This window comes from Cupriavidus cauae (assembly GCF_026210475.1).
In the GTDB taxonomy this organism is placed as follows: domain Bacteria; phylum Pseudomonadota; class Gammaproteobacteria; order Burkholderiales; family Burkholderiaceae; genus Cupriavidus; species Cupriavidus cauae.
This window is the reverse complement of the sequence record NZ_CP080293.1, coordinates 3,412,125-3,525,968: the sequence shown is the minus strand read 5'-3', so window position 1 is coordinate 3,525,968 and position 113,844 is coordinate 3,412,125. Positions and strand designations below refer to the sequence as shown.

Sequence of the window (113,844 nt, the reverse complement as noted above, 5' to 3'; positions counted from 1 at the left end):
AGCTCGCCGTAGCGGCCGGCCACCGCGCGCGCGTACTTCAGCACCAGCGGCATGTTGGCCAGGTAGCCGTCCTTGCCGTCGCGATGGTAGAGGCGCGCGAAGATGCCGAGCACCTTCAGATGGCGCTGCAGACCCATCCATTCGAAGTCGCGATAGAACTCGCCGAAGTCGCCGGCCACCGGCAGGCCGGCCTTGCGGGCGCGCTCCCAGTAGCGGATCAGCCAGTCCAGCTGCAGCTCCTCGTCCCATTCGATATAGGCGTCGCGCCACAGCGAGACCGCATCGTAGGTGATCGGGCCGATCACCGCGTCCTGGAAGTCGAGGATGCCGGGGTTGCCGCCCTTGTCGTCCCCGTCGAGCACCATCAGGTTGCGCGAATGGTAGTCGCGGTGCACGTAGACCTGCGGCTGGGCCAGGTTGTTGGCGAGCAGGGTTTGCATGACCTCGCTCAGGTCCGCCTGCTGGCCGGCATCGAGTTCCACGCCCAGATGGCGCGCCACGTACCACTGCGGGAACAGGTCCAGCTCGCGCTGCAGCAGTTCGCGGTCGTAGGCGGGCAGCGCGCCCGGCCGGGTCGCGGCCTGGATCCTGACCAGCGCCGCGGCGGCGTCGCCGTACAGCGTGCGCGCGGTGGTGATGTCCAGCTTCGACAGATAGGTGGTGTTGCCAAGGTCCGCCAGCAGCAGGAAGCCCTGCGACAGGTCCTGCGCCAGCACGGTCGGCACCGTGACGCCGGCCTCGCCGAACAGCGCGGCGACATGGATGAAGGGGCGGCAGTCCTCGCGGGCGGGCGGGGCGTCCATCGCGATCACGGTCGGATGCGCGGGATTGTCGGTGCGCAGCCGGAAGTAGCGGCGGAAGCTGGCGTCGGCCGAAGCCGGTACGCAGGATTCGGGATCGATGGACCAATCCGGAGCGAGTCCGGACACCCACGCTTTGAGCTGGTCCTGGCGCGGGTCGAGGGGAAGTGCTGCCATGCCGGAAAGGGTCGATAAGTTGCCCCGTATAATACCCGACCAGACCCGGGCGCCGGGCGGCTCCCAGGTGGGCCGTCCTGTGCCTGGCAGCCTGTTTGGACGGTGGCTGCGGCGGTTCTGCGCAACCGTCCCGCCGTCCGACCGACGACCCGCTCGCATGACCGAACAACAACGATCACCGAATCACACCGCAATCCAGGCGCCGGGCCGCCAGCCCGGGCGCCGGCCAGTCCGGGCCCTGCGTCCGCTGGTGCTGGCCATGGCCGGCTGGTCGCTGGGCGCGCAGGCGCAAGGCCAGGCGGTCGGCTCGGCGATTCCCGCGCTGCCGGCGGCGGAGCCGACGGCCGAGGCAGCGGACCCGCGCCAGCCCCCGCGCCCCGGCGAACTGATCCCCTACCTGTCGGAGCCGGCCACCTGGCGCAGCGCCGAGGGCGATCCCAGCGCGCCCACCTATGTCTCCGGCGACAGCATGACCGGATACAACGAGCGCGGCCTGGAACTGCAGGGCAATGCCGAGCTGCGCAGCGACGGCGCCGTGATCAAGGCGGACAAGCTGACCTACGACCAGGACAGCGACGAGGCGCTGGCGACCGGCAACGTCCGGCTCTCGCGCGAAGGCACGCTGGCGGTCGGCCCCGAGGCCAGGCTGCGCGTCGAGGCCAACGAAGGCTACATGCTGTCGCCGGACTACTACTTCCAGCAGACCGGCGGCTCGGGCACGGCCGAGCGCATCGACTTCCTGACCAAGGACCAGAGCACCATCCAGCGCGCCACCTACACCACCTGTTCGCCCGACAACGCGGACTGGTACTTCAGCGCACGCCAGCTCGACCTGGACAGCGACCGCCAGGTCGGCACCGCGCACGGCGCCGTGCTGCGCTTCTTCGATGTGCCGATCCTGGCCGCGCCGGCGGTGACCTTCCCGCTGACCGACGAGCGCCGCAGCGGCTTCCTCGCACCGCTGATGGCCTACAGCTCCCGTTCGGGCTTCGACCTGACGGTGCCGTACTACTTCAATATCGCGCCGAACCGCGACCTGACGCTGTATCCGCGCGTGATGAGCGAACGCGGCGTGCAGCTCGGCGGCGACTTCCGCTATATCGGCAACGGCTATGCGGGGCGCATCCGCGGCGAGTTCCTGCCCAACGACCAGAAGACCAACTCGGACCGCTGGCTGTACTCGATCCAGCATAGCCAGAACCTGGCCAAGGGCCTGAACGCCTATGTGAACCTGAACCGGGTATCGGACGACCGCTATCCGGACGACCTGACGCGTACGGTCGCGCAGTCGACGCTGCGGCAGTACACGCAGGAGGGCGGGGTCACCTACAACTGGCAGGACTTCTCGCTGCTGGCGCGGGTGCAGACCTTCCAGACGCTGGCGCCGAGCCAGCCGACCTACGAGCGCGTGCCGCAGTTGAACGGCAAGTTCACGCGCTACAACTGGGGCGGCTTCGACGTGCAGGTCGAGGCCGACTACACGCGCTTCCGCATCCCGCTGACGAGCACCGGCTTCCAGCAGCCGCAGGGCGAGCGCGTCTTCATCCAGCCGTCGATCAGCTATCCGATCGTGCGCCCGGGCTGGTTCGTGACGCCCAAGGTCATGTTCAACGCGGCCCAGTACCAGATGGAGCCGTCGACCAACACGCCGGGCGCCAACAACACGCTGACGCGCTCGGTGCCGACCTTCAGCCTCGACGGCGGCATGACGTTCGAGCGCGACGCGCCGACCATCAGCCGGCTGTTCGGCACCAAGTACCTGCAGACGCTGGAACCGCGCCTGTTCTACGTCTACACGCCGTTCCGCGACCAGAGCGCGTTCCCGCTGTTCGATACGGTGCAGTCGGACTTCGGCTACGGGCAGATCTTCAGCGAGAACCCGTTCACCGGCTACGACCGCATCGCCGACAACAACAAGCTGACCGCGGGCGTGACCACCCGCCTGATCGAGTCCGAGACGGGTATCGAACGCTTCCGTGGTACGCTGGCGCAGCGCTTCGACTTCAGCGGCCAGCGCGTGCAGCTGACCGGCACGCTGGACGACGCCGAGCGGGGCTATTCCGATCTGCTGGCGGCCACCACGATCCAGCTGTTCCGCGGCTACTACATCAATGCCGGGATGCAGTACAACCCGGAAAACGACCGGGTGATCCAGTCGAACATCGCGTTCGCCTGGCGGCCCGAGGCGCGCAAGCTGCTGAACATCGGCTATCGCTACCGGCGCCCGACCGCGGTCACCGACAATACCGCGATCGACCAGTTCGAGATCTCGAGCCAGTGGCCGATCACGCGGCGGACCTACGGCATCGGGCGTGTCGCCTACGACATGAGCGCCAACCAGCTGGTCGATACGCTGCTGGGGCTCGAATACGCCGCCGACTGCTGGGTCGGCCGGATCGCCTACCAGCGTTTTCGCAATACCACGCAGGGCTACACCGGCCGGGTGTTTCTGCAGGTGGAGTTCCGCGGCCTGTCGAAGATCGGCTCCAATCCGCTGGATATCATGAGGTTGAACGTGCCGGGCTACGAGCCTGTCTCGGCCGCGCCGATCCCTCAGACCCAGTTCGACCATTACGAATGACAGACCATGATGAAGCGTCAAGCAGTTTCCGTATTTTCCGTTGCCGCGGCTTCGTCGCGGCGTTCGCGCGGCATCGTGCTGTCGGCATTGCTAGCCTGCGTGGCCGTTCCGGCGGCGGCGCAGCTCAAGGCACCCGGCGGGTCCGGCTCCACACCGCGCGCCACCGGCATCTTCGTGCCGCAAGGCTCGCAGGCCACGCCGCCGACCTCGCCCACCCAGCCGCGGCTGGGTTCGGGGCAGCGCACCGGCCGCTCGCAACTGGTCGACGAGGTGGTGGCGGTGGTCAACAACACCGTGATCACGCGGCGCGAGCTGCTCGATAGCGCCGACGAGATCGAGAACCAGCTGCGTACGGCCGGCCGTCCGATTCCGCCGCGGGAGGAACTGCTCGGCGACGTGCTGGAACGGCTGGTGATGGAGCGCGTGCAGACCCAGGCCGCGCAGGACGCCGGCATCCGCGTGACCGACCAGGAGGTCGACCGCGCGATCGAATCGGTCGCGCAGCAGAACCGCATCAGCGTGGCCGATCTGCGTGCGCAGGTCGACCGCAGCGGCATGACGTGGGACAAGTACCGCAGCGAGCTGCGCAAGCAGGTGCAGGTGATCCGGCTGCGCGAGCGCGAGGTCGATTCCAAGGTGCAGGTGTTCGACGGCGAGATCGACAACTATCTGGCCGCGCGCGCGGCACGCAGCGGTGCCGCCCCGACCGGCGAGCCGCAGTACGACGTCGCCCAGATCTTCGTGCGCGTGCCCGAGGGCGCCAGCGAGGCGCAGAAGGCGCAGCTGCGCGCCAAGGCGGAAGGGCTGCTGAAGCAGGCCCAGGGCGGCGCCGACTTCGCGCAGCTGGCACAGAACAATTCCGACGGCGCCGAAGGTCCCAAGGGCGGCTCGCTGGGCTACCGCGAAATCGGCCGCCTGCCGGCGCAGTTCGCCAACGCCGTGCTCGATCTGCAGCCGGGCAAGGTGGTGCCGGAGGTCGTCGAAAGCCCCGCCGGTTTCCATGTGCTCAAGCTCGCCGGCAAGCGCACCGCGCCTGCCGGCGGCGATGTCGCGCCGAGCCGCATCACGCAGACCCAGGTGCGCCATATCCTGATCCGCACCGGCCCCAACATGCCCGAGGCCGAGGCGCGCCGCCAGCTGTCCACGCTGCGTGAACGCATCCAGCACGGCACGCAGTTCGCCGATGTCGCCAAGCGCTATTCGCAGGACGGCTCGGCACAGAACGGCGGCGAGCTCGGCTGGGTGTCGCCCGGCGAGCTGGTCCCCGAGTTCGAGCAGGCGATGAACCGGCTGCGCCCGGGCGAGGTTTCCGAGCCGGTCACCAGCCAGTTCGGCGTGCACCTGATCCAGGTCGAAAACCGCCGCGAGGTCGAGGTGTCGCCGGAGAAGCAGCGCGACTTCGCCCGCGCCGAGGTGCGCGAGCAGAAGCTGCGCGCCGCCTACGAGGACTGGCTGCGCCAGCTGCGCGAGGCCGCCTATGTCGAATACCGGACCAATCGCGAGGCGTCCCGTTAAGGGACTCGCGAACGGACCGGCCATGGGACCCGCCACAGGACCCGCCACAGGACCCGCCATAGGACCTGCGATGGGACCCGCCAAGGGCTCCGTTTCGCGACCACGATGACCGCGCCGCCTGCCACACCCTCCGCCTCGCCCGCCCCGTCCGTCCCATCGCATCCGGCCGCGCCGCTGCCGATCGCGATCACGACCGGCGAGCCGGCCGGCATCGGGCCGGACATCACGATCCGCGCGGTGCTGGAGCTGGCCGGCGGGCAGGGCGGTCCGCGCTTCCATGTGCTGGGCGACGCGCGGCTGCTGGCCGAGCGGGCCGCGGCGCTCGGACTGGCGCAGGCGTGGCAGGCCAAGCTCGATGCGGGCGAGGCGGTGGTCGAAGATATTCCGCTGGCGGCCCCCTGCACGCCGGGCGTGCTCGACGCGCGCAACGGCCGCCATGTGCTGGCGCTGCTCGATGCGGCGCTGGCCGGCCTGCTGCCCCAACCAGGGCAGGCCGCCCGCTATGCGGCGGTGGTCACCGCACCGGTGCAGAAGAGCACCATCAATGACGCCGGCGTGCCGTTTACGGGCCATACCGAATATCTGGCCGAGCGGGCCGGCGTGTCGCGCGTGGTGATGATGCTGGCCGGCCCGCAGCCGGCGCATGCCAACGCGATGCTGCGGGTGGCGCTGGCCACCACCCATCTGCCGCTGCGCGCGGTGCCCGATGCGCTGGACGTGCCGATGCTGCTCGAGACGTTGACGATCGTCGACAACGATCTGCGGGGCCGCTTCGGCCTGACCCATCCCCGCATCTTGGTGACCGGCCTGAACCCGCACGCGGGCGAGAGCGGCCACCTCGGGCGCGAGGAGATCGACATCATCGCGCCGGCACTGGCGAAGGCGCGGGAGGCGGGCATCGACGCGCGCGGCCCCTATCCGGCCGACACGCTGTTCCAGCCCCGGCTGCTGCGCGATGCCGACTGCGTGCTGGCGATGTACCATGACCAGGGCCTGGCGCCGCTGAAATACGGCACCTTCGGCCATGGCGTCAATATCACGCTGGGCCTGCCGTTCATCCGCACCTCGGTCGACCACGGCACGGCGCTGGACCTGGCCGCCACGGGCCGCGCCGAGCACGGCAGCATGATCGAGGCGATCCGCTGCGCGATCGGGATGGTCGGCCATACCGGGCGGCGCCTGCACGGCGAGCCGCCGGCCGGACACTGAAGAGACATCGATGCGTTCCCCTGTTCACCAGGGCCATACGGCCCGCAAGCGATTCGGCCAGAACTTCCTGGTCGACGACAGCATCATCCATGGCATCGTCAATGCTATCGACCCGCAGGCCGGCGACCTCGTCGTCGAGATCGGTCCCGGCCTGGGCGCGCTGACCGAGCCGCTGCTGGAGCGCCTCGATCATCTGCACGTGATCGAGCTGGACCGCGATCTGGTCGAACGGCTGCGCCGCCGCCACGGCGACCGCATGACGATCCACGCCGGCGATGCGCTCGCCTTCGACTTCGACGAACTGAAGCAGCCCGGCCGCCCGCTGCGCATCGTCGGCAACCTGCCGTACAACATCTCCAGCCCGCTGCTGTTCCACCTGATGGAGTTCGCCGACCACGTGCGCGACCAGCATTTCATGCTGCAGAAGGAAGTGGTCGAGCGGATGGTCGCCGAGCCGGGCAGCAAGGCATTCGGGCGGCTGTCGATCATGCTGCAGGTGCGCTACCACATGGAGTACGTGCTCGACGTGCCGCCGGAGTCGTTCAACCCGCCGCCTAAGGTCGATTCGGCGGTGGTGCGGATGATTCCGTGGCCGCGCCATGAGGACGGCCGGCTGCGCTCGCCGTACGCCGCCTGCGACATGACCGTGCTGGGCGATCTCGTCACCGCCGCGTTCTCGCAGCGCCGCAAGGTGCTGCGCAACACGCTGTCGATGCTGCGCGATCATGTCGACTTCGACGCGATCGGCTTCGACCTGGGCCGCCGCGCCGAAGAGGTGCCGGTCGCCGAATACGTCGAGCTGGCCAATCGCATCGGCGGGTAAGGCGGCCCCGCCGTTGCCCTTGCGGGCTTCCTTTGCCGCTTCTTTCGCCGTCCCCTCCGCCGTCCCCTTCGCCGTTCGCTTTCCTCTGCCTTCCTTCCCGGTTCGCCGGCGGCCGCGGTCCAGCCGACCACCGCTGCAGCGCGCGAAAGAACCCCGCCCGAATGCTAAAGCCCGCCCTCCGGCGCGGATGAGAATCGCGCCGCGACAGGCCGAATGCCCCGTCGCCCGATCCCTCAACCGCAAAGGAGCGCGAGCATGCATGCACGCCTTACCACGACCCAGCCACCGCTGTTCCAGCCCGGCCCCGTGCCTGACGCCGTCCACCGTGCTGACCGCGGCGCCGGCGGCTCCGAAGCCGGCCGCGAACTGACGCTGGCGCTGCGGCGCCACGATGGGCCGGCGGTCCGCGAGTGGCTTGCCCGCGAGCCGACGGCGGTCGGCTGGCGCGACGAGCAGGGCAACACGCCCTTGCACACGGCGATCCGGTCGCGTTGCGAACCGGAGCTGATCAATACGCTGCTTGCCCATCGGGCCGATCCCGCCATCACCAACGGCGACGGCGATACCTGCATGCATCTGGCGCTGGGCATGCGCCCGACCATGCCGGCGGTGGTCCAGTCCTTGTTGGACCACGGGCGCTGGTTCGGCGGCGGCATCGGGCTCGGCGCGCTCGGCAAGCCGAACCGGCACGGCAGGACCGCGCTGGAGCTCGGCAGGGATGTGGGCGGCGCGCCGGCATCCGGCCATGCGGCGGTTCTGCCGGCGCTGGAGTCGGCGCTGGTGGAGTGGATGGAAGGGTTTCGCACCAGTGTGCTGGCCGCGATCGATGCCGACAATGCGGCCGCGGTGCGGCACCTGGTGACCACCGGCGGCTGGTGCCTCGATATGCCGCTGGCGGAAGAGCTGGATCTGTTGCAGCTGGCCTTGCGGTACGAGGCGCCGCGCGTGGCCTGCGACATCATCGACCTGGCCGCGGCGGTGGACAATCGCGTCGTGCTGGAACAGGCCAAAAGCCAGCTCGGCATGACGCCGTTGATGACAGCGGTAGCGCTCAAGGCCGGCGCGCCGTTCGCGCGCTTGCTGCTCCATGGCGTCCCCGTCGATGTCCAGGGGCCGTTCGGCCTCACGGCGCTGCATCTCGCCGCTGCGTCAGGTCAGCTGCATGCCGTGCGGCAGTTGGTGTCCTACGGCGCCCACCCGGACGCCCGCGACGAGACCGGCGCCACGCCGATCATGGCGGCAGCGTCGGCCGGACACCTGGACATCGTCAAGAGCCTGCGCGATGCCGGCGGCAACATCAACGGCCGCGATCGGCTGGGACGCACGCCGCTGATGTACGCGCACCTGGGCGACCAGCCGCTGGGCTTCATCTTGAAGATCATCATGGCGGGGGCGCGGACCGACATGGTGGATGGCGAGGGCCGGACCGTCAGGGACTATCAGCGCGAAAGCAATCTCCGTCGGGCGGCGGAGGGCAAGAGCACTTGCACCATCCTTTGAGGCCGCGGTGCGCCGCGCCGCGCCGACCGCGGCGCACCGCGGTACCGCGGCCCGGCGTGTCACCGCGTGCCCAGGGGCGCCGAGGCCCCGGGGCCGTCAAGGCCGGCTGGCGTCGCGCGTGGAGTTGCGCTCGATCAGCTCGATCTTGTAGCCGTCCGGGTCTTCGACGAAGGCGATCACCGTGGTGCCGCCCTTGACCGGGCCGGCCTCGCGCGTGACCTTGCCGCCCGCCGCGCGGATACGCTCGCAGGCGCCCGCGGCATCGTCCGTTTCCAGCGCGATATGGCCGTAGGCGGTACCCATCTCGTACTTGTCCACGCCATAGTTGTAGGTCAGCTCGAGCACCGCGGTCTCGCTCTCGGGGCCGTAGCCGACGAAGGCGAGCCGGTACTTGTATTCGGGATTGTCGCTCTCGCGCAGCAGCTGCATGCCGAGCACGCGGGTGTAGAAATCGATCGAGCGCTGCATGTCGCCGACACGGAGCATGGTGTGGAGGAGTCGCATGAATTGAAACCTTTGTGGGTCGTTTTATAGGCGAGGACGTAGTTTAGTCGCATTTGACCGGTGAAGCAGGGCGACGGTCCCTCCCCGCGGCCCCTTGCCGCCTCCCTTCGCCGGCGCAGCGGGATCCGGATGCGGAACCCGCGGCCGAGGCCCGGCCGCCGTCGAAACCCGACATGCGGGCGCCATGTGTTAAGCAAAGCTGACGCAGCCACCTAAGATGGGCGCCTTTCAAACGGCGGATCGGAGAGCGGCGATGGTGATGATGGTCCTTGCGCAAGGCAATCCCGGCGGCATGGGGCCTGCCGCGGCAAATGGGGAGCCGCGGCGTGCGGGCGCTGGCCCCGACGAACCCGTGTACTACGACCCCGCCGCGCATGGCGACGTGAAGGCCTTTGGCCGATCCCCGGCATTCCCGCGATTCCGCAAGCAGTGCGAGAAGGCGGCCGCCAGCATAGCGGCCTGCGCCATGGCCGAGGACCTCAATCATCCGCTGCGCGGCGCCATCCATGCACTGGTGGAAGATCTCTTCGGCGACGATGTCGATGGCCCCGGGGCGCGCTTCCAGCCGCATCTGGAGCTTGCCTATACCGTCGTCAAGCCGGCGCTGGAGCGGATCGCTGCGCGATTGCACGATCCCCGGGTCTGCATGCCGTTGCGTACGCGGGTGATGCTTGCCCTGGCCGACAGCGTGCCCAAGTGCGGGCCCGGCGCGATCAATGGCATCGCCATGGCCGCCCACAAGCTCGATCTCGCCTGCGACAGCTCGCTGGCCGGCAGGGCGAGGGCGATCTTCCACGATGTCATGACGGAGCAGCTGCTTCGGCTGGTACTGCGCCAGGGCCACCGCGGTTGGGACACGCACCGTTTGCAGGCTTGCCTGAACGCGCTGTCCGAATGGCTTGGCCAGCCCGTCGTCAAGGATCCATTCGTCGCCGACCGTCCGCTGGAGGACTCCGACCGGCAGGCGCTGGCGGCCATCACCGAACCGGCAGAGGTGGCGCGCTTGACCGGAGCGATGCTGGCCCAATTGGCCGACGAGTATATGGAGGCCCTCAAGACGCGTATCGGCGCGGAGCATCCATTGTGGTCCGGGCAGGCGATTTCCGAGTCCGCCGTCGCGGCGGAGATCATGCCCCTGCTCGAAGACGATGCGCTGCTGCGCGACTTCGGATCCATCGAACTGGGGTCGCTGTTGCGCGAGCTCGGGCCCGACGAGCCCGGCGGCGGGTATCAGCTGTGTCCTGACCGGTCCCTGCTGCAATGGAACCTGGCGCGGACGCTGCGCGACATCGGTGTCCTGACCGGCGTGAAGTCCGACGTGTTGCGCCAGTGGAGCGAAGCGCCGCTGCAACGCGGCGGGCGGCCGCGCGACATGCAGTTGCATCGCTTCGCCGACGTCTTCTGGATCGAGAGCGTCCATGACGACCATGCCGTGCGTCTGCTGGAGCCGAGCGATCTGTGCCACCTCTACGAAGGCATGCGCATGCTTCCGGGACCGTTCGATGCGGAAGATTTCCTGCGGCACGCCGGCAACCTGCTGCGCCGAGCGGACGCCGCGCCGGACGGCGCCATCGTCGACGCATTGGGCGATTGCGTCGCCGCGGTTGCCGAGGGCGCCGAAGGCGATCCGGCCGGCGCCGAGGGGCTTGACCCCATCATCGAGGCGCTCAGGCGTTCGCCGCAAGCGTTCACGCAGTTCCAGCAACGGCTTGTCTCGGCGATGGCGTCGATGGCAGCGATGGCGCCGATGGCGGCCAGCGAGCCGGCGCCGGCTTCCACCGCATCACGCTGGCTCGCCTTGGCGCTGCGCTACCGCCTGCCGTTGCTGGCTTGCGCGGCGCAGCGGCGAAGCGCGCCAGAGGGCGATTGGCAACACGTGCGCCGCAATCCAGCCCGCTCGCCATTGCTCGGGGCCGCGAAGACCGGCGACGTCGCGATGCTGGCCGGGTTGATGGCCGGAGGAGCGCAGCTCGCGCCGGTGGCCTACGAAGCGATCGAGTTGGCCCGGCGCAGCGGCCATCCCGAGGCGGCAGACTTCGTGCAGGCGACGCTGGACGCGCAGGCGCAGACGATCGCCGCGATTCGCGCCGGCAGGCTCGATGCCGTGCAGGCCGCGCTGCCGGACACGCCGGGGCCGCACTTCCGGGACCTGAGCGGCGATCCGCCATTGAAGCATGCGATCGAGAAGGGGCAGTACGCCATCGCGGCATGGCTGATCGAACAAGGGGCCGATCCCAACGCAATGACAGCACACCGTGTGCCGCTGCTGTCCCTGGCGATCGCGCGCGGGGACATCGCCATGGTCGGCTTGCTGCTGCAGCACGCCGCCCGCGATGCCGGTCCGCGCCTGCACGCCATGCTGGACGAGGCCATCCGCGCGGCCTGCCAGGCACCGGACGACGTCGCCGTCGAGTTGTGCCGCCTGCTGCTGGCCGTCTCGCCCGCATGGTTGGCATCCCGCCAGCGGGACAGCTTGCCGTGGCAAGCGATCGAAACGGCGATCCGTACTGGCCGCCACAAGCTGCTCGCGTACCTGATCCAGTCGCCTCTGGCCGTGGCGGCGAGATGGCAATGCTCGGGCGAGTCCTTGTTGCATCAGGCAAGTACGCTGGCCGATTCGGAATCGGCCTACCACCTGACGCGCATCCTGCTCGATGCCGGTTGCCGCTGGGCACCGGATGGCCGGCTGGCCAAGGCCTCCATGGACGCCGCCATCCGCGGCCGCAATGTGCCGCTGTGGACGTTGATGCTGCCCCATTGCAGCCAGGCACAGCGGATCGATGCCCTGACGGCGGTATGGCGGCTCGACCCTTGCACACCGCTGCTCGTACCCATTCTCGACACGCTCTCCCCCGAGCGCGCCGGATCCTGGCCCGAAGCGTCGATCGATGCGATTCTCGACAGCGCAATCGTCGCCGGCGGGGGCGACCGCCTGGCGGCGTGGCTCGCGCAACCGCCATTCGCCAAGGCCTATCCGGCCTGGTTGCGCGGCGCGTGGGAGCGCGCGATCAGCGCGGACAGCGGCCGGATGATGAGGCGCTTGCTGGCGCTGCCGGCGCGCGATGGCATCTCCCCGGCCGCCGCGATCCCCTGGGACTGGCTGCGGAACCCGGCCAATGCGGTGTTCGCGTCCAGGTTGGTCGCCTGCCTGTGGCAGTGGCGCGGGGCCCTTGGCAATGACGGCGCCGCGGCGCTGGAGGAGCTCGCCTTCCGTGTCCGGCCGATCGACTGGGTCCAACAGCACGCCGCGACGCAGGAGACCGCCGATCGTGCGTTGATGGCGGTGCTGGGCGCAGTGCACACCGATGTGCAGGTCCTGCGCATGCTGCACTGGCCGCAGGTCAAGCCGCGAGCGCGCCATTTGGTGATGGCGCTGCGATCGCATCGCAACGAAATCGCCAAGGCTATATGGCATCGCCTGGACGAACAGGACCGTGCCGAGGTGCTAAGGGAACTGCCCGGCATGATTCGCGACGACTATCGGGCCGACAACGAGGACTGGCGCCGGCTCGCGCGGTGGTGGATCGAGCAAGGCGGCCATGCCGACATACCGGTCGATCACCGCGGAGGCGCGACGTTGCTCGTTGCCGCCGTCGAGTGCGGCGATGTCGAACTGGTGCGCGCCTGCCTCGAGCATGGGGACTCGCTGCTGGCCCCGCTTGCCGACGGCCGGACCGCGCTCGATGTCGTGGCCGCCGAGGGCTCTCCGGAAGTGGCCGCCGCGGTGGTTGCCGGGATGAGGGCCGACCGGATCGGCGCCATCGTGAACCGTGGCGCCGGAACGATCCGAGCCTTGATCGCGTGTCTGCAGCGGGTGGAGGCGATACACGGCTTCGATCCGAAACGATGGGATGCCCTGGCCCGGCGCGACGCCGTCGTTGTCGACCTGGTGGACTGCCTCGCCAGCGGTCCTCGGACCGCTGCAAAGCGCTTGATCGAACCGTTGGCGCCCCAGCTGCTGGCGCTGGCCCTGTGCTGTCCGGCAGCGGTCGTCGATCGGCTGGAAAAAGCCACCGGGATATCGGTTGGCGGCAAGGCGGGACAGCGCCTGCTGCGCGACGCGGCGAGCGTCGGCGACTGGAACCGGATCGTCAAGGCGCTCAGGGCAGGCGCGCAATGGCATGACCCGCGGGAAGCGCGCGAGCTGCTCGGCAAGGCCATCGCCGACAACGCCATCGAGGTGGGACGCGACATGGATCTGCTGCTCGGCAAGCTGCGGGAAAAGGCCAGGGCGCGCAATCCGTTCAGCCGCCTGATTGCATTCCTGCGCCATGGACGCGATGCCTGGATCAACACGCCGTTGGCCAGCGGGGAAACGCTGCGTTCGCTGGCGGAGCGCTGGAGGCGGGACGGTTGGCTGTCGCAGTTGCGCCAATGCGGCGCAGCCAGTCGCGACAAGACGGTGGGGCTCGCCTCCGCCTAGCGCGGGGGCGGCGCCAGCGCGGCGAGCGGCAGCGGTAGGGCCAGCGGTAGGGCCAGCGGTAGGGCCAGCGGTGGGGCCAGCGGTGGGGCCAGCGGTGGGGCCAGCGGTAGGGCCAGCGGTGGGGGCAGCGGTAGGGCCAGCGGTGGGGGCAGCGACAGCGACAGCCGGGGCGCCGCTTCAGAACGCCGGCAGGGCTTCCGGCGGATGGCTGCGCAACTGCGCGCGGGCGTCGCGGAACTCTGGGAAGATCGACGCCACCGTGTCCCAGAAACGCGGGCTGTGGTTCATTTCCTTCAGATGCGCCAGCTCGTGCGCGGCCACATAGTCGATCACCGACAGCGGGAAATGCATCAGCCGCCAGCTCAGGCGGATCTTGCCGTCCGAGGTGCAGCTGCCCCAGCGCGTATTGGCCGAACTCAGCGCGAAGGCGCGGTGGCGCACGCCGAGCTTTTCCGCATAGATATCGAGCCGTTCGGCCAGCAGGCGCTTGGCCTGGTGCTGCAGCCAGGCTTGCACGCGGTCCTTGATCTGTTGCTCGTCGGCCTGCTCCGGCAGCGCCAGATGCAGCACGCGTGCCTCGCCATCGAACAGCAGCGTACCGGTCGGCGAATCAAGGCGCAGCGTGATGGGTTTCCCGAGGAAGGGCAGGGTCGCGCCGTCGCGCCACTGCACCGCGGGCAGCACGCGCTGCGCGTCGCGCTGCTGCCATTCGGCAAGCTTGCCGAAGATCCAGCGCTGCTTCTCGGCGATAGCTGCCTCGATGTCGGCGATCGTGACCCAGCGCGGCGCCGTGATCGACAGCCCGCGGTCATCGATGACGAAACCGATGGTGCGCCGGGACGAACGCTTCAGCGTGTAGTGGAGCGGACGTTCGCCGAGCCGCAGCAGCCGGGCGTTGGGCTGGGGCGCCGGCCAGGGTGCCGTGGCAGGGCCGGCCGACGTGGTGCCATCGAGCGCGCTGGCCGCCGGCCGCGCGACGGACGTGCCGGCGCCGGAATCCATCAACGGCAGTTCCATCTGGCCGTCCGCGGGTTCCGGGGCGCGGCGTGCCGGCTTCATGCAGGCTGCCCTCGCAGGTAGCTCTCCGGATCGATGCGGCGCATGTCGCGCTCGATCCATTGCTCGACTTCCTGGTTCAGCATGTCGGCGGTCTTGTGCGCCGACGACAGCGGCGGGCCGATCGAGATCGTGATGGTGCCGGGGTACTTCAGGAACGAGTTGCGCGGCCACAGGCGGCCCGAGTTGACCGCGATCGGAATTACCGAGGCGCCGGTCTCGACCGCCAGGCGTGCCCCGCCGCTCTTGTAGCGCGGGTTTTCCATGCCGGCGGGGGTGCGGGTGCCTTCGGGGAACATGATGATCCACGCGCCTTCGGCGAGCCGCTCGCGGCCCTGGCGCACGGCCGAGGCGAAGGCGCGCGAACCGTCCTTGCGGTTGATATGGACCATCTTCAGCATGCCGAGCGCCCAGCCGAAGAACGGCACGAACAGCAGCTCGCGCTTGAAGACGAAGCACAGCGGCTTGGGCATCGTCGCCACCAGCGCCACGGTCTCCCACGCCGACTGGTGCTTGGACAGCAGCACCACCGGCTTGTCGATCATGGCCTGCAGATGCTCGCCGCCTTCGATGCGGTAGCGGATGCCGCAGATCAGCCAGGCGGCGCCGATCACCAGCTTGGGCCACCCGCGCACGAAGCGATAGCGCCGGTTGGCGCTCATGAAGGGGAAGGCCAGGAAGCAGGCACAGGCATAGGGAGGCGTCAGTACCAGCAGGTACAACGCGAACAGCAGGGAGCGTAGAAAGATCATCGAGGGTTCGTCGAGTCAACCGGTGACGTGGCGGATGGCGAAGCGGCCGTGCCCGCGTGCGATGCCGCGGCGCCGTGGCGCGCGCCTTCGCCTTCGAGCAGCCAGCGCGAGAACGCGCGCAGATCGTCGTGGACCAGCGTGCCGGGCGGCAGGCCGCCCTTGGCCAGCGTGGCTTCGCCCTTGCCGGTGCGCACCAGATGCGGCGTGCAGCCGAAGGCGACGCCCGCCTGCAGGTCGCGCAGCGAATCACCGACGATCGGCACGCCGCGCAGCTCGATGCCGAAGCGTTGCGCCGCCTGCTGGATCAGGCCGGGTTTGGGCTTGCGGCAGTCGCAATCGTCCGCCGCGGTGTGCGGGCAGAAGAAGATCGCCTCGACGCGGCCGCCGAGGCGGGCCAGCGCCTTGTACATCTTCTCGTGCATCGCGTTGAGCGCGCTCATCTCGAACAGGCCGCGGCCGATGCCCGACTGGTTGCTGGCGACCACGACGCGGTAGCCGGCCTCGTTCAGCGCGGCGATCGCTTCCAGGCTGCCGGGGATCGGAATCCATTCGTCCGGCGTCTTGATGAACTGGTCGCTGTCGACGTTGATGACCCCATCGCGGTCCAGAATCACGAATTTGGGCGGTGTCTGCGGCATGGCGGCGCTTCGGTAACGGGTACGGTCGATGCTGCTGGTTCTGCTGGTCGTGCTGCGGGCGCGGGTCAAGCGGCCAGCTTCGAGATGTCGGCGACGCGGTTGGCCAGCGCGTGCAGCGAGGCCAGCAGGGCCAGGCGGTTGGCGCGCAGCCCTGCGTCCTCGGCCATCACCATCACGCCGTCGAAGAAGCGGTCCACCGCCTCGCGCAGCCGGGCCAGGTCGCGCAGCGCGGCGGTGAAGTCGCCGCGTGCGAACGCCGCCTCGACCCCGGGCCGCACGCTGTCGATGGCGGCATGCAGGGCGCCTTCGGCATCCTCCTGGAACAGCGCGGGGGCGACCTCGCCGACGGCCTCGGTATTCTTGCGCAGGATGTTGGTGATGCGCTTGTTGGCGGCCGCCAGCGCGGCCGCCTCGGGCAGCGCGGCGAAGGTGCGCACCGCCTCCATGCGGCCGAGGATGTCGTCGAGCCGCTGCGGGCGCAGGCTGACCACCGCCTCGACCTCGTTGGTGGTGTAGCCCTTGTCCTTCAGGTAGCCGCGCAGGCGGTCGTACAGGAAGTCGGTGATGTCCTCGCGCGCGGGCTTGACCGCCGGCACGCCGGCGAAGGCCTGCTCGGTCAGCGCCAGCAGCGCGTCGATGCCCAGCGGCAGCGGCGTCTCGACCAGCATGCGCAGGATGCCCAGCGCATGGCGGCGCAGCGCGAACGGGTCCTTCTCGCCGGTCGGCTGCAGGCCGATGCCCCAGATGCCGACGAGCGTCTCCAGCTTGTCCGCCAGCGCCACCGCGATGCTGACGGCGTTCGAAGGCAGCGCATCGCCGGCAAAGCGCGGACGGTAGTGTTCGGAGCAGGCCAGCGCGACTTCCTCGGCCTCGTCGTCGTGGCGGGCGTAGTAGGTCCCCATCGTGCCCTGCAGTTCGGGGAATTCGCCCACCATATCGGTCAGCAGGTCGGCCTTGGCCAGTTCCGCGCCGCGCATCGCGGCCGCCTTGTCGACCGGCACGCCGGCCCTGGCCAGCGCATCGGCGATATGGCCGGCGATCTGCTGCAGCCGCTGCACGCGGTCCAGCTGCGTGCCGATCTTGTTGTGATAGACCACGTTGGCCAGCTGCGGCACGCGCGAGGCCAGCGTCTTCTTGCGGTCCTGGTCGAAGAAGAACTTGGCGTCGGCCAGGCGCGGGCGCACCACGCGCTCGTTGCCGCCGATGATCGACTGCGGCGTGTCGGTGGCCAGGTTCGACACGATCAGGAAGCGGTTGCGCAGTTGGCCGTTGGCGTCGGTCAGCGCGAAGTACTTCTGGTTGGTCTGCATCGTCAGGATCAGGCATTCCTGCGGCACGGCGAGGAAGGCCTCCTCGAAATGGCAGGCGTAGACCACCGGCCATTCGACCAGCGCGTTGACCTCGTCGAGCAGCGCGTCCGGCATGATCACGCGGTCCGCGCCGGCGGCGGCCAGCAGCTGCTCGCGGATGCGCTCGCGCCGCTGCGCGTAGCTGGCCAGCACCTTGCCCTGGTTCTCGAGCACGGCGGCGTAGCGCTCGGCGTGCGCGATCTCGATCTCGCCCTCGGACAGGAAGCGGTGGCCCAGCGTGCGGTTGCCCGCGGCCAGCCCGAGCACCGAGACGGGCACGACCTTGTCGCCGTGCAGCGCGATCAGCCGGTGGGCCGGGCGCACGAAGTTGACCGTGCTGCCGTCCGGGCGCTGGTAGCTCATCACTTTCGGAATCGGCAGCTTGCCGATGGTGTCGTCCAGCGCGGCCTGCAGGCCGTCGGCCAGCACCGCGCCGCGCGCGGTGTAGCGGTAGAACAGCGCCTCGGCCTTGCCGTCGGAGGCACGCTCCAGCGTCTGCCAGTCGATCGCCTCGACGCCGACCGACTTCGCCAGCGCGGCCAGCTTCTTGGCCAGCGGCGCGGTCGGCTCGCCGGCGGCGTCCAGCGCCACCGACACCGGCAGCACCTTCTCGCGCTGCTCGCGGTCCGGCGCGCTGGCGCGCACGCCGCTGATCAGCGCGGCCAGGCGGCGCGGCGTGGCGTACGGCGTTACCGTGCTGCCGTCATCGAGCAGGCCGCGTTCGGCGAGGCCGGCGAACAGGCCCTGGGCAAAGGCCTCGCCCAGGCGCGCCAGCGCCTTCGGCGGCAGCTCTTCGGTGAACAGTTCGATCAGCAGCGAATCGGTCAGGGGTTGCGACATGAATCGGTTCCAACGGTTTGTGGCGCACGCCGGCATCGGCGGCGCCGGAAGGGTTCAGCGGTGCTCAACAGCGCGGTTCGACGCCGGACAGCAGCCATAGCCCGTGCTGCTGGCGAAACTGCAGCGTGGTCGAGCGGCACGCGGACTGCGCATTGCCGGCCAGCTTCTCGCTGTTGGCGGAGAAGCGCGCGTACAGGCGGTGATGGCGGCGATCGTAGCGGATCTCGTCGATGCGGCCGCCGATCCAGAAATCGATCCGCGGCGGCAGTTGCGAGGCCGAATGATAGGTCCGCACCAGGCGCCGTTGCCGGCCGTTGCGGTGCACGGTCTCGACCCAGGTCAGCGGATAGCGGATCGCGCTCTCGTAGGCGCGCAGCGGCACGCGCCGCCAGCCCAGGTCCCTGGAGCCGGACAGGTCGCAGGACATCGAGCGCACCAGCTGCGTCCACTGGTCGATCGCATTGGCGGGCGGCTGCAGATGCTTGTTGATGGCCTGCTGCAGCGCCTGCGAATCGCCTTCGCAGACATTGGCCTGCTCGGCCGAGGGGTAGAGCACCTGCGAGGCCTGGGCATAGGCCGACGGCACGATGGCGTGCGCGCCGCCCGCGGCGGCCACCGCCAGCGCGCAGCACAGCGCACGGCGTGCCATCGAATTCATGCGGCGGCCTCGACGGAGGGCCTGGCGGCCGTCGACGCGTCGCTCGCGGCGTTGGCACCGGCCGGTCCGCACATCGGGAAGCCCAGCGCCTCGCGCGATTCGTAGTAGGCCTGCGCGACCAGCCGCGACAGGTTGCGGATGCGGCCGATATAGGCGGCGCGCTCGGTCACCGAGATCGCGCCGCGCGCGTCCAGCAGGTTGAAGGTGTGGGCGGCCTTGAGCACCTGTTCATAGGCCGGCAGCGCCAGCCTGACGCCCGCCGCCTCGGCCGCGTCACCGTCCGCGCCGACGCCCATCAGCCGCTTGGCCTCGCCCTCGTGCTCGGCGAAATGGCGGAACAGGATCTCGGTATTGCTCTGCTCGAAGTTGTAGGTCGACTGCTCGACCTCGTTCTGGTGATAGACGTCGCCGTAGGTCAGGCGGCGGGTCTTACCGTTCTCCTCCCACTCGGTCCAGACCAGGTCGTAGACGTTTTCGACGCCCTGCAGATACATCGCCAGGCGCTCGATGCCGTAGGTGATCTCGCCTGTGATCGGCTTGCAGTCGATGCCGCCGACCTGCTGGAAGTAGGTGAACTGGGTCACCTCCATGCCGTTGAGCCAGACCTCCCAGCCCAGGCCCCAGGCGCCGAGCGTCGGGTTTTCCCAGTCGTCCTCGACGAAGCGGATGTCGTTCTGCTTCAGGTCCAGGCCCAGCGCCTCGAGCGAGCCCAGGTAGAGCTCGAGGATGTTCTCCGGCGCGGGCTTGAGCACCACCTGGTACTGGTAGTAGTGCTGCAGCCGGTTCGGGTTCTCGCCGTAGCGGCCGTCCTTGGGGCGGCGCGACGGTTGCACATAGGCGGCGCGCCACGGCTCGGGGCCGATCGCGCGCAGGAAGGTATGCACGTGCGAGGTACCGGCGCCAACCTCCAGATCGATGGGTTGCAACAGCGCGCATCCTTGCCGGTCCCAGTAGGACTGCAAGGTCAGGATCATTTGTTGGAAGGTCAGCATAACGAAGACGACGGATCGCGGAGAGTTGGCCCGGCGGCGGGCCACCGAAGCGGAAGCGGGCAGGGGACGGCGGCCGGGCTGGCCGGTCCCGCCGTTGCCAAACCCAGAATTCTAGCGGGTTTTTGCCCGGCAGCCGCCGAAGGGAAGGGGGAGGCAGGTGGGCGAGGACTTCGGGTAAATCCCGAGGGCGCTCAAGTTCCGGAAGGGCCTGCCGTTATCGATTTTTGTATACATTATTGAAAAGCTGTTCGACAGAGGCAGCGGACGGCGCCCCGCGGTGACCGTCGGCGCCAACAACGGGGACAAACATCATGTCGTTTCTCTCGCGCAAACCCTATCGGGTCGCCCTGGCAGTGATGGCGGCCGCCGCCGCGGTATCGATCGTGGCGGGCGTGATCCACTGAGGTTGGACCGCCAGGGCTGAGCACCGGCTCGGCCTCGGCACAGGCTCAGGCGCCGCCGCTCCGGCCACGGTCCTGGGCCGACGGCGCGCGCCAGGCCACCACCAGCAGCACCAGCAGGCAGCCGAGCACCGCCGGCACATTGCCGACCCGCACATAGGGCGTCAGCCCGCTTGTGCCCTGTACCTGCGCGCTCAGCGTGCCGGTGGTGAAGGTCGCCAGCCGCGCCGGCACGCTGCCGTCCGGGGCCACCACCGCCGTCATGCCGGTATTGGTCGAGCGCAGCATCGGCCGGCGCGTTTCCAGCGCGCGCATGCGGGAGATCTGCAGGTGCTGGTCCAGCGCGATGGTGTCGCCGAACCAGGCCAGGTTGGTGACGTTGACCAGCACATTGGCCGGCTGCGGCTGGCCGCGCAGCGTGCGCGCGATTTCCTCGCCGAACAGATCCTCGTAGCAGATATTGGGCGCCACCATGACGCCGCGCACCGGCAGCGGCGCCTGCGCCAGGTCGCCGCGGCGGAAGTCGCCCAGCGGCATCTTCATCATGTCGACGAACCAGCGGAAGCCCCAGGGGATGAACTCGCCGAAGGGCACCAGGTGGTGCTTGTCGTAGCGGTACAGGCCCTGCATCTCGGGGCCGATGCCGAACACGCTGTTGGTGAAGTCGATCGGCGAGTCGGCGCCCGCCGCGCCGAACAGCAGCGCGGTGCCGGTGCCGGTGCTGAACTGCCGCAGCGCCAGCGCGATCTCCGGCGGCATGTCCTGCAGGATCAGCGGAAACGCGGTCTCGGGCGTGACCACCAGGTCGGCCGGGGCGGCGGTGATCATGTCCCGGTACAGCGCGTTCGAGCGGGCGATGCCGGCCGCTTCGAACTTGATGTCCTGCGGCACGTTGCCCTGCAGCAGCCGCACCGACAGCGGCTTGCCGACCGGTTCGGTCCAGGCGCGGCCCGCCAGCAGCCAGCCGGCGCCGAGCACGGCCGCCAGTCCGAGCGGGACCGCGAGCCTTGCCCACAGCGTCGCCGACAGGGTCGCTGACAGGGTCGCCGACGGCGCGGCGGCACGCTCGCCCTGCGGCAATCCGGGCGATTCCGCCGATCCCGGGCGGGCGACGCGCGCCAGCGCCGCCAGCCAGGCCGCGCAGACGGCGGCCAGCGCGCCGATGCCGTAGACGCCCAGCAGCGGCGCGTAGCCGGCCAGCGGACCGTCGGTGTGCGCGTAACCGCTGCCCAGCCACGGAAAACCGGTGAAGATCACGCCGCGCAGCCATTCGGTCAGGCCCCAGGCCGCGCCGAATGCCAGCGGCGCGGCCAGCAGGCCGAACCAGCCGGCGCGCCGGGCCGGATCGAAGCGCCGCGGCGCGGTGGCGCGATGCCAGGCGGCGGCCGCCAGCGCGGGGTAGAGCGCGAGGTAGGCCGAGAACAGCAGCACCGCGAGCGCGGCCATCCAGGCCGGCATCTCGCCGTAGACGTGCATGCTGATATAGAGCCACCAGATGCCGGACAGGAACCAGCCCAGCCCGAAGGCGTAGCCAAGCGCGGCGGCATCGCGCGCGCGGCGGGTGTCGAACAGCAGCGCGGCCAGTCCCGCCAGCGCCAGCAGCTGCAGCCACCACCAGTCCCGCGGCGCGAAGGCCTGGGTATGGGCGACGCCGAGCACGCCGGCCAGCAATAGATGGCCCCAGCGCGCGCGGCGGTGGGTGTCGCTCAGCGGTGTTTCGAGTTCGGCAGCGGCGGCGCCGTTCCAGCCCTGCGCCAGCCGCTTCATGCGTTGGCCACGGCGTCGGTGAGCGCGGGCGCTTCACGCCGGACCAGCAGCAGGTGCAGCTGGCGCGCATCGGCGCGCAGCACCTCGAAGCGCAGCGGCGGCAGCGTGATGATTTCCCCGCGGTGCGGCACGTGGCCGACATGGTTGGTCAGCAGGCCGCCGACCGTATCGACGTCGTCGTCGGGGAACTGGGTGCCGAAGGCCTCGTTGAACTGCTCGATCTCGGTCAGCCCGTGCACGCGCCAGCTGCCGTCGGGCAGCGGCACGATATTGTCGTCATCTTCGTCGAGATCGAATTCGTCCTCGATGTCGCCGACGATCTGTTCCAGCACGTCCTCGATGGTGACCAGCCCGGCGACACCGCCGTACTCGTCGACCACGATCGCGATGTGATTGCGGTTGTTGCGGAATTCGCGCAGCAGGATGTTCAGGCGCTTGGACTCGGGGATGAAGACCGCCGGCCGCAGCATCTCGCGCAGGTCGAAGTCGCTGTCGGTGTAGTAGCGCAGCAGGTCCTTGGCGAGCAGGATGCCGATGATGTTGTCGCGGCTGCCTTCGTAGACCGGAAAGCGCGAGTGCGCGGTCTCCTGCATGAAGGGGATGAAGGCTTCCGGCGCATCGGCGATATTGACCGCGTCCATCTGGGCGCGCGGCACCATGATGTCGCGCGCGGTCAATTCCGAGACCTGGAACACGCCTTCGATCATCGAGAGCGACTCGGCGTCGATCAGATTGCGGGCGTGGGCGTCCTGGAGGACTTCGAGCAATTCTGCCCGCGATTCGGGCTCGGGAGAAATCAGATCGCTCAGTCGTTCGAGCAGGGACCGGGGCCGGTCGACTGGTTTCGAACTAGGGTAAGGGTCGTTCATGGCGCAAGTTGCGCGTGGTGGATACCGGAGCAAGCATACACCAATTGTTTTTCGGTTCAGACCGGGGGCGGCCGGGGGTTGGCGCCCCCGCCGGTCCGATGCGGCGCCGGGGTCGCACGGGCGGCGCCGCGCCGGAGGGATCGCGCCGGTCCCGTACGGGGCGCGGGGGCAAGGTTTCGGTAGGCGGGCTGGGTCCGAATTTCGGCTCGGATCTCGGGCCGGATCTCGGGCCGAATCTCGGTCCGGGCCCGGTTCGGTCCCGGTTCGGTCCCGGGCCGGGACTCAGTGCCCCAGGCGCGGGCCGCGGTCGTCGCGGTACGGGTCGGCAAAGCCCAGCGCCAGCAGCGTCTCGGTCTCGATGGCCTCCATCTCCTCGGCCTCGGCGTCGTCCTCGTGCTCGTAGCCCTGGGCGTGCAGCGCGCCGTGCACCAGCAGATGCGCGTAGTGGGCCTCGAGCGGCTTGCCCTGTTCGCGCGCCTCGCGCTCGACCACGGGGCAGCACAGCACGATGTCGGCGCTGACCGGGTCGTCGTCGTGCTCGGCATAGGCGAAGGTCAGCACATTGGTCGCGTAGTCCTTGCCGCGGAAGCCCCGGTTCAGCGCGCGGCCCTCGTCCTCGTCGACGAAGCGCACCGTCAGCTGGGCATCGGCGAACAGCGCCGAGCGCAGCCAGGTCTGCACCCGCGCGCGCGGCGGCAGGCCGCGGCGGCCGCGGATGCCGTCGCCGTACTGCACGTCCAGCGTCAGTTCGGGCGGCGTGGCCGGCGTGCCGGTGGTGGTCAGCTGCGGCGTGGCGGTGACCGCCACCGCCAGCGCATCGTGGCTGTCGGGGCGGGCGAGCAGGCCCGCGCGCTGGCGCGGGTCGCTGTGCTCGGCCAGCAGCGACACCACGCCGTCGGCGGCTTGCGACAGGTCGACGGTCAGGCTGCGGCCGTCGGGCAGCTGCACGCGCAGCGCGCGCGCGGCGCTCTTGCGGGCCCGGCCTTCGCCGTCGAACAGGATCAGGCTGGGCGCTGGGTTCTTGCTGGTCAAATCAGGTGTCCTTGTGCTGGGCATGGTATTCGTCGTAGGCCTCGACGATGCGTGCCACCAGCGGATGGCGCACCACGTCGATGCTGGTAAAGCGCGTCGCGGCGACACCGCGCACGTCGCGCAGCACGTGCTGCGCTTCGATCAGGCCGCTCTTCTGGCCGCGCGGCAGGTCGATCTGCGTGGTGTCGCCGGTGATCACCGCCTTGGAGCCGAAGCCGATCCGCGTCAGAAACATCTTCATCTGCTCCGGCGTGGTGTTCTGCGCCTCGTCCAGGATGATGAAGGCGTGGTTCAGCGTGCGGCCGCGCATATAGGCGAGCGGCGCGATCTCGATCATCTGGCGCTCGAACATCTTCTGCGTGCGGTCGAAGCCGAGCAGGTCGTACAGCGCGTCGTACAGCGGGCGCAGGTACGGGTCGACCTTCTGCGCCAGGTCGCCGGGCAGGAAGCCCAGCCGCTCGCCGGCCTCGACCGCGGGCCGGGTCAGCACGATGCGCTTGACCGCGTCGCGCTCGAGCGCATCGACCGCGCAGGCTACCGCCAGATAGGTCTTGCCGGTGCCGGCCGGGCCGATGCCCATGGTCAGGTCGTGCGAGACGATATTGCGCAGGTAGTCGCGCTGCGCGGCGGTGCGGCCGACCAGGCCGGTACGGCGGGTATGCAGCACCGGCGATTCGTCGTCGGCGTCGCCGCCGACGTCGTTCTCCGCCCCCGGCGGGCCCGCGACATGCGCCGCGTACTGACGCGTCTCGATCAGGCCCAGCTGCACGTCGTCGATCGACAGCGGGGTGCGGGCCTGGTTGTAGAAGCGCTCCAGCGCGGCGGCGGCCTCGTTGGCATTGGCGCCGCGCACCGTCATCTTGTGGCCGCGCCGCTGGATCGTGACGTCCAGCGCCTGTTCGACCTGGCGCAGGTTTTCGTCCAGCGGCCCGCACAGGTTCTGCAGGCGGGCGTTGTCGTCCTTGGGCGCCACGAATTCAGCGGAAGGAATTTTCATCGGGAGAGCGCTCCGTTCTTGTTCGTCGTTGGGCGTGCGATGGCCACGTGCCGGCCGCGGTCCTCGGCGGACTCGCGGCCCGGCGATCGTGCCTTCGATCGTCCCACTACCGGCACTCCTTGCACTACTGGCGCACCACGATCTCGCCGCGCAGCGAATGCGGGAAGGCCTCGGTGATGGTCACCTCGACCATCTGCCCGATCAGCCGGTCGCGGCTGGCCTGCGGCACGCCGGGCAGCGCAAAGTTGACCACGCGGTTGTTCTCGGTGCGGCCGTGCAGCTCGGTCGGGTCCTTGCGCGCCGGGCCCTCGACCAGGATGCGCTGCACCGTGCCGACCATGCCGCGGCTGATGCGCTGCACGTTTTCCTCGATGGTCGCCTGCAGCCGTTGCAGGCGGCGCAGCTTGACCTCGTGCGGCGTGTCGTCGTGCAGGTTGGCAGCGGGCGTGCCGGGCCGCGGGCTGAAGATGAACGAGAACGAGGTGTCGTAGCCGATCTCCTCGACCATCGCCATCAGCTTGTCGAAATCGGCATCGGTCTCGCCGGGGAAACCGACGATGAAGTCCGACGACATCGACATGGTCGGCCGGATCGCGCGCAGCTTGCGGATGATGCTCTTGTATTCGAGCACGCTGTAGCCGCGCTTCATCGCCATCAGGATGCGGTCCGAGGCGTGCTGCACCGGCAGGTGCAGGTGGTCGACCAGCTTGGGCACGCGCGCATAGACGTCGATCAGCCGCGCGGTGAATTCCTTCGGGTGGCTGGTGGTGTAGCGGATCCGCTCGATGCCCGGGATCTCGGCCACATATTCGATCAGCAGCGCGAAGTCGGCGATCTCGCTGGTGTCGCCCATGCGGCCGCGGTAGGCGTTGACGTTCTGCCCCAGCAGCGTGACCTCGCGCACGCCCTGGTCGGCCAGGCCCGCGATCTCGGCCAGCACGTCGTCGAAGGGGCGCGACACTTCCTCGCCGCGGGTATAGGGCACCACGCAGTAGCTGCAGTACTTCGAGCAGCCTTCCATGATCGACACGAAGGCGCTCGGGCCTTCGACGCGCGCGGGCGGCAGATGGTCGAACTTCTCGATCTCCGGGAAGGAGATATCGACCTGCGAATGGCCGCTCTGGCGGCGGCGCGCGATCATCTCGGGCAGCCGGTGCAGCGTCTGCGGGCCGAACACGACGTCGACATACGGCGCGCGCGAGACGATGGCCGCGCCTTCCTGGCTGGCCACGCAGCCGCCGACGCCGATCACCAGGTCGGGTTTGGCGGCCTTCAGCGCCTTCATCCGTCCCAGTTCGGAGAACACCTTTTCCTGCGCCTTCTCGCGTACCGAGCAGGTGTTGAACAGGATCACGTCGGCGTCTTCGGGGTTGTCGGTCTTTTCCAGGCCCTGGCTGGCGTGCAGTACGTCGACCATCTTGTCGGAGTCGTACTCGTTCATCTGGCAGCCGTAGGTCTTGACGAAGACCTTTTTCGTGGGCGCGGCAGGGGCGGCGGCGGGCTGGGCCGGGGCGGCCTGGGTGTCTTGGGGACGTGGATTCATGGTGCCGATCTCAGTGGTTGACCTGGGGGCATCGGATGCTTCAGGGGGCGTTACATGGCCTGCCGCGCGGCCCGCCGCGGGGGCCGGCGCCAGGCGGGTGGACAGGCGGACAGGCAGGCGGGGACGGGGCAGGCGGGACAGCCCGCTATTCTACCCGCTCGGCACATGGGGCGTCCGGTGCGAATGCGCCGGGGCTGATACACTACGGGCCTTCCGAACCTGGAAGCGGAGGCAGTCGTTCCGCTTCCCCGGCGCCCTTCGCCCCGCCCAAGCAGGCGGTGACGGCGGCAGCCGGCCAGTCGCCACTATCCATGCCGGCCCCGACGATTGGCGCATCCGTGCGCAAGGGGCGGCCGAAACGAATTCCATGTCTTTTTCCGAACTAGGCTTGTCTGACAAGCTTGTACGCGCCGTGGCGGAGCAGGGCTATACCACGCCCACGCCGATCCAGGCGCAAGCCATTCCCGCGATCCTGAAGGGCGGCGACCTGCTCGCCGGCGCCCAGACCGGTACCGGCAAGACCGCCGGTTTCACCTTGCCGATGCTGCAGCTGCTGTCGCGGGCCGAGCCGCCGGCGCGCGGCGAGCGGCCCCGCATCCGCGCGCTGGTGCTGACGCCGACGCGCGAACTGGCCGCGCAGGTCGAAGAGAGCGTGCGCAACTACGGCAAGTACCTGCGCCTGCGTTCGATGGTGATGTTCGGCGGCGTCGGCATCCATCCGCAGATCGACCAGCTCAAGCGCGGCGTCGATATCGTGGTGGCCACGCCGGGTCGTCTGCTGGACCACGTGGGCCAGCGCACCATCGATCTGTCGCATGTCGAGATGCTGGTGCTGGACGAGGCCGACCGCATGCTGGACATGGGCTTCATCCATGACATCCGCAAGATCCTGAACGTGCTGCCGCCCAAGCGGCAGAACCTGCTGTTCTCCGCGACGTTCTCCGACGAGATCCGCGCGCTGGCCGACCGCCTGCTCGACAATCCGGCCTCGATCGAGGTCGCGCGCCGCAACACCACGGCCGAGACCGTGGCGCAGCGCGTCTACGCGGTCGATCGCGAGCGCAAGCGCGAACTGCTGGCGCACCTGGTACGCGAGCACGACTGGCATCAGGTGCTGGTCTTCACCCGCACCAAGCACGGCGCCAACCGGCTGGCCGAGCAACTGAGCAAGGAAGGCCTGTCGGCGCTGGCGATCCACGGCAACAAGAGCCAGTCGGCGCGCACGCGCGCGCTGTCCGAGTTCAAGGCCGGCACGCTGCGGCTGCTGGTGGCGACCGACATCGCCGCGCGCGGCATCGATATCGACCAGCTGCCCCATGTGGTCAACTTCGACCTGCCCAACGTGCCGGAAGACTATGTGCACCGGATCGGCCGTACCGGCCGTGCCGGCGCCGAGGGCGAGGCGGTGTCGCTGGTCTGCGTCGACGAGCATGGCCTGCTGCGCGACATCGAGCGCCTGATCAAGCGCCAGCTCGAGCAGATCGTGCTGCCGGGCTTCGAACCGGATCCGACCATCGCCCCCGAGCCGATCCAGAAGGGCCGCCAGGCGCGCGGCCAGAATGGCGGTGGAGGACGGGGACGTCCGCAGGGGAATGGCGGGGGCAATGGTGGTGGCAATGGTGGCGGCAGGCCCGCTGCCGGCGCGCCCTCGGGCGAGCGCCGGGCGGAAGCCCGGCCGCCGCGCCAGCCGCGTCCAGCCCGCCAGCCGCAGGAGGCCGGCGCCGCGCCCCAACGCAATGGCAAGCCCGGCGGTCAGCGCATCGGTCAACCCAGCGGACAGCCCAAGGGCGGTGCCCGCCCGGCCGGCAACGGCGAGCGTTCGCAGTCGGCACCGCGCGCGGCGTCCGAGTCGAATGGTCCCTCGCGCAACCGCCGGCCCGGCCCGCAGGCCGCGCTGCTCGGCGGACAGCGCTCGCGGCAGGGGTCCTGACGCGCGCGGTGTCCTAAGCTAGCGCTTAGCCATGGTGACGTCGCCCGATCCCGCCGCCTCGCCGGACATTCCGTTCGCGGGGCTGACACCCGACCTGATCCTCGATGCGCTCGAGGCGGCCGGCTTCATGCCGGACGGCCGGCTGCTGGCGCTGAACAGCTACGAGAATCGGGTGTGGCAGGTCGGGGTCGAGGACGGCGCGCCGATGGTGATGAAGTTCTACCGGCCGGGGCGCTGGAGCGATGCCGCCATCCTCGAGGAACATGCCTTCGTGCGGCAGCTTGCCGAGGCCGAGATCCCGGCCGTGCCGCCGCTCGATTGCGGCGGCAGCACGCTGCTGTCGCATGGCGGCTTCCGCTTCGCCGTGTTCCCGCGCTGCGGCGGCCGCGAGCCCGAGCTCAACCGGGCCGATACGCTGACCTGGCTTGGCCGTTTCATCGGCCGCATCCACGCCGTCGGCGCGACTCAGCCCTATGTCCACCGGCCCGCGCTCGATGTCGAGACCTTCGGCGTGGCGCCGCGCGACTGGCTGCTGGCACAGGATTGCATTCCCGCCGATCTGCGGCCGGCCTGGCAGGCCGCCGCCGATCTCGCCATCGAGGGCGTGCGGCGCTGCTACGAGCGCGCCGGCGACGTGGCGCTGCTGCGGCTGCATGGCGACTGCCATCGCGGCAATCTGCTGTGGATCGAAGCGGATCAGGCCCGCGGTGGCAGCACGGGTCCGCATTTCGTCGATTTCGACGACAGCCGGACCGGCCCGGCGGTACAGGATCTGTGGATGCTGCTGGAGGGCGACCGCGCCTCGATGCAGAGCCAGCTGGCCGATATCGTGGCCGGCTACGAGGATTTCGCCGAATTCTCGACGCGCGAGCTGCATCTGGTCGAGGCGTTGCGTACGCTGCGGCTGCTGCACTACAGCGCCTGGCTGGCGAGCCGCTGGAACGATCCCGCGTTTCCGGCGGCGTTTCCGTGGTTCGGCACGGCGCGCTACTGGCAGGACCGCATCCTCGAATTGCGCGAGCAGATCGCGCTGATGGACGAGCCGCCGCTGTGGTCCAGCTGAACGGCTGACCGGGCAACTGTCCCGGGCGCCGCGGCAGCGCCCGGTCTTACTCCCACTTCTACCTTTGAATGGCCCTGCGTCGGGCCGTCAGGCCTTGTCCGGTGCCTTCACCAGGATGACCGGGCACGACGCGTGCGCCACCACGCGGCCCGCGACCGAGCCGAGCACCGCATCGAAGAACGATCCGCGGCCATGGGTGCCGATCACGATCGCATCGGCGTTCACCGATTTGGCCAGCGCCACGATCCGGTCCGGCGGAAAGCCGCTCAGCGCATGCTTTTCCACGCGCAGCTGCGCGGCGCCCAGGATGTCGCACACCGAGCGCATCGCCTTCTCGCTCTCTTCACGATGCCAGTCGTCGATCGCGTCCTTGCTGACGAAGGCGCGCACCTGTCCGGTGACCTCCGGGGCGACGTGCACCACATGCACGGTCACTTCGCCCTGCAGCAGCTTCCCTTCGACGATAAAGCGGGCGGCGGCGTCGCTGAAGGCGGAGCCGTCAGTGGCGAGCACGATATGGGTCATGGCGAGGGTTCTCCTATCACGGGCCTTGCAGGCGTTGTCGACGGCCAGGCGGTTCGGCGGCGCCTTGCCTGGCTGAATTCATGATGGCAGCTAGGCGGCGATCTCGCCATGATTCCGGTCAAAAACTCGGCACTTGGCCTACCTTCATGCCCGTCTCGGCACTTATTGCGACAGCAGCAGCCCCGTAAAGGTGACCAGCCAGCCACTGGCCAGGCAGGCGCCGATCCACGCCGCGACGATCAGTGCATTGTCTCGAAGGCTCATCGCTTGCTCCTTCATTCCTTCCTTCATCCCGTCCTTCATTCGCCGATCGGCGCCGGATAGTCGGCACGGGAGCGCGCGCCCTCGCTGAAGACGTCGTGCGTGCGGGCGCCCTCCGCGTAGCCGTCGAAGGCGCGCGCGCCCTCGGCGAAGCGGTCCACCGCGCGGAAGGTGTAGCCATAGTCGTCGCCGGCATGCGACCCGCGCACCGGCGCGGCGAACACGCTGTTCAGCGACAGCAGGGCGGTACCGGCGATGGCAGCGCTGAGAACCAGGCGGGCGGTCGTGATCTTCATGATTTTCTCCAGTTGTTGAATTTTTGAGAATCGTTTTGCTTGGGGATGTCGTCAGCCGATGGGAGAAGAATAGGCTCACATCCCGGAGGCAACGCACGACCGCCTCGTATCAGCTATTCAAAGTTTTTAACAATGCGCATGCTTGTGCGGGCCCGGCGTGGGCGCTGCTCACTCCGCGTGCCGGCGCGCATCGCATAGGCTGTTGCTCGCACTTTCGATTCGGAGGGCCGAAGTGCGTGCCGGGAACCGTCGTTCCTTGTCCATTTCCTTCATTTCCGGACGCCCCGCTTGATAGGCTTCGCTCTCCCCACGCAGACCAACCTTTCATTGCGCTTTATGGCCCACCAGTTCGATTCGCAACTCGACGTTTCCATTCTTTCCGTCCTGCTTGACGACGGCGGTCCCCGGCGCTGGATGAGCACCCAGGACGTGGCACGCGGCCTGACCGCCCTGGAGGTGGCCGAGCCGCCCGCCGAGGTGCTGCAGCAGCGCCTGGTGCTGCTGGTCGCCGACGGCTCGGCCGAGTGCCGCGCGGAAGGGCGCGGCCTGATGTGGCGCCGCGCCGAATGTGCCGGCAAGGTGCTGGCCAACGCCGATACCTGGCTCAGCGACGAAGAGGCGCTCGCCCTGCAGGTGCTGAAGCGGTTCGCCGGCCGCCAGATCACTTCGGTGATGGCGACCCTGCTGCGGCCGTTGTTCGATGCCGCCGAGTCGCAGCTGCGGCGGCGTGGCCGCGAAGGCTGCGCCGGCCGGATCGCCTGGCATCGCAAGCTGTCGGTGGTCGAACGCAGCTCGCCGCTGGTGCCGCCGCGGCTGCGCGAGACCGTGCTGCTGCCGGTACTGACCGCGGTATTCGAGGAGCGCAACCTGGAGGTCGTGTATCGGCCGCGCTTCGAGCCCGAGCGCAAGCGCGTGCTGATGCCGCTGGGCGTGGTCGAGAAGGCCGGCATGGTCTACCTGGTGGGCCTGGAAGACGAGGACCCCGCGCCCCAATGCCTGCGGCTGGACCGGGTCCATGCGGCGCACGCGCTGAAAGAGCGCTTCATTTACCCGGACCATTTCTCGCTGGCCGACTATGTGGAAGAGGCGGCCGAATTCGGCCTGCACGCGGACGGCAATATCAAGCTGGCGGTCCGCTTCGCCAAGGGCTGCGGCGATATCGTGCGCGATGCGCCGATCTCGCCCGACCAGACCGAGGAGATCGGTCCGGACGGTTCGCTGGTGGTCCGCTGCACGGTGGAGATGGCCGACTGGCTGGTGCGCTGGCTGCGCTCCTTCGGGCCCCAGGCCGAGGTGCTGGAGCCGGTCTCGCTGCGGCGCGCGCTGGCGCACGAGGTCAAGACGATGGCGCGGGCTTACTGCAGGAGCTGAGCGGGCTGGGGAAGGGGGGGCGGGAAGGAGGGGCTGGGAAGGAGGGCTGGGAAGGGGGCTCGGAAGGGGGCTCGGAAGGGGGCGATGGATCGGCTTCCGATCCCCCTGGGTCGCGGCGCCGGCACGGCGGCAAGCCGCCGCGCCACCAAAACCCGTGGCGCAACCCCGCGGCACCAAAACAAAAAGGGGTCAGCTTGCGCTGACCCCTTCGAAATACTGGTGGCGAATCAGGGACTCGAACCCCGGACCTGCGGATTATGATTCCGTCGCTCTAACCGACTGAGCTAATTCGCCGACGAAGACCGCCATTATACGGGCCGTTGGATCGCTGTCAACACTTTTGTACGGGCCCTTGCATCCGGTTCTGCCGGCCGCGGTGGCGGCGGATGCAGCTATCCCACAAAAAAACCGGCGGCCCTGCCGGACCGCCGGTTTCGTCTCCGTTTCGCCGCCGGCACGGGAGCCGGCGTGGCGCGATGCGGATATCAGTCGTTCGCGTAGATATCCACGTCCTTGGTCTCGCGGATGAACAGCGAGCCGATCACCAGCGTGATGCCGGCGATCACGATCGGGTACCACAGGCCGTAGTAGATGTTGCCGTTCTGCGCGACCAGGGCGAACGAGATGGTGGGCAGCATGCCACCGAACCAGCCGTTGCCGATGTGGTAGGGCAGGGACATCGAGGTGTAGCGGATGCGGGTCGGGAACAGCTCGACCAGCATCGCGGCGATCGGACCGTAGACCATGGTCACGTAGATCACCAGGATCACCAGGATCACCAGCACCATCACCGTGTTCATCTCGGCGGGGTCGGCCTTGGTCGGGTAGCCGGCCGCGGACATCGCCCCGGCGACCTCCTTCTTGAAGGCGTCGATCCTGGCCTTGCTCTCCGGCTCGAAGCTATGGCCCTGCGGCACCAGCGACGCGTTGAAGGACTGGATCTCGCGATCGCCGATCTTGACGGTCGCGGTGGTGCCGGCCGGCGCCTCGACGACTTCGTAGCTGGCCGACGACTGCGCCAGCGTGCGCTTGGCGATGTCGCAGGAGCTGCGGAAGTCGATCTCGCGGGCGATCGGGCTGCCCTGGAACGAGCACTGCTTCGGATCGGCGGTGACGACGATCTGGGCCGACTGCTGAGCGCGCTCCAGCGCCGGGTTGGCGTAGTGCGTCAGCGCCTTGAACAGCGGGAAGTAGGTCAGCATCGCCAGCGCGCAGCCGGCCATGATGATCCACTTGCGGCCGATCTTGTCCGACAGCGCGCCGAAGAACACGAAGAACGGCGTGCCGATCACCAGCGCGCCGGCAATCAGCAGGTTGGCGGTCTTGGCGTCGACCTTCAGCACCTGCGTCAGGAAGAACAGCGCATAGAACTGGCCCGTGTACCAGACGACGGCCTGGCCGGCGGTCAGGCCCACCAGCGCCAGGATCACGATCTTCAGGTTGCGCCATTGCGCGAACGATTCGGTCAGCGGCGCCTTCGAGGTCTTGCCCTCCGACTTCATGCGCTGGAACGCCGGCGATTCGGCCATCGACAGCCGGATGTAGACCGAGACCCCGAGCAGCACGATCGACAGCAGGAACGGAATGCGCCAGCCCCAGACCTCGAAGTCGGGACCGGTCAGCTGACGGCACACCAGGATCACGATCAGCGACATGAACAGGCCCATCGTCGCGGTGGTCTGGATCCACGAGGTGTACGAACCGCGCTTGCCGTGCGGCGCGTGTTCGGCGACGTAGGTCGCCGCACCGCCGTACTCGCCGCCGAGCGCGAGGCCCTGCAGCATTCGCAACGCGATCAGGATGATCGGCGCGGCCCAGCCGATGGTGGCATAGCTGGGCAGCAGGCCGACGATGAAGGTCGACACGCCCATGATCAGGATCGTCACGAGGAACGTGTATTTACGTCCGATCATGTCGCCGAGGCGGCCGAACACCAGCGCCCCGAACGGCCGCACGATGAAGCCGGCGGCAAAGGCGAGCAGCGCGAAGATGAAGGCCGAGGTCGGATCCAGGCCGGCGAAGAACTGCTTGGCGATGATCGCCGCCAGCGAACCGTACAGATAAAAGTCGTACCACTCGAATACCGTGCCGAGCGACGAGGCGATGATGACTTTCCTCTCCTCGGCCGTCATCGGGGTGTTCTGCGCGCTGCCTCCGGGCACCGCGACATTCGGGGCATTAGCCATTTTGTCTCCTCCTACTGTTCAGGGGTCCTTCGCACGGCCGCGCAAGGCAGGCGGACACGCCGCGTTCCGGCGCGGGCCGTCGAATGTGTGTGGATTCTGGGAGGCGAAACTTACGGCGTTCTGACAGCGGAGGGTGCGCGGGGGCCGATATTGCTCGGGGTATACGCTAGCGTCGCGCGGTGCTGGCACCCGCCTTTCGTGGGGGGAGAGCGATGCTGCGATGCGGGACGCTGCAGGTCCCGAGCACGCGGCGAGCAGTGTTGCAGGCGGTACTGCAGGCGATGCTGCGGGGGGTGCTGGGGGGGGCGGTGCGCAGGGGCGGTGCGCAGGGCGGCCGGCAGAACGGCCCGCAGGGCGACGAGCGCGTTCGCGGCGTTCAGCGGTGCCGTGCGGCATCGCCGTCGTCGGCGTGCCCGGCATCGTTGCTCGGCTCGTATCCCGACTGGTCTCTCGACTGGTCCCTCGGCTCGTCCGCCGGCTCGCCGATCTCGCGATCGGCCCGGTTCATGCGCCAGGCATAGGCCGCGGCCATCAGCACGTACAGGATCAGCAGCCCTTGCGCGCCGGCCCAGAACGAGAAGGGCCAGCCGAAGAAGTCGAAGCGCAGCTCGCGCGCGAACCAGCTGACGCCGAACGTGCCGGCAAACCACAGCGCGAGCAGCACCGCGGTCCAGCGCAGGTTGGTGCGCCAGGCGGCCGCGGCGCGCTGCTGGCGGGCAAGGCGTACCGGATCGGGCGCGTTCATGCCGCCTCCGCGGACGCCGGACGGCGCAGCGTCACGCGCAGCCGCGCACCGGCCAGGCGCGGCTGCTGCTGGTAGACGTGGTCCTCGATGGCGACGTCGCCGCCATGCTGCTGCACGATCTCGCGCACGATCGCCAGCCCCAGGCCGCTGCCCTCGGTGCTGGTGCCCAGCACGCGATAGAAGCGCTCCATCACGCGCGGCCGCTCGGCCGGCGGAATGCCCGGCCCGGTGTCCTCCACGTCCAGATAGGCGAACGGTTCGAACGGATCGGCGCTGACGCGAACGGTCGCGTGGCCTCCCGGCGGCGTGTAGCGGATCGCGTTATCGAGCAGGTTGTTCAGCATCTCGGTCAGCATCAGGCGGTTGCCCTGGACCATCACCGGATGGTCGGACGCATCGAGGCCCAGGTCGATGCGCTTGGCCCAGGCCTGCGGCAGCCAGTCCTTGACCACCTCGCGCGCCAGCGCGGCCAGGTCCAGCGGCGCCATGTTGCCGCTGCCGGCGAAGTTCTCCATGCGCGCCAGCGACAGCAGCTGCGTGACCAGATGCGCGGTGCGCTGCGAGCTGCCGGCGATCTGCGCCAGCGACTTGCGCAGTTCCTCGGGCGACTGCTCGCGCTGGGCCAGTTCGGCCTGCATGCGCAGCCCGGCCAGCGGCGTCTTCATCTGGTGCGCGGCATCGGCGATGAAGCGCTTCTGCGTCTGCACCGATTGATCGAGCCGCTCGAGCAGTTCGTTGAACGAGGCCACCAGCGGCGTGATTTCCTGCGGCGCGGCCTGTTCGTCGATCGGACTGGTGTCGCCCGGATTGCGCGCGCGAATGCGCTGCTGGATCGCGGTCAGCGGCGCCAGCCCGCGCGACAGGCCGAACCACACCAGCAGCACCGCCAGCGGCAGGATCACGAACTGCGGCAGGATCACGCCCTTGATGATCTCGTTGGCCAGGCGCGCGCGCTTGTCCAGCGTCTCGGCGACCTGCACCAGCACCGGATGGCCGCCGGGCACCGCCGGCATCTCGACATAGGTATACGCCACGCGCACGTCGTTGCCGGCCACCTGGTCGTCGCGCAGCGACACCAGCCCGGCGTGGCCGCGGTCTTCCTCGACGGGCAGCGGCAAATCGCGATCGCCCGCCACCAGCTCGCCGCGCGTGCCGACCACCTGGTAGTAGACCGCGTCGGTCTCGTCGGCGCGCAGGATCTCCCGCGCGGACAGCGGCAGCTGCAGCGTCACGCCGCCATTGACCTCGCGCACCTGCTGCGACAGCACGATCGCACTCGATTCCAGTGCGCGGTCGTAGGGGCCGTTGGCGATCGACTTGGCGACCAGGTAGGTCACCGCGATGCTCAGCGGCCACAGCAGCAGCAGCGGCGCCAGCATCCAGTCGAGGATCTCGCCGAACAGCGAGCGCGGCGACGCGTGCCCGGCGTCGTCCTCCAGATGGGGCAGGGCGTCGGCCAGCATCTCGTCGGTCACCTCGTCCTCGGCGGTGGCCGCCGCGGCGGCGCGGCGGCGGCGCGTGTCGCCGAGCGCCGGCGACGGGCGTTTCCAGGGCAGGCGCAGCGGATACATGCGAAGGGCGTGGGAGATAGGGGCGGAGGGCGGAGGCGCGCCGGGCAGGTTCGAAGGGAAAGCCCGGGCGCCGCTGCGGTCGGCGGAATCAGGAATGCGCGGCGGCCGGGGCCGGCTGGAATTTCTCCAGGCAATAGCCGAGGCCGCGCACGGTGGCGATGCGGATGCCGCCGACCTCGATCTTCTTGCGCAGCCGGTGCACGTAGACCTCGATCGCGTTGTTGCTGACTTCCTCGCCCCATTCGCACAGGTGGTCGACCAGCTGCTCCTTCGACACCAGCCGCCCCGAGCGCGTCAGCAGGATCTCGAGCAGGCCCACCTCGCGCGCGGACAGGTCCAGCATCTGGTCGTTCAGATAGGCGATGCGGCCGACCTGGTCGAATGCGAGCGGACCGTGCCGCATCAGCGTGGCGCCGCCGCCGGTGCCGCGCCGTACCAGCGCGCGCACGCGCGCCTCCAGTTCCGACAGCGCGAAGGGCTTGGCCATGTAGTCGTCGGCGCCCAGGTCCAGGCCCTTGACCCGCTCGTCGACGCTGTCGGCAGCGGTCAGGATCAGCACCGGCACCATCGCGCCGCGGGCGCGCAGCCGCTTCAGGACTTCGAGCCCCGGCATGCGGGGCAGCCCCAGATCGAGAATGACCAGGTCGTAGGCCTGCGTGGACAGCGCCGAATCGGCTTCCATGCCGTTGGCCACATGATCGACCGCATAGCCGGAATGGCGCAGGGAACGGGTCAGGCCGTCGGCCAGCACGTCGTCGTCTTCGGCAATCAGAATGCGCATGGTGGTCTCCCCTGGCTCGGCAGGCGGGCGCCGGCCCGCGCGGGCCGCCCTGTTTCCCCTGTCCTCCCGATCGTCATGCGCACTATGGGATGAAATGGGGCTTGCCAAGCATACTGTTTTTTTATACAGTACCCGCTGATTCCAGGCGAGCGCATGGGGCTGGATCGCAACCGGGGCCACGCGTCACGGAGGGCGCCGGTCAGCCGGGCGGTGCCGTGGTCCAACCCGGCTGCATTTTTGAGCCGATGCTGATTCACGGCTGCCATGCTCCGCCTCTAGAATGCGTTGCCGCAGCGCGCTCCGACGATGCAGACGCCGGGGTGGCGCGGGTCGGGCGCGTGGGTCTGCGTAACGAGGTGCCGCACAATATCGGCATCGAATAGCAGGCGGCGCGCCGCATGCGGCCTATTTATACACCATTGACGGAAGGACGACCATGGATGACGGCAAGAAGGCAGCTGGCGTGAGCGCCGAGAAGCAGAAGGCGCTGGCCGCCGCGCTGGCCCAGATCGAGAAGCAGTTCGGCAAGGGCTCGATCATGCGGATGGGCGACGGCGAGGTCGAGCAGGACATCCAGGTGGTGTCGACCGGCTCGCTGGGCCTGGACATCGCGCTGGGCGTCGGCGGCCTGCCGCGCGGCCGGGTCGTCGAGATCTACGGCCCGGAATCGTCGGGCAAGACCACGCTGACGCTGCAGGTGGTCGCCGAGATGCAGAAGCTGGGCGGCACCTGCGCGTTCATCGACGCGGAGCATGCGCTGGACGTCAATTACGCCAGCAAGCTGGGCGTCAGCGTCAGCGATCTGCTGATCTCGCAGCCGGACACCGGCGAGCAGGCGCTCGAAATCACCGACGCGCTGGTGCGCTCGGGCTCGGTCGACCTGATCGTGATCGACTCGGTGGCGGCGCTGGTGCCCCGGGCCGAAATCGAAGGCGAGATGGGCGACGCGCTGCCGGGCCTGCAGGCCCGCCTGATGAGCCAGGCGCTGCGCAAGCTGACCGGCACCATCAAGCGCACCAATTGCCTGGTGATCTTCATCAACCAGATCCGCATGAAGATCGGCGTGATGTTCGGCTCGCCGGAAACCACGACCGGCGGCAATGCGCTGAAGTTCTACGCCTCGGTCCGCCTCGACATCCGCCGCATCGGCTCGATCAAGAAGGGCGACGACGTGATCGGCAACGAGACCAAGGTAAAGGTGGTCAAGAACAAGGTGTCGCCGCCGTTCCGCGAGGCCTTCTTCGACATCCTGTACGGCCAGGGCATCTCGCGCCAGGGCGAAATCATCGACCTCGGCGTGGACGCCAAGATCGTCGAGAAGTCGGGCGCCTGGTACAGCTACAACGGCGAGAAGATCGGCCAGGGCAAGGACAATGCGCGCGAATTCCTGCGCGAGAATCCCGATATCGCCGACGAAATCGAGAACAAGGTCCGCGCCGCCCTCGGCGTGGTGCCGATGAACGGTACGCCGGCGCTGGCGGCAGAGTAAGCCGGGTTTGCGGCGCTGTGGGTCCGGCTCCGCCGGGCCTGCAAGCGCCGCGTTCGCTCGCCCTCCACCCCTTTCGCCCAGCGGGAGAGGGCGTCCCGTCCCGGCTGCCGTCCTTGCCCCGCCGCTCCGCCGTTCCCTCCCAACCCCATGCCTCGTCCTCCGCTGTCCCTGAAAGCGCGCGCGGTCGGCTATCTGTCGCGCCGCGAGCATAGCCGCGCGGAACTGGCGCGCAAGCTGGCGCCGCATGCCGAGTCGCCGGAGGAACTGGAGCGCCTGCTCGATACGCTGGAGCGCGAGAACTGGCTGTCCAACGCCCGCTTTGCCGAGAGCCTGGTGCACCGGCGCGCCAGCCGCTATGGCGCTTCCCGCGTCATGCAGGAGGCCCGCACTCACCAGCTCGACGGCGAGCAGCTGGCCGACCTGCAGCAGCAGTTGCGCGCCACCGAGCTCGAGCGGGCGCGCGAGGTCTGGCGCAAGCGCTTCGGCGTCGTGCCGGCCACGCCGGAGGAGAAGGCCAAACAGCTGCGCTTCCTGACCGCGCGCGGCTTCTCCCAGGCGACGATCAGCCGGGTGATCCGCGATGCCGAGCGGCCGCCGGACGAGGAGGGCGAGTGAAAGACCGATGGAACGGCGTGCCGGAGCGGCAGGCGTGCAGGATGTGATGCAGCCGCCGCGGTAGTCCGACGCGGCAGTCCGGCGCGTCAGTCCGGCGCGTCAGTCCGACGCGGTAGTCCGCCGCCGTAGTCCGCCCGGTCAGTCCGATCATCCGCGCCGACAATCGGGCTCGACATTGCGCACATCCGGGTATTCCCGGCCAATGCGGTCCGGCATGTTAAACTCCACGAGTTTTCCGCAAGCGCGGCGCGAATTCGTGCGCCCGCAGCAAATCGTCTTCAGGCCGGTTCCGCCGCGCCTTCCCTTGTCACAGCCTGGTGCCATGCCGCTTTCCGCCCCCGTCAATCGCGCCCTGCGTCATCGTCGCGCCATCACGGCCGAGGCGTATCTCCGCGAAGACGGCCTGTGGGACATCGAGGCCCGGCTTACCGACACCAAGCCCCGCGACATTCCGCTCGCCGGCGGCGGCGTCCGTCCGATCGGCCAGCCGCTGCACGACCTGTGGCTGCGCGTGACCATCGACCTGCGCATGAACGTGGTCGACGCCGAGGCCTGCTCCGACTGGGTTCCCTATCCCGGCCACTGCGACACCATCGGCCCGGCCTACCGCCAGCTGATCGGCCTGAACCTGATGAAGGGCTTCCGCAAGGCCGTGCGCGAACGCCTGGGCGGGGTGGCCGGCTGCACCCATCTGACCGAACTGGCCGGGATCCTGCCGACGACGGCAATCCAGGCCTTTGCTGGCGACGTCTTCAAGATTCGCGACGGCGCCAGCGACGACAGCAATCCCGAACCGCCCTACCAGCTGCATGGCTGCTATGCGCTGCACTTCGAAGGCGAGGTGGTTCGCCAGTTTTATCCGCGCTGGTACGGACACCAGCCGAAACCGAGAGCCCGGGCCGATGCGCCGCCGGCCTCGCCGCCGCAGTCACCGCAGGCCCCGCAGGCGATTGCCGACGACGACGGCGGCGCTCCGCACCGGTCCACCGGAACCTCCGGGTGAGGTTCCGGGATCCCCACGAGATCTCGACCTCTCCCGCTTCATCACCCGCTTTACTACCCGGCTTTTCTACCCATTTACGCCTACCCGAAAGGAAACACGCATGAATATCCATGAGTACCAAGGCAAGGAAATCCTGCGCAAATACAATGTGCCGGTTCCCCGCGGTATCCCCGCATTCTCGGTCGAAGAAGCGCTGAAGGCGGCCGAACAGCTTGGCGGCCCGGTGTGGGTCGTCAAGGCGCAGATTCACGCCGGCGGCCGCGGCAAGGGTGGCGGCGTCAAGGTGGCCAAGAGCCTGGACGAGGTCAAGACCTACGCCAGCAACATCCTGGGCATGCAGCTGGTCACGCACCAGACCGGTCCGGAAGGCAAGAAGGTCAACCGCCTGCTGATCGAAGAAGGCGCTGACATCAAGAAGGAACTGTACGTCAGCCTGGTGGTGGACCGCGTGTCGCAGAAGGTCGCGCTGATGGCCTCGAGCGAAGGCGGCATGGACATCGAGGAAGTCGCCGCGCAGACCCCCGAGAAGATCCACACGCTGATCATCGAGCCGTCGATCGGCCTGACCGACAAGGACGCCGACGACATCGCCCGCAAGATCGGCGTGCCCGACGCCAGCCTGTCGCAAGCCCGCCAGGCGCTGCAGGGCCTGTACAAGGCGTTCTGGGACACCGACGCCTCGCTGGCCGAAATCAACCCGATGATCCTGACCGGCGACGGCAAGGTGATCGCGCTCGACGCCAAGTTCAACTTCGACTCGAACGCGCTGTTCCGCCACCCGGAAATCGTCGCCTACCGCGACCTGGACGAAGAAGATCCGGCTGAAATCGAAGCCTCGAAGTTCGACCTGGCCTACATCTCGCTCGACGGCAATATCGGCTGCCTGGTCAACGGCGCCGGCCTGGCGATGGCCACCATGGACACCATCAAGCTGTTCGGCGGCGAGCCGGCCAACTTCCTCGACGTGGGCGGCGGCGCCACCACCGAGAAGGTGACCGAGGCCTTCAAGCTGATGCTGAAGAACCCGAACGTGCAGGCCATCCTGGTCAACATCTTCGGCGGCATCATGCGCTGCGACGTGATCGCCGAAGGCGTGATCTCGGCCTCGAAGGCGGTGCAGCTCGGCGTGCCGCTGGTCGTCCGCATGAAGGGCACCAACGAAGACCTCGGCAAGAAGATGCTGGCCGAGTCGGGCCTGCCGATCATCTCCGCCGACACCATGGAAGAAGCGGCCCAGAAGGTGGTGGCCGCGGCCGCAGGCAAGTAAGCCAGACGCGAAACCGAAAGCGAGCGGCGTGGCGCCGGGCGCCCGCCGCGACAGCCAAGCAAAGGATTACAGCATGTCGATTCTGATCAACAAAGACACCAAGGTCATCACCCAAGGTATTACCGGCAAGACCGGCCAGTTCCACACCCGTGGCTGCCGCGACTACGCCAACGGCAAGAACGCCTTCGTCGCCGGCGTGAACCCGAAGAAGGCCGGCGAGGACTTCGAGGGCATTCCCATCTACGCGAGCGTCAAGGAAGCCAAGCAGCAGACCGGCGCCACCGTGTCGGTGATCTACGTCCCGCCCGCAGGCGCCGCCGCCGCGATCTGGGAAGCCGTGGACGCCGACCTGGACCTGGTGGTCTGCATCACCGAAGGCATCCCCGTGCGCGACATGATGGAAGTCAAGGACCGCATGCGCCGCGAAAACAAGAAGACGCTGCTGCTCGGACCGAACTGCCCGGGCCTGATCACGCCCGACGAAATCAAGATCGGCATCATGCCGGGCCACATCCACAAGAAGGGTCGCATCGGCGTGGTGTCGCGCTCGGGCACGCTGACCTATGAAGCCGTGGGCCAGCTGACCGCGCTGGGCCTGGGCCAGTCGTCGGCCGTCGGCATCGGTGGCGACCCGATCAACGGTCTGAAGCACATCGACGTGATGAAGATGTTCAACGACGATCCGGACACGGATGCGGTCGTGATGATCGGCGAGATCGGCGGTCCGGACGAGGCCAATGCCGCCTACTGGATCAAGGACAACATGAAGAAGCCGGTGGTTGGCTTCATCGCCGGCGTGACGGCGCCTCCGGGCAAGCGCATGGGCCACGCCGGCGCGCTGATCTCGGGCGGTGCCGACACGGCGCAGGCCAAGCTGGAGATCATGGAGTCCTGCGGTATCAAGGTCACCAAGAACCCGTCGGAAATGGGCCGTCTCCTGAAGTCGATCCTGTAATACGGGCCGGGGCCGGCCTTGCCGGTCCATCGGCCGGGGCCGCGGTCCGCCGCGGCTCCCCTGCAATGCCCTCGCTCCACGCGAGGGCATTGTCGTTTTGGCGCCACTGGAACGACCAATAGATCATTCTCTGATGTATCTGCCGGTTTGTTGAAATCAAAACGAAAGGTTTCTGCGGTACATCTCAATGTCTTGGGCGTCAGACATCCGAAAGGCCGCAATCGCGGACGGGCAAGTCCCGTTGCTGGCTGGGCCCTGACACTCCGTCTTCATTCCAATTCCAATATCGACTTCGAGGAGCCACGCAGTGGAATTGCTGTCGTCCACCACGTTCTGGATCGCACTGGGATCCATCATCCTGACCAATATCGTGCTGTCCGGCGACAACGCCGTCGTGATCGCGCTGGCCTCGCGCAACCTGCCGCCGGCGCAGCAGAAGCGCGCGATCTTCTGGGGCAGCGCCGCAGCGATCATCATGCGCGTGGTGCTGACCGTCGCCGCGGTCAAGCTGCTGAGCCTGCCGTACCTGAAGATCATCGGCGCGATCCTGCTGGTCTATATCGGCGTGCAGCTGCTGACCGGCGATGACGACGAGGAAGGCCACGACGCCAAGGACAACATCTGGGCCGCGATCCGCACGATCCTGATCGCCGACCTGGTGATGTCGCTCGACAACGTGGTGGCGGTCGCCGCCGCCGCGCAGAAGGGCCCCGAGGGCAGCCAGCTGCTGCTGCTGGTGATCGGCCTGGGCCTGTCGATTCCGCTGATCGTGTTCGGCAGCACGCTGCTGCTGAAGGTGATGGAACGCTTCCCGGTGATCATCGTGGCCGGCGCCGCGCTGCTCGGCTATCTGGCCGGCGAGATGCTGGTCAGCGATCCGGTCGACGCCGCCTGGTTCGAGGTGCACGTGCCCCACGCCCACCTGGTGTTCGGCGCCATCGGCGCGATCCTGGTGGTGGTGATCGGCAAGCTGATGCAGAAGCGCGGCGCGCAGACCGCCTGACGCCCCGCCCGGCGCGCTTGCCCTCTTGCGGGCAGGTGCGGCCATGCGAACCGAGCCCGGCACGCGCCAGCGTTGCCGGGCTTTTTCATGGACGCTGCCGCCGGCCCCCGGCAAGGCTTCGATGCCAAATTTTGTGAATGGACGGCGAAACGCGGTCCGCCCCCTCGATACTGTCGGCCTTCCAATCGTTCGGGAGCCGCTCCATGCCAGTCGCCGCACGCTTGCCGCGGGGCCGCCGCGCTGATCACGCCCATCATGCCCATCATGCCCATCATGCCCATCATGCCCATCATGCCCATCGGGCCCCTCGAACTCATCGAACCCATCGCGCCTTCACGCTGATCGAGCTGATGGTGGTGGTCGCCATCATCGGCATCCTGGCCGCCATCGCGGTGCCGCAATATCGGGACGATACAATTCGGGCCAGGCTGTCGAGCGTGCTGACCGCGGCCGCGCCTTTGAAGATGGCGGTCAGCCTGTGCGCGCAGGAAGCGGGCGGCGTGCTGGACGATTGCAATGACGACAACGCGGCCGCCGCGATTCCGCCGTTCGCGCGGAGCCGCGAGATCGCGCAGGCGACCGTCAGCGGTCCGGGCGTGATCACGCTGACGCTGTCCGCCAGCGGGCTCGGCGCCGGGGTCGACGGCAGGGAGATCGTGCTGCGGCCATCGGTCAACGCGACCTCGGTCAGCTGGGAGATCACCACCACGATCGAGAACGCGGTCGCCAGGCAGTATGTCCTCAGGAACAGCCAGTCGCCCGCCGATACATCGCAGGCGAGGGCGTAGTCGGGTAGCCGGGCCGGTGTCATGACGGACGACGCCAGCCACGCCGGACTGCGCAAGGATCATCTCGGCGACGCGCCCATGGGCGTGTCGCCTTCGTCGGGAATCGAATGTGAATTTGCGCAGGAACGTTGCGCTGGATTGGGCGTGCCCGCTGTTGGCGATGGCCGTCGCGTTGCCGCCGCTGGTCTCCAAACACACCTTGCCGCTGGCCACCTTCTACGGCGAGTGGGCGTCGGCGTTGGCCTTCGTCGTGCTGGTGCTGTGGTCCGCGACGCTGCGCGCCGCCGGTGGGGCCGCCGGCAGTGCCGCTGCCGGTGCCGCCGCTGGTGCCCCCGCTGGTGCCCCCGTTGATGCCACCGTTGGTGCCGCCACCCCCGCCGGCGTTCCGTTCGTGACCGCGTTCTGCCTGTGGCTGATCGCCCTGGGCACGGGCGCCACGCTGGCCGGTCAGCCCGACGTGACCGGCAGCCGCAGCCTGACGCTGGCCGCGCTGCTGCTCGCCACCGGCGCGATCTGGGCTGGCCATCGCTATCGCCGCGCGCTCGACGCCGACGTGGTGCTGACCACGTTCGCGACGGCGTGGCTGGCGGCAGGGCTGTTCGGCACGCTCGCCCAATGGGTGCAACTGTTCCGGCTCGAGGGCGACAGCTTCGGGCTGGTGTCCGATTACTTCTACGACGCCAATCGCCGGCTATGGGGCAATCTGAACCAGCCCAACCACCAGGCGACCGTGCATGGCCTGGCGCTGGCGGCGTCGGTGTGGCTCGCCTCGCGCGGCAAGCTGCGCGCGCTGCCGTGGCTGGTCGCGGTGGCGCTGGTCGAAAGCGGTGTCGTGCTGTCCGGCTCGCGCACTGGCGTGCTGCACGTGGGGCTGGCCGCCTGCTATGCGCTGGTCGCGGCCTGGCTGGCGCGCTCCGCGCAGGACGTGGCGCCGGCGTCAGCGCGCTGGTCCCTGCGCGCCCCCGCCGGCCTTGTGTTTGCGGCGGCGGCGCTGGTGGCCATGCTGATGCTGCTGCAGCCTGCGATCAAGGCGGCGGGGCAGGCGTTCGGCTGGTCGCTGTTCGACACCATGGCGCAACTGCAGGCCGGCGACCAGATTTCCGCGCGCGGCGCGCTGTGGGCGCATGCCTGGGCGATGTTCGTCGCGCATCCGTGGTTCGGCGTCGGCTGGGGCGAATTCGGCTGGGCACAGTTCGAGCAGCTGGCGCGCCTGGGCATCACCGTCGAGATGTCGCTGCACGCGCATAACGCCGTGCTGGACCTGCTGGCCAAGACCGGGATCGTCGGCACCGCCGGCGTCGCGCTGTTTCTGGCGGCCTGGCTATGGCGGGTGGTGCGCGCGAGGCTGTGGCGTGCCGATACGGCGGAACGCGCCCGCACGGCGGCGGCGCTGACGTGGCTGGCGATGCTGTGCGTGCATTCGATGCTCGAATATCCGCTGCACTACCTGTATTTCCTGCTGCCGTTCTGTTTCCTGCTGGGCTGGCTCGAGCCCGCCGCGCTGGCGGTCACGCGCATGCCGCGCGCGCTGGCCACGATGGGGCCCGCGGTGGCCGGCTTGGCCGCGGCCCTGGTGCTCGCGACGATGTGGCAGGACTACCGCCGCGTCGAGGCGCGCGAGTACGCCAGCCCCGCGCGGGTCGACACCTTGCCGGCGCCGAAGCTGTGGTTCGGCCAGCACGCGGAGGCGCACCGGGCCGAGCTCGCGCCGCTGACCGCCGACGGCGCCGATGCGTGGCTGCCGCCGCATATCGCCGCGATCCACCTGTTGCCCACCCCGACGGTGATCGCGCGCGGCGCCTGGCTGCTGGCGCTCAATGGCGAGCCGGAGCAGGGCCGGGAATGGCTCGAGCGGCTGCGCTACTACTATCGCGGCGACGAGGCCGCCCAGTTCGCCCGCGTCGCCGGCTATTGCGAGGGCGTCGACGCTGCCAGGCGGCCGCGCGAATTCTGCGAGTGGGTCCAGCGCCGCCGGGCCGCCACACCGATACCACGGTAGGGCGGTAGTCCGAAGGAGGAATGCCGCGCTGCCGCAAGCCGTGCGCGGCTTCGTTTCCGGAGAAGCGCCGCGCCGAGGCATTTCATCCGTCGGCACGATTTGTCACGCCAGTTCCGGCCCCTAGACTCGCCCGGTGCCTGTGTCACACGGGAGAGACGAATGCGGACTGGCAAGCGAAGGATCCTGACGGTGGCTGTGCTGGGACTGGTGGCCATCATCACCACCGAGGTGCTGGCGCGCGCCGGCCTCGGCCTGGGCGATCCGCCGCTCTATCAGACCGATCCGGAAATCGAGTACCTGCTCAAGCCCAACCAGCGCGTGAAGCGCTTCGGCCATCGCTATGTGGTCAACCGCTACGGCATGCGCTCGGACGATTTCGAGCCGAAGAAAGGCGTGCCCGGGGAGCGGCGCGTGCTGGTGTTCGGCGATTCCGTCGTCAACGGCGGCGCGCAGGTCGACCAGGGGCGCCTCGCCACCGAGCAATTGCGGGTACGGCTGGGCCGGACCAGCCGGGTGGCGACCGTGGGCAATGTGGCGGCATTCAGCTGGGGGCCGGGCAACTGGCTCGCCTACGCGCGGCGCTTCGGTTTTCTCGACGCCGATACCGCGATCATCGTCGTCAACGGCGCCGACTATGGCGATGTGCCGACCTTCGCGCCGCTGCGGCCGGATACCCATCCCTCGCAACCGCCGCTGTCGGCGCTGGTGGAGGGCGCCACCCGTTATCTGCCCGCCTATCTCGGGCTGGATCAGTCGTCCGGACCGGCGCGCGAATCGACCGATGCCGATCGCGCCGCCTCGCTGCGCGACTTGGCCGAACTGATCGTGATGGCCAGGAGGGCCGGCGTGCAGGTCCGGCTGGTACAGCACTACGAGCGCGACGAACTGGACGGCGCCGGCCTGCCGGCCGGCCTGCAGGCCTTCTCCCGGCTGTGCGAGGAATACGAGGTGCCGGTCGTCAGCATGCGTGACGCCGAGCGCCGCGCACGCGATGTGGCCTATCTCGATGACATCCACCTGAGCCCGGAAGGACAGGACCTGCTCGCCGACGCGCTGCTGGCGGCCGCCAATCTGCCCGCCGGGGGCCGGCACGTCGCCGCGTTCGGTCTGCGCCACTAGCGGGGCGGCGGGGGCTGCGGGGAAGCGGGGAAGCGGGGAAGCAGGGAAGCAGGGAAGCAGGGAAGCAGGGAAGCAGGGAAGCGGGGCCGCCCGGCGTGCTGCCTGGCTTGATTGCCCCTCTTGCGGGCCTCGGCGTGCCGCTCTTACTGCGCCACCCAATCCCCCGACTTGCCGCCATGCTTCTCCAGCAGGCGGATGCCGCCCATCACCATGCCGCGGTCGGCGGCCTTGCACATGTCGTAGATCGTCAGCAGCGCGACCTGCACGCCGGTCAGCGCTTCCATCTCGACGCCGGTCTGGCCGCGCGTCTCGGCGCGCACGGTGCAGTGCACGGAACTGGCCGCCTCGTCCAGCGCGAATTCGAGCGCAACCTTGGTCAGCGCCAGCGGATGGCAAAGCGGAATCAGGTCGGCGGTGCGCTTGGTGGCCATGATGCCGGCGATGCGAGCGATGCCGAGCACGTCGCCCTTCTTCGCGGTGCCGTCGCGCACCAGCGCGAAGGTCTCCGGCGCCATCGTGATGGTGCCGGTGGCGATCGCCACGCGGTGGGTGGCGTCCTTGGCGCCGACATCCACCATATGCGCCTGGCCGGCGGTATCGAAGTGAGTGAGCTTGCTCATGATTGGCGTCGCAGGGTTGGCGTCGAACGGTTGGGGTCGAACGGTTGGGGTCGAACGGTTGGGACCGAAGCGGGAGGGGATCGAAGGAAATCGCAGGAAATCCGGAAAGCAGGACGGCAGGGCAGGGGTGCCCGCCGGGCGCGGAACGGTCGCGCCAGGCCGCTATCATAGCAACATGCTGATTTTCCGCCCCGTCGCCCGGCGCGCTTCGCTCGCCGATCTTCGCGCCGATTCCCGTGCCGATCCCGGTACCGATCCCGGAGCCGATCTCGGAGCCGATTTCGGTGCTGATCTCCGTGCCGATTTCGGTGCCGATCTCGGAGCCGATCTCGGAGCCGATCTCGGTGCCGATCGCCGTGCCGATGCCCGTGCCGCCGGACGTTCACGCTCGGCGCCCGCATCGCCCCATGCCGGGCCCCGCCTTGCCGTGCTGCGTCGCCCGCTGGCGGCGCTGCTGATGCTGGCGCTGGCCACGCCGGCCTGGCCCCAGGCCGCATCGGCGCCGGCGGGCAAGGCGGTGCCGACGATCGCGCCGCCGTTGTTGGGCTTGCCGGGCCACGCCAGCGATCAGGTCTACGACAACCTGAACCGCAGCGTGAAGGCTGGGCAGAAGTCCGACTTCGGCCTGCGCAGCGGCAACCCGGTGGTCGAGAGCAACGGCATCCAGCTGCCCGACATGGGCGACCCGTCGACCGCGGCGCTGTCGCCCGACATGGAGAAGCGGCTGGGCGACCGCATCATGCGCGACATCCGCCGCGATCCGCAGTACGTCACCGATGCGCTGCTGGCCGATTATCTGAACGCGCTCGGCTACAAGCTGATCCAGGCCGCGCGCCGCCAGAACCTTGCAGGCACCACCGGCGGCGGCACCTTCGCCACCGGCTTCGAACTGTTTGCCGTACGCGATCGGACCATCAACGCGTTCGCGCTGCCCGGCGGCTATATCGGCGTGCATACCGGCCTGCTGGTGCAGTCGGACACCGAGTCGGAACTGGCGTCGGTGATCGGCCACGAGATCGGCCACGTCACGCAGCGGCATATCGCGCGCGGCATCACCAGCCAGGATCAGTCGATGTGGATCGCGCTGGCGTCGATGGTGCTGGCCGGGCTGGCCGCGACCCGCAGCCCCGACGCCGCGGCCGCGCTGGCGATGGGCGGGCAGGGCGCGGCGCTGGCCAACCAGCTGTCGTTCTCGCGCGGCGCCGAGCGCGAGGCCGATCGGGTCGGCTTCCAGATCCTGTCGGCGGCGGGCTTCGATCCGCAGGGCATGCCGGACTTCTTCCGCCGGCTGCAGCGCGTCACCGGCATCTCGGAAAGCTCGGTGCCGTCGTATGTGCGCACCCACCCGCTGACCTCCGAGCGGATCGCCGACATGCAGGACCGCGCCAGCCATCTGCCGGCGCGCAAGGTCGGCAGCACGCCCGAATACGAATTCGCGCGGGTGCGCGCGCGCATCCTGCAGGAAGCCAATCCCACCGATATCCAGAACGCGCGCGCCGCGCTGCAGGCCCAGTTGTCCAGCGCATCGCCGATGCGGCAGCCGGCGATCTACTACGGCATTGCGTTTGCCGAGCAGCGGCTGGGCCGGCTGGTTCAGGCGGAGCAGGCGCTGGCCGAGGCGCGCCGGCTGTACGGCAATATTCCCGGGGCGTCATCGGGCAGCCCGATGCTCGACGTGATGGCGATCGAGCTGGCGCGCGCGCAGGGCCGCGTGCCGGACGCGGTCCGCCAGGCGTTGGCGTCGATGAAGACCTTCCCGCTGTCGCACGCGGTCGCGCTGTCGTATGCGGAGACGCTGCTGGGAGCCGGCCGTGCCGACGAGCTGGTGACGTTCCTGCGTTCGCGCACCCGCGAGGAGAGCGCGCGCGCGGAATGGTGGGAGTTGCTGGCGCGCGCCTACGCGGCGCAGGGCAAGCGCGTGCAGCAGCATCAGGCGCTGGCCGAGAAGTACGCGCGCGACGGCGCCTATCAGGCCGCGATCGAACAGCTGCAGATCGCGCGCAAGGCCGGCGACGGCGACTTCTATACGCTGTCCGAGGTCGATGCCCGGCTGCACCAGCTCGAGCGGCAGTATCGGGAAGAGCGGCAGGACAACAAGGGCATGCCGAACTGAGGCGCGGCGGCTGGGGCGGCCGCAGCCGCAGCCGCAGTCGTAGTCGCAGCCAAAGCCAAAGCCAAAGCCAAAGCCAAAGCGGCCCCCGCCGCCGCCGCGCGCGCCATCCCGCGCCTCAGCGGGACGGCGGCGGTTCCTGGGTCTGCTGCTGCGGTGCCGGCCGCGGCTGCCGCACGAAGCCGAAGCGCCGCGGCACCTCGGCCTCGGCGATCGGCTCGATCGGCAGATCGTGGCCGCCGAAGTGGAAGACGCCAAGGTCCGTGCCGCAGGCCTCGCCGTGCCAGTCGCAGCTGCTGCTGAACGCGTCGAGATCGTGGTCGTGCAGCAGCGCGGCATGAAGCGCGTTCCTGCCCTCGTTCCCGCCTTCGTTCCCGCCCTCATTCCCGCCCTCATTCCCGCCCTCGATCTCGCCCTCGATCTCGCCCACCAGCACCACGTTGCCGTGCTCGTCGGCATGGCAGGACCGCGGCGTGAAGGCCCGCTGCGAGGTGGTGTGGAACTGTCCCTGGTGGAGCCGCACTACCCAGGGCGCATAGGCGAGCTCGACGAACACGCGCTGCGGCCCGTTCTGGAAGAACCAGGCGCCATGCTCGTCGCACACGTAGTTGCGTTCGATAAAGGCCACCAGCGCGGGATGCCGCAGCGGATCGCCGGACAGCCCATGCTGCTGCGCGTATTCGTTGCGGATGCGCCATTGCCCGCGCCGGTCCAGCGCGAGCCAGCCATAGCAGTAGGGGACATTGGGCCAGCGGGCCATCGCCTGCTTGACGATTTCGTCCATGCTCGTCTCCTGTTGAACTCCTTGGCTGCGCGGCTTGCGGCCTCGTTGCAGTACGCCCGCCCGTAGCAGGCCGACAGAAGGGCCGCACCAGGCCCGCAGCAGGCCTGCACCAGGCCCGCAGCAGGCCTGCACCAGGCCCGCAGCAGGCCTGCACCAGGCCCGCAGCAGGCCTGCACCAGGCCCGCAATACGCCCGCTATACGCCCGCTATACGCCGCAATACACTACGTTCCCAGCGTAGACCCTGTCAGCCCAGGCTATCGAAGAATCGCAGCACGCGCGCCGGCAGCCAGTCGGTATGGCCGCCGCCCGGCAGCAGCGACGACAGCGGCAGATGGCGCCGCCAGTCGCGCGGCGGCGCCAGGAAGCCGACGTGCCCGCCATGCTCGGGCTGGTCCAGCAGCACCTGCCCGCTGACGTCACGCGCGCCCGGCAGATAGTGCGCCGGCAGGAAGGGATCGTTGCGCGCGTTCAGCACCAGCGTCGGCACCGCGATATGGCGCAGCACCGGCTTGCTGGCGGCGCGCGCCCAGTAGTCGTCGGTATCGCGAAAGCCGTGCAGCGGGGCCGTGACCACGTTGTCGAAGGCATAGAGGTCGCGGCTGGCCAGCAGCGCGGCGCGGTCGAACAGGCCAGGGTACTGGGCCAGCTTGTCCAGCGACTTGCGCTTGAGCGTCTGCAGGAACATCTGCGTATAGACGCGGTTGAAGCCGCGCGACAGCGCCGCGCCGCCGCCCGCAAGATCGAGCGGCGCCGACACCGAGGCGGCGCCGGCAAGGAAACCGGCGCTCGACTGGGCCTCGCCCAGATAGCGCAGCAGCGCATTGCCGCCCAGCGAGATGCCGAGCGCATACAGCCGCCGGCCATCGGCCGCATGCCGCTCGCGCAGCCGCCGCAGCACCCAGTCGATCTCGACGTAGTCGCCGGAATGATAGAAGCGCGGCGCCAGGTTCAGCTCGCCGGAGCAGCCGCGGAAATGCGGGATCACGCCCTGCCAGCCGCGCTCGCGCAGCGCCGCCATCATCGACTGCGCGTAGTGGCTGGTCGAGTTGCCCTCCAGCCCGTGGAACAGCACCAGCAGCGGCGTGCCGGGCGCGACCGGGTGCGTGGTCCAGTCCAGGTCGATGAAGTCGCCGTCGGGCGTGTCCCAGCGTTCGCGGCGAAAGCTCACGCGCGGCCGGCGCGTCAGCCTCGCTGGGATGATGGTCTGGCTATGGCCGTCGCGCAGCCACCATGGCATGCGCGCGTGGGCGTCGAAACCGTGCGGGTCGGCCAGCGGCGAGGGCGGATGCCGGAGCAGGTCGGCGGGGCGGGACATGACGGCGGGTGGTCGGATGCCGGGCGTTTCCCCGGCCGGTTCAGTGCAGGGCCTGCTTGGCCGTCGCGGTCGAGATCGTGACCTGCGCGGCGTTGGCCGGGCTGCAATGGATATGTGCCAGGCGCCAGCCCTCGTGGTTCTGCAGCAGCACGTAGGTGGTGTGCACGTACAGGTCGGCCTCGACGCGGTCGGTGGCGAAGCGCAGCGCCTCGGTGACGTCGAAGATGGAGACGCCCAGCGTCGAATGGCTGCTGCTTTCCAGCACGTCGATCAGCACCGGCTGGCGGTCCAGCAGCTGCAGGAAGGCCTGGCGCAGATGATCGTGGCCGATCAGCCGCTGGCCGTCGGGCATCACGCAGGTGATCGAATCCTCGTCCAGCCACAGCTTCAGCGCGCCTTCGGCATCGCGCAGCTTCAATGCCTCGCGAAAGGCTTCCAGGATGTCTTCGGCGGAATCGAACAGGCGGGCGAAGCGAGGCATGGCGGGATCGGTCGGTGGGCCCTGCCGGCAGGCCGGGCCATGAATCGAAGCCGTCCCGGTCGCCGGTGTCTGGCGGTGTGGGCGGGGACGGCCATCGCGGGTCAATCAACGGCGCGCCGGACGCGCCTGGCGGCGCCGGGTCGGCGCACGCGGTTCAGCTATTCGCAGTTCAGCTATTCAGTCAGCGGTGGTTCCATCAGGGCCGGTGCAGCAGCTTGCGCAGTTCCACGAAGACCATTTCGGGCTCGATCTCCCGCAAGCAGCGCAGATGGCCGAGCGGACATTCGCGCTGGAAACACGGGCTGCACTCGAGCTGGAGCCACATGATACTCGCTGCCTGTGACAGCGGGGGCGTATGGCGCGGATCGCTGGAGCCGAATACCGCGACCTGCGGCCGGTTTAGCGCGGCGGCCACGTGCATCAGGCCGGAGTCGTTGCAGACCGCCGCCTCGGACAGTGCCAGCAGGTCGACCGCGTCGTCCAGCGAGGTCTGGCCGCACAGATTGCGCACGAAGGGCGCGCCGGCGCAGATCTCGGCGGCGATCTCGCCGTCCTTGGCCGAGCCCAGCGTCACGATCTGCGCGTACGGGTACGAGCGGCGCAGCATCTGCGCCAGCTCGGCGAAATGCGCGGCGGGCCAGCGCTTGGCCGGACCGTATTCGGCGCCCGGGCAGAAGGCGATCAGCCGGGTCTGCGGCGCGATGTCGAAGCGCTCGGCGGTCTTGACCACGCGCGCCGGATCGACGCGCAGCCGCGGCTCGGGTAGGCCCTCGGGCAGCCGCGCGCCGGGTTTGAGCGCCAGCCGCGCATAGTGCTCGACCATCGGCGGACGCTTGTCCTTCGGCGGATTGGCGTGGCGGATGTTGAGCAGGCCGAAGCGCGCCTCGCCGCGATAGCCGACCCGCAGCGGAATGCCGGCCAGCCACGGGATCAGCGCGGACTTCAGCGAGTTGGGCAGCACGTAGGCGACGTCGTAGCCTTCGTTCTTCAGCTGCTGGGCGAACATCAGCCGCGCCGACAGCTGCAGCTTGCCGTGCGCCAGGTCGCTGGGAAACACGCGCCCGATCTCGGGCATGCGCGCGAGGACGGGCGCGACCCATTTCGGCGCGAGCGCATCGATGGCCAGACGCGGATGGCGTTGCTTGAGCAGCGCGAACAGCGGCTGCGCCATCAGGGCGTCGCCGATCCAGTTGGGCGCGATGACGAGGGCTTTGTTCATAAGCAAGGCGCCGCCGTGCCGCCCGGGAGGTGACCGGGGCGGCAGAGCGGCGAGAGCGAAACGGGGCGTTCGGCGCCGGCGGGCGAAGCGGCCCCTGCCGGTAAGGCGGCCGGGGCCGGCGCTGGTTGCGGCGCGGGCGCGGCCACGCCAGCGTGGCCGCGCGCGGGAACGGACGAGCGGGCGATCAGTGGTGGCCCTTGAGCACGGTGCCCGGCTTGAGCTGGTAGACGGTGCCGCAGTACGGGCACTTGGCCTGGCCGGTGTCCGCCACATCGAGGAACACGCGCGGATGGTAGTTCCAGGTCGGCGTATTGGGCGTGGGGCAGTGCAGCGGAAGGTCTTCGGCGCCGATTTCGACGACGTTTGCGGTTTGCGTCATGGTGTTGCGGGGTCAGTCTTGTCAGGGGAGGGTTCTGGCTCGTGCTGCGGCGGGGCCCGGCGCCTTGGGCGGCCGGGCCGCCGGCATCAGACCAGGGTCAGCCAGTGCTGGTATTTCTCGTTGGTGCCGCCGACGGCGGCGAAGAACGCGTCCTGGATCTGCTTGGTGATCGGGCCGCGGCGGCCTTCGCCGATGACGCGGTCATCGAGCTCGCGGATCGGCGTGACTTCGGCCGCGGTGCCGGTGAAGAAGGCCTCGTCGCTGCAATAGACCTCGTCGCGGGTGATGCGCTTCTCGCGGACTTCGATGCCCAGGTCGCGCGCGATCGTCAGCGTCGCGTCGCGGGTGATGCCATCCAGGCAGGAGGCCAGGTCCGGAGTGTAGATCACGCCGTTGCGCACGATGAAGACGTTCTCGCCGGAGCCCTCGCTGACATAGCCGTCGGTGTCGAGCAGCAGCGCCTCGTCGTAGCCGAGGCTGGTCGCCTCCTGGTTGGCCAGGATCGAGTTGATGTAGTAGCCGCTGGCCTTGGCGCGCACCAGCGACACGTTGACGTGATGGCGGGTGAACGAGGACGTCTTGACGCGGATGCCGCGCTCCATGCCTTCCTCGCCCAGGTAGGCGCCCCAGGGCCAGGCGGCGATCGCCACGTGGATCGTGTTGCCGCGCGCGGAGACGCCGAGCTTTTCCGAGCCGATCCAGACCAGCGGGCGGATGTAGCAGGACTCGAGCTGGTTGGCCTTGACCACCTCGCGCTGCGCCGCCTCCAGGGTCGCCTGATCGAACGGGATCTCCATCTGGAAGATCTTGGCGGAGTTGAACAGCCGGCGGGTGTGCTCCTTGAGCCGGAAGATCGCGGTGCCGGCCGGGGTCTTGTAGGCGCGCACGCCCTCGAATACGCCCATGCCGTAGTGCAGGGTATGGGTCAGCACGTGGATCTTGGCATCGCGCCAATCGATCAACTTGCCATCCATCCAGATCTTTCCGTCACGATCGGCCATCGACATGCTCGTCTCCCGCAAAAACGTCAAAAAGGTGCAAAGGCGACATTGTAAGCCCCGGCACACCCCGTGCCAACGCGGCGAGGCGGCGGTATGGCGCCGCCAGGCTGGGGATCGGGGCCGATCCAGTGGCCGTGGTGCCGGGCTTATATCGGCACGGCATACGCTCAAGCGAACTCAATCGTTTGGAAAGTGGCGATTCATTGGTATCGTACTTGCTTTGGAATCCGGCCCCCGCAGCGCATGCAGGCAGCGGGCCGCGCCGGCCGAGCCGTTTTTGGCTCTGTTCCTGCCTTTCCATCCTGGTATTTCGATTCCTGCCGCCATGACCCGCACTTCGACCCGCCGCCTCGTGACCCGTCTTGCCGCCACTCTGGCCAGCCTGGGCAGCCTCGCCTGCCTGTCGTTGGCTCCGTCCGCGCACGCCCAGGGTCCGGCCAACTGGCCCGACAACAAGCCGATCACGATCCTGATGGGCTTTACCGCTGGCTCGGGCGTCGACATGGTCGGCCGCACATTGCAGGACTCGCTGCAGAAGTCGCTCAAGACCACGATCCTGTACGACTACCGGCCGGGCGCCGGCGGCAACGTGGCCTCCGAAGTGGTCGCCCACGCCAGGCCGGACGGCTATACGCTGCTGCTGGGCACCGCCGCCACCCATGGCATCAACCCGGCGCTGTACAAGAACCTGCCGTTCGATGCCGAGGCGGACTTCACGCCGATCGCCCCGCTGGTCGAGGTGTCCAACGTGCTGACCGTCAATCCGGCGGTGATCGACGTCAAGTCGGTCAAGGAATTCATCGAGAAGGTCAAGGCCAATCCGGGCAAGTACAACTACGCGTCCACCGGCAACGGCACCGGCACGCATCTGGCTTTCGCGGAATTCAACGCGCGCGCGGGCCTCGACATGGTCCACGTGCCGTACAAGGGCGGCCCGGACGCGCTGCAGGCGGTGCTCAAGGGCGAGGTCTGCTGCATCTTCAACCAGGTGCAGAGCGTGCTGCCGCAATACCGCGCCGGCAAGGTGCGCCTGCTCGGGGTAACCACCGCCAAGCGCGTGCCGGTGATCCCCGACGTGCCGACCATCGCCGAGAGCGGCGTGCCGAACTACAACAGCACGATCTGGTTCGGCTTCTTCGGACCCAAGGGGCTGGACCCGCAGATCGCCCGCAAGGTCAACGAGGCCGTGCGCGTCGCGCTGGAAAACCCGGCGGTGCGCCAGAAGCTGGTCGAGGCGGGCAACACGCCGCGCGTCGAGACCGTCGACCAGTTCCGCGCCACGGTGAAGGCCGACCGCCAGAAGTGGGCGAACGTCGTCAAGACGGTGGGGGCGTCGATCGACTGAGATGGATTGGGATCGCCTGGCGGCACCGCCGCCGGTCGGCCCCGCCAGGCAGCAGCCCCGGTCAGGGTCCGGGGCGCCGGCACCTGCCCGCCATGTGCCCGCCATGTCCCGGCCATGCACACGGCATGTGCCGGCCACGTTCTGCAGGCGTGCCGCCTCAGATCCCCTGTCCTCCCGACACCTCGATCCGCTGGGCGTTGACCCAGCGGTGGCTCTCCGACAGCAGGCCCGCAATCATCGGCCCGATATCGTCGGGCACGCCGGCGCGGCCCAGCGCGGTCATCTCGGCGAACAGCTTGTTGATCTCCGGGTTGTCGCGCACGGCGCCGCCGCCAAAGTCTGTTTCGATCGCGCCCGGCGCCACGGTATTGACCGCGATGCCGCGCGCGCCCAGTTCCTTCGCCATATACCGGGTCAGCACTTCCACCGCGCCCTTGACGGCGGCGTACGCCGCGTAGCCGGGGAAGGACACCCGCGTCAGCCCGCTGGACAGGTTCACGATGCGCCCGCCGTCGGCGATCAGCGGCAGCAGCGTCTGCGTCAGGAAAAAGACGCCCTTGAAGTGCACATTGACCAGCGCGTCGAACTGCGCTTCCGTGGTGTCGCCGATCAACGCATAGTCGCCGTGGCCGGCGTTGTTGACCAGATGGTCGAAGGTGTCGCGCTGCCATGTCTGGCGCAGGGCGGCGCGCAGCGTTTGCGCGAAGGCTGCGAAGCTGCCGACGTCCCCGGTGTCGAGCTGCAGCGCACAGGCCTTGCGCCCCAGTGCTTCGATTTCGGCGACGACGGCGTTCGCCTCGTCGGCCCGGCGCTGGTAGGTCACGATGACATCCCCGCCGCTGCGGGCGATGCTCAGGGCGGTGGCTCGGCCCAGCCCGCGGCTGGCGCCCGTCACGAGGGCAATTCTGGTCATGGCGATCACTCCTTGGTTCGGTGGATGGTGCTTCGAATTATTGGAGTTCCGACGCCAATAGTCTTAGCCAATTCCTCCCGCTTTCTTGCCTGAATCTCCGAGCCGGCTCGCCGTCGCCGGAGGGCAGCGCTATGCTGCGTCCATGAACGCCGACCTGCTCGATGCCGTCCGCCGGTACACGGACGCCTACGCCGACCCCGAGGGCCTTGCCCAAACGCCCGTGCCCGGCCTGACCACGATCAGGGCGACCGCGCCCAGCGGACTGCTCCATGCCATCGCGCGGCCGCTGGTCTGCCTGGTGCTTCAGGGCAGCAAGCAGGTCACCATGGGCACGCAGACCTTCACCTTCGAGGCGGGCGACTCGCTGCTGATCACCGCCGACGTGCCGACCGTCAGCCAGGTCACGCGGGCCAGCCCCGAAGCGCCGTATCTCTCGCTGGTGCTGGACCTCGAGCCGGCCGTGATCGCGGACCTCGCCACGCAGATGCAGAGCCTGCCGGCGGCCGATGGCGGGGCGGTGCGGTACCAGCCGACCGAGGCCGAGGTCGCCGACGCCGCGCTGCGGCTGATGCGCCTGTTCGAGCGGCCGGAAGCGGTGCCGGTGCTCCATGCACAGCGCGTATGGGAGTTGCACTACTGGCTGCTGGCCGGCCGGCATGGCGCGGCCATCCGCGAACTGGGATGGCCGGAAGGCAATGCACGGCGCGTGGCGCGCGCCGTGGCGGTGCTGCGCGAGGAGTTCACCAGGCCATTGCCGATGGAGCGGCTCGCCGGCGTCGCCGGCATGAGCCCATCGTCGTTCTACCAGCACTTCCGCGCGGTCACGTCGCTGTCGCCATTGCAATTCCAGAAGCAGCTGCGACTGATCGAAGCGCGCCGCCTGATGCTGGCCGACGGCATGACGGCCAGCAGTGCCGCCTTTGCCGTGGGCTACGAAAGCGTGCCGCAGTTCACGCGCGAATACCGCCGCCTGTTCGGCATGCCGCCGGCAAAAGATGCGGAGGCCATGCGCAGCGCGGTACTGAACGAAGCCAGAGGCAACGACGAGGCAATTTCGGCGCACCGGTCGGTCAAGCGGCTGAAGGGCGTTGTGCCGAAACCGGGCAGACCCGTTTCGGTCGATGACATGAACGCGGCAATCGCGGAACTGGGCGCGTCGGCGGGGGACCGGAATTGATGCCCTCGTCCCCGTCCCGTACGGCCAAAGAGTGCGCGTGATTGCTGTCCGCCCGCATCATTTAAGCGCCCACTTACCCAATTCCCGCCAGGCCCTATAATGGCGCCTTACCCGCCGCGCTCGCGGCGGGGTGTCCGGCGATGCCGGCGCGGCGCGTGGATCGCCGTCGCGCGATCGGCCGGAATCCTCACCGCGTCCGCTCCATGACATCCCCTCGGCCCCCGGCCTGGCTGCGCCTTTGGCATCGTGCCACGCAAGGCGTCCTGCACCATTTCTGGACCCGCTTTCCGCCCGCCGAGCGCACCGGCTTCCTGGCCGGCGCGCGCCGTTTCGCGCCGTCGCTGCCGGCGACCTTCTCGTGGGGGCTGGTGACCGGCGTCGCCATGAGCAAGTCGGTGATGACGGTGCCCGAGGCGATCGGCATGAGCCTGCTGGTCTACGCCGGCTCGGCCCAGCTGGCGGTGCTGCCGTTGTTCGCCGCCGGCATGCCGCTGTGGACGATCTGGCTGACCGCGGCCGTGGTCAATCTGCGCTTCGTGATCTTCAGCGCCGCGCTGCAGCCGCACTTCAGCTATCTGCCGCTGTGGCGCCGGACGCTGCTCGGGTCGTTCAACGGCGACCTGCATTTCGTCTTCTTCATGCAGCGCTACCAGGCGCCGGGCTACGAGCCCGGCAAGGAAGGCTATTTCTGGGGCATGGCGCTGACCAACTTCGTGATGTGGCAGGTCTCGTCGCTGGCCGGCATCCTGCTGGCCAGCCTGTTTCCCGACAGCTGGGGGCTGGCGCTGGCCGGCACGCTGGCGCTGATCCCGGTGATGGTGTCGACGATCAATTCCCGCTCGACGCTGATGGCGGTCGCGGTGTCGGCGGTGCTGGCGCTGTTCTTCTTCGACCTGCCGTACCGGCTCGGGCTGGTGGTGGCGGTGGCGGGGGCGATCGCGGCCGGCATGGCGAGCGACCAGATGGCGGCCCGCGCCACGCTGCGCGGCATCGAAAACAAGCGGCGGCGCGACAAGGCCGCCGGCACGGTCAACATGAACCTCGGCAAGGACGCTGGCACTCGGGCCAGCCATGCCGCGTCGTCGGCGGAGGACAAGGCATGAGCCATTGGCAGATCTGGATCGCGCTGATCGGCATGGCGGTGGTGACCATCGTCACGCGCGCCCTGTTCCTGATGGCCGGCGAGCACGTCAGCCTGCCCGACCGCCTGCAGCGGGCGCTGCGCTACGCGCCCGCCGCCGCGCTGGCCGCCATCATCCTGCCCGACCTGATGACCTGGCAGGGCCATTTCACCGTCGGCCTGGAAAACTACAAGCTGATCGCCGGCATCGCGGCGGCGCTGTTCTACCTCGCCACCCGCAAGATGCTCGGCATGATCGCGGTCGGCATGGCGGTCTATACCGCGTTGCGATTGCTGGCCTAGCCGTCAGGCAGGCCTAAGGCAGGCGTCGGGCAGCATCGGGCAGCTTCGGCCAGCCATCGGGCAGCCATCGGGCAGCAATCGGGCAGCCATCGGGCAGCCATCGGGCAGCCATCGGGCAGCCTCGGGTAGACGTCGGACGTCGGGCAGACGTCGGGCAGGCACTGGGCAGGCGCTGGGCAGACGTCAGCCGCCCCCATCGGGCGCGGCCCGCGGCGCCTTCAGCGTGGCGCTCAGTTGCGTCAGCAGGTGCGAAAGCTGCGCCTGGCTGTTGGTGCCGGTCTTGATGAACACCGACTTCAGCTGCGTGCGGCTGGTCTCGCGGCCGATCTGCAACTGCTCGCAGGCCTCGGGCAGCCCGATGCCGGTGGTCAGCAGCGTCGCCAGCCGCATTTCGGCCGGCGTCAGCCCGTAGAGATCGCGCAGCACCTGCGGCAGCAGCGGGGAGCTGCCGCGGGCGTCGTGGATCGCGACCAGCGCGGCCGGCTGCTGCCAGGCCTGCCCCATCGCGTGCGACGGCGGCAGCGGCAGCACGATGACCTGGGCGCGGGCGCCCTGGCGCGACTGCGCCGTCGCCGCCTGGGCCGGCACCGGCGCGTTGGCGTCGCAAGCGGCGCGGACCATCGCCGTGAACGGGCGCGACAGCTTCCATTCGTCGCCCGTGCCGGCGCCAGTACCGGTGCGCGGCGCGGCCGGATTCGGCACCAGGCGGCGCACCCAGGCCTCGCCCTCGCTGTTGTGCAGCAGCACGCGCGCGTCGGCCGTCAAGACGATCACGCCGAAGGCCAGCTGGTCCAGCAGCTGCATCGACATGCGCTGCAGCGCGGTCAGCGCGCTGGTGCGTTCGCGCAGGGCCATCGCCTGGCGGATATGCGGAATCGCCCAGTCCAGCGCCCGCGCGTCCTCGTACGCAAACAGCGGCCCATCGACTGGCCGCTGCAGCGAGAAATAGACCTCGTAGTAGGGCTGGCGATCGACCAGGCAGGCCATCACCGAGCCCATGCCGTAGCGGTGCAGGAAGTCGCCGTAGAAGGGATGCCGCGCGATGGTGCCCGCACCCAGCTCGCGCGCATCGATGTACCAGCCGCCGACCGGCATCCGCGGCGCGAAGGATCGTCCCGGGTCCAGCGCCTGAAAGGTCTGCTGGTACGCCTGAGCCAGGCCTTCGACCGGATTGGCCAGCTCGGTCACCGACATGCGGTCATTGCGCCTGTCCAGTACGACCATGCCCATCTGGGTGCTGCCGCTCGCGCGGCGCAGGTTCTGCAGGCTGCGCTGCCACGCCTGCGGATCGACGATGCCCTCGTAGAGCCCGCGGATCGTGTCGTGGATGTCGCTGTCGTTCATTGCCGCCTCCGCATCGACGCGATGGCGCGGCAGGCGGCGGGCGGCACGTGCAAAGGCTGGCGCCGCCCATGGTCTGCGCCATGGACTTCCCGTTGGTTCATCGACTACCCCTGGTTCCGACGACAAAGCAATGCGCCGCCAGGCTCTTGCGACGGCCCGGTCGGCTTCGACCTTCTTTCTTCTTTCTTCTTGATTGGGACGGCTTCTCGATGGCGGCGCCCGAGGGCGCCTGCGGTGGCCGAGAAGCTATGGTACGGGTTTGACGCGTGGCCGTCAGCAGGATGTGATGAGGGTTTCACCTGCCTTTGTGCGCTGGGCGTCGCAACCCCGTTGCAATTGCGCAAAAGGGGGTCCCCGTTCAGGTAAAATGCCGGTTTTTCCGATCTTTCCCGCAAGAGCCATGACCTCTGTCCTGCGTCTATCCGACCTGATTTCCCAAGGCAAACTGTCCGGCAAGCGTGTGTTCATCCGCGCCGACCTCAACGTGCCGCAGGACGACGCCGGCCATATCACCGAGGACACCCGCATCCGCGCCTCCGTGCCCGCCATCGAGGCCTGCCTGGCCGCCGGCGCCGCCGTGATGGTGACCTCCCACCTGGGCCGCCCGACCGAGGGCGAATTCAAGCCGGCCGATTCGCTGGCGCCGATCGGCAAGCGCCTGTCGGAACTGCTGGGCAAGGACGTCAAGCTGGTGCAGAACTGGGTCGACGGCGTCGAGGTCGCGCCCGGCCAGGTGGTGCTGCTTGAGAACTGCCGCGTCAACAAGGGCGAGAAGAAGAACAGCGACGAGCTGGCGCAGAAGATGGCCAAGCTCTGCGATATCTACGTCAACGACGCCTTCGGCACCGCGCACCGCGCCGAGGCCACCACCCACGGCATCGCCAAGTACGCGCCGATCGCCTGTGCCGGCCCGCTGCTGGCCGCCGAGATCGACGCGCTGGGCAAGGCGCTGGGCCAGCCGGCCCGGCCGCTGGTGGCGATCGTCGCGGGCTCGAAGGTCTCGACCAAGCTGACCATCCTGAAGTCGCTGGCCGACAAGGTCGACAACCTGGTGGTTGGCGGCGGCATCGCGAACACCTTCATGCTGGCCGCCGGCCTGAAGATCGGCAAGTCGCTGGCCGAGCCGGACTTGGCCGCCGAAGCCAAGGCCATCATCGACATCATGGCAGCCCGCGGCGCCTCGGTGCCGATCCCGGTCGACGTGGTCTGCGCCAAGGAGTTCAGCGCCAACGCCGCGGCCACCGTCAAGGATGTCAAGGACGTGGCCGACGACGACATGATTCTCGACATCGGTCCGCGCACCGCGGCGATGCTGGCCGAGCAGCTGAAGGCCGCCGGCACCATCGTCTGGAACGGCCCGGTCGGCGTGTTCGAATTCGACCAGTTCGGCAACGGCACCAAGGTGCTGGCCGAAGCGATTGCCGAATCGAAGGCCTTCTCGATCGCCGGCGGCGGCGACACGCTGGCCGCCATCGCCAAATACGGCATCGCGGACCGGGTCGGCTATATCTCGACCGGTGGCGGCGCCTTCCTCGAATTCCTCGAAGGCAAGAAGCTGCCGGCCTTCGAAGTCCTGGAGCAGCGCGCCGCGGGCTGAGCGCCGGACCCGGCCGCCCGCCGTTCACCGGACGCGGGACGCGGCCGCAGCCGCAGCGCTCGCCGGCGACCCGCCGGCAACCCGCCGCGACACGCCAAGGACAAGGAAACCAGATGACCCGTTCGACCAAGATCGTCGCCACCATCGGCCCCGCTTCGAGCACGCTAGAGATGCTGACCCGCATGATTGCGGCCGGGGTCGACGTGGTGCGGCTCAATTTCTCGCACGGCGTGGCCGAAGACCACCTCGAGCGCGCGCGCCTGGTGCGCGAGGCCGCCCAGGCCTGCGGCCGCGAGGTGGCGATCATGGCCGACCTGCAGGGGCCGAAGATCCGCGTCGGCAAGTTCGAACACGGCAAGGTCACGCTGAAGGCGGGCGACCCCTTCGTGCTGGATGCCGGCTGCAAGCTCGGCAACCAGGAGCGCGCGGGCCTCGACTACCAGGACCTGCCGCGCGATGTCGGCCCCGGGGACCAGCTGCTGCTCAATGACGGACTGATCGTGCTGGGCGTCGACCGCGTGATCGGCAACGAGATCTTCACCACCGTCAAGGTCGGCGGCGACCTGTCCAACAACAAGGGCATCAACCGCCAGGGCGGCGGCCTGTCGGCGCCGGCGCTGACGGCCAAGGACATGGAAGACATCAAGACCGCGATGGCGCTGGGCGCCGACTATATCGCGGTCAGCTTCCCGAAGAATGCCACCGACATGGAAATGGCGCGCCAGCTCGCCGCCGTGGCGGGCCAGCAGTTCGGCCACAAGGCGCGGATGATCGCCAAGATCGAGCGGGCCGAGGCGATCCGGCCGGGCGTGCTGGAGGAAATCCTCGCGGCCTCGGACGGCATCATGGTGGCGCGCGGCGACCTGGCCGTGGAAGTGGGCAACGCCGCGGTGCCGGCGCTGCAGAAACGGATGATCCGGCTCGCGCGCGAGGCCAACAAGCTGACCATCACCGCCACGCAGATGATGGAAAGCATGATCGTCAACCCGGTGCCGACCCGCGCCGAGGTGTCGGACGTCGCCAACGCCGTGCTCGACGGCACCGATGCCGTGATGCTGTCGGCCGAGACCGCCGCCGGCCGCTATCCGGTCGAGACCGTCGAGGCGATGGCCGCGGTCTGCGTCGAGGCCGAGAAGTCCGAAGTGGTCCAGCTCGACACCGACTTCCTGAACCAGACCTTTACCCGCATCGACCAGTCGATCGCGATGGGCGCGCTGTTCACCGCCTATCATCTGCAAGTGAAGGCCATCGCCGCGCTGACCGACTCGGGCGCGACCGCCTTGTGGATGAGCCGTCACCGCATCCATGTGCCGATCTACGCGATGACGCCGAACCTGGCCTCGCAGCGCAAGATGCAGCTGTATCGCAACGTGGTGCCGCTGCCGCTGGAATCGAGCACCGACCGCGACACCGCGCTGGAACAGGCCGAGGAGCTGCTGCTCGCCAAGGGCGTGGTGCAGCGCGGCGATTTCATCGTGTTGACGGTCGGCGAGCCGATGGGGCAGCCGGGCGGCACCAATACGCTGAAGATCGTCCGGGTCGGGCTGTGACGGAGAGCTTGATGCCGAGCCTGGGGCTGACCATGAGGCCGACCACAAGGGCGACCACAAGGGCGACCACAAGGCCGACCATCAAGCGGGAGGCGATGCCGATGACGCGAACCATGACGCAAACCATGATGGCGAGCACGGTGCGCTGGGGAACACAGCCCGGTGCCGCGCCCCACGGAAACTTGCCACGATAGCGGCGGACCGTGGCGACAGCCCGGCAGCCCGAAGAACATCCCAATACCGAGAACCCCATTCTTTTCTTAGGAGTCTGACATGCCACTCGTTTCGATGCGCCAGTTGCTCGACCACGCCGCCGAGAACGGCTACGGTCTGCCGGCATTCAACGTCAACAACCTGGAGCAGGTCCAGGCCATCATGCAGGCCGCCGACGAAGTGAATGCGCCGGTGATCATGCAGGCTTCCGCGGGCGCCCGCAAATATGCCGGCGAACACTTCCTGCGCCACCTGATCGAGGCCGCGGTCGAAGCCTATCCGCACATCCCGGTCGTGATGCACCAGGACCACGGCCAGTCGCCGGCGATCTGCCAGGGCGCGATCGACCTGGGCTTCTCGTCGGTGATGATGGACGGCTCGCTGCGCGAAGACGGCAAGACCCCGGCCGAGTACGAGTACAACGTCGAGGTGACCCGCAAGGTCGTCCAGATGGCCCACGCCGTCGGCGTGACCGTCGAGGGCGAACTGGGCTGCCTGGGCTCGCTGGAAACCGGTGAGGCCGGCGAGGAAGACGGCATCGGCGCCGAAGGCAAGCTCGACCACTCGATGCTGCTGACCGACCCCGAGCAGGCCGCCGACTTCGTCAAGGCGACCCAGCTGGACGCGCTGGCGATCGCCATCGGCACCTCGCACGGCGCGTACAAGTTCACCCGCAAGCCGACCGGCGACATCCTGGCGATCAGCCGCATCAAGGAAATCCACGCCCGCATCCCCAACACCCATCTGGTGATGCACGGCTCGTCGTCGGTCCCGCAGGAACTGCTGGAAGAAATCCGCAAGTTCGGCGGCGACATGAAGGAAACCTACGGCGTGCCCGTCGAGGAAATCCAGGAAGCGATCAAGTACGGCGTGCGCAAGATCAATATCGACACCGATATCCGTCTGGCCATGACCGGCGCGATCCGCCGCTTCTTCGTCGAGAACCCGAGCAAGTTCGACCCGCGCGAATACCTGAAGCCGGCCCGCGAGGCCGCCAAGCAGGTCTGCAAGGCGCGCTATGTCGCGTTCGGCTGCGAAGGCCAGGCCGGCAAGATCAAGCCGATCGCGCTGAAGGACATCGCCGAGCAGTACAAGTCGGGCAAGCTGTCGCAGGTGGTGCAGTAAGCCGTGCATCAGGCCATGCGGCAAGCGGTGCATTGAGCCGTCGCGGCCCGGCCTTCAGCGCATGAGGGCCGGGCCATGGCCGACGCCATGGCGTGGCCAGTGCATCGACCGATGGGGCTTCGCGACTGCACGAAGCCCCTCATTGTTTCTCCCTCTCTCCGGCTCGCCGACCTATTTCTATGTCTGACGCTCTCTATCAGTCCTCCATCCGCTCGCTGCCGCTGCTCGGCCATGGCAAGGTGCGCGACAACTATGCCGTCGGCGACGACAAGCTGCTGATCGTGACGACCGATCGCCTGTCGGCGTTCGACGTGATCCTCGGCGAGCCGATCCCGGGCAAGGGCCGCGTGCTGAACCAGATGGCCAACTTCTGGTTCCGGAAGCTGGCCCATATCGTGCCGAACCACGAGACCGGCATCGCCGCCGAGACCGTGGTGCAGCCGGACGAAGTCGCGCAGGTGCGCGGCCGCGCGGTGGTGGTCAAGCGTCTGAAGCCGATCCTGGTCGAGGCCGTGGTGCGCGGCTATCTGGCCGGTTCCGGCTGGAAGGATTACCAGGCGACCGGCCGCGTCTGCGGCATCGAGCTGCCGGCGGGCCTGCAGAACGCGCAGAAGCTGCCCGAGCCGATCTTCACGCCGGCGGCCAAGGCCGAGATGGGCGAGCACGACGAGAACATCAGCTTCGCCGAGGTCGAGGCGCGCATCGGCAAGGAGCTGGCCGCGCAGATGCGCGACATCTCGATCCGCCTGTACAAGGAAGCGGCCGACTACGCCGCCACGCGCGGCATCATCATCGCCGACACGAAGTTCGAGTTCGGCCTGGACGAGAACGGCACGCTGACGCTGATGGACGAGGTGCTGACCGCCGATTCGTCGCGCTTCTGGCCGGCCGACTCCTACCAGGTGGGCACCAACCCGCCGTCGTTCGACAAGCAGTTCGTGCGCGACTGGCTCGAGGCGGTGCGCATCGACGGCAAGCCGTGGCCGAAGACCGCGCCGGCGCCGGCCCTGCCGGCCGAGGTGATCGAGAAGACCGCGGCCAAGTACCGCGAGGCGCTGACCCGGCTGACCGGGCAGGAACTGCAATAACCGGGCGGCCGCCGGCACGCCACGCAAGCAAGGATTGGAAGTGAGCCAGACAAACAAGCCGCTGGTCGGCGTCGTGATGGGCAGCAGCTCGGACTGGGACGTGATGCAGCACGCCGTGGCGATGCTGAAGGATTTTGGCGTCCCGTTCGAGGCCCAGGTGGTATCGGCGCACCGGATGGCCGACGAGATGTTCCGCTACGCCGAGACGGCGCGCGCGCGCGGACTGCGCGCGATCATCGCCGGCGCCGGCGGTGCCGCGCACCTGCCGGGCATGATCGCGGCCAAGACCATCGTGCCGGTGTTCGGCGTGCCGGTGCCGTCCAAATACCTGCGCGGCGAGGATTCGCTGCTGTCGATCGTGCAGATGCCCAAGGGCGTGCCGGTCGCCACCTTCGCGATCGGCGAGGCGGGCGCGGCCAATGCCGCGCTGCACGCGATCGCCACGCTGGCGGCCACCGACGACGCGCTGGCCGCGGCGCTGGAAGCGTTCCGCACGCGCCAGACCGAAGCGGCGCGGGCGATGACCTTGCCGCTGTGAGCGCCCGACGCCGATCCGCTTCACCGATTGACTGAGTCACCGATTCACTGATTTGCCGACTCGCTGAATCACGCCCCGCGGCCGTCGCCGGCGGCCGCGAACCGTTCCCCTGGAATCCGCACGAGCATGCCCACCGATATCCATCCCCATCTGATCGAAGCGCACACGCCGGAGTCGCGCGCCGAATTCGGCGTCGGCGGCCCGAACGCGCCGATCCTGCCCGGCGCCTGGCTCGGCATGCTCGGCGGCGGCCAGCTGGGCCGGATGTTCACCCACGCCGCCCAGGCGATGGGCTACAAGGTCTGCGTGCTCGATCCCGACCAGGACAGCCCGGCCGGCGCGGTCGCCGACAGGCATATCTGCGCGGCCTACACCGACGAGGCCGCGCTGGCCGAGATGGCGAAGCTGTGCCAGGCGGTCTCCACCGAATTCGAGAACGTGCCGTCGATGTCGCTGGAGCGGCTGGAGCAGCTCGGCGCGTTCGTCGCGCCGCGCGGCCACTGCGTGTCGATCGCGCAGAACCGCATCGGCGAGAAGAAGTTCTTCGCCGCCTGCGCCGAGCGCACCGGCGTGCCGCCGGCCCCGCACTGGGTAATCCAGCACGATGCCGATATCGACCAGCTGCCCGAACAGTTGCTGCCGGGCATCCTGAAGACCGCGCGCATGGGCTACGACGGCAAGGGCCAGGCCCGCGTCAAGACCCGCGAGGACGTGCGCGCCGCCTGGAACGCGATGCAGCATGTGCCGTGCGTGCTGGAGCAGATGCTGCCGCTGGCCTATGAGGTCTCCGTGCTGGCCGCGCGCGGCGTCGACGGCGCGACCGCGACATGGCCGCTGGCCGAGAACGTCCATCGCGATGGCATCCTGTTCTCGACGGTGATGCCGTCGCGCCAGGTGTCGGCCGAGATCGCCGACCGCGCGCGTGCCGCCGCGGCGACCATCGCCGGCGAGATGGGCTATGTCGGCGTGCTGTGCATCGAGTTCTTCGTGCTGCAGGACGGCAGCCTGGTCGCCAACGAGATGGCGCCGCGCCCGCACAACTCCGGCCATATCACGATGGATGCGTGCGAGACGAGCCAGTTCGAGCAGCAGGTGCGGGCGATGGCCCGGCTGCCGCTGGGCAGCACGCGCCAGCATTCGGCCGGCAAGATGCTGAACCTGCTGGGCGACGTCTGGTACGAATACGGGCTCGAGCGCGAGCCGGCGTGGGATGCGGTGGTTGGCCAGCCCGGCGCCAAGCTGCATCTGTACGGCAAGAGCGATGCGCGGCCCGGACGCAAGATGGGCCACGTCAACTGCATCGGCGAGCGTGCCGAAGACGCGCAGCGCGCCTTCGACGCGGCGCTGCAGATCCTGCATATCGCGCCCTGATTTCCTGCACAGGGTGATGACGATGGCCGCCGCTTCCGATGCCTCCCGCATGCCGACCGCCGCCGAACTCGACGAGGCCGCGCGCCTGCTCGAGGCCGGGCAGCTGGTCGCGTTTCCGACCGAAACCGTCTATGGCCTCGGCGCCGATGCCGAGAACCCGGAGGCGGTGGCGCGCATCTTCGCGGCCAAGGGACGGCCGTCCAACCATCCGATCATCGTTCACGTGGTCGACGGCGCCGACATCGGCCATTGGACCGACGAGGTACCGGAGGCCGCGCAGCGCCTGATCGATGCCTTCTGGCCCGGGCCGCTGACGCTGATCCTGAAGCGTGCCGCGCATATCCCCGCCGATGTCGCCGGCGGTCAGGACAGCATCGGCCTGCGCTGCCCCTCGCATCCGGTCGCGCAGGCGCTGCTGTCGCGCTTCAAGCGCGGCCGCGGCGGCATCGCGGCGCCGTCGGCCAACAAGTTCGGCCAGGTCAGCCCCACCACCGCGCAGCATGTGCGCGAGGAATTCGGCGACAGCGTCTATGTGCTCGAGGGCGATGGCGTCGAGGTCGGCATCGAATCGACCATCGTCGACCTGTCGCGGCTGGACCAGGGCGTCGGCCCGGTGCTGCTGCGCCCGGGCGCGATCACGCCGGCGATGATGGCCGACGTGCTCGGCACCGCGCCGCTGCCGCCCGATGCGGCCGCGCCGCGGGCCTCCGGCACGCTGAAGGCCCACTACGCGCCGCGCACGCCGCTGTATCTGGCCGATACGCGTGCGCTCGCACGCGACCTCGCCACGCTGCCGGCCGATGCCCGCGTGGCCTGGGTCGCCGCCGCGCCGGCGGACGATCCCCGCTGCGTGTGGGTGCAGGCCCCGGCGGATGCCAGGGCCTATGCGCGGGAGCTGTACCGGCTGCTGCGCCGGCTCGACAAGGAAGGCTTCGCCCGGCTGTACGTCGAGCCCCTGCCCGAGGGGCACGAGTGGGCGGGCGTACGGGACCGCCTGCAGCGGGCCGCCGCCGCGTTCCAGGACTAGCGCTGGGCGGCCGGTGGCGGGGCGCTGGTGCGCCGGTGCGTGAATGCCTTAGTGTGGGAATGCGTCGATGCGTTAGTGCGTCAATGCGTCAGTGCGTCAATGCGTTAGTGCCGTGGTCCGTTGGTGCTCCAGACCGTAGTGCTTTGGACCGTTAGTGCTTTGGACCGTTAATGCGCCGCCGACGCCGGCGCGCCCCGATACACCCACTCCAGCAGCGCGTCATGCGCCTGCTGCGCCTGCGATGCATTCGGATGGTTGATCAGGCTGACGACGACATAGCGTCCGCCGTCGGCCGCATCGACATAGCCCGCGATGGCCCGCACATCGGCCAGCGTGCCGGTCTTCAGATAGCCATGCCCGGCCGCGCTGCTGCGCGTCAACCGGTTGCGCAGCGTGCCGTCCACGCCCAGCACCGGCAGCGAGTTCACGAAGATCGGCGCCGCCTCGCTCGCCAGCGCCTGTTGCAGCAGGCGCGCCAGATCGTAGGCGCTGATGCGTTCCTGCCGCGACAGTCCCGAGCCGTTGTCCAACGTCAGCCCCGGCATGTCGAGGCCCTGGTGCGACAGCCAGCGGCGGACCACCGCCGCCGAGCGCGCGGTGCTGGCCGGGCCGCCGCGATCGATCTCCGCGCCGACGGTCAGGAACAGCTGGCGCGCCATCACGTTGTTGGAGTACTTGTTGATGTCCCGGACGATGTCGGCCAGCGGCATGCCGTAGTGGCGCGTCAGCCGGAACGCGGGCCGCGGCACGCGGCCGCTGCGGACCGCGGGCGGCCTGGCGAAGGTACCGCCGGCCGCCAGCCATTGCGCGATGAAGCCGCCGCCGATGAAGTCGTCATGACTGAGCGCGGCAAAGTTCAGCACCTGCTCGCCGCAATCGGCCGAGTAGCTTCCCTCGAACGCGGCCACCACGGTGCCGTCCGTCTGCGGCGACAGCGTCGGCGTCGCGCCGGCGCGCCAGTCGCCGCAGCGGCCGTTGGTCAGCGCGAGCCGATTGTCCAAGCGCAGTTGCGCGAGCGGCGGCGTCACGGAAACGCCGACCGTTTGCGTGGCGGCATCCGGCGTCAGCGTGAAGGACAGGGTCTTGAACGAATACAGCAGCGCGTCCGGCGCCACGTTGTAGGCGCGATGGGTCTCGCCGTCGATGGTGCCGCCGTTGTCGAGCCCATTCTGGAAGTAGCTGCGATCGAGCACGATGTCGCCTGCAATGGTGGTCACGCCCGCGCGCAGCGCCCCGGCGACCAGCTTGGCCATTTCCTCGGGCACCAGCTTCGGGTCGCCCTGGCCGCGCAGATAGACGTTGCCGACCACGCCATCCGCGCCGGGCTCGCGATCCGCATAGAGCGAGGTCTGCCACCGGTAGCTCGGGCCCAGCAGTTGCAGGCCGGCGAACGTGGTGATCAGCTTCATCGTCGAGGCCGGGTTCATCGGCGTCTGGGCGTTCCAGCTGGCGGTGGCCGTCGGCGCGCCTTGGCGGACGACGTAGAAGCTGGTGGCGGAAAGCGGTACGCCCGCCTGCCGCAACGCCAGCAGCACGGACGGTGGCAGGCCCGTTTGATCCTGTGCGAGCGACAGCAGCCTGGCTTTGGATGCCGCCACCCTTGTCGACGACGAGGGCCCCGCTGCCTTGGCAGCGGCGGCCTTTGACTTGGACCGCTTGGTGGCGGCTTCGGAGTTGGCAGCGGCGCCGATTGCCAGGGCAAACGCCAGGAATGGCACCATGCTGCGGGCGAGAAGGGGGCGAGCAGGCATGGGCAGCATGGTACCGTAGTCGTCTGCAACGATGCGACCCCGATGCCCGACTCACCTGCTCATGGTGGCGAGGAAGCGCTGCCAGATCCCGGCTTCCGTGCGTTGGCTTCAGAGTTGGCGGAACAGCTGAAACAGCCAGATTCGCTGGTCGTCCCGAGTGTGACGCCTGCCTGCCCCGGGAAGAATACGGACACGGGGCGATGACTGCGACGCCGTGGATTGACAGCCGGCGGACGAGCTTCCCGCGCTGCCGAAGGCGGTCCGGTAGAGGGCACCATCCCGCGCGCTTCGGTCGAAATTGATGACCCGAAGGTCCAGCGCGCAATAGAACCGCTTCAACATTTGTGCAAGAGCCGCCGAGTCGATTCTTGAATACGTGTAGGCCTCCTCACGATCAGCGAATCCGTTGGGGACCAGAAAGCGGCCGAAGCGGTCCCGATCGAACAACTGTTCAAAAGCAAGTCCGAGCAGTCCTCTTTCACCGAGCGCGGGTGCAATACGAAGCAGGACGATATCGAGTTCGGAAACATGATTGACCGCGTGCTCGTCGGCGTACGGCTGCAGCATGTTTTGATGCTCGGCCAACTCGCCTTCGCTGAGCAAGGGAAAGCGGCGCGAAAACGAGAACGTCAACGTGTCCTTGTCGCACAGCAGATGCACGAATTCGGGACACATGGCGTTGTAGATTCGTGGAGTCAGCATTCCCAACTCCACCAGGTATCGCGCGGCATAACGAATGCATTCGGGCGGGGCGCTCGTCACCTCGTCGAATACCGTCGCCAGGCGCACGAATTGGCTGGCCGTCTTTCCCGAGCGGATACCTGCCTGCAAGAAGGACCGCAGGCGGCCGGGCGACCGTTCGAAGTACTGGAAAAGCGGGCGCAGTGGTCCGCCGCAAACCAGCACCTCGAATTCGTGCGTGGTATCCATCAAGGCAAGCGCGGCGTCCGGATCGGCATCGATCACCGCGAGCTTCAATTCCGTCGGCAGGGCGCCCAGATATCCGGGTCGATTGGAATGTGGCCGGTCGTGATGGTCCGTTCCGTAGAGATCGTGCGGCCTGGCCGTGTGCGTCGATGCTGTCGGTACCAATGGCATATGCAGTTCCCTCCCAGGTTTGAATCATGGATTGCCCCGATACCGCCGTCGAGCCGATCCGGTCTGCCGATCGGGCTCGCTCGTCAGTGCTCAGCCGCCGCCAGCGGACAGATCGCCGGGTACCGGAACGTTGCTGCTGGACGGCTTCTCGTCAAACACAAAATGCCGCGGGTCGCCCGACTGCGCCAACCGGTCGATCTCGTGCGCGAACATTTCGGCGCAGGCTGCAAGGATGGAAAGCGTCGCCTTGAACTTGAGCGACGTGATCTTGATGCTCCGGCCTTCCAACGCGAACGTCGCGACAGCACGAAGACCGGCATCTTCCGGCGCCGGCACGATGTTGCCGGCCGCCAGCGGCATGATATGCAACGCGGTGCCGATGTCGGGCGCCGGCTGGTATAGCTTGTAGGTGATCGTGCCGCCGATCGCTCTTCCGCTTTCATCGCACGCTATCTGCACGAGGTTGATCTTTTGCCCCGCGGCGGTCGTGATCGCCTCGGGAAGTCCAATGGCCCTGGCCAGCGCGATCGTCGCCGCGTTCTCCACTGCGCTGCGGGGCCGCTGCGTGATCAGATACAGCAGGGCATCGAACGTGTCATCGTTGCCCTCGGCGGCCGCGTGGATCTTCTCCATGGCGATATCCACAGCCCCCGGCAGACGATTCTGGATCTCCTTCTGCTGCTGCTCCACCGGCAGCCCTGCAAGCCCCTCACCGAAGCCTGGCGGAATCAATCGCTCGTTGGCGATCTCGCACGGATACACCAGTTCCGACTGATCCCTTGGAATGTCGGCCTGCAACTGAGCAATCAGATCCCGCCGCCATTCCGCCCTTTGCTTCGTGACATCGCCATAACTGGCAAACCGATTCAGCGCCATCTGGTCGGCGAAGAATTCCTGCAGGTCCTCCGTGGATCGGAGCTTCGCGTTCCGCATCAACGCGGGCAGCAATTCGTCGTTGAACCGGGCTTCCAGGGCCCTGGCCTGTTCGAGCGATTGCCGGAGGGCGCCGGACACGTCGCTGTTCGCTCTTTCGAAGCCCTCGTGAGCGGATGCGGCCTGACATATCTTGTGAATCAGATAGCCGCCCCCCGCCGCGCCCCCGGCAGCGAGCGCTCCGAGCAGCACGAGACCGAGAGGAGGGAAGGCGACCGTGACGACGAGCATCGCCAGTGCGCTGGCGATGCCGGCGATGCCCAGCAACAGGATGGCCTTGGCGCCGGGCGCCTCGTTGTCCGGATAGTCGCGAACATCGGTGGCCAGTTGATCCAGGTCGGCCAGCGCATCGCCCACCGACTTCGCGCACTGCTTGATATCGGCACGCAGCCGCAGCAGTTCCTGGCGCGTGATACGTACGTCGTTGTGTTGCTGCAGATCCCATGCTTCGATGCGGGCAGCGGCAGACTGGGCATCCGCGATCTTCTTGCCGCATCGTGCCGCGCTGCTCAGGATCTCGGCCTTGCGGCTCGTATCCGGCAACGAATGCACCGCGTTTGTGAGCTCCTGCCAGCCGGCATCGAGCAGGTCGATCACACGGGGCGCCGGCGGGTGCTCGACAGCGCCGGTGGGTTGCACGTGTTGCGCGCCATTGGCGGCCGCGGCATCGACGCGGGACGGCTCGATCTCATGCGGCTGAGGATGGGCTTCGGAGTGGATTGAACTGGTGTCCGGGAGGGAGCCGGCGGGATTTTCGGTGGAGCGAGGCTGGGCAAAGATACGGAACATGTCGTCGCGGCGGTGGGGTGGAGAAACGCCAACGATGGACGGCAACGTTGGCTGGGGCTTCAGGACAGCGAAGCCTACCCACCGCACTGCGACGCCGCTGTTCTAATCGTGGCGGCCGCTAAAGAATTTGAACCGATGGTTCAGCGACCCCGGGCGGCGTCGCGATATCCGGCGGCTGTCGGGGAGGCGAGAGCCTCAGCCGAGTCGCGCCAACAGCCCTCTCAGCGTCTGCTGTTCCTGCTCCGACAGGGCGCGCGCCATCTTCACGTCGTGGTCGCAAACCGCCCGGGTTGCCGCCTCCAGCGTTCGGCGTCCCGCCGCCGTCAACACCAGGCTGAACGCCCGCCGATCGTTGGCGGCCGGCCGTCGCGCCACCAGCTTCATTTCCTCCAGCGCATCGACTAGCAGCACCGCCCCCGAACGTGCAATGCCCATGATCCTGGCCAGGTCGGTCAACTTCAGGTCCGGATTGCGCGATATCAGCACCAGTGCCGAGAAGCGTGGCGGCGTGATGTTCCAGGGCGCCAGCGAGCGCACGAAGTCTTCGTAGAGCCGGATTTGCGCGCGGCGAATCGCGTAGCCGATCAGGCCGTCCAGAACCCCGTAGTCGACGTCCGGCAGATGCGGATCGAAGCCGCCGGCTTCGGTGGCGGGGTCGGGCGCGAGCGTATCGCGGGTCTTGCGCGCGGCCCGGGAAGAAGGGGACGAGGGCGAGGGCGGCGAGGAGGGCGGCGAAGCGGACATGGAGCAGGGGATGGCGGACGCGAAGCCCGCGATCCATTCAGGCGACGCGGAAGTATCGCATCTGCACGCGGTCCGGGAACCGCGCGCCGGTGGCGACAAAGGTGTGTTGCATCAGCCAGCGATAGGCGGGCGCCTGCGTTTCGAAGCGCGGGGCGGTGCGGAAGTAGATCCGCGACGGATCGACCGTCTCGCCGGCGGACAGGCGCGCCAGCAGATCGGCGGGACCGCTGCGCAGGCCGGCGTTGACGATGTAGATCCGTGCGCCGTCATCGGTCTGCACGACATAGCGCGCTTCGATCTCCGCGACCGTGACGCCGTCGCCAAGGTCCGGCCGGACCAGCTGGAAGTCGGCGCCGCCGGACAGCACACGGCCGCGCAGCAGCGGTCCATCGACGACCCCATCGAGAATCGGGATCACGCGCCGCTGCCCCACCGCGCTGGCGCCGACCTCGATCGCCGGATCGAGCCGGAAGCTGAAGTCGGCGACATGCTCGAGCTTCGGCGTGGGCAACACCAAATCGGCCGTCGTCACTTGAGCAGCTTCCAGTTGCCGTTGTCGATCGTCAGCATCACGCGGCCGCGCTGGTCGAAGCCGAAGTGGTCCTGGCTGGTGTAGTTCAGCACGCCGTGTGAGACCACGATCTCGCGCTCGCTTTCGAGCGCCGCCTTCAGTGCCGCGCGGAACTCCGGCGTGCCCGGCCTGGCCCGCTTCAGCGCGACCGGCACGATCCGCTGCAGCACCAGGCCGGCATCGTAGGGATGCGCGCCGAACTGCGTGCGGCTCTCCGCGCCGTACTGCTTCTCGTAGCGGTTCACGTAGTCGAGGCCCGGCTTCTTCGGCGCGCTGTCGGCGGCGAGCTGCTCGGGCACGATGACCGGGCCGGCCGGCAGGATGGCGCCGTCGACCGCCTTGCCGCCGATGCGGATCAGGTCCTTGGTGGCGGCGCCGTGCGTGTGGTAGATCGGCCCGCGATAGCCGCGCTCGCGCAGCGTGGTGTGGGGCAGGGCGGCGCCGGTGCCGGCGCCGGCGATCAGCATCGCGTCCGGGCGCGCCGAGATCAGCTTCAGCGTTTGCGCGGTGACCGCGGTATCCGAGCGCGCGTAGCGCTCGGTGGCGACGACGCGGATGCCGTTGGCCGCCGCCGCGGTGGTGAATTCCTTCAGCCAGGTCTCGCCATAGGCGTCGGCAAAGCCGATGAAGCCGATCGTCTTGATGCCCCTGGCCTTGGCGGTCGCGGCGACGGCGTCGGCCATCAGCCTGATCGGCTGGGCCAGCCGGTAGGTCCATTCGCCGCGGCCGGGCTTCAGTTCGATCGGCGAGAACGCCAACTGCACGGTCTTGCTCTCGTCGGCGACCTCGGCGATGGCAATCGACGGCGCCACCGCGGACGAGCCGAGGATGATGTCGACCTTGTCCTCGCTGACGAAGCGGCGCGCGACCTTGGTCGCCTGGGTCGGATCGGAGCCGTCGTCGAGCACTACATAGCGGATCGTCTCCCCGGCGATCTGCTGCGGCAGCAGGCCCAGCGACTGCTTCTGCGGAATGCCCAGCGATGCCGACGGCCCCGTCGACGAAATGCTGACGCCGACGGTGACGTCGGCCAGCGCGGGGCCGGCAAGCGCGCCGGTGGCGGCGAGCGCCAGAACGAGGCGCGCAAGCGTGGTGCGGCGAAGTGTCATCGAATGTCTCCCTTTTTTATGATGGCGCGGGCGGTCAGCGGGCGCCGCCCTGCACGGACTGGCGATCGAATCCCGCCAACTGCTTGTAGCGCAATGCGATCGCCTCGAGTTCGCTGCGCGCAATGACCTGCTCGATATCGGTGAAGCCCTGCGGCGCACGCTGCTCGGCCAATTGCATGACCTGCTCGGGACCGTTGAGCCGGTTGCGCAGCACGATGCCCGCCGTGCGCGGCAGCCGCTCCGCCTCGTACTCGCGCAGCGCGTAACCGGTATCGGGCGTGCCGAGCAGGCAGTCGACCAGATGGCGCGCATCGACGATCGCCTGCGCGCTGCCGTTCGAGCCGATCGGGTACATCGGATGCGCGGCGTCGCCGAGCAGCGTGACGCGATCGAAGGTCCAGCGCGGCAGCGGGTCCTTGTCGACCATCGGAAATTCGTAGATCGCGGCAGCGCCGTCGATCAGCGCCGGAATGTCGATCCAGTCCCAGCGCCAGCCGGCAAAGGCCTCGCGGAACACCGACTTGTCGACCTGCCGGTTCCAGTCGCTGCGCGGCGGCGTGTCCGACGCGTCGTCCGGCACGCGCAGCTCGGCGATCCAGTTGATCAGCGAACGGCCCTGCCGTCGCAGCGGCTCGGAGATCGGATAGGCGACGAACTTCTGGTCCTGGTGGCCGGCCATGAACATCGAGCGGCCATCGAGATAGGGCGGCGCCTCGGTGACCGCGCGCCACAGCATCCGCCGCGAAAAGCGTGGCTCGTCGCCGCTCGGATAGAACTGCCGCCGCACCGCCGAATGGATGCCGTCGGCGCCGACCAGCACGTCGGCGCTGGCCTGCACCTCGGCACCGTCGGCGCGCCGGCGCAGCGTGAATCGCACCGGCGAGCCGGGCCGCGCGCCGGTGTCGTGCACCGTCTCGAAGGCATGGCCGGTATGCACGCGCTCGGCGCCGAGCCTTTCCACCGCGGTCCGATAGAGCAGCATCTGCAGCTCGCCGCGATGCACGGAGAACTGCGGATAGGGATACCCCGCGGCGAGTCCACGCGGCTCGTGCCAGATCCGTTGGCCCAACTTGTTGTAGTAGGACAGCGAGCTGGTCTCGATCGCGATCTGCGCCAGCGCCGGCTGCAGGCCGAGCTCGGCCAGTTCGCGGACCGCATGGGGCAGCAGGTTGATGCCGACGCCGAGGGGCTTCAGGGATTCGCTGGCTTCCCAGACTTCGGCGTCGATGCCGTGGCGATGGCAGAGCAGCGCGAGCGTCAGCCCGCCGATGCCGCCGCCTGCGATGGCGATGCGCATGGTGTCTCCTGTGGCGGACCTGCGCGCGACGGGCGATCCGCTTTCGATCTTGATGGTCGACGAATTGTTATGGAGTATAACTAAATCGTCGACGTGCGCAAGCGCGAGCCGGTACGCCGGCCGGGATCAGTTGCCCCAGCTCGGCGACAGCAGGCGCAGGCCGATCGAAACAAAGCGCGTTTCGCGCGGCTGGTTCAGCTGCGTGCCCCAGGTCATGTCGACCTGGACGCGCTGCGGCACGATCCACACCCGGGCGCCCAGCTGGATCCACGGCTTGTCTCCGCTTTCGCCGAAGCTCTCGGCGATCATGGCCCAGCGCTCGCTGACCGCCGCCTCGCCGGCCACGCCCCAGGTCATGCGGGTCTGCCGTTCGGCGCGATCGTGGGTGGCGCCGAGGTTCGCATGCAGCAGCAGGCGGTCGTCGCGCATCGACACCGTCAGCGGCAGATTCAGATAGAGCCCGCCCGGGGTCCTGCGCCGCTCGGCCTTCGGATATTCGGTCATGCCGAGCGTCAGCGCGACGCCGTAGCCGTTGGTCTGGACCGGCTTGAGCACCGTCTTGCCCTGGAACTGCAGATCGGTGATCGCGTTGCCGGGGCCGTCGCCGTATCGCTGCACCGCGCCGCCGAACGTCCATTCAAAGTTGCCGGTGAAATTGCAGCCCGGCAGCGCCCAGCGCTCGGTGCCGTCGCGGTTGAAGCGCAGCCACGATTCGAGCTGGCACGATTGCGGATCGACGATGCGCGCGTCGTCGGTGACCAGCGGCCGCGCCGCCCATGCCAGCGGGCTCAGGCACAGCAGCAGCGCTGCCGCGAAGGGGCGGCGCAAGGCGCAGAGGCGAAGGGGGATCGGCAGGCGGATCGGCAGGAGAAGCGGCATGAGAATCGGCAGCATGGTCGGGCTCGCAGTGGCGCGCCCGAAGTCTAACGCGCACCGATGACAAGGTGTCGCGCCACGCCGCCGTCGCCAACGGTGCGGCGACCCATGTGGGATTTATCTGACACCGACATAGGTGGCCATCGTCTGCCTGCCGTGTGCCACGCCCCCGCACAATCGAACTACCTCTCGCCCGTACAAGGAGCTCTCGATGCGTACCCTTACCCTGTCGTTCGCGCTGGCCACGCTGCTCGCCACCGCGGGCTGCGCCGACATGACCGCCAAGCAGCGCAACACCGCCATCGGTGCGGGCGTGGGCGGGGTCGCGGGCGCGACCTTGATCGGCGGGCCGGGCGCCACGCTGGGCGGCGCCGCGCTTGGCGGCGTGGTCGGCAATGTGCTGACCGACGACAAGAAGAAGTAAGAAGCAGGGACAACAAGCAGGGACAAGAAGCAGGGATCGCGCGAGCGCGCCGCCAGCAGAGTCATCGCAGCGAGCCCTTGCAGCGTGCCACCACAGCGCGCCACCGCAGCGCGCCACCACAGCGCGCCACCACAGCGCGCCACCGCAGGGCGCGCGGCTTGCCCGCAGATTCGTCCCGCATTGGCGGCGCCAAAAAGCAGAACGCCCCGGCCTCTGGCCCGGGGCGTTGTCGTTGATGCCGTCTGTGTTGGCCTCGCGCCGGTCAGGCCGGCTCGCTGCCCGAGGCCTCGCCGGGGACCGCGCGGCCCGGCACCGGGAACACGATGTCGTAGGCCCAGTTGTAGACGAAGGCGTAGACCACGTAGAAGCCGGCCACCGCCAGATCCATCAGCAGCGCATCGAGCAGGCTGATCTTCAGATACCACGCCACCGACGGCAGGAACACGATCAGCAGGCCCAGCTCGAACAGCAGCGCATGGCAGACGCGCACCGCCGGCGATTTGCGCACCGAGCCGGTCAGCCGCACCATGGCCTTGTCGAACATCAGGTTGTAGACGTAGTTCCAGACCGCGGCGATCAGCGAAGCGACCGCGGCGATCACGCCCATCTGGTGCAGGGCGTAGCCGAACACCCAGCTGCCCAGGGGCGCGAAGATCAGCAGGCCGATCAGTTCGAAGCCGACCGTGTGACGGATTCTGTCGAGCGTACCGCGCATTGTGCTGCTCCATGAAAGACAATGACGCCCAGTCTATCGGGTAGAGCAGCAGATACAAGTTGGAAAGTATCGCTTATCCAGATGGATCGCCGGAACTGTGGCACCATGGGGCCTTCCTCCGCTTCATCCGCACCCAGCCGAGCACCCGCCATGAGCCTGTCCCTAGAACAACTGCAAGCCTTCGTCGCCGCGGCCGAGACCGGCTCGTTTTCCGCGGCGGCGCGCCGCCTCGGCAAGGCCCAGTCAGTGGTCAGCACCGCCGTGTCCAATCTCGAAATCGATCTCGACAACGCGCTGTTCGACCGCAGCGGCCGCTATCCCGCGCTAACGCCGGCGGGCGAGCGCCTGCTGGTCGAGGCCCGCGTGATCCTGGAGCGCTGCGAGCATTTCCGCGGCGTGGCCAAGAGCCTGGGCGAGGGCGTCGAAAGCCGGCTGGTGCTGGCGGTCGACGAGCTGTATCCCGAGGAGACGCTGGGCGTGCTGCTGGAGGAGTTCTCGCACCGGTTTCCCGCGGTCGAGCTGGAGCTGCTGTTCCCGGTGATGGAGGACGTCAGCCGGCTGGTGCTGGAGGGCGGCGCGGACCTGGGCCTGATGTGGCGGCAGGAGGTGCTGCCGCCCGCGTTGGCGTTCCGCGGGCTCGGTTGGGTGCCGATGCAGATCATCTGCGCGCCCGACCATCCGCTGGCGGCGCAGCAGCGGGTCGGCTGGGAAGAGCTCAAGCGCCATCGCCAGCTGATGGTGGCGGTGCGCAGCGACAGCGAGGAGAAGATGCGCCTGCGCGTGGCCGCCGAGGTCTGGTGGGTCGAGAGCCACTGGGTCATCGTCGAGCTGGTCAAGCGCGAACTGGGCTGGGCCTTCGTGCCGTGGCACGTCGCCGCCAATTCGCCGGCCGCCGCGCAACTCGTCTCGCCCGAACTGGACTTCGACGATCAGGACTGGCCGGTGGCGATGGAGCTGGTCTGGCACAAGCAGCGCCCGCTCGGCAAGGCCGGCGCGTGGCTGCAGGAGCGGGTCAGCCACCAGCCGCTGCCGCAGCCGGCGCCACGGCGGCGCGCAGGGGGATGAGTTGCGCAGCAAGGTGGCAGGCGGGTTTGCCCTCTCCCCCAGCCCCCCCCTCCCGCAAGCGGGAGAGGGGAGCACGGTATCGCTGGAACTGGCGATGCGTGGGTGAATACGCCGGTTCTCTCCCCTCTCCCGCAAGCGGGAGAGGGGCGGGGGAGAGGGCAAGGGCGCCGGCATCCCGCCGGCGCACCGCTCAGCGCGCCACCGCCGCGCCGTCCCCGGCTTCCTTCGCCACCGCCGTCCCCGGCCCCTGCCAGCCGCCGCCCAGCGCCTTGATCAACACCACGCTGGCGCTCAACTGCCGGCCGGCGATCGACAGCGCGGTGCGCTCGGCGGTATAGGCCGCGGTCTGCGCCGTCAGCACGTCGAGCAGGCCGGCGGTACCCGCGCGATAGCGGTTGTTGACCAGCGACAGCGCCTCGCGCGCGGACTGCAGCGCCTCGTTCTGTACCACCGCTTCCTGCTCGAGCAGGCGCGCCGCGGCGAGGTTGTCCTCGACCTCCTGGAACGCCGTCAGCACCGTCTGGCGGTAGTTGGCAACGGTCTGGTCGTAGACCGCGATGGCCTGTTCCTTGGCCGCGCTGCGCGCGCCGAAGTCCAGCAGCGTCATCGCCAGTTCGGGGCCGAACGACCAGATCCGGTTCGGCAGCGACAGCCAGCGCTCCAGCGAACTGGACGTAAAGCCCCCCGCGGCCGACAGGCTCAGCGTTGGGTAATACGCGGCCTGCGCGACGCCGATCTGCGCGTTCGCGGCCGCCATGCGGCGCTCGGCCGCGCCGATGTCCGGGCGGCGTTCGAGCAGCTGCGACGGCACCGCGACCGGCACGCGCGGCACCGTCTCGGTGAAGTCGATCGGCGCCAGCGAGAACGCGGCCGGCGGCTGTCCGGTCAGCACCGCGATCGCATGCTCGTACTGCGCGCGCTCGATCTGGATGTCGATCAGCTGCGCCTGCGCGCTCTTGAGCTGCGTCTCCGATTGCAGCACGTCCGAGCGTTGCGCGATGCCGGCCTGGTACTGGTTGCGCACCAGCTGCAACGACTTCTCGTAGTCGGCCACGGTACGCTGCAGCAGCGCCTGCTGCGCATCCGCGACGCGCAGCAGGAAATAGGTCTGCGCCAGCGTGGCGTGCGTCGACAGCAGCGTCGAGGCCAGGTCGGCCTCGCTGGCCTGCGCGCTGGCCTCGCTGCTTTCGACCTGGCGCCGCACGCGGCCCCACAGGTCCACTTCCCAGCTGGCCGACAGCGTCGCCGTCTGCGCGCTGCTGATATTGCCGTTGCCGCTGCGCGAGCGGTCCACGCTGGCCTGCGCGCCGACCACCGGGAAGTAGCCCGAGCGCGCCGCGCGCAGGATCGCGGTGGCCTGCCGGTACTGCGCCTCGGCGGCGGCGATGGTCTGGTTGGAGATCTTCACGCGCGCCATCAGCGCGTCGAGCTGCGGATCGCCGAACACGGTCCACCAGTCGCCGCGCTGGCTGGCGTCGCCCGGCTCGGCGGGCTTCCATTGGCCCCATTCGGCCGGCGCCTCCTTGAAGGTGGGCGTCACGGGCGCATCGGGCCGCTGGTAGTCGGGGCCGACCGCGCAGGCGCCGAGCAGCAGCGCGCAGGCCATCACGACGCAGCGGGGCAGGGAGGAGGGGCGGGTCATCGCTTTCTGGGTCATCGTCACGAATCGAATCCGGCAGGCGTGGGCGCGGACGGCGCGCCGCCGCTGTTGCGACGGGCCTGGCGGCGGTTGCGCCAGGCCTGCCACTTCAGGCGCCAGCGGTCCAGCGTCAGGTAGACCACCGGCGTGGTGTACAGGGTCAGCAGCTGGCTGACCAGCAGGCCGCCGACGATCGAGATACCGAGCGGCGCGCGCAGCTCGGCGCCGTCGCCGCGGCCGAGCGCCAGCGGCACCGCGCCGAGCAGCGCCGCCATCGTCGTCATCATGATCGGGCGGAAGCGCAGCAGGCAGGCGCGATAGATCGCCTCGCGCGGCGTCAGCCCCTCGCGCCGTTCGGCATCGATGGCGAAGTCGATCATCATGATCGCGTTCTTCTTGACGATGCCGATCAGCAGGATCACCCCGATCAGCGCGATCACGCTGAACTCGGTGCCCGAGGCCAGCAGCGCCAGCAGCGCGCCGACGCCCGCGGACGGCAGCGTCGACAGGATCGTCAGCGGGTGCACGTAGCTTTCGTACAGCACGCCCAGCACGATATAGATCGTGATCAGCGCCGCCAGGATCAGCAGCGGCTGGCTGCGCAGCGACTCCTGGAAGGCGCTGGCGGTGCCGGCGAAATTCGCCTGCAGCGATTCGGGCGCGCCGATGCGGGCCATCTCGTGCTGGATGCGCTCGGTCGCCTGCGACAGCGACACGCCCTCGGCCAGGTTGAACGAGATCGTCGAGGCCGCGAACTGGCCCTGGTGGTTGACGCCCAGCGGCGTACTGGTCGGCACCACGCGCGCGAATGCCGACAGCGGCACCCGATTGCCCGCGCCGGTCACCACATAGATGTCCTTCAGCGCGTTCGGCCCCTGCAGGTACTCCTGACTGAGCTCCATCACCACGCGATACTGGTTCAGCGGATGGTAGATCGTCGACACCAGGCGCTGGCCGAAGGCGTCGTTCAGCAGCGAATCGACCTGCTGCATCGTGACGCCGAGCCGCGACGCGGTGTCGCGATCGACGATCACCGAGGTCTGCAGGCCCTTGTCGTTGGTGTCGGTGTCGATGTCCTCCAGCTCCTTCAGGTTCGACAGCGCATTGCGGACCTTGGGCTCCCAGGCGCGCAGCACCTCGAGGTCGTCCGAGCGCAGCGTGAACTGGTACTGCGAACTGCTCTGCCGGCCGCCGATGCGGATGTCCTGCACCGGCACCAGGAACAGGCTGGCGCCGGGCTCCCTGGCAAGCTTGCCGCGCAGCCGGGCGATCACCTCGTTGGCGGTCTCGGTCCGTTCCGACAGCGGCTTGAGCGTGACGAACATCTGCCCGGTATTGCGCTGCGAGCCGCCGGTGAAGCCGGTCACGTTGACCACGGCGGGGTCGGACTGCACGATGCGGATGAAGCTGTCGAGCTTCTGGCGCATCGCCTGGAACGAGGTGGCCTGGTCGGCGCGGATGAAGCCGATCAGCCGGCCGGTGTCCTGCTGCGGGAAGAAGCCCTTCGGCACGATCACATAGAGCCAGACGTTCAGGCCGATCGTCACCAGCAGGATCAGCCAGACCAGGCGGCTGTGCCGCAGCGCCACCGACAGCGAGCGCGCATAGCGCTCGTTGATCCAGGTGAACACGCGCTCGCTGGCGCGATACCAGCGGCCAGGCGGGCGCTGCCGCTGCGGCTCGCGCAGCAGCCGCGCGCACATCATCGGCGTGGTGGTCAGCGAGACCACCAGCGAGACCAGGATCGCCACCGACAGCGTGATCGCGAACTCCTGGAACAGCCGGCCGATGATGCCGCCCATCAGCAGCAGCGGGATGAACACCGCGATCAGCGACAGGCTCATCGAGATCACGGTAAAGCCGACCTCCCTTGCGCCGCGCAGTGCCGCCTGCACCGGCCGCATGCCGGCCTCCAGATGGCGCGAGATGTTCTCCAGCACGACGATCGCATCGTCGACGACGAAGCCGGTGGCGATCGTCAGCGCCATCAGCGACAGGTTGTTCAGCGAGAAGCCGGCCAGGTACATCACGGTGAAGGTGCCGATCAGCGACACCGGCACCGCGACGCTGGGAATCAGCGTGGCGCGCACGTTGCGCAGGAACAGGAACACCACCATGATCACCAGCGCCACCGAGATGATCAGCGTGTGCTCGACCTCGCGCAGCGACGCGCGGATGGTCGGCGTGCGATCCATCATCACGTCCATCGAGATCGCGGCCGGGATCATCTGCCGCAGCGTCGGCAGCATCTCGTTGACGCGGTCGACGGTCTCGATGATGTTGGCGCCCGGCGAGCGGTTCAGCACCAGCAGCACGGAAGGCTCGCCGTTGGCGGAGCCGGCGTTGCGCACGTCCTGCACCGAGTCCGTCACGGTGGCGACGTCGGACAGCCGCACCGGCACCGCGAAGGCGTTCGGCCCGCTGGTGGCGCCATTGCTGCCGCTGGCATTGTTGACGGTCGTGGTGGTCGTGCCGCCGGCGGTCACCGTGGTGGTCGTCACGCCGTTGACGGTGGTGGTGCGCACCGTGCCGCCCGAGGTCGCGCTCGACGTGCTGGCGATCAGCGCGCCGGCGGTGGTGGTCGAATAGCTGCCCGGCGTCGCATAGCGGATGATCAGCGGCATGTAGTCCTCCGCCTTCATCGCCTGGTCGTTGGCGTAGATCTGCCACGCCTTGCTGTCGTTCTCGACCACGCCCAGCGGCCGGTTCGCATTGGTCGCGCTGATTGCGTTGCGCACGTCGGACAGCGCGATGCCGTACTTGTTCAGCGCGGTGGGATTGAGCGAGACCCGCACCGCCGGCAGCGAGGCGCCGCCGATCGTCACCTGGCCGACGCCCTCGATCTGCGACAGCTTCTGCGCGAGGATGGTCGAGGCGGCGTCGTACAGCTGGCCGCGCGTCATCGTCGGCGAGGTCAGCGCGATGATCATGATCGGCGCGTCCGACGGATTGACCTTGCGGTAGGTCGGGTTGCCCGGCAGGCTGCTCGGCAGCGTCGCGCGCGAGGCATTGATCGCCGCCTGCACGTCGCGGGCGGCGCCGTCGATGTCGCGCGACAGGTCGAACTGCAGCACGATCCGCGTCGAGCCGAGCGAGCTGCTCGACGTGATTTCGTTGACGCCGGCGATCGAGCCGAGCGCGCGCTCCAGCGGCGTCGCCACGGTGGCGGCCATCGTCTCGGGGCTCGCGCCCGGCAGCGAGGCCGACACCGAGATGGTCGGATAGTCGACCTGCGGCAGCGGCGACACCGGCAGCATCCGCAGCGCGGCCAGCCCCGCCAGCAGGATGCCCAGCGTCAGCAGCGCGGTCGCGACCGGCCGGTGGATGAAGATGGCCGACAGGTTCATGGTGCCCTCGGCGTGTCGACGGGCGGCGGGGCTCCGGGGATGCCGCCCGGGGTACCCCCCGGCGTGCCGCCCGGGCCGAAGTCCGCATCGACGTCGGCGTCGGGATCGCCGAAGCGGCGGCGCCGCCAGCCCTTGAGCCGGCCGGCGACCCGGTCGAACGCCAGGTAGATCACCGGCGTGGTGAACAGCGTCAGCACCTGGCTGACCAGCAGGCCGCCCACCATCGTGATGCCCAGCGGCCGGCGCAGCTCGGAGCCGATGCCGGTGCCCAGCATCATCGGCAGCGCGGCCAGCAGCGCCGCCATCGTCGTCATCAGGATCGGGCGGAAGCGCAGCAGGCACGCCTCGAAGATCGCGTCGCGCGGCGCCATGCCGCGTTCGCGTTCGGCCTCCAGTGCGAAGTCGATCATCATGATCGCGTTCTTCTTGACGATGCCGATCAGGAGGATGATGCCGATGATCGCGATGATGCCCAGGTCATGGCCGGCCAGCAGCAGCGCCAGCAGCGCGCCGACCCCGGCCGACGGCAGCGTCGACAGGATCGTCACCGGATGGATGGTGCTCTCGTACAGCACGCCGAGCACGATGTACATGGTGACCACGGCGGCCAGGATCAGCCACAGCGTGTTCGACAGCGACGCGCTGAAGGCCAGCGCCGCGCCCTGGAAGGTGGTCTGCATCGAGATCGGCAGGCCGATCTCCTGCTCGACCTGCTTGATCTTGTCGACCGCATGGCCCAGCGACGCGCCCGGCGCCAGGTTGAACGAGATCGTCGCGGCGGGGAACTGGCCCTGGTGGTTGATCACCAGCGGGCCGGTGCGCTCGCTGATGCGGGCGAACGCGCCCAGCGGCACCTGTCCGCCGGACGAGGAGGGCAGCCGCAGCTCGGCCACCGCCTGCGGGTTGTCGCGGAATTCGGGCATCGCCTCCAGCACCACGCGGTACTGGCTCGCCTGCGTGAAGATCGTCGATACCAGCCGCTGGCCGTAGGCGCTGTACAGCGCGCTGTCGATCACCGCGGTGGTGATGCCGAAGCGCGCGGCCGCGTCGCGGTCGATGTCGACATAGACGCGCAGGCCGTTGTTCTGCTGGTCGGTGGCGACGTCGCGGAATTCGGGTTCCTCCTTCAGCCGCTCGACCAGCTTCGGCACCCAGGTCGCCAGCGTCTGCGGATCGGGGTCTTCCACCGTGAACTGGTACTGCGTGCGCGAGACGCGGTCCTCGATGGTCAGGTCCTGCACCGGCTGCATGTACAGCGAAACGCCGCCCATTTCCTCGACCGCGGCCTGCAGCCGCTCGGTCACGGTTGCGATGTCGTCGCGCTCGCCCTTGGGCTTCAGGTTGATCAGCATGCGGCCGGCGTTCATCGTGGTGTTGGTGCCGTCGACGCCGATGAAGGCGGACACGCTCTGCACCGCCGGGTCCTTCAGCACCACCTCGGAGACCGCGCGCTGCTTCTGCGCCATCGCCTGGAACGAGATGCTCTGCGAGGCCTCGGTGACGCCCTGGATCACGCCGGTGTCCTGCACCGGGAAGAAGCCCTTCGGAATCGCCAGGTACAGCACCACGGTCAGCGCCAGCGTGCCGATCGCCACCAGCAGCGTCGCGCGCTGCCGCTCCAGCACCCAGTTCAGCGCGCGGCCGTAGCGCTCGATCACGCGATCGAAGAAGGCGCCGGTGGCGCGATGAAAGCGCGGCAGCTGGTCCTCGGGCACATGGCGCAGCATGCGCGCGCACATCATCGGCGTCAGCGTCAGCGACACCACCGCCGAGATCAGGATCGATACCGCCAGCGTCACCGCGAACTCGCGGAACAGCCGGCCCACCACATCGCCCATGAACAGCAGCGGGATCAGCACCGCGACCAGCGAGAAGGTCAGCGAGATGATGGTGAAGCCGATCTGCTTCGAGCCCTTGAGCGCCGCAGCCATCGGCGACTCGCCCTTCTCGATGTAGCGCATGATGTTTTCGATCATCACGATGGCGTCGTCGACGACGAAGCCGGTCGCGATGGTCAGCGCCATCAGCGTCAGGTTGTTGATCGAGAAGCCGGCCAGGTACATCACGCCGAAGGTACCGACCAGCGACAGCGGCACCGCCACGCCGGGGATCACGGTCGCCGGCACGTTGCGCAGGAACAGGAAGATCACCATCACCACCAGCGCGATCGCCAGCAGCAGCTCGATCTCGACGTCGTGCACCGAGGCGCGGATGGTGGTGGTGCGGTCGGTCAGCACCTCGGCCTTGACCGAGGCCGGCAGCGAGGCCTGCAGCTGCGGCAGCATGGCCTTGATGCGGTCGACCACCGCGATCACGTTGGCGCCGGGCTGGCGCTGGATGTTGACGACGATGGCCGGCTTGCCGTTGGCCCACGCGGCCAGCCGCGAGTTCTCCGGGCCGTCGACGATGGTGGCCACGTCGGTGATGCGGATCGGCGCGCCGTTCTGGTAGCCGATGATGATCTGGCGGTATTCGTCGGCCGAACGCAGCTGGTCGTTGGCGTCGATGGTCGAGGCGCGCGCCGGGCCATCGAAGCTGCCCTTGGCGCCGTTGACGTTGGCCGCGCCGATCGCGGTGCGCAGGTCGTCGATCGACATGCCGAGCGCGGCCAGCGCGGTCGGGTTGGCCTGGATGCGCACGGCCGGGCGCTGGCCGCCGCTGATGGTGACCAGGCCCACGCCCTGGATCTGGGAAATCTTCTGCGCCACGCGCGTATCGACCAGGTCCTGCAGCTTGGGCAGCGGCAGCGTGTCCGAGGTCATCGCCAGCGTCAGGATCGGCGCGTCGGCGGGATTGACCTTGCTGTAGACGGGCGGCATCGGCAGGTCGCCGGGCAGCAGATTGCTGCCGGCATTGATGGCGGCCTGCACCTCCTGCTCGGCGACGTCCAGCGGCAGCGTCAGGTCGAACTGCAGCGTGATCACCGACGCGCCGCCCGACGAGGACGAGGACATCTGCTTCAGGCCCGGCATCTGGCCGAACTGGCGCTCCAGCGGCGCGGTCACCGCCGAGGTCATCACGTCGGGGCTCGCGCCCGGATACAGCGTGGTGACCTGGATGGTCGGGTAGTCGACCTCGGGCAGCGCCGACAGCGGCAGCATCCGGTAGGCGACCAGCCCGGACAGCAGGATCGCGAGCATCAGCAGCGCGGTGGCGACCGGCCGCTCGATGAATAGGCGTGACGGGTTCATGCAGCGTCCTCGTTACGGCGCGGGCTCATTGTCGTGGTGCCGGCGCGGCGGCGGAGGCCGCGCGCGGAGCCGCACCCGGCGTCGCGCTTGGGGCTGCGCTTGGGGCTGCGCTTGGGGCTGCGCTCGGGGCCGCGTCGGGCGCCGCGCCTGGTGCCGACCCCGCGGCCGGCGCGCTCGCGCCGCCTTGCTCGCGCGGACCACGCGGACCGGCCGCCTCCGGACCCGAAGCGCCGCCCGCACGCCGGCGGCCACGCGCACGCGGCTCGCTGGCGGGCGCCACCGCCGCCGCGCGCGCGGCCGGATCGACGGTCTGCACCGTCATGCCCTCGCGCAAGCGGTCGGCGCCGTCGACCACGACGCGCTGGCCCGGCTGCAGGCCGCGCAGCACCGCGGTCTGTTCGCCGTCGCTGGGTCCGAGCGCGACGGTCTGCACCTTGACCTTGTTCTCCTGGTCGACCACATAGACGAAGGTGCCCTGCTGGCCGCGCTGGATCGCCGCGACCGGCACCACGGTGGCGCCGGCCAGCGTATCGACGCGCATCCGCACATTGACGAACTGGTTCGGGAACAGCATGCCGTCGTCGTTGCGGAACACGGCCTTGAGCCGCACCGTGCCGGTGGTGGTATCGATCTGGTTGTCGGTGGTCAGCAGCGTGCCGTCGGCCAGCTTGTTGCGCGCCTGGCGATCCCAGGCCTGCACCGGCAGCGTCTGGCCGGCGTTCAGCTGCCTGAGCACGCTGGGCAGGTTGTCTTCCGGAATCGAGAACAGCACGGCGATCGGCTGGATCTGCGTGATCAGCGCGATGCCGTTGGCGTCGGAGGTGCTGACGATATTGCCCGGGTCGACCTGGCGCAGGCCGATGCGGCCCGAGGTCGGCGCCTTGATGCGGGTGTAGCCCAACTGCAGGCGGGCGTTGTCGACGTTGGCCTGGTCGGTCTTGACCACGCCCTCGTACTGGCGCACCAGCGCGTCCTGCGTGTCGACCTGCTGCTTGGCGATCGAATCCTGCGCCAGCAGCGTGCGGTAGCGCTGCTGGTCGATGCGCGCGTTCTGCAGCAGTGCCTGGTCCCGCGCCAGCTGCCCCAGCGCCTGGTCGAGCGCGGCCTGGAACGGGCGCGGGTCGATCTCGGCCAGCAGGTCGCCGGCCTTGACCATCTGGCCTTCCTTGAACAGCACGCGCAGCAGCGGCCCGGAGACCTGCGCGCGTACCGTGACGTTGGCGACCGGGGTCACGTTGCCAAGGCCGTTGAGCACCACGTCCATGTCGCGCTGCACGACCGGGCTGACCACCACCGGCGCGGCCGGGCCGCTCATGCCGCGACCGGGTCCGCCGGGTCCGCCGGGGATGCGGCCGCCCGGGCCGGGCTGGCCCGCCTGGCCGGCATCGGGCGCGCCGCGGTGGCTGTACCAGTACCAGCCGCCGCCGGCCAGCAGCAGCACCAGCAGCCCGGCGATCCAGATGCCGCGGCGGCGGCGCGGATGGCCAGGCTCGGATGGCGGGACGGGGCCGTTGCGGCGCTCGGGGCCGGCATCCGGGCGGATGGTGGGGCCATCAGCGGGGCGGTCAGCGCGGCCATCAGCGGGCCGGCCGGCGGGCGCCTCGGTGGAGGCGTCGATCGGATGATTCTCGCCGTGCGTCGTGGGTTTGGCGGGCTGGTTGGAATCGGAATTGGCCATTCACTGGGGTCCTGGAGCGGGTCCTGAAGCAGATCCGGATGCGGGGCCTGCGCACGCGGCGCTGCGCGGCCCTGTCGATCGATGGAAAGACGCAGAAGTATGCCGCAACGGTCGGAGGCGGCTCCGGATGCGGAGCGGGGGCGACCTGCGGCGACGTGGCAAGGATACGGCGTGAGGCGGGGCAGACCTATGTCGGCGGGGAAGGGCTTTATTACAGATAATTACCAGCGCGCCCCGTGTAACTTGCCGAAACAACATTGCGGCGGCCCGGCCGGCGTGCCTGTTTATCATCCGGCTATGCGACCCAATCAGCCCACCCAGATCCTGGTCGTCGACGACGATCCCGACTTGCGCGACCTGCTGCGCGAGTACCTGACCCAGCAAGGCTTCGCCGTTTCGGTGCTGCACGACGGCGACGGCCTGCAGGCCCGCCTCGAACGCGAACGCCCGGCCCTGATCGTGCTCGACCTGATGATGCCCAAGGTCGACGGCCTGACCGCGCTGCGCAAGCTGCGCGCCCGCAACGACGATATCCCGGTGATCCTGCTGACCGCGCGCAGCGACGAGATCGACCGCATCGTCGGCCTCGAGATCGGCGCCGACGACTATCTGGGCAAGCCGTTCTCCCCGCGCGAGCTGCTGGCCCGCATCAACGCGGTGCTGCGCCGCAAGCTGGCGCGTCCGGCGGCGGCGCCCGAGGACCGCGACAGCGCGACCTTCGGCCCGTTCAAGGTCGACTTCCGCCAGCGCACGCTGGTGCGCTCCGGGCAGGCGCTGCCGATCAGCGACACCGAATTCGCGCTGCTGAAGCTGCTGCTGATGCATCCGCTCGAAGTGCTGTCGCGCGAGCGCATCGTCGAGCTGATGTACGGCGCGGCCAGCGGCGTCAGCGACCGCGGCATCGACGTGCAGATCTGGCGCCTGCGCCGGCTGCTCGACGAGGACGCGCAGCGGCCCCGCTATATCCAGACCGTGCGCGGGCGCGGTTACACCTTCGTGCCCGACGAGGCAGAGCAGGCGGACCAGGCCGCGTCATGAAGCTGCGCATCGACACCCTGTTCGGCCGCATGGCGCTGCTGATTGCCGCGGTGCTGGTGATCAGCCATTTCTCGTGGCTGGCGATCCTGCGCATGGACCGCCGCGAGCAGCGCATGGAATATTCGGTCGAGCAGATGCTGTTCCAGCTCGACAGCATCCAGCGCGCGCTCGACGCCAGGCCGCCGGCGAAGCTGCCGAGCCTGGTCGAGGTCGCCGGCGAGGCCAGCGCCGAGGAACATGCGCGCGCGCCGACCGACCGCTCGCGCCGGCTGGTCGAACGCTTCTCGGGCCGGTTGCCGCCGGGCACCCAGGTGCGTATCGAGGACGAGGACACGCCGCGCATCTGGATCAAGCTGCCGACGCGCCAGGACTGGATCGCGATGCCGATCCTGTGGGTCCATAACCCGCCGCTGGACAACCGGCTGATTCCCGGGGCGATGCTGGTGGTCAGCGTGGCGATCGTGTTCGCGCTGCTGATCGCATGGCAGATCCAGCGGCCGGTGCGCGAAATGGCCAATGCCGCCGGGCAGCTGTCGCGCCAGCAGCCGGTGGCGCCGCTGCGCGAGCGCGGCCCGCTGGAGCTGCGCCAGCTGATCGAGCGCTTCAACAAGATGGTGGCCGACCTGGCGCGCATCGACCAGGAGCGCAACACGATGCTGGCCGGCATCGCGCACGACCTGAAGACGCCGCTGGCGCGGCTGCGGCTGCGCGCCGAGATGCTGGCCGATCCGAAGGCGGCGGCGGGCGTCACGCGCGACGTCGACTCGATGTCGGCGATCGTCGAGCAGTTCCTGGCCTTCGCGCAGAGCGCCGAGCCGACCGCGCGGCCGGTGCCGGTCGATCGCCGCATGGCGGAGCTGGCGGCGTCGCTCGCCGAGCAGGAGCGTCCGGTGGACCTGTCGCTGGAGGCCGGCGAAGGCTTCCGGCTGATCGCCACGCAGCTCGATCGCATCATCGGCAACCTGGTCGACAACGCCTACCACTACGGCGCGCCGCCGGTCAGCATCCGCACCGCGCGCGTGGCGGACGGGTGGCAGCTGGTGGTCGAGGACGCGGGCGGCGGCATTCCGGAGGATGCCTTCGACAAGGTCACGCTGCCGTTCGTGCGGCTGGACCCGGCCCGCGGCGGCAATGCGCATTCGGGCCTGGGGCTGGCGATCGTCGATCGGCTGGTGCGCCAGTCCGGTGGCAGGCTGACGCTGGCCAACCGGCCCGAGGGCGGCCTGCGCGTCGAGATGGTGTTCCCGTTCGCGCAGCTGGCCAAGGCGGCCTGAGGCATGCCGTCGTCCCCGCGAAGGCGGGGATCCGGTGACTTGCGATGGATCGCGTGCGGGCGAAAGACCGGGGCCCCGCCTGCGCGGAGGCGACGAGCAACGTGCAGCCGCGGCTTACTGCTGCGGCTTTTTCTTTTCGCCGATGCGGCTTTCCTGGCCCGCCAGCAGCTTGGCGATGTTCTGGCGGTGGCGCAGGATCAGCAGCGCGCTGATGGCGAGGATCGCCGCGGCGACCACGTCGGTGCCGAACATCAGCACGTAGAAGAACGGCGCGAACACGGCCGACACCAGCGCGGCCAGCGACGAGTAGCGGAAGAAGGCCGCGATGATCAGCCAGGTCGCCAGCGTGCCCAGCCCCAGCCACGGATGGATCGCGAACAGGATGCCGGCCGCGGTCGCCACGCCCTTGCCGCCCGCAAAGCGGTGGAACACCGGGAACAGATGCCCGAGGAACACCGCCACCGCGACCAGCGCGATGCCGGTCTGGTCGACGCCGTAGTCGGGCCCGAAGCGCTGCGCCAGCCAGACCGCCAGCCAGCCCTTGAGGCCGTCGCCGAGCAGCGTCAGCAGCGCCGCCTTCTTGTTGCCGGTGCGCAGCACGTTGGTCGCGCCCGGATTGCCGGAGCCGTAGGAGTGCGGATCGGGCAGCCCCATCGTCTTGCTGACCACGACAGCGAAGGAGATCGAACCGATCAGGTAGGCGAGCAGGGCGAACAGCGGATTGGCGAGATTGGCCATGGGCGGGGTCGAAGACGGGGTCGAAAAAGCAGCGGAAGGGCGGAGGAGAACCGCAACGGGAGCAAAAAACTGGCGCGATTGTAGCGCGCCGGCGTGGCGCTCACGACCGTGATTACCCGGGCACGGAGGAACGCACAGGCCGGCGCGCGGGCGTGTTCAGCCCTCCGCCAGCCCGCATTGCACCGGCCTGGCGCCGAGCAGCGTGGTCAGCACGGCCGGCTCGATGCTGACCAGATAGCCGCGCCGGCCGCCGTTGATATAGATGCGCTCGAGCGCCAGCACGCCTTCCTCGACATAGACCGGCATCCGCTTGCGCGTGCCGAACGGCGAGGTGCCGCCGACCATGTAGCCGCTGTGGCGCTGCGCGACCTCGGGCTTGCACGGCTGCACGCTCTTGCAGCCGATCTGCCGCGCGAGGTTCTTGGTCGAGACGGTGCGGTCGCCATGCATCAGCACGATCAGCGGCTGCGCCTTGTCGTCTTCCATCACCAGCGTCTTGACCACGTGGTGCTCGTCGACGCCGAGCTGCCGCGCCGATTCCTCGGTGCCGCCGTGCTCGACGTAGTCGTAGGGGTGCTCGCCGAACGCGATGCCGTGCTGGCGCAGCATCTGCGTGGCGGGCGTTTCGGAGATGTGTCTGGACTTGGCCATGTTGTGCCCGTGTCTGCCTTGTCTTGCTCTGTCTTGCTCTGTCTTGCTCTGTCTTGCCGGGTTCGTCTTGTCGTGCCTGGGGATGCGCCGCGCCTTGGCGCGACTATCCGCGCGGATGATGCTGCTGATGCAGGACGCGCAGCCGCTCGCGCGCGACGTGCGTGTAGATCTGCGTGGTCGAGATGTCGGCATGCCCCAGCAGCAGCTGCACCACGCGCAGGTCGGCACCATGGTTCAGCAGGTGCGTCGCGAAGGCATGGCGCAGCGTGTGCGGCGACAGCGGGGCGTGGATCTCGGCCTGGCGCGCATAGCGCTTGATCAGGTACCAGAAGGCCTGGCGCGTCATCGCCTCGCCGCGCTGGGTCACGAACAGCGCGTCGCTGCCGCGCTGGCCGAGCAGCGCGGGACGGGCGCTGGCCAGATAGCGGCGCAACCAGACGCCGGCCTCGGCGCCGAACGGCACCAGCCGCTCCTTGTTGCCCTTGCCGCTGACGACGCGCGCGACGCCCTCGTTCAGGCCGATCTCCACCGTCTTCATCTGCGTCAGCTCGGACACGCGCAGGCCGCTGGCGTACATCAGCTCCAGCATCGTGCGGTCGCGCAGGCCGAGCGGCGTGTCGATGTCCGGCGCCTGCAGCAGCGCCTCGACCTGGGCCTCGCTCAGCGTCTTCGGAAAGCGCGGCGGCTGCTTGGCGGCGCGCAGCAGCAGGCAGGGGTCGGCCTGGACCAGATGCTCGCGCAGCGCCCAGCGGAAGAAGCGCCGGAATACCGCGAGCCGCCGGTTCGCCGACGAGGCGCGCGTGTCGGGATGGCGCGCGGCAAAGTAGCCGGACAGCGCGCCGTCGTCGGCCGCCAGCAGGGCCACCCCGCGTTCGCCGCGCAGCCAGCGCGCCAGCAGCGCGAGATCGCGGCGGTAGGCGTCGATGGTGTTGCGCGCGAGGCCGTCCTCGAGCCACAGCGCGTCGCAGAAGCGGTCGACCAGCGTCAGGTCGGCGGCGATGTCGGCTTCGAGCTGGGCTTCCCGGTCGTCGTTCCGGGCGTTGTTCGGGCCACCGTTCGGTCCATCGTTCGGACCACCGTTCGGGCCATTGTTCGGCACCGGCGGGTCCGCCAGCGCCGCCGTGCTGTGGTGCCGCGCGCTCACAGCAGCATCACCCGCTCGTGGCGCAGCAGCCAGCGTTTGACTTCGAGATGGAAGCCGTCCTCGCCGTGATGGGCGAAGCCGCCCAGACCCTTGGCCCCGACCACGCGATGGCAGGGCACCACCAGCGGAAAGGGGTTGTCGCCGCAGGCCTGGCCCACCGCGCGCGCGGTGCCGCCGATATTGGCCGCGAGTTCGCCATAGGTCGCGGTGCGGCCGCACCGCACGCTGCGGATCGCCTGCCAGACGCGGCGCTGGAAGTCGGTGCCGGTGCCGGCGAGCGGCACGTCGAGCGGCGCATCGGGATCGGCATAGTAGGCCTCGAGCTGCGCCGCCAGCTGCCGGATCGGCGGCAGGTCGGAGTCGCGCGGTGCGAAACGCTCGGGAAGGAAATGGATCGCGTGGACGCACTGCGCGTCCGCGCGCACGCCGATGCGGCCGAACGGCGCGGCGAGGATGGCATCGAAGCGGGCGGCGAGCCTGGCGTCGCGCAACTGCGCATTGCTGTCGGTGTCGGGGCGCGGCGCGGGCGGGGAATCCGTGGACGGATCCGAATGGGAATGCATGGCGTGACAACGGTCGATCCGGATACCGGATTCTAGTGCCTTGACGCTCCCCGTGCTGATCGGGTGCGCCTTTCCCGCTGGCGGGAGAGGCGAGCCTGTTGCCTCGACCGCGCGGCTTGGCAAAGAAAAGAGGGCTCCGCGGAGCCCTCTTCGATCCTGCGGGCAGGCGCCGGCCGATGGACGGCGGCCTGCGTCAGGCCATCACTGCTCGAGCTTGATGTTCTGCACCTTGACCAGGTTGCGCATCTTGTCGAACTCCTTCTTGATCTCGGCGGCGTGCTGGGCCGGCGTGTTGCCCGACGGCTCGGCGCCGGCGGCGATCAGGCGTTCGCGGAAGCCCTTGTCCTGCAGCGCCTTGACGGCGGCCTCGTTGAGCTTCTTGATGATGTCGTCGGGCGTGCCGGCCGGCGCCACCAGGCCGTACCAGGCCGGATCGTTCGGCTCCTTCAGGCCCATTTCGCCGAAGGTCGGCACGTTCGGCAGCGAGTCCAGGCGCTTCTCGGCGGCCACCACGATCGGGCGCAGCTTGCCGGCCTTGATGTGCGGCATCGACGAGGGCAGGTTGTCGACCATGATCGGCACCTGGCCGGCCAGCACGTCGTTCAGTGCCGGGCCCGCGCCGCGGTAGGGGATATGGACCATGAAGGTCTTGGTCGAGACCTTGAACTGCTCGCCCAGCATGTGACCGAAGCCGCAGGTGCCCGACGACGCGTACGAATACTTGCCCGGGTTGGCCTTCAGCGTGGCCAGGAATTCCTTGTAGTCCTTGGCCGGGAAGTTCGGGTTGACCGCGATCACGTTGGCGACGTTGGCCAGGTTCGTGATGGGCTTGAAGTCCTTGATCGGGTCGTACGACAGCTTCGGATTGCAGGCCGGGTTGACCGCCATCGTCGACACCGTCGAGATGCCGATCGTGTAGCCGTCCGGCGCCGCCTTGGCGATCGCGTCGGCGCCGATCGAGCCGCCGCCACCGGCGCGGTTCTCGACCACCACCGGCTGGCCCAGGATCTTGCTCATCTGGTCGGCCGCGCCGCGGCCCACGATGTCCGTCGTGCCGCCCGGGGCGAACGGAATGATCAGCTTGATCGGCTTGGTCGGATAGTTGCTCTGTGCCTGTGCCAGCGAGGCGCAGGCGGCCAGACCCAGGGCCAGGGCAATGTGCTTGGTTTGCATGAGATCGTGTCTCCCGTCGTGAAGCCGGACGGAGAGTGTCCGTCCAGAACTGAAAATGCCGGCCAGGGACCCGGTAGGGCCCGCCGCGCCGGCGCGATGCATCGGCGGCCCGTCAGCCGCCGAGCAGGCCGCGCTTCAGGTCGCGATCGACCGGGCGTTCGCCCAGGAAGATGCGCAGCACGGCCTGGTAGAAATCCTCGCCGGGGATGGGCTTGCCGCGCGGCGTGCCATTGACGGCGATCACCGTGCCGCTGTCCGGCGTGTAGTCGAAGTCGATCACGTCGCCCTTGCGCGCCGTGCCGACCTGGTTCATCGCCTGCTCCAGCTGGTGCAGGCGATCGGCGAACTTCTCCAGCTGCGCCTCGTTGTGGTTCTCCCGCATGCCTTCGTTCAGCGCCTTGACGAAGGTGCTCGATTCCACCTCGCGCAGCGGCCGGATCTGCAGCCGCTTGGGACCCTTGGCGCCCAGCACCACGGCGGCGTTGCGCACCTTCTCGGGCAGGTACAGCGCGGCGACATAACCCTTGACGATGAACACCGAGCGCAGGCCCGCGCCGTTCAGCTGCAGTTCCTTGCCACCGAGGCGCGTCGCCTCGTCCAGCCGCACGCCTTCGATCTCCATCGCGCCAGCGGCCATCGGCAGCGCGCCCGCGACGGCCACGCAGCAGATCGCCAGCCACTGGCGCAGGCGGCGTGCGGTCCGTGCGGTTCCTCCGGTCCGATCGAACGGAACGCGGGCGGAAGGGCGGCGGGAGGCGGGCATGGCGGGGCGGTACATCGAGAACGGAATGGCAGGCGGAACAAGATCGACGGAAATCCGGAGCGTGCCATCTTCCGGGTTTTCTGAAACAATACCAATCCGTATCTGCCCTAGGGCGCACTCCGGGCCGCTTCGCCTCGCTCGCGGAGCGCCGTCCGCACGGGGCTCCTGCCATCCTTCCTGACATCCTCCGACGCGCCCCCGCGTCCCGACAACAACAAGACGCCGATGTCGCCTGCTCTGCTGATGGTGCCCGATTTCAGCCTGATCCTGATCGGCTGGCTGCTGGTGCGCTATACCTCGTTCGACCGCGCTTTCTGGTCCGGCGTCGAACGGCTGGTCTACTTCGTGCTGTTTCCCGCGCTGCTGCTGCAGGCGACCAACAGCGCGGTATTCGATTTTTCGACCACCTCGGCGATGCTTGGGCTGGCGGTGCTGACCACGGTGTTCGGTATGGCCTCCGGCTACGCGGTCAAGTGGGTGCTGCGGCCCAACCCGGTCGATTTCGCCTCCGGGCTGCAGACGGCGTTCCGCTTCAACTCGTATATCGCGCTGGCGCTGGCCTCCCGCCTGGGCGGCAGCGAAGGGCTGGCGATGATGGCGGTGATCGTCGGCTGCGTGGTGCCGATGTGCAATGTCGCCGCGGTGTGGGCGCTGGCCAGGCACGGCGAGGCGCGGCTGTGGCGCGAGCTGGCGCGCAATCCGCTGATCCTGGCCACGGCCGGCGGCCTGATCACCAATCTGCTCGGCCTGCATCCGCCCGAAGTCCTTGGCATGACGCTGGCCCGGCTGGGTTCGGCCTCGACGGCGCTGGGCCTGATGACGGTCGGCGCCGGCCTGCAGATGCGGGGCGCGGTAGGCACGGTCGGGCCGGTGGCCTGGTGGACCGGGGTCAAGCTGCTGGCGATGCCGGCCTTCGCCTGGGCCGTCGGCCGCCATCTGCCGCTGTCGCCGCTGCAATTGCAGATCGCGGTGCTCTATGCCGCGATGCCGACCGCCTCGAGCGCGTACATCCTCGCGGTCCGTATGGGCGGCAACGGGCCGATGGTGGCCGCGGCGATCTCGGCGATGACGGTGTCGGCGATCTTCACCGCGCCGATGTGGCTGGCGCTGGTCAGCTAGGCGGCTGGGGCGGCTGCAGCGACAGCAATAGCGGCAGCAGCAATAGCGACAGCAGCAATAACTGCAGCGGCCCCACTGCAACCGGCATCGTGGCCGTGACGGCGACCATGGTGGTGCGCGCTGCTACTGCGGCCGCTGCGCCAGCGCCCATGCCACGTGCTCGCGCACCAGCTCCGAGGGATGCCCGGCGCGCGCCAGCAAGGCCGCGCGGATGCGTTCGGCCTGCGCCGGCTCGCCGGCCCCGCGCAGCGCATTGCCAAGACCCACCGCCAGATTGCGCAGCCAGCGTTCGTGGCCGATGCGCCGGATCGGGCTGCCTTCCAGCCGCCGATTGAATTCCTCCTCGCTCCAGCCGAACAGCGCCACCATGTCGGGCGCATCGAAGCCGTTGCGCACGGCGAAGTCCGGCAGCGTCGCGCGGTGCGCGAACTTGTTCCACGGGCAGGCCAGCTGGCAGTCGTCGCAACCGTAGACGCGATTGCCCATCGGCGCGCGCAGCGGCTCGGGAATCGCGCCCTTGTGCTCGATGGTGAGGTAGGAGATGCAGCGGCGCGCATCGAGCCGGTACGGGCCGACGATGGCCTGGGTCGGACAGATGTCGATGCAGCGGCGGCACTGGCCGCAATGCGCGGAGGCGGGCGGGTCGATCGGCAGCGGCAGATCGACCAGGATCTCGCCGAGGAAGAACATCGAGCCGCCGTCGCGATCGAGCAGCAGCGTGTGTTTGCCGCGCCAGCCGAGCCCCGCCTGGCCGGCCAGCGCGACCTCCATCACCGGTGCCGAGTCGGTGAAGACGCGATAGCCGAACGGGCCGATAGCCGTCTCGATGCGGCCGGCCAGCTGCTGCAGGCGCGTGCGCAGGACCTTGTGATAGTCGCGGCCGCGCGCGTACAGCGAGATCGTGGCCGCGGTGCCGCCGGCCTCGACCTGGGCGAGCCGCGCGAATTCGCGCTCGCGCCAGTCGTCGCGATCGCCGTCGTTGCCGTCGTTGCGATCGTCTTCGTCATCGGTGGAGGCGGGCAGATAGGGCATGCGCGCGACGATCGCGCGCACCGTGCCGGGCACCAGTTCGGCCGGCCGCGCGCGCTTCAGGCCATGGTTCGCCATATAATCCATGTCGCCATGGCAACCCTGCGCCAGCCACGCGAGCAGACCCGCTTCGGCATGGCTCAGGTCCACGTCGGCGACGCGCACGTCGTCGAAGCCGAGCGCCGCGCCCCAGGCGCGAATCTGCGCGACCAGCGCATGCGGATCCGCGCCGGTGGCGTGCTGCGCCGCTGGCGTCCCGCTGAGAACGGCGTCAGGCGCCGGTGCTGCTCGGTCGATCATCCGTCAATTGTACGCAATGCCCCTGCTCGAACAACGCACCGTGATCCTGCCCGACGAAGCGGCCACCGACCGCCTCGGCGCGGCGCTCGCCGGCGCGGTGCGCGCCATGCCGCCGCAGACGGTGCACGTCCAGCTCTCGGGCGATCTCGGCGCGGGCAAGACCACGCTGTCGCGCGCGGTGCTGCGCGCGCTCGGCCATGCCGGCAAGGTCCGCAGCCCGACCTACACGCTGTGCGAGCCGTACCAGGTCGCCCGCGCCGACGGTTCGCCGCTGACCGTCTATCACTTCGATCTCTATCGCTTCGCCGATCCCGAGGAATGGCTCGACGCGGGATTTCGCGACTGTTTTGCCGAGCCGGCCTTCAATCTGGTCGAGTGGCCGGAGAAGGCCGCGTCGCTGCTTGGGGAACCCGACCTGCACCTGTTGCTCCAATCGGACACCTCGCCCAGCGATGAGGCCGCCGATCGGCGAGTCGCGATCCTGCGGGCCTATACTCCAACCGGACTTCTCCTGCTGCACGCATGCTGATCAAGCGCCTCGCCACCGACCGTCCCGATGAACTGCTGCTCGCCCGCCGCAAATGGCTGGCGCAATGCCTGAAAGCCGGCGCCGGAACGGTCGTGCTGACGCTGGCGGGTCCGCAGATCGCGGCCGGCGCCGGCATCGTCGCGGTCCGTGTCTGGCCGGCCGAGGACTATACGCGGGTCACCATCGAATCGGACGAGCGCCTCGCCGCGGTCCACACGATGGTGCGCAATCCCGATCGGCTGGTGGTCGATATCGATGGCCTGGACTTGTCGCCGACGCTGCGCGAGCTGGTCGCCAAGATTACTCCCAACGATCCCTATATCCAGTCGGTGCGCGTCGGCCAGAACCGGCCGCGCGTGGTCCGGCTGGTGTTCGACCTGAAGGAAGACATCGCGCCGCAGGTCTTCACGCTGGGGCCGATCGGCCAGTACCGCAACCGGCTGGTGTTCGATCTCTACCCGGTCAATCCGCCCGATCCGCTGTGGAAGCTGGTGCGCGAGACCGAGGACAAGCAGCGCCGCTTCGCCTCGACGCCGGCCACCGAGGGCGCCGACAGCGTGGCCGGCGCGCCGTCGAGCAGCGAAGAGGATGCGATCGCCGCGCTGGTGCGCCAGTTCGAGGACCAGGCGAAGACCCCCGCCACGCCGCCGCTGCCGGCCAATCCGCCGGTGGCGTCCGCCAAACCGAAGCCGCCCGCCGCTACCGCGCCGAGCCAGCCGACCGCGCCGCAGGCGCCGCTGGCGCAGGACAAGCCGGGCAGGAACGACCCCGCCGACGATCCCGCGCCGTCGCGCTTCAAGATGCGCCGGCTGCTGACGGTGGCGATCGATCCGGGCCACGGCGGCGAGGACCCCGGCGCGATCGGCGCCGCCGGCTCGCGCGAGAAGGACGTGGTGCTGCAGATCGCCAAGCGCCTGCGCGCCAAGATCGATGCGCAGCCCAATATGCGGGCGATGATGACGCGCGACGCCGATTTCTTCGTGCCGCTGAACGTGCGCGTGCAGAAGGCGCGCCGGGTCAAGGCCGACCTGTTCGTGTCGATCCATGCCGATGCCTTCGTCAAGCCGGAGGCGCGCGGCGCCTCGGTGTTCGCGCTGTCCGAGCGCGGCGCCTCGAGCTCGGCCGCGCGCTGGCTGGCCAACAAGGAGAACGCGGCCGACCTGATCGGCGGCGCCAACATGAACAACAAGGACGCGCAGGTCGCGCGCGTGCTGCTCGATCTGTCGACCACCGCGCAGATCAACGACAGCCTGCGGGTCGGCAAGGCGGTGCTGTCCGAGATCGGCGGCATGCATCAGCTGCACAAGGCGCATGTCGAGCAGGCGGGCTTTGCCGTGCTGAAGGCGCCCGACATCCCGTCGATCCTGATCGAGACCGCCTTCATCAGCAACCCGGAGGAGGAGCGCAAGCTCAACGACGAGGCCCACCAGGAGCAGCTGGCCAACGCGATCCTGCGCGGCATCCGCGGCTACTTCGCGCGCAATCCGCCGCTCGCGCGCAGCCCGTCGGTGTGAGGGCGCCCAGCCATCGACGCAACGACCAAAAGAAAAAGGCCGGCAAATCGCCGGCCTTTCCTTTTGCTGACACGCTTGTCGTCCGCGCGAAGGCGGGGACCCGGTGGCTTGTCAGGACGCTGGGCTCTCGCTGTCGCGGGAGCGTCGGCACCGGACGGCGCCGCCGTCCCGGTCAAGCCCGCGCGACCGCGCCTTCGATCTGCTCGCGGTTGGCATAGCGCGACGCCATCACCGAGCAGACGATCAGCTGCAGCTGGTGATAGACCATCAGCGGCAGCACCAGCAGGCCCAGCGCCGGGTGGCCGGCGAACAGGATCTTGGCCATCGGGATGCCGTTGGCCAGGCTCTTCTTCGAGCCGCAGAACACCGCGGTGATCTCGTCCTCGACCGAGAAGCCGAGGCGGCGAGCGACGAAGGTGGTGGTGGCCAGGATCGCGAACAGCAGCACCGCGGCCAGCGCCATCACGGCGGCGATGGTCTGCCAGCTGTACTGGTGCCACAGGCCCTCGGAGGTGGCATCGCAGAACGACGAGTAAACGATCAGCACGATCACGCCGCGGTCGATCTTGCTGGTGATGGCCTTGTGTCGCCCCAGCCAGGCGCCGATTACCGGACGGGCCAGCTGGCCCAGCGCGAACGGCAGCAGCAGTTGCAGCGCCACGCCGGTCAGCGCCTTGCCCAGCGGCATCGACGCGCCGCTGGCGCTGATCACCAGGCCCATCAGCAGCGGGGTCAGCGCCATGCCGATCAGGCCGGAGATGGTCGCGTTGAAGATCGCACCGGGCACGTTGCCGCGCGCCATCGAGGTCATCGCCACCGACGACGAGACGGTCGACGGCAGCGCGCACAGGAAGAACACGCCCAGCAGCAGGTCGGCCGGCAGCTGGTCGCGCAGCGCGAACATCAGCACCGCGCCGATCAGCGGGAACACCACGTAGGTGAAGGCCTGCACGAAGGTGTGCAGGCGCCAGTGGCGCGCGCCGGCGACCAGCTTGTCGCGCGACAGCGCGGCGCCGTGCAGGAAGAACACCAGCGCGACGCCGAGGCTGGTCACCAGCCCGAGGTGCAGCGGGCCGTCGCCGGTGCCGACCTCGGGGGCGGCCAGCGCCAGCGCGATCGCGGCCAGCATGATCAGCACGAAGCCGTCGATCAGATCGTAGAGTTTCTTGAAGGGATTCAGCAGGAAGGACATGACTGCGTGGACTGAAGCGCACCGGAGCGGCGCGCCGGAACGAAGGGTTTAAAAGAAGAAGAAATAGACAGAAAACGGTGGAATCAGGGTTAACGCTGGTATTGGACGATAGTCCTGTCTAGAATGCAAATTCATTTGTCGTATTCATTGATATGGTTGGCGCATGAATTACACCTTGCGGCAGTTGCGGGTCTTCCTGGCGGTGGCGTCGCACGGCAGTTTCAGCCGGGCGGCGGACGCGGTCGGGCTGACGCAGCCGGCGGTCAGCCGGGGCGTGGCGGAGCTGGAAGAGGCGCTTGGGCTGCGCCTGCTGGACCGCACCACGCGTGAAGTGGTGCTGACCGATGCCGGCCAGGCGCTGGTGCCGGCGCTGGAGCGGCTGCTGGGCCAGCTCGACGACACGCTGGAGGAGACGCGCCAGCTCGGCGAGCGCTACCGCGGCCGGGTGGTGATCGCCAGCGCGCCGACCATCTCGGCACGGCTGATGCCGCTCTATGTGGCCGCCTGCGCGCGGCAATATCCGGAGGTGCGGCTGTCGGTGCGCGACAACGTGCAGGCCGACGGGCTCGAGCAGATCCGCGCCGGCGCGGTCGATTTCGGCGTGCTGATCGACCCGTTGGCCAGCGAAGGGCTGGAGACCGTGCCGCTGGGCACCGATCCGTTCTGCTTCGTCTGCCGCGACGACGATCCGTTGGCAAGACGCGACACGGTGTCGTGGTCCGCGCTCGACGGGGTGCCGCTGGTGCTGCTGGATTTCGCCTCCGGCAGCCGCCCGCTGATCGACCGCGTGTTCGCGATGCACGGCGTGACGCCGCGCGTGGTGCAGGAGCTGGGCCACTCGGCCAGCGTGTTCGGCATGGTGCAGGCCGGCATCGGGGCGTCGGTGCTGCCGTCGTTCTCGCTGCCGCTGCCGGCCGCGTCGAACCTGGTGTGGCGCCCGCTGGTGCCGCAGGAGGAGCGGCGCATCGTGATGGTCCGCCGCGAGGACCGTTCGCTGTCGCCGGCCGCCGCGGCGGTGTGGGAGATGGTCAGGACGATGCCGATTCCGGCGGCGTGAGGTTTGGGAGAGAGCGGAGCTTGCCCGCTCCATGACCCTGTGCCCATGAGGGGCGAGGGACAGCAACGTTGCATCGATGGCGGTGGCCGGCTCATGCCGACGGCGCCGCTTTGCTGGCGTGTCCCGCGCGTGAAACGGGCGGGGACGGCAGCGGTGGTCGCCGTGCCGTTTCCCCCCATCGCCGCTCAATCCCCCATCGCTACCCCTTCCCGCCGCGGGTCCGCGCCGCCGAACCACATCGGCTTGCCGTCGACGCGCACGCGCATGATCCCCTGCAGGCCCGAGGTCTGGTCCATCACGCGCACGTCATGGCCGCGCGCCTTCAGGCCCTCCACCAGAGCGTCCGACACGCGTCCCTTCTCCAGCTCGGTCGGGCCGTTGCGCGAGCCCACATTCGGCAGCGAGATCGCCTGCTGCACGTTCAGACCCCAGTCGAGCGTACCGACCAGCGTCTTCGCCACGTAATTGATGATGGCCGAACCGCCGGGCGAGCCGGCCGTCATCACCAGCTCGCGGGTCTGGCGGTCGAACACGAGCGTCGGCGCCATCGACGAGCGCGGCCGCTTGCCTGGCTGCACTCGGTTGGCCACCGGCTTGCCGTCCTCCTCCGCGACGAAGGAAAAGTCGGTCAGCTGGTTGTTCAGCAGGAAGCCGCGCACCATCTGGCGCGAGCCGAACTGGTCCTCGATCGTGGTGGTCATCGACAGCGCATTGCCGTAGCGGTCGACCACCGAGATATGCGAGGTCGACGGAAACTCCGGCGCGCGGTCTCGCCCCATCGCCACCGTCGCGCCAGCCGGCGTGCCCGGGCTGGCCTTGCCCATGCTGCGTTCGCCGATCTGCGCGGCGCGGCTGGCCAGATAGCGTGGATCGACCAGGCTGCGCCAGTCGCCGCCGGGCAGGGGTACGAAGTCGGTATCGGCAACGTACTGGTTGCGATCGGCGTAGGCCAGCCGGCCCGCTTCCGCGAACAGATGCGCGCCTTCGACCGACGGCTCCAGGCCGACGGCGTTGCGCTGCGGCCTGGCCGCCGCGATCTGGCGCGCCGGCGGCAGCGCCTGCAGGATGCCCAGCATCTGCGCGACCGCGATGCCGCCCGACGACGGCGGCGGCATGCCGCAGACGGTCCACTGGCGGTAGTCGGTGCAGATCGGCTGCCGCACCTTGGGACGGTAGTCGGCGATGTCCTTGGCGGTCAGTACGCCGGGGTTGGTCGGATGCGAGCGGACCTTGGCGGCGATATCGCGGGCGACGTCGCCCCGGTAGAAGGCGTCGGCACCGCGCGCGGCGACGCTGCGCAGCACCGCCGCCAGCTCGGGATTGCGCAGCACGGTGCCGGCGGCCTTGGGCGTGCCGTCGGCGTTGTAGAAGTAGGCGCGCGCGGTCGGGTCCTTCATCAGGTCCTGGTCCTGCGCGATGATCGTCGCCAGCCGCGGGCTGATCGCGAAGCCTTGCTCGGCCAGCCGGATCGCCGGCTCGAACAGCCGCCGCCAGGGCAGCTTGCCATGCTGGCGATGCGCCAGCTCCAGCATGCGCAGCACGCCCGGCGCGCCGACCGAACGGCCGCCAACCAGCCCCTGGCGGAACGGCATCACCTTGCCGTCGGGGCCGTAGAACAGCCGGTCGGTGGCGGCGGCCGGCGCAGTCTCGCGGCCGTCGTAGGCCTGGACCTGCTTGCCGTCGAAGTGCATCAGGAAGGCGCCACCGCCGATGCCGGAGGAATTCGGTTCAACCAGATTGAGCACCATCTGCGTGGCGATGGCCGCGTCGATGGCGGTGCCGCCGGCCTTCAGCATGTCGTAGCCGGCCTGGGTGGCGAGCGGATTGGCGGCGGCGACCATGAAGGAACTCGCGGTCCAGCCGGGTTTGTCGGTCCAGCCGGAGGCGCCTTCGGGGGCCGGGGGGAGGGTGGTGGTGCTTGGGGAGGTGGCGCCCGCGCTGCGGGTGGCACTGGCGCTTGCGCTTGCGCTGGGGCTGGGGCTGGCGCTGGCGCTGGCAGCGGCTGGGGTCGCCGCCGCTGTGCCGGCCTCCTTGCCAGCCTGTGGGGCGGCGCAGCCGGCAAGAAGCAACGCAGCCAGCGCGCCGGCCAGCATGGCTGTCGGCGCCAATGCCTGATGGGCGGCTGCGGTGGAAAGGAACGGCGGAACCGGCGAACGTGGCGGCATGCTGCACTCCCTTTGAGGCCTATGAGGTACAGCGATTGTAGTCACTGCCACCGGCCGCCGTGTCATGCACAGCACAATCCGGCCGCGCGCTCACGTCCCGGGCGGCGGTGAAGGGCCGCCTCGCCACCTCGCCGCCTCACCGCCGCACCGCCTCACCGCCGCACCGCCGCACCGCCTCACGCTTACGGCTCACGGCTCAGGGCTGACCGCCGTGCTGCTGCTCTGCTGCTCCGCTGCCGCCGCGCCGCCGTTCCCCGGGAGAGTGCCGGCTTACTTCGGCTGCATCCGGATCGCGCCGTCCAGCCGGATCACCTCGCCGTTGAGCATCGTGTTGCCGATGATCGCCTGCACCAGCTGGGCGTATTCCGCCGGACGGCCCAGCCGCGGGGGGAACGGCACCATCTTGCCGAGCGCCTCCTGCACCTCCTGCGGCATGCCCAGCAGCATCGGCGTCTCGAAGATCCCCGGCGCGATCGTCATGCAGCGCACGCCGTCGCGCGACAGGTCGCGCGCCACCGCGAGCGTCATGCCGACCACGCCGCCCTTCGAGGCGGCATAGGCGGCCTGGCCGATCTGGCCGTCGAAGGCCGCCACCGAGGCGGTGTTGACGATGATGCCGCGTTCGCCTCCTTCGTCCGGGGTGTTCTGCACCATCGCCGCGGCGGCCAGCCGGATCATGTTGAAGGTGCCGATCAGGTTGATCCGGATGGTCTTCTCGAAGGCGTCCAGCGGATGCGGACCGTTCTTGCCGACGGTCTTGTTGGCGGTCGCGATGCCGGCGCAGTTGATCAGCCCGGCCAGCCGCCCCAGGCCCACCGCGGCGTCGACGACGGCCTGGCCATCGGTTTCCGAGGTCACGTCGCAGCGGACGAAGCGGCCGCCCAGCTCTTGCGCCAGTGCGTTGCCGGCGGCCTCGTTCAGGTCGGCAATGACGACCTTGCCGCCCTGTTCGGCCAGCATGCGGGCGGTGCCCGCGCCCAGGCCGGACGCGCCGCCGGTCACGATGAATACGTTGTCTCGGATCTGCATGAACTGTCTCCTCGGGGTTGGGGGGCGCCGACCGATACCGCGCCGGCGCCTGAAGGTGAGAAACATCGCACCAAACTTCACGGCGAACGTAACGCTGAATATAACGTTTACGTAAACGTCAAGCATCGCGCCGTATTGTAAAGGCCCGGCCGGCGCCCCGATAGCGGTCACGAGAATCGTAAGCCCGCAACCGTTAGCGCGAGATGTCCGCACCTTGACTGGCTAGAGTGCGCCCACGTCACACCTCGGGAGGCCTGCCGTGAGCGAGCTCCGCGCATCCTGGATTCGCAGCCGTCCGTCATCGCCAGGGGCGGATCGGTTCGAAGATTTCCCGGCCTGCGACCCCATGTCGGCGAAGGCGGCGCCACCGGCCGCCGTCATTCGGCGCTATCCGAGCGAGCCAGAGGGGAAAGCCGGCCTGTTGCGGCAGTTCATGCGCGATCTGCGCGCGGCGCGGCCGACCTTGACGTTGCATCTGGATACCACTGGCGTGTCGCTGATGTCGTCGGCCGTGCAGGAGGTGGAGCCGCTGTTCGAGGCCACTGACGCGATTTCGCCGGACCTGGTCGAGGCCGGCCAGCTGCTGCCGGCCGGCGATGCCGTGCTGGGCGTGGTGGATCTGGCCGGGACGGCGGCGGACAAGGTCAAGACCTGGCGGCGCGTCTGCGCGTCCGAGCCCGGCTATCGCCTTGCGGTCGCCTCGTTGGCCCGGGCGCGGCTGCCGGAAGAGGTCGAGCGGCGCAAGGCCGCCCTGAAGACGACGCGCCACTGGATCCGCGCCCGCTTGGCGACCCCGGCTCGGCACGATGGCGCACCGGCGCCGATCCTCGCCGCGCATCGGCTCCGACAGGACGGCGCCGCGCACATTCCGGACACGTTCCGCCAGGCCCTGACCGCCGGCAACCGCGATGCCGCCGCGCTCGGCAAGGCCGCCTTGGGCGTGATCGAGCGCGAACTGGCGGCCATCGACCGAGAACGCGACGCCATCCTGCGCCAACATGCCGCCGACCTTCTCGAGCACGACGCCGCCACGCGCGCCGATCGCAGCGCGACGCGGCGGCTGCGCGGCAGCGCCGTCGCCTGCCTGCGCGACAGCGGCCTGCAGGGACTGCGCGTCGGCTACGAAGCGAGTCCGCTGGCGGACAGCGCTTGGGATGCGCCGCTGGACCTGGGCCTGATCCCCGGCGACGTGTTCTCCTTCGGCCTCGGCGCCGCGATCGGATTGGCCCATGTCGGTTGCGGCATCGGCGAACTGGCGGAGGCCAGGCGGCGCCGTGGGGCGCTGCGGGAAATCGGCCAGGCGGTCGGCGACAATCTGCGCCGCTTGTCGGCCGATCCGGCCCGAAGCAAGCGGCTGCAATCGCCCGCCACCAGCGAGGCGCTGCGCTGGTTTGCCGACGGACAGCGCCGCTGGCGCCAGCGTGCGGGCGAGCTGACGCGCTGGTCCGTCGGGCGTATCGCCTATGGCGTCGGCACCGTGCTGTTGTCCGGCGCCGGCATGGCGATGGTGTCCATACTGGGCACGGCGGTGCTGGCGACTCCCGTGGGCGCCGCGCTGGTGGCGATCGGCGGGGTGCTCGGCGGCGCCTGGTTCCTGTTCACGTTGATCAGGATCGCCATGCGTTTCATGCGCGGCCGCGCCGATACGCGCGAGCGCGAACGGCTGGCGGATGCGGTCCGGCGCGGCGCCGCGCGGGGCCTGTGCGCGGACAGGCTGTCGCAATGCAGCGTGGCGCAGCTCGAGTCCTTGCGGCGCGATTGCCCGGCGCTGTCCGGCAATCGCTATTGGCAGGCCGCGGTGCTGACGCGGCGGCTGCTGATCGACGATGCGGCCGACAAGCCTGCCGGCAAGAGCGCCGGCAAGACCGCCGGCAAGGCGTCCCGGCTCGAAACGTCGGCCCTGCTGCAGGCGCTCGGCATGCCGAAGCTGTCGACCACGCTGCTCAAGCACGCCGGCTTCGAGCTGGCCTATCGAACGATCTTCCTTTACCTGCACGGCGACGGCGCCCAGGCGGCCTGGCGCGAGGGCATCTTCCATCGTGCGGAGACGGCCGACGCGCCGCGGTCCCGGGCGCATGGGGGCTAGGCGCTCCCCCAAGGGCAAGAAAGCAACCAAGGGGGACGCAACCAAGGGCAAAGCGACCAACGGCAAAGCGACCAAGGCAAAGAAACCGGGGCGAAGAAACCGGGGCAAAGAAAAAGGCGGCCAGTGGCCGCCTTTGCTTCTTCCGGAGCGTTCTTCCGGATCGCCCGAACTTCGGCGCCTTACTTCAACGCCTCGAACACCCGCGCGGTGATCTCGTCTACCGAACCGACGCCGCTGATCTTGCGATACTGCGGCGGCGCGACGCTCGCGCCCGGCGCGCCCTTGGCGGCCCAGTCCGAGTAGTAGTCGACCAGCGGACGGGTCTGCTGCGCGTAGACATCGAGACGTTTGCGCACGGTCTCTTCCTTGTCGTCGTCGCGCTGGATCAGCGGCTCGCCGGTCTCGTCGTCGACGCCGGCCGTCTTCGGCGGGTTGTACTTCAGATGGTAGGTACGGCCCGAGGCGGCATGCACGCGGCGGCCGCTCATGCGTTCGATGATGGCGTCGAACGGCACGTCGATTTCCAGCACGTAGTCGATCGGTACGCCGGCTTCCTTCATCGCCTCGGCTTGCGGGATCGTGCGCGGAAAGCCGTCGAACAGATAGCCGTTGCGGCAATCGTCCTGCTTCAGGCGGTCCTTGACCAGGCCGATGATGATGTCGTCGGAGACCAGACCGCCCGCGTCCATCACCTTCTTGGCCTCGATGCCCAGCGGGGTGCCGGCCTTGACCGCGGCGCGCAGCATGTCGCCTGTGGAGATCTGCGGGATGCCGAACTTCTCGCAGATGAACTTGGCTTGCGTGCCTTTGCCGGCGCCGGGCGCGCCCAACAGGATCAAACGCATTTACGGGTCCTCAGAGTTTTGAATCCGGTATTGCGGGGGAATGGAAGGAGGGTAACGCCGAAACTTGACGTGTGGCTTACCGCGCGATGGTCAGGCACGCAGGCGCCGCCATGGCTGGTGACCGGCGCGGTCCGCATGCGGTTGGCATGGGCGCAAGCCGGACGGCTCATTCTTCATCTCCCCACCGAGCTTGCGTCGTCGCCCGTATTGACGGCGACAGCGGCTCTTTATTGGCGAGCATTATGCCACGAGGGAGCCCGAATTCGGCCCGCCGCGGCGGTCAACGGTGTGTAAACCGGAGCGGGCGAATGGCCCGCCCCGCGTGGGATTGCGCCCGTTTGCGCTCAGCGGCCGGGCTGCGCCGCGGCCTCGGACCACAGCGCGCGCACGCGTTCGAGATCGGCCGGGGTATCGACGCCGGGCGCCGGCGCGGCCTCGGTGACCAGCACCGCGATGCGTTCGCCGTGCCACATCGCGCGCAGCTGTTCGAGCGCTTCGGTCTGCTCGAGCGGCGCGGCGGCCAGCGTCGGGAAGCGGCGCAGGAAGCCGGCGCGATAGGCGTACAGGCCGATATGGCGCAGCACCGGCATGTCGGGCAGCGGCACCTGCGCGTTCGCGGCCGGGGCCGACGGTACGCCGGACCAGGCATCGCGCGCCCAGGGGATCGGCGCGCGCGAGAAGTACAGCGCGCGGCCGGCGCTGTCGCATACCACCTTGACCACGTTCGGATTGAAGACCTCGCCGATCTCGTGCAGCGGGTGCGCGGCGGTGGCGATCGCGCATTCGGGATGCGCAGCGAGATGCCGGGCCACCGCGTCGATCAGCGCCGGCGCGATCAGTGGCTCGTCGCCCTGCACGTTGACCACGATCGCATCGTCGTCCAGCGACAGCAGGGTGGCCACCTCGGCCAGCCGGTCGGTGCCGGTGGCATGGTCGGCGCGCGTCATGACGGCTTCGATGCCGTGCTCGGCGCAGGCCGCGCGCACGGTGTCCGCGTCGGTGGCGACCACGGTGCGGCGGGCCGCCGAGGCGTGGGCGCGCTCGGCGACCCGCACGATCATCGGCTTGCCGCCGATGTCGGCCAGCGGCTTGTTAGGCAGACGCGTCGACGCCAGCCGCGCGGGAATGACGACGGTGAAATCCACGGAGAAATCGGCGAGCGACATCGAAGCCAGGCCTCAGGTCGGATCGATGGCGCGGCCAGGCACCGATTGGCGGGCCTCGTCGGCCAGCATCACGGGAATGCCGTCGCGGATCGGATAGGCCAGCTTGTCGGCATGGCAGATCAATTCCTGCGCCGCGCGGTCGTATTCGAGCTTGCCCTTGCACAGCGGGCAAACCAGGATTTCAAGCAGCCGGTTGTCCATCTTGGTGTTCCTTGGTGTGGCTGGCCGCGGCAGCGGCGCCGGTGGCCGCGGTCGGCGCTGCCTGGCAGCGCGCGATGACCGTGCGGCGAATTCGATCGATCAGACCCGGATCGATCACGGGCCTGGTGGGGACGACCCAGATGCGCGGGTCGAGCGGCTCGCGAAGCCGGTCGCATTTTACGGCATCCTTCTCGGTGATCAGGATCACCTCGGCGGCCTGCGCGGCCGGATGGTCGACGAACGGGTCTTCGGCGAAATCGTAATGATCCGGCAGCGGCAGCGTCTCGGGCTGCAGGCCCGCGCCGCGCAGGCTGGCGAAGAAGCGTTCCGGGTTGCCGATGCCGGCCGCCGCCAGCACGCGCCGCCCCGCGAAGGTCGACAGCGGCCGCACCATGGTCGGATCGGCGAGCTGCCACGCCTGCTCGAGCTCGAGCCGCATGCCGTAGACCTCCGGCCGGTCCGGCGTCGCGCGGAAATACGGATCGTTGATCAGCGTGGCATCACGGCGGCGCGACAGCGGCTCGCGCAGCGGCCCGGCCGGCAGCAGCCAGCCGTTGCCGCCCATGCGGCCGTCGAACATCACGATCTCGAAGTCGCGCTGCAGGCGATAGTGCTGCAGGCCATCGTCGAGCAGCAGCACGTTGATGCCCGGATGCGAGACCAGCATCGCCTGCGCGCAGGCCACGCGATCGGGATAGACCCAGACCGGCACGTCTGTCGAGCGCGCGATCAGCAGCGGTTCGTCGCCGACGTCCTCGGCCTTCGAGGTCGCCTTGACGCGGCGCGGCCGTTCCAGCTTGACGCCATAGCCGCGCGAGACCACGCCGGGACGCAGCCCGGCCTCGCACAGCGCATCGGCCAGCGCGATCACCGCCGGCGTCTTGCCGGTGCCGCCGACCGTCACGTTGCCGACCACCACCACCGGCATCGGCAGCCGCGTCGACTCGAACCACCCGCGCCGATACGCCAGCCGCCGCAACGCGCTGATCGCGCCGAACAGGCCGGCGAACGGCAGCATGAGCCAGG

General features: G+C 69.0%; 95 protein-coding genes and 1 tRNA gene (2 of these 96 running past the window's edge). 40 read left to right on the top strand and 56 right to left on the bottom strand.

Going from position 1 to position 113,844, the window contains the following annotated elements; genetic code table 11:
- Positions 1–977: the 5' portion of an aminoglycoside phosphotransferase family protein gene (locus tag KZ686_RS15620; RefSeq protein ID WP_149316785.1), read on the bottom strand. The gene continues 67 nt to the left of window position 1, outside the view; the window shows 977 of its 1,044 coding nt (coding positions 1–977); its start codon is at positions 975–977; the stop codon falls past the left edge of the window.
- A 157-nt stretch (positions 978–1,134) separates the two neighbouring features.
- On the opposite strand from KZ686_RS15620, the gene KZ686_RS15615 reads away from it, so the two are divergent.
- The 5 genes from KZ686_RS15615 to KZ686_RS15595 all read left to right on the top strand — a co-directional run bounded on the left by KZ686_RS15615 (position 1,135) and on the right by KZ686_RS15595 (position 8,605).
- On the top strand, positions 1,135–3,558 hold the full coding sequence (locus KZ686_RS15615) for an LPS-assembly protein LptD (RefSeq protein ID WP_149316786.1): 2,424 nt from the start codon (positions 1,135–1,137) through the stop codon (positions 3,556–3,558).
- Between the two features lie 9 nt (positions 3,559–3,567).
- On the top strand, positions 3,568–5,073 hold the full coding sequence (locus tag KZ686_RS15610) for a peptidylprolyl isomerase (protein ID WP_149317091.1): 1,506 nt from the start codon (positions 3,568–3,570) through the stop codon (positions 5,071–5,073).
- A gap of 105 nt (positions 5,074–5,178) precedes the next feature.
- On the top strand, positions 5,179–6,282 hold the full coding sequence (pdxA, locus tag KZ686_RS15605; RefSeq protein ID WP_265632763.1) for a 4-hydroxythreonine-4-phosphate dehydrogenase PdxA: 1,104 nt from the start codon (positions 5,179–5,181) through the stop codon (positions 6,280–6,282).
- Positions 6,283–6,292: 10 nt separating this feature from the next.
- Positions 6,293–7,105: a 16S rRNA (adenine(1518)-N(6)/adenine(1519)-N(6))-dimethyltransferase RsmA gene (rsmA, locus tag KZ686_RS15600; protein WP_149316787.1), complete on the top strand. Its 813-nt coding sequence runs from the start codon at positions 6,293–6,295 to the stop codon at positions 7,103–7,105.
- 255 nt (positions 7,106–7,360) lie between these two features.
- On the top strand, positions 7,361–8,605 hold the full coding sequence (locus tag KZ686_RS15595) for an ankyrin repeat domain-containing protein (protein ID WP_265632762.1): 1,245 nt from the start codon (positions 7,361–7,363) through the stop codon (positions 8,603–8,605).
- Positions 8,606–8,701: 96 nt separating this feature from the next.
- On the opposite strand, the gene gloA is transcribed toward KZ686_RS15595, so the two are convergent.
- Positions 8,702–9,109, bottom strand: a complete 408-nt coding sequence (gene gloA, locus KZ686_RS15590; protein ID WP_149316789.1) for a lactoylglutathione lyase — start codon at positions 9,107–9,109, stop codon at positions 8,702–8,704.
- A gap of 253 nt (positions 9,110–9,362) precedes the next feature.
- Between gloA and KZ686_RS15585 the strand changes: the two genes are divergently transcribed.
- Positions 9,363–13,532: an ankyrin repeat domain-containing protein gene (locus KZ686_RS15585; RefSeq protein WP_265632761.1), complete on the top strand. Its 4,170-nt coding sequence runs from the start codon at positions 9,363–9,365 to the stop codon at positions 13,530–13,532.
- A 177-nt stretch (positions 13,533–13,709) separates the two neighbouring features.
- Here KZ686_RS15585 and KZ686_RS15580 read toward each other — a convergent pair whose 3' ends face one another.
- The 11 genes from KZ686_RS15580 to miaB all read right to left on the bottom strand — a co-directional run bounded on the left by KZ686_RS15580 (position 13,710) and on the right by miaB (position 26,324).
- Positions 13,710–14,591 carry a M48 family metallopeptidase gene (locus KZ686_RS15580; RefSeq protein ID WP_407648496.1) on the bottom strand — a complete coding sequence of 294 codons (882 nt, stop codon included), beginning with the start codon at positions 14,589–14,591 and terminating at the stop codon, positions 13,710–13,712.
- Entirely contained in the window at positions 14,588–15,340 is a 753-nt protein-coding gene (locus tag KZ686_RS15575; RefSeq protein WP_006579167.1) for a lysophospholipid acyltransferase family protein, read from the bottom strand. The genes KZ686_RS15580 and KZ686_RS15575 overlap by 4 nt, the downstream gene beginning before the upstream one ends.
- Positions 15,337–15,978 carry a D-glycero-beta-D-manno-heptose 1,7-bisphosphate 7-phosphatase gene (gene gmhB, locus KZ686_RS15570; protein WP_265632759.1) on the bottom strand — a complete coding sequence of 214 codons (642 nt, stop codon included), beginning with the start codon at positions 15,976–15,978 and terminating at the stop codon, positions 15,337–15,339. The genes KZ686_RS15575 and gmhB overlap by 4 nt, the downstream gene beginning before the upstream one ends.
- Before the next feature lie 65 nt (positions 15,979–16,043).
- Complete coding sequence (gene glyS / locus KZ686_RS15565) at positions 16,044–18,167, bottom strand: glycine--tRNA ligase subunit beta (protein ID WP_149316793.1); 2,124 nt, start codon at positions 18,165–18,167, stop codon at positions 16,044–16,046.
- A gap of 64 nt (positions 18,168–18,231) precedes the next feature.
- Positions 18,232–18,825 (bottom strand): hypothetical protein, encoded by a 594-nt coding sequence (locus KZ686_RS15560; RefSeq protein ID WP_149316794.1) that lies wholly within the window; start codon positions 18,823–18,825, stop codon positions 18,232–18,234.
- Entirely contained in the window at positions 18,822–19,817 is a 996-nt protein-coding gene (gene glyQ, locus KZ686_RS15555; RefSeq protein WP_265632758.1) for a glycine--tRNA ligase subunit alpha, read from the bottom strand. The genes KZ686_RS15560 and glyQ overlap by 4 nt, the downstream gene beginning before the upstream one ends.
- Before the next feature lie 449 nt (positions 19,818–20,266).
- Complete coding sequence (gene lnt, locus KZ686_RS15550) at positions 20,267–21,985, bottom strand: apolipoprotein N-acyltransferase (RefSeq protein ID WP_265632757.1); 1,719 nt, start codon at positions 21,983–21,985, stop codon at positions 20,267–20,269.
- The gene (locus KZ686_RS15545) at positions 21,982–22,854 is read right to left on the bottom strand and encodes an HlyC/CorC family transporter (protein ID WP_149316797.1); all 873 of its coding nucleotides are present in this window, start codon (positions 22,852–22,854) and stop codon (positions 21,982–21,984) included. The genes lnt and KZ686_RS15545 overlap by 4 nt, the downstream gene beginning before the upstream one ends.
- A 282-nt stretch (positions 22,855–23,136) precedes the next feature.
- Complete coding sequence (gene ybeY, locus KZ686_RS15540; protein WP_265632756.1) at positions 23,137–23,910, bottom strand: rRNA maturation RNase YbeY; 774 nt, start codon at positions 23,908–23,910, stop codon at positions 23,137–23,139.
- Positions 23,888–24,883, bottom strand: a complete 996-nt coding sequence (locus KZ686_RS15535; RefSeq protein ID WP_265632755.1) for a PhoH family protein — start codon at positions 24,881–24,883, stop codon at positions 23,888–23,890. Before KZ686_RS15535 ends, ybeY begins: the two co-directional genes overlap by 23 nt.
- Before the next feature lie 124 nt (positions 24,884–25,007).
- Entirely contained in the window at positions 25,008–26,324 is a 1,317-nt protein-coding gene (gene miaB / locus KZ686_RS15530; RefSeq protein WP_262484850.1) for a tRNA (N6-isopentenyl adenosine(37)-C2)-methylthiotransferase MiaB, read from the bottom strand.
- 469 nt (positions 26,325–26,793) lie between these two features.
- Between miaB and KZ686_RS15525 the strand changes: the two genes are divergently transcribed.
- Positions 26,794–28,356: a DEAD/DEAH box helicase gene (locus tag KZ686_RS15525; RefSeq protein WP_265632754.1), complete on the top strand. Its 1,563-nt coding sequence runs from the start codon at positions 26,794–26,796 to the stop codon at positions 28,354–28,356.
- Between the two features lie 31 nt (positions 28,357–28,387).
- Complete coding sequence (locus KZ686_RS15520) at positions 28,388–29,419, top strand: serine/threonine protein kinase (RefSeq protein WP_149316802.1); 1,032 nt, start codon at positions 28,388–28,390, stop codon at positions 29,417–29,419.
- Positions 29,420–29,506: 87 nt separating this feature from the next.
- Here the strand turns inward: KZ686_RS15520 and KZ686_RS15515 are convergent, their stop codons facing one another.
- Together KZ686_RS15515 and KZ686_RS15510 are read right to left on the bottom strand one after the other, a co-directional pair.
- Complete coding sequence (locus KZ686_RS15515) at positions 29,507–29,944, bottom strand: universal stress protein (protein WP_150083310.1); 438 nt, start codon at positions 29,942–29,944, stop codon at positions 29,507–29,509.
- 299 nt (positions 29,945–30,243) lie between these two features.
- Positions 30,244–30,501, bottom strand: coding sequence for a hypothetical protein (locus KZ686_RS15510; RefSeq protein WP_265632753.1), 258 nt, complete (start codon positions 30,499–30,501; stop codon positions 30,244–30,246).
- 414 nt (positions 30,502–30,915) lie between these two features.
- Between KZ686_RS15510 and KZ686_RS15505 the strand changes: the two genes are divergently transcribed.
- Positions 30,916–31,872, top strand: a complete 957-nt coding sequence (locus tag KZ686_RS15505; protein ID WP_265632752.1) for a helix-turn-helix transcriptional regulator — start codon at positions 30,916–30,918, stop codon at positions 31,870–31,872.
- Between the two features lie 217 nt (positions 31,873–32,089).
- Here the strand turns inward: KZ686_RS15505 and KZ686_RS15500 are convergent.
- The 5 genes from KZ686_RS15500 to KZ686_RS15480 form a co-directional block, all read right to left on the bottom strand.
- Positions 32,090–32,166: transfer RNA gene (locus KZ686_RS15500), tRNA-Met, on the bottom strand.
- Positions 32,167–32,357: 191 nt separating this feature from the next.
- Positions 32,358–34,058, bottom strand: a complete 1,701-nt coding sequence (locus KZ686_RS15495) for an MFS transporter (RefSeq protein ID WP_149316806.1) — start codon at positions 34,056–34,058, stop codon at positions 32,358–32,360.
- 376 nt (positions 34,059–34,434) lie between these two features.
- The gene (locus KZ686_RS15490) at positions 34,435–34,803 is read right to left on the bottom strand and encodes a DUF4212 domain-containing protein (RefSeq protein WP_149316807.1); all 369 of its coding nucleotides are present in this window, start codon (positions 34,801–34,803) and stop codon (positions 34,435–34,437) included.
- Complete coding sequence (locus KZ686_RS15485; RefSeq protein WP_265632751.1) at positions 34,800–36,374, bottom strand: sensor histidine kinase; 1,575 nt, start codon at positions 36,372–36,374, stop codon at positions 34,800–34,802. Before KZ686_RS15485 ends, KZ686_RS15490 begins: the two co-directional genes overlap by 4 nt.
- An 88-nt stretch (positions 36,375–36,462) precedes the next feature.
- Entirely contained in the window at positions 36,463–37,155 is a 693-nt protein-coding gene (locus KZ686_RS15480; protein WP_149316809.1) for a response regulator, read from the bottom strand.
- Between the two features lie 436 nt (positions 37,156–37,591).
- Here KZ686_RS15480 and recA point away from each other — a divergent pair, with 436 nt between their 5' ends.
- The 9 genes from recA (at position 37,592) to KZ686_RS15430 (ending at position 47,393) form a co-directional block, all read left to right on the top strand.
- The gene (gene recA / locus KZ686_RS15475; RefSeq protein ID WP_149316810.1) at positions 37,592–38,644 is read left to right on the top strand and encodes a recombinase RecA; all 1,053 of its coding nucleotides are present in this window, start codon (positions 37,592–37,594) and stop codon (positions 38,642–38,644) included.
- A 147-nt stretch (positions 38,645–38,791) separates the two neighbouring features.
- A complete protein-coding gene (gene recX / locus KZ686_RS15470; protein WP_226107318.1) occupies positions 38,792–39,259 on the top strand; it encodes a recombination regulator RecX in 468 nt (155 codons plus the stop codon).
- A gap of 322 nt (positions 39,260–39,581) precedes the next feature.
- Positions 39,582–40,262, top strand: coding sequence for a DUF2889 domain-containing protein (locus tag KZ686_RS15465; RefSeq protein ID WP_265632750.1), 681 nt, complete (start codon positions 39,582–39,584; stop codon positions 40,260–40,262).
- A 100-nt stretch (positions 40,263–40,362) separates the two neighbouring features.
- Positions 40,363–41,529 (top strand): ADP-forming succinate--CoA ligase subunit beta, encoded by a 1,167-nt coding sequence (gene sucC, locus KZ686_RS15460; RefSeq protein ID WP_149316813.1) that lies wholly within the window; start codon positions 40,363–40,365, stop codon positions 41,527–41,529.
- 73 nt (positions 41,530–41,602) lie between these two features.
- A complete protein-coding gene (sucD, locus tag KZ686_RS15455) occupies positions 41,603–42,484 on the top strand; it encodes a succinate--CoA ligase subunit alpha (protein WP_006576698.1) in 882 nt (293 codons plus the stop codon).
- A gap of 307 nt (positions 42,485–42,791) precedes the next feature.
- On the top strand, positions 42,792–43,487 hold the full coding sequence (locus KZ686_RS15450) for a TerC family protein (protein WP_150083306.1): 696 nt from the start codon (positions 42,792–42,794) through the stop codon (positions 43,485–43,487).
- A gap of 203 nt (positions 43,488–43,690) precedes the next feature.
- On the top strand, positions 43,691–44,275 hold the full coding sequence (locus tag KZ686_RS15440) for a pilin (RefSeq protein WP_322784877.1): 585 nt from the start codon (positions 43,691–43,693) through the stop codon (positions 44,273–44,275).
- 160 nt (positions 44,276–44,435) lie between these two features.
- The gene (locus tag KZ686_RS15435; RefSeq protein ID WP_265632749.1) at positions 44,436–46,274 is read left to right on the top strand and encodes a PglL family O-oligosaccharyltransferase; all 1,839 of its coding nucleotides are present in this window, start codon (positions 44,436–44,438) and stop codon (positions 46,272–46,274) included.
- Positions 46,275–46,463: 189 nt separating this feature from the next.
- On the top strand, positions 46,464–47,393 hold the full coding sequence (locus KZ686_RS15430; protein WP_226107320.1) for a hypothetical protein: 930 nt from the start codon (positions 46,464–46,466) through the stop codon (positions 47,391–47,393).
- 143 nt (positions 47,394–47,536) lie between these two features.
- Here KZ686_RS15430 and moaC read toward each other — a convergent pair whose 3' ends face one another.
- Positions 47,537–48,013, bottom strand: coding sequence for a cyclic pyranopterin monophosphate synthase MoaC (gene moaC / locus KZ686_RS15425; protein WP_149316817.1), 477 nt, complete (start codon positions 48,011–48,013; stop codon positions 47,537–47,539).
- A gap of 236 nt (positions 48,014–48,249) precedes the next feature.
- Here moaC and KZ686_RS15420 point away from each other — a divergent pair, with 236 nt between their 5' ends.
- Positions 48,250–48,471, top strand: a complete 222-nt coding sequence (locus KZ686_RS15420) for a hypothetical protein (RefSeq protein WP_265632748.1) — start codon at positions 48,250–48,252, stop codon at positions 48,469–48,471.
- Positions 48,444–50,126 carry a beta-barrel assembly-enhancing protease gene (locus tag KZ686_RS15415; protein WP_265633498.1) on the top strand — a complete coding sequence of 561 codons (1,683 nt, stop codon included), beginning with the start codon at positions 48,444–48,446 and terminating at the stop codon, positions 50,124–50,126. The genes KZ686_RS15420 and KZ686_RS15415 overlap by 28 nt, the downstream gene beginning before the upstream one ends.
- A gap of 115 nt (positions 50,127–50,241) precedes the next feature.
- Here KZ686_RS15415 and KZ686_RS15410 read toward each other — a convergent pair whose 3' ends face one another.
- From KZ686_RS15410 to KZ686_RS15385, 6 genes are all read right to left on the bottom strand, one after another.
- Positions 50,242–50,907 (bottom strand): DUF2946 family protein, encoded by a 666-nt coding sequence (locus KZ686_RS15410; RefSeq protein ID WP_265632747.1) that lies wholly within the window; start codon positions 50,905–50,907, stop codon positions 50,242–50,244.
- A 246-nt stretch (positions 50,908–51,153) separates the two neighbouring features.
- Entirely contained in the window at positions 51,154–52,146 is a 993-nt protein-coding gene (locus KZ686_RS15405; protein ID WP_223819620.1) for a YheT family hydrolase, read from the bottom strand.
- 118 nt (positions 52,147–52,264) lie between these two features.
- A complete protein-coding gene (locus KZ686_RS15400) occupies positions 52,265–52,705 on the bottom strand; it encodes a YybH family protein (protein WP_149316821.1) in 441 nt (146 codons plus the stop codon).
- A gap of 196 nt (positions 52,706–52,901) precedes the next feature.
- Positions 52,902–53,924: a lipopolysaccharide heptosyltransferase II gene (waaF, locus tag KZ686_RS15395; protein WP_226107326.1), complete on the bottom strand. Its 1,023-nt coding sequence runs from the start codon at positions 53,922–53,924 to the stop codon at positions 52,902–52,904.
- Positions 53,925–54,108: 184 nt separating this feature from the next.
- Complete coding sequence (locus tag KZ686_RS15390) at positions 54,109–54,303, bottom strand: zinc-finger domain-containing protein (protein WP_006575845.1); 195 nt, start codon at positions 54,301–54,303, stop codon at positions 54,109–54,111.
- A gap of 86 nt (positions 54,304–54,389) precedes the next feature.
- Positions 54,390–55,310 carry a branched-chain amino acid transaminase gene (locus KZ686_RS15385; protein ID WP_149316823.1) on the bottom strand — a complete coding sequence of 307 codons (921 nt, stop codon included), beginning with the start codon at positions 55,308–55,310 and terminating at the stop codon, positions 54,390–54,392.
- A gap of 319 nt (positions 55,311–55,629) precedes the next feature.
- Here KZ686_RS15385 and KZ686_RS15380 point away from each other — a divergent pair, with 319 nt between their 5' ends.
- On the top strand, positions 55,630–56,649 hold the full coding sequence (locus KZ686_RS15380; RefSeq protein ID WP_187829101.1) for a Bug family tripartite tricarboxylate transporter substrate binding protein: 1,020 nt from the start codon (positions 55,630–55,632) through the stop codon (positions 56,647–56,649).
- A 157-nt stretch (positions 56,650–56,806) separates the two neighbouring features.
- Here the strand turns inward: KZ686_RS15380 and KZ686_RS15375 are convergent, their stop codons facing one another.
- Positions 56,807–57,562, bottom strand: coding sequence for an SDR family NAD(P)-dependent oxidoreductase (locus KZ686_RS15375; RefSeq protein WP_226107330.1), 756 nt, complete (start codon positions 57,560–57,562; stop codon positions 56,807–56,809).
- A gap of 142 nt (positions 57,563–57,704) precedes the next feature.
- Here KZ686_RS15375 and KZ686_RS15370 point away from each other — a divergent pair, with 142 nt between their 5' ends.
- From KZ686_RS15370 to KZ686_RS15360, 3 genes are all read left to right on the top strand, one after another.
- Positions 57,705–58,739: an AraC family transcriptional regulator gene (locus tag KZ686_RS15370; protein ID WP_265632746.1), complete on the top strand. Its 1,035-nt coding sequence runs from the start codon at positions 57,705–57,707 to the stop codon at positions 58,737–58,739.
- Between the two features lie 203 nt (positions 58,740–58,942).
- Positions 58,943–59,842, top strand: a complete 900-nt coding sequence (locus KZ686_RS15365) for an AzlC family ABC transporter permease (RefSeq protein ID WP_223819612.1) — start codon at positions 58,943–58,945, stop codon at positions 59,840–59,842.
- Positions 59,839–60,162, top strand: coding sequence for an AzlD domain-containing protein (locus tag KZ686_RS15360; RefSeq protein WP_149316825.1), 324 nt, complete (start codon positions 59,839–59,841; stop codon positions 60,160–60,162). The genes KZ686_RS15365 and KZ686_RS15360 overlap by 4 nt, the downstream gene beginning before the upstream one ends.
- Before the next feature lie 183 nt (positions 60,163–60,345).
- Here the strand turns inward: KZ686_RS15360 and KZ686_RS15355 are convergent, their stop codons facing one another.
- Complete coding sequence (locus KZ686_RS15355; protein WP_149316826.1) at positions 60,346–61,506, bottom strand: helix-turn-helix transcriptional regulator; 1,161 nt, start codon at positions 61,504–61,506, stop codon at positions 60,346–60,348.
- 400 nt (positions 61,507–61,906) lie between these two features.
- On the opposite strand from KZ686_RS15355, the gene KZ686_RS15350 reads away from it, so the two are divergent.
- From KZ686_RS15350 to KZ686_RS15320, 7 genes are all read left to right on the top strand, one after another.
- Positions 61,907–63,103 (top strand): phosphoglycerate kinase, encoded by a 1,197-nt coding sequence (locus KZ686_RS15350; protein WP_149316827.1) that lies wholly within the window; start codon positions 61,907–61,909, stop codon positions 63,101–63,103.
- Positions 63,104–63,216: 113 nt separating this feature from the next.
- Positions 63,217–64,653, top strand: a complete 1,437-nt coding sequence (gene pyk, locus KZ686_RS15345) for a pyruvate kinase (protein ID WP_265632745.1) — start codon at positions 63,217–63,219, stop codon at positions 64,651–64,653.
- Positions 64,654–64,926: 273 nt separating this feature from the next.
- A complete protein-coding gene (fba, locus tag KZ686_RS15340) occupies positions 64,927–65,991 on the top strand; it encodes a class II fructose-bisphosphate aldolase (protein ID WP_149316829.1) in 1,065 nt (354 codons plus the stop codon).
- Between the two features lie 179 nt (positions 65,992–66,170).
- The gene (locus KZ686_RS15335) at positions 66,171–67,079 is read left to right on the top strand and encodes a phosphoribosylaminoimidazolesuccinocarboxamide synthase (RefSeq protein ID WP_226107334.1); all 909 of its coding nucleotides are present in this window, start codon (positions 66,171–66,173) and stop codon (positions 67,077–67,079) included.
- Between the two features lie 40 nt (positions 67,080–67,119).
- Positions 67,120–67,617: a 5-(carboxyamino)imidazole ribonucleotide mutase gene (gene purE / locus KZ686_RS15330; protein ID WP_149316831.1), complete on the top strand. Its 498-nt coding sequence runs from the start codon at positions 67,120–67,122 to the stop codon at positions 67,615–67,617.
- Positions 67,618–67,743: 126 nt separating this feature from the next.
- On the top strand, positions 67,744–68,988 hold the full coding sequence (locus KZ686_RS15325) for a 5-(carboxyamino)imidazole ribonucleotide synthase (RefSeq protein ID WP_150083300.1): 1,245 nt from the start codon (positions 67,744–67,746) through the stop codon (positions 68,986–68,988).
- A 49-nt stretch (positions 68,989–69,037) separates the two neighbouring features.
- Complete coding sequence (locus KZ686_RS15320) at positions 69,038–70,015, top strand: L-threonylcarbamoyladenylate synthase (RefSeq protein WP_149317097.1); 978 nt, start codon at positions 69,038–69,040, stop codon at positions 70,013–70,015.
- A 167-nt stretch (positions 70,016–70,182) separates the two neighbouring features.
- Here KZ686_RS15320 and dacB read toward each other — a convergent pair whose 3' ends face one another.
- From dacB to KZ686_RS15280, 8 genes are all read right to left on the bottom strand, one after another.
- Complete coding sequence (gene dacB / locus KZ686_RS15315) at positions 70,183–71,775, bottom strand: D-alanyl-D-alanine carboxypeptidase/D-alanyl-D-alanine endopeptidase (protein ID WP_265632744.1); 1,593 nt, start codon at positions 71,773–71,775, stop codon at positions 70,183–70,185.
- 99 nt (positions 71,776–71,874) lie between these two features.
- On the bottom strand, positions 71,875–72,864 hold the full coding sequence (locus KZ686_RS15310; protein ID WP_149316834.1) for a hypothetical protein: 990 nt from the start codon (positions 72,862–72,864) through the stop codon (positions 71,875–71,877).
- Positions 72,865–72,954: 90 nt separating this feature from the next.
- Positions 72,955–74,586, bottom strand: coding sequence for a hypothetical protein (locus KZ686_RS15305; protein WP_226107338.1), 1,632 nt, complete (start codon positions 74,584–74,586; stop codon positions 72,955–72,957).
- A gap of 195 nt (positions 74,587–74,781) precedes the next feature.
- The gene (locus tag KZ686_RS15300; protein WP_226107340.1) at positions 74,782–75,330 is read right to left on the bottom strand and encodes a MarR family winged helix-turn-helix transcriptional regulator; all 549 of its coding nucleotides are present in this window, start codon (positions 75,328–75,330) and stop codon (positions 74,782–74,784) included.
- A gap of 37 nt (positions 75,331–75,367) precedes the next feature.
- Positions 75,368–75,862, bottom strand: a complete 495-nt coding sequence (locus tag KZ686_RS15295) for a DUF3237 domain-containing protein (protein ID WP_226107342.1) — start codon at positions 75,860–75,862, stop codon at positions 75,368–75,370.
- Positions 75,859–77,010: an ABC transporter substrate-binding protein gene (locus KZ686_RS15290; protein WP_265632743.1), complete on the bottom strand. Its 1,152-nt coding sequence runs from the start codon at positions 77,008–77,010 to the stop codon at positions 75,859–75,861. Before KZ686_RS15290 ends, KZ686_RS15295 begins: the two co-directional genes overlap by 4 nt.
- 34 nt (positions 77,011–77,044) lie before the next feature.
- On the bottom strand, positions 77,045–78,307 hold the full coding sequence (locus KZ686_RS15285) for a flavin-dependent oxidoreductase (RefSeq protein ID WP_150083295.1): 1,263 nt from the start codon (positions 78,305–78,307) through the stop codon (positions 77,045–77,047).
- A 126-nt stretch (positions 78,308–78,433) separates the two neighbouring features.
- Positions 78,434–79,186, bottom strand: a complete 753-nt coding sequence (locus tag KZ686_RS15280) for a hypothetical protein (RefSeq protein ID WP_265632742.1) — start codon at positions 79,184–79,186, stop codon at positions 78,434–78,436.
- A gap of 208 nt (positions 79,187–79,394) precedes the next feature.
- Between KZ686_RS15280 and KZ686_RS15275 the strand changes: the two genes are divergently transcribed.
- Entirely contained in the window at positions 79,395–79,607 is a 213-nt protein-coding gene (locus KZ686_RS15275; protein ID WP_006579879.1) for a glycine zipper 2TM domain-containing protein, read from the top strand.
- Between the two features lie 262 nt (positions 79,608–79,869).
- Here the strand turns inward: KZ686_RS15275 and KZ686_RS15270 are convergent, their stop codons facing one another.
- The gene (locus KZ686_RS15270; protein ID WP_149316841.1) at positions 79,870–80,322 is read right to left on the bottom strand and encodes a PACE efflux transporter; all 453 of its coding nucleotides are present in this window, start codon (positions 80,320–80,322) and stop codon (positions 79,870–79,872) included.
- Between the two features lie 150 nt (positions 80,323–80,472).
- Here KZ686_RS15270 and KZ686_RS15265 point away from each other — a divergent pair, with 150 nt between their 5' ends.
- Positions 80,473–81,387, top strand: coding sequence for a LysR family transcriptional regulator (locus tag KZ686_RS15265; protein WP_149316842.1), 915 nt, complete (start codon positions 80,473–80,475; stop codon positions 81,385–81,387).
- Between the two features lie 190 nt (positions 81,388–81,577).
- Here KZ686_RS15265 and KZ686_RS15260 read toward each other — a convergent pair whose 3' ends face one another.
- The 4 genes from KZ686_RS15260 to KZ686_RS15245 are packed head-to-tail and all read right to left on the bottom strand — an operon-like array spanning position 81,578 to position 91,242.
- The gene (locus KZ686_RS15260; RefSeq protein WP_265632741.1) at positions 81,578–83,029 is read right to left on the bottom strand and encodes an efflux transporter outer membrane subunit; all 1,452 of its coding nucleotides are present in this window, start codon (positions 83,027–83,029) and stop codon (positions 81,578–81,580) included.
- Positions 83,030–83,046: 17 nt separating this feature from the next.
- Entirely contained in the window at positions 83,047–86,373 is a 3,327-nt protein-coding gene (locus KZ686_RS15255; RefSeq protein WP_265632740.1) for an efflux RND transporter permease subunit, read from the bottom strand.
- Positions 86,370–89,564, bottom strand: a complete 3,195-nt coding sequence (locus tag KZ686_RS15250) for an MdtB/MuxB family multidrug efflux RND transporter permease subunit (protein WP_265632739.1) — start codon at positions 89,562–89,564, stop codon at positions 86,370–86,372. The genes KZ686_RS15255 and KZ686_RS15250 overlap by 4 nt, the downstream gene beginning before the upstream one ends.
- Positions 89,565–89,589: 25 nt before the next feature.
- Positions 89,590–91,242, bottom strand: coding sequence for an MdtA/MuxA family multidrug efflux RND transporter periplasmic adaptor subunit (locus tag KZ686_RS15245; protein ID WP_226107350.1), 1,653 nt, complete (start codon positions 91,240–91,242; stop codon positions 89,590–89,592).
- A gap of 297 nt (positions 91,243–91,539) precedes the next feature.
- On the opposite strand from KZ686_RS15245, the gene KZ686_RS15240 reads away from it, so the two are divergent.
- Together KZ686_RS15240 and KZ686_RS15235 are read left to right on the top strand one after the other, a co-directional pair.
- Positions 91,540–92,280: a response regulator gene (locus KZ686_RS15240; RefSeq protein WP_149316845.1), complete on the top strand. Its 741-nt coding sequence runs from the start codon at positions 91,540–91,542 to the stop codon at positions 92,278–92,280.
- Positions 92,277–93,554 carry an ATP-binding protein gene (locus KZ686_RS15235; RefSeq protein ID WP_265632738.1) on the top strand — a complete coding sequence of 426 codons (1,278 nt, stop codon included), beginning with the start codon at positions 92,277–92,279 and terminating at the stop codon, positions 93,552–93,554. The genes KZ686_RS15240 and KZ686_RS15235 overlap by 4 nt, the downstream gene beginning before the upstream one ends.
- A gap of 114 nt (positions 93,555–93,668) precedes the next feature.
- Here KZ686_RS15235 and plsY read toward each other — a convergent pair whose 3' ends face one another.
- The 6 genes from plsY to KZ686_RS15205 form a co-directional block, all read right to left on the bottom strand.
- Entirely contained in the window at positions 93,669–94,292 is a 624-nt protein-coding gene (plsY, locus tag KZ686_RS15230; RefSeq protein ID WP_149316847.1) for a glycerol-3-phosphate 1-O-acyltransferase PlsY, read from the bottom strand.
- Between the two features lie 156 nt (positions 94,293–94,448).
- Complete coding sequence (gene ybaK, locus KZ686_RS15225; RefSeq protein ID WP_265632737.1) at positions 94,449–94,943, bottom strand: Cys-tRNA(Pro) deacylase; 495 nt, start codon at positions 94,941–94,943, stop codon at positions 94,449–94,451.
- Between the two features lie 103 nt (positions 94,944–95,046).
- Positions 95,047–95,943: a site-specific tyrosine recombinase XerD gene (gene xerD, locus KZ686_RS15220; protein ID WP_149317100.1), complete on the bottom strand. Its 897-nt coding sequence runs from the start codon at positions 95,941–95,943 to the stop codon at positions 95,047–95,049.
- 140 nt (positions 95,944–96,083) lie between these two features.
- Positions 96,084–96,650, bottom strand: a complete 567-nt coding sequence (locus tag KZ686_RS15215; RefSeq protein ID WP_226107351.1) for a methylated-DNA--[protein]-cysteine S-methyltransferase — start codon at positions 96,648–96,650, stop codon at positions 96,084–96,086.
- A gap of 201 nt (positions 96,651–96,851) precedes the next feature.
- Complete coding sequence (locus tag KZ686_RS15210; RefSeq protein WP_149316849.1) at positions 96,852–97,823, bottom strand: tripartite tricarboxylate transporter substrate binding protein BugE; 972 nt, start codon at positions 97,821–97,823, stop codon at positions 96,852–96,854.
- Between the two features lie 112 nt (positions 97,824–97,935).
- Positions 97,936–98,586: a chalcone isomerase family protein gene (locus tag KZ686_RS15205; RefSeq protein WP_407648495.1), complete on the bottom strand. Its 651-nt coding sequence runs from the start codon at positions 98,584–98,586 to the stop codon at positions 97,936–97,938.
- A gap of 225 nt (positions 98,587–98,811) precedes the next feature.
- Between KZ686_RS15205 and KZ686_RS15200 the strand changes: the two genes are divergently transcribed.
- On the top strand, positions 98,812–99,705 hold the full coding sequence (locus KZ686_RS15200; protein ID WP_265632736.1) for an AEC family transporter: 894 nt from the start codon (positions 98,812–98,814) through the stop codon (positions 99,703–99,705).
- 123 nt (positions 99,706–99,828) lie between these two features.
- Here KZ686_RS15200 and queG read toward each other — a convergent pair whose 3' ends face one another.
- Positions 99,829–101,034, bottom strand: coding sequence for a tRNA epoxyqueuosine(34) reductase QueG (gene queG / locus KZ686_RS15195; protein WP_265632735.1), 1,206 nt, complete (start codon positions 101,032–101,034; stop codon positions 99,829–99,831).
- A gap of 16 nt (positions 101,035–101,050) precedes the next feature.
- Between queG and tsaE the strand changes: the two genes are divergently transcribed.
- Both tsaE and KZ686_RS15185 read left to right on the top strand, forming a co-directional pair.
- On the top strand, positions 101,051–101,563 hold the full coding sequence (gene tsaE / locus KZ686_RS15190; RefSeq protein ID WP_149316853.1) for a tRNA (adenosine(37)-N6)-threonylcarbamoyltransferase complex ATPase subunit type 1 TsaE: 513 nt from the start codon (positions 101,051–101,053) through the stop codon (positions 101,561–101,563).
- Positions 101,557–103,077, top strand: a complete 1,521-nt coding sequence (locus KZ686_RS15185) for an N-acetylmuramoyl-L-alanine amidase (RefSeq protein ID WP_149316854.1) — start codon at positions 101,557–101,559, stop codon at positions 103,075–103,077. The genes tsaE and KZ686_RS15185 overlap by 7 nt, the downstream gene beginning before the upstream one ends.
- 172 nt (positions 103,078–103,249) lie before the next feature.
- On the opposite strand, the gene KZ686_RS15180 is transcribed toward KZ686_RS15185, so the two are convergent.
- Positions 103,250–104,269 carry a bile acid:sodium symporter family protein gene (locus KZ686_RS15180; protein WP_149316855.1) on the bottom strand — a complete coding sequence of 340 codons (1,020 nt, stop codon included), beginning with the start codon at positions 104,267–104,269 and terminating at the stop codon, positions 103,250–103,252.
- Between the two features lie 163 nt (positions 104,270–104,432).
- Between KZ686_RS15180 and KZ686_RS15175 the strand changes: the two genes are divergently transcribed.
- The gene (locus tag KZ686_RS15175) at positions 104,433–105,326 is read left to right on the top strand and encodes a LysR family transcriptional regulator (RefSeq protein WP_149316856.1); all 894 of its coding nucleotides are present in this window, start codon (positions 104,433–104,435) and stop codon (positions 105,324–105,326) included.
- 185 nt (positions 105,327–105,511) lie between these two features.
- On the opposite strand, the gene ggt is transcribed toward KZ686_RS15175, so the two are convergent.
- Entirely contained in the window at positions 105,512–107,491 is a 1,980-nt protein-coding gene (gene ggt, locus KZ686_RS15170) for a gamma-glutamyltransferase (RefSeq protein ID WP_407648494.1), read from the bottom strand.
- A 270-nt stretch (positions 107,492–107,761) separates the two neighbouring features.
- A complete protein-coding gene (locus tag KZ686_RS15165) occupies positions 107,762–108,520 on the bottom strand; it encodes a 3-hydroxyacyl-CoA dehydrogenase (protein ID WP_265632734.1) in 759 nt (252 codons plus the stop codon).
- A 346-nt stretch (positions 108,521–108,866) separates the two neighbouring features.
- On the opposite strand from KZ686_RS15165, the gene KZ686_RS15160 reads away from it, so the two are divergent.
- The gene (locus KZ686_RS15160) at positions 108,867–110,606 is read left to right on the top strand and encodes a hypothetical protein (protein ID WP_265632733.1); all 1,740 of its coding nucleotides are present in this window, start codon (positions 108,867–108,869) and stop codon (positions 110,604–110,606) included.
- A gap of 179 nt (positions 110,607–110,785) precedes the next feature.
- Here the strand turns inward: KZ686_RS15160 and adk are convergent, their stop codons facing one another.
- The 4 genes from adk to lpxK form a co-directional block, all read right to left on the bottom strand.
- On the bottom strand, positions 110,786–111,451 hold the full coding sequence (adk, locus tag KZ686_RS15155; RefSeq protein WP_149316859.1) for an adenylate kinase: 666 nt from the start codon (positions 111,449–111,451) through the stop codon (positions 110,786–110,788).
- A 344-nt stretch (positions 111,452–111,795) separates the two neighbouring features.
- Positions 111,796–112,617: a 3-deoxy-manno-octulosonate cytidylyltransferase gene (gene kdsB, locus KZ686_RS15150; protein ID WP_265632732.1), complete on the bottom strand. Its 822-nt coding sequence runs from the start codon at positions 112,615–112,617 to the stop codon at positions 111,796–111,798.
- Between the two features lie 12 nt (positions 112,618–112,629).
- Positions 112,630–112,818 carry a Trm112 family protein gene (locus tag KZ686_RS15145; protein ID WP_006579104.1) on the bottom strand — a complete coding sequence of 63 codons (189 nt, stop codon included), beginning with the start codon at positions 112,816–112,818 and terminating at the stop codon, positions 112,630–112,632.
- Positions 112,799–113,844: the 3' portion of a tetraacyldisaccharide 4'-kinase gene (gene lpxK / locus KZ686_RS15140; RefSeq protein ID WP_149316861.1), read on the bottom strand. 67 nt of this gene lie beyond the right edge of the window; 1,046 of the gene's 1,113 nt are visible here — the last part of the coding sequence; its start codon lies beyond the right edge, outside the window; the stop codon is at positions 112,799–112,801. Before lpxK ends, KZ686_RS15145 begins: the two co-directional genes overlap by 20 nt.

Bases quoted from the DNA above. Each gene is read 5' to 3' on its own strand.
- KZ686_RS15615 (WP_149316786.1), top strand. From the start codon at position 1,135: ATGACCGAACAACAACGATCACCGAATCACACCGCAATCCAGGCGCCG.
- KZ686_RS15610 (WP_149317091.1), top strand. From the start codon at position 3,568: ATGAAGCGTCAAGCAGTTTCCGTATTTTCCGTTGCCGCGGCTTCGTCG.
- pdxA (WP_265632763.1), top strand. From the start codon at position 5,179: ATGACCGCGCCGCCTGCCACACCCTCCGCCTCGCCCGCCCCGTCCGTC.
- rsmA (WP_149316787.1), top strand. From the start codon at position 6,293: ATGCGTTCCCCTGTTCACCAGGGCCATACGGCCCGCAAGCGATTCGGC.
- KZ686_RS15595 (WP_265632762.1), top strand. From the start codon at position 7,361: ATGCATGCACGCCTTACCACGACCCAGCCACCGCTGTTCCAGCCCGGC.
- gloA (WP_149316789.1), bottom strand. From the start codon at position 9,109: ATGCGACTCCTCCACACCATGCTCCGTGTCGGCGACATGCAGCGCTCG.
- KZ686_RS15585 (WP_265632761.1), top strand. From the start codon at position 9,363: ATGGTGATGATGGTCCTTGCGCAAGGCAATCCCGGCGGCATGGGGCCT.
- KZ686_RS15580 (WP_407648496.1), bottom strand. From the start codon at position 14,591: ATGAAGCCGGCACGCCGCGCCCCGGAACCCGCGGACGGCCAGATGGAA.
- KZ686_RS15575 (WP_006579167.1), bottom strand. From the start codon at position 15,340: ATGATCTTTCTACGCTCCCTGCTGTTCGCGTTGTACCTGCTGGTACTG.
- gmhB (WP_265632759.1), bottom strand. From the start codon at position 15,978: ATGCCGCAGACACCGCCCAAATTCGTGATTCTGGACCGCGATGGGGTC.
- glyS (WP_149316793.1), bottom strand. From the start codon at position 18,167: ATGTCGCAACCCCTGACCGATTCGCTGCTGATCGAACTGTTCACCGAA.
- KZ686_RS15560 (WP_149316794.1), bottom strand. From the start codon at position 18,825: ATGAATTCGATGGCACGCCGTGCGCTGTGCTGCGCGCTGGCGGTGGCC.
- glyQ (WP_265632758.1), bottom strand. From the start codon at position 19,817: ATGCTGACCTTCCAACAAATGATCCTGACCTTGCAGTCCTACTGGGAC.
- lnt (WP_265632757.1), bottom strand. From the start codon at position 21,985: ATGAAGCGGCTGGCGCAGGGCTGGAACGGCGCCGCCGCTGCCGAACTC.
- KZ686_RS15545 (WP_149316797.1), bottom strand. From the start codon at position 22,854: ATGAACGACCCTTACCCTAGTTCGAAACCAGTCGACCGGCCCCGGTCC.
- ybeY (WP_265632756.1), bottom strand. From the start codon at position 23,910: ATGCCCAGCACAAGGACACCTGATTTGACCAGCAAGAACCCAGCGCCC.
- KZ686_RS15535 (WP_265632755.1), bottom strand. From the start codon at position 24,883: ATGAAAATTCCTTCCGCTGAATTCGTGGCGCCCAAGGACGACAACGCC.
- miaB (WP_262484850.1), bottom strand. From the start codon at position 26,324: ATGAACGAGTACGACTCCGACAAGATGGTCGACGTACTGCACGCCAGC.
- KZ686_RS15525 (WP_265632754.1), top strand. From the start codon at position 26,794: ATGTCTTTTTCCGAACTAGGCTTGTCTGACAAGCTTGTACGCGCCGTG.
- KZ686_RS15520 (WP_149316802.1), top strand. From the start codon at position 28,388: ATGGTGACGTCGCCCGATCCCGCCGCCTCGCCGGACATTCCGTTCGCG.
- KZ686_RS15515 (WP_150083310.1), bottom strand. From the start codon at position 29,944: ATGACCCATATCGTGCTCGCCACTGACGGCTCCGCCTTCAGCGACGCC.
- KZ686_RS15510 (WP_265632753.1), bottom strand. From the start codon at position 30,501: ATGAAGATCACGACCGCCCGCCTGGTTCTCAGCGCTGCCATCGCCGGT.
- KZ686_RS15505 (WP_265632752.1), top strand. From the start codon at position 30,916: ATGAGCACCCAGGACGTGGCACGCGGCCTGACCGCCCTGGAGGTGGCC.
- KZ686_RS15495 (WP_149316806.1), bottom strand. From the start codon at position 34,058: ATGGCTAATGCCCCGAATGTCGCGGTGCCCGGAGGCAGCGCGCAGAAC.
- KZ686_RS15490 (WP_149316807.1), bottom strand. From the start codon at position 34,803: ATGAACGCGCCCGATCCGGTACGCCTTGCCCGCCAGCAGCGCGCCGCG.
- KZ686_RS15485 (WP_265632751.1), bottom strand. From the start codon at position 36,374: ATGTATCCGCTGCGCCTGCCCTGGAAACGCCCGTCGCCGGCGCTCGGC.
- KZ686_RS15480 (WP_149316809.1), bottom strand. From the start codon at position 37,155: ATGCGCATTCTGATTGCCGAAGACGACGACGTGCTGGCCGACGGCCTG.
- recA (WP_149316810.1), top strand. From the start codon at position 37,592: ATGGATGACGGCAAGAAGGCAGCTGGCGTGAGCGCCGAGAAGCAGAAG.
- recX (WP_226107318.1), top strand. From the start codon at position 38,792: ATGCCTCGTCCTCCGCTGTCCCTGAAAGCGCGCGCGGTCGGCTATCTG.
- KZ686_RS15465 (WP_265632750.1), top strand. From the start codon at position 39,582: ATGCCGCTTTCCGCCCCCGTCAATCGCGCCCTGCGTCATCGTCGCGCC.
- sucC (WP_149316813.1), top strand. From the start codon at position 40,363: ATGAATATCCATGAGTACCAAGGCAAGGAAATCCTGCGCAAATACAAT.
- sucD (WP_006576698.1), top strand. From the start codon at position 41,603: ATGTCGATTCTGATCAACAAAGACACCAAGGTCATCACCCAAGGTATT.
- KZ686_RS15440 (WP_322784877.1), top strand. From the start codon at position 43,691: ATGCCAGTCGCCGCACGCTTGCCGCGGGGCCGCCGCGCTGATCACGCC.
- KZ686_RS15435 (WP_265632749.1), top strand. From the start codon at position 44,436: ATGGCCGTCGCGTTGCCGCCGCTGGTCTCCAAACACACCTTGCCGCTG.
- moaC (WP_149316817.1), bottom strand. From the start codon at position 48,013: ATGAGCAAGCTCACTCACTTCGATACCGCCGGCCAGGCGCATATGGTG.
- KZ686_RS15410 (WP_265632747.1), bottom strand. From the start codon at position 50,907: ATGGACGAAATCGTCAAGCAGGCGATGGCCCGCTGGCCCAATGTCCCC.
- KZ686_RS15405 (WP_223819620.1), bottom strand. From the start codon at position 52,146: ATGCCATGGTGGCTGCGCGACGGCCATAGCCAGACCATCATCCCAGCG.
- KZ686_RS15400 (WP_149316821.1), bottom strand. From the start codon at position 52,705: ATGCCTCGCTTCGCCCGCCTGTTCGATTCCGCCGAAGACATCCTGGAA.
- waaF (WP_226107326.1), bottom strand. From the start codon at position 53,924: ATGAACAAAGCCCTCGTCATCGCGCCCAACTGGATCGGCGACGCCCTG.
- KZ686_RS15390 (WP_006575845.1), bottom strand. From the start codon at position 54,303: ATGACGCAAACCGCAAACGTCGTCGAAATCGGCGCCGAAGACCTTCCG.
- KZ686_RS15385 (WP_149316823.1), bottom strand. From the start codon at position 55,310: ATGTCGATGGCCGATCGTGACGGAAAGATCTGGATGGATGGCAAGTTG.
- KZ686_RS15380 (WP_187829101.1), top strand. From the start codon at position 55,630: ATGACCCGCACTTCGACCCGCCGCCTCGTGACCCGTCTTGCCGCCACT.
- KZ686_RS15375 (WP_226107330.1), bottom strand. From the start codon at position 57,562: ATGACCAGAATTGCCCTCGTGACGGGCGCCAGCCGCGGGCTGGGCCGA.
- KZ686_RS15370 (WP_265632746.1), top strand. From the start codon at position 57,705: ATGAACGCCGACCTGCTCGATGCCGTCCGCCGGTACACGGACGCCTAC.
- KZ686_RS15365 (WP_223819612.1), top strand. From the start codon at position 58,943: ATGACATCCCCTCGGCCCCCGGCCTGGCTGCGCCTTTGGCATCGTGCC.
- KZ686_RS15360 (WP_149316825.1), top strand. From the start codon at position 59,839: ATGAGCCATTGGCAGATCTGGATCGCGCTGATCGGCATGGCGGTGGTG.
- KZ686_RS15355 (WP_149316826.1), bottom strand. From the start codon at position 61,506: ATGAACGACAGCGACATCCACGACACGATCCGCGGGCTCTACGAGGGC.
- KZ686_RS15350 (WP_149316827.1), top strand. From the start codon at position 61,907: ATGACCTCTGTCCTGCGTCTATCCGACCTGATTTCCCAAGGCAAACTG.
- pyk (WP_265632745.1), top strand. From the start codon at position 63,217: ATGACCCGTTCGACCAAGATCGTCGCCACCATCGGCCCCGCTTCGAGC.
- fba (WP_149316829.1), top strand. From the start codon at position 64,927: ATGCCACTCGTTTCGATGCGCCAGTTGCTCGACCACGCCGCCGAGAAC.
- KZ686_RS15335 (WP_226107334.1), top strand. From the start codon at position 66,171: ATGTCTGACGCTCTCTATCAGTCCTCCATCCGCTCGCTGCCGCTGCTC.
- KZ686_RS15325 (WP_150083300.1), top strand. From the start codon at position 67,744: ATGCCCACCGATATCCATCCCCATCTGATCGAAGCGCACACGCCGGAG.
- KZ686_RS15320 (WP_149317097.1), top strand. From the start codon at position 69,038: ATGCCGACCGCCGCCGAACTCGACGAGGCCGCGCGCCTGCTCGAGGCC.
- dacB (WP_265632744.1), bottom strand. From the start codon at position 71,775: ATGCTGCCCATGCCTGCTCGCCCCCTTCTCGCCCGCAGCATGGTGCCA.
- KZ686_RS15310 (WP_149316834.1), bottom strand. From the start codon at position 72,864: ATGCCATTGGTACCGACAGCATCGACGCACACGGCCAGGCCGCACGAT.
- KZ686_RS15305 (WP_226107338.1), bottom strand. From the start codon at position 74,586: ATGTTCCGTATCTTTGCCCAGCCTCGCTCCACCGAAAATCCCGCCGGC.
- KZ686_RS15300 (WP_226107340.1), bottom strand. From the start codon at position 75,330: ATGTCCGCTTCGCCGCCCTCCTCGCCGCCCTCGCCCTCGTCCCCTTCT.
- KZ686_RS15290 (WP_265632743.1), bottom strand. From the start codon at position 77,010: ATGACACTTCGCCGCACCACGCTTGCGCGCCTCGTTCTGGCGCTCGCC.
- KZ686_RS15285 (WP_150083295.1), bottom strand. From the start codon at position 78,307: ATGCGCATCGCCATCGCAGGCGGCGGCATCGGCGGGCTGACGCTCGCG.
- KZ686_RS15280 (WP_265632742.1), bottom strand. From the start codon at position 79,186: ATGCCGCTTCTCCTGCCGATCCGCCTGCCGATCCCCCTTCGCCTCTGC.
- KZ686_RS15275 (WP_006579879.1), top strand. From the start codon at position 79,395: ATGCGTACCCTTACCCTGTCGTTCGCGCTGGCCACGCTGCTCGCCACC.
- KZ686_RS15270 (WP_149316841.1), bottom strand. From the start codon at position 80,322: ATGCGCGGTACGCTCGACAGAATCCGTCACACGGTCGGCTTCGAACTG.
- KZ686_RS15265 (WP_149316842.1), top strand. From the start codon at position 80,473: ATGAGCCTGTCCCTAGAACAACTGCAAGCCTTCGTCGCCGCGGCCGAG.
- KZ686_RS15260 (WP_265632741.1), bottom strand. From the start codon at position 83,029: ATGACCCGCCCCTCCTCCCTGCCCCGCTGCGTCGTGATGGCCTGCGCG.
- KZ686_RS15255 (WP_265632740.1), bottom strand. From the start codon at position 86,373: ATGAACCTGTCGGCCATCTTCATCCACCGGCCGGTCGCGACCGCGCTG.
- KZ686_RS15250 (WP_265632739.1), bottom strand. From the start codon at position 89,564: ATGAACCCGTCACGCCTATTCATCGAGCGGCCGGTCGCCACCGCGCTG.
- KZ686_RS15245 (WP_226107350.1), bottom strand. From the start codon at position 91,242: ATGGCCAATTCCGATTCCAACCAGCCCGCCAAACCCACGACGCACGGC.
- KZ686_RS15240 (WP_149316845.1), top strand. From the start codon at position 91,540: ATGCGACCCAATCAGCCCACCCAGATCCTGGTCGTCGACGACGATCCC.
- KZ686_RS15235 (WP_265632738.1), top strand. From the start codon at position 92,277: ATGAAGCTGCGCATCGACACCCTGTTCGGCCGCATGGCGCTGCTGATT.
- plsY (WP_149316847.1), bottom strand. From the start codon at position 94,292: ATGGCCAATCTCGCCAATCCGCTGTTCGCCCTGCTCGCCTACCTGATC.
- ybaK (WP_265632737.1), bottom strand. From the start codon at position 94,943: ATGGCCAAGTCCAGACACATCTCCGAAACGCCCGCCACGCAGATGCTG.
- KZ686_RS15215 (WP_226107351.1), bottom strand. From the start codon at position 96,650: ATGCATTCCCATTCGGATCCGTCCACGGATTCCCCGCCCGCGCCGCGC.
- KZ686_RS15210 (WP_149316849.1), bottom strand. From the start codon at position 97,823: ATGCAAACCAAGCACATTGCCCTGGCCCTGGGTCTGGCCGCCTGCGCC.
- KZ686_RS15205 (WP_407648495.1), bottom strand. From the start codon at position 98,586: ATGCCCGCCTCCCGCCGCCCTTCCGCCCGCGTTCCGTTCGATCGGACC.
- KZ686_RS15200 (WP_265632736.1), top strand. From the start codon at position 98,812: ATGTCGCCTGCTCTGCTGATGGTGCCCGATTTCAGCCTGATCCTGATC.
- queG (WP_265632735.1), bottom strand. From the start codon at position 101,034: ATGATCGACCGAGCAGCACCGGCGCCTGACGCCGTTCTCAGCGGGACG.
- tsaE (WP_149316853.1), top strand. From the start codon at position 101,051: ATGCCCCTGCTCGAACAACGCACCGTGATCCTGCCCGACGAAGCGGCC.
- KZ686_RS15185 (WP_149316854.1), top strand. From the start codon at position 101,557: ATGCTGATCAAGCGCCTCGCCACCGACCGTCCCGATGAACTGCTGCTC.
- KZ686_RS15180 (WP_149316855.1), bottom strand. From the start codon at position 104,269: ATGTCCTTCCTGCTGAATCCCTTCAAGAAACTCTACGATCTGATCGAC.
- KZ686_RS15175 (WP_149316856.1), top strand. From the start codon at position 104,433: ATGAATTACACCTTGCGGCAGTTGCGGGTCTTCCTGGCGGTGGCGTCG.
- ggt (WP_407648494.1), bottom strand. From the start codon at position 107,491: ATGCCGCCACGTTCGCCGGTTCCGCCGTTCCTTTCCACCGCAGCCGCC.
- KZ686_RS15165 (WP_265632734.1), bottom strand. From the start codon at position 108,520: ATGCAGATCCGAGACAACGTATTCATCGTGACCGGCGGCGCGTCCGGC.
- KZ686_RS15160 (WP_265632733.1), top strand. From the start codon at position 108,867: ATGTCGGCGAAGGCGGCGCCACCGGCCGCCGTCATTCGGCGCTATCCG.
- adk (WP_149316859.1), bottom strand. From the start codon at position 111,451: ATGCGTTTGATCCTGTTGGGCGCGCCCGGCGCCGGCAAAGGCACGCAA.
- kdsB (WP_265632732.1), bottom strand. From the start codon at position 112,617: ATGTCGCTCGCCGATTTCTCCGTGGATTTCACCGTCGTCATTCCCGCG.
- KZ686_RS15145 (WP_006579104.1), bottom strand. From the start codon at position 112,818: ATGGACAACCGGCTGCTTGAAATCCTGGTTTGCCCGCTGTGCAAGGGC.